Genomic DNA, 115,000 nt, shown 5'->3' on the forward strand with positions numbered 1-115,000 from the left:
GTGACACCTGCCCGGTGCCGGAAGGTTAATTGATGGGGTTAGTTTTCGGACGAAGCTCTTGATCGAAGCCCCGGTAAACGGCGGCCGTAACTATAACGGTCCTAAGGTAGCGAAATTCCTTGTCGGGTAAGTTCCGACCTGCACGAATGGTGTAACCATGGCCACGCTGTCTCCACCCGAGACTCAGTGAAATTGAAATCGCAGTGAAGATGCTGTGTACCCGCGGCTAGACGGAAAGACCCCGTGAACCTTTACTACAGCTTGGCACTGAACATTGAACCTACATGTGTAGGATAGGTGGGAGGCTTTGAAGCAGAGACGCTAGTCTTTGTGGAGCCGTCCTTGAAATACCACCCTTGTAGTTTTGATGTTCTAACGTTGGCCCCTAATCGGGGTTACGGACAGTGCCTGGTGGGTAGTTTGACTGGGGCGGTCTCCTCCCAAAGAGTAACGGAGGAGCACGAAGGTTGGCTAAGTACGGTCGGACATCGTACGGTTAGTGTAATGGTAGAAGCCAGCTTAACTGCGAGACAGACACGTCGAGCAGGTACGAAAGTAGGTCATAGTGATCCGGTGGTTCTGAATGGAAGGGCCATCGCTCAACGGATAAAAGGTACTCCGGGGATAACAGGCTGATACCGCCCAAGAGTTCATATCGACGGCGGTGTTTGGCACCTCGATGTCGGCTCATCACATCCTGGGGCTGAAGTCGGTCCCAAGGGTATGGCTGTTCGCCATTTAAAGTGGTACGCGAGCTGGGTTTAGAACGTCGTGAGACAGTTCGGTCCCTATCTGCCGTGGGCGTTTGAGAATTGAGAGGGGTTGCTCCTAGTACGAGAGGACCGGAGTGAACGAACCGCTGGTGTTCGGGTTGTCATGCCAATGGCACTGCCCGGTAGCTACGTTCGGAACTGATAAGCGCTGAAAGCATCTAAGCGCGAAGCAGGCCTCGAGATGAGTTCTCACTAGACTTTTAAAGTCTCTGAAGGGCCGTTGAAGACTACAACGTTGATAGGCAGGATGTGGAAGTGGTGCGAGCCATTAAGCTAACCTGTACTAATTACCCGTGAGGCTTAACCATACAACGCCAAACGCGTTTTATGACAGCGTAACAGACAGAAGTTAAGAAACTAAAGTAGACATTTACTTGATATCAGAATTCCAGATTTTAGTTGATTGCTAAGGCGATTAACGACCCAAATTTGCTTGGTGACAATAGCGTTTTGGACCCACCTGACCCCATGCCGAACTCAGTAGTGAAACGAAACAGCGCCGATGATAGTGTGGCATTTGCCATGTGAAAGTAGGACATTGCCAGGCTCCAAATTAAAGAAAGCCCGATTCGAAAGAGTCGGGCTTTTTTGCGTCTGGAGCTGTCAGCTTTCAGCCGTCAGACGTCAGCTGAGCGGTGGGGGTGTTTAGTGAAGAGTCTCCCTCAGCAACAAACCCCTGTAGGAGGCACGTCAGTGCCGAGTTCTGCCCATAACCAACACATTCATGGCTAAAGCCATTGCTACAAGTACACTTTGCCTAGAGCCTTTATGACTTTACACTCGCAACTTGCTAACTAAAAAAGCCCATACTCTTCGGTTTCTTCTGCCTCGTGGCGCATTAGGTGTTCTGGACGGAAGATGGCGCTTGGGTCTAATAATAAGCTGTGTTTATGCTTCATTTTAATTAGTCCTCGCATCATGTTTTTAGTTTGCGGGTCAACATCAAAACCAACAGAGGTTAATTGTTCTAGCGGTTTAATATCTTCTTTCTTAACGTTGATGCTGTCTTCTACTTTGTCGACTAATAAGCCTATATGTGGCGTAACGCCATCTTTAGTAGTGAAGATGATTATTGGCTTGTAATCAAGAATGATCTGCTCACGTGCCGATTCAAATAGCCTAATAAGCTGATTGAATGTTTGGCGCTTTTTCTCTGCAAATAAGCTAATGACTTTGTCGTGAGGTTGGCTTTTTTGCAATTCTAATAACTCACCAGCCATGGCATGTAATTCGCGGTGTGGCTTATCGAACTTAGCTAATATACTTTTTAAGTCTTCATTATCTGTTTCGAAGTTATTATACCAACGACCAAAAGCACATTTATCTGGATCAGTGGCTTTTGTAAAAGGCGCGCCGGTAACTAAGCTATTTTCTAAGGCATCTAGCCAATCTAAGTGGTCTTTTTCTCTTTCAACTAAAAGGTCAGATAACTCGGCATTGGTGTCTTTGGTGGAGTGATTGTTTAATACAATTCCTAAATCAAAAATAGGCGTAGGAGTTTCCATGTAATCTTTAACCCCAATGAAGCTTTTATTTTCATTTGGCAAAGACGTGAGATTTCCTTCGTAACGCTCAGTTAGAAGAATATCGAGAATTTTTAGTGAAATGGTCTTTTGCCCAACTCGAAAATTAATCAGATCCATATTTCCCTCAAAGCCTTGTTAAGTCTCTATAGCATAGAACATTATTGTATTTTAGTCGTAGTTTAACCTAATTACTTTTAAAATATGAGCGGTAGATTTTTTTGTTATTTCCTGCGGAGTGGGTGTTAAATAAATCAGCGAAATCAGACGTGTCAGTAAACAAACGATTTAATTCGGTAAGTAAGCATTGATTGTTTAATGGTGTTGGACATTTCTTGGCAGCGCTAACCAATGCAACGGCATTCAAATAACCTTCAAAAATAATTCTATTTGCACTAGTGTGATATGGCTCGATATCTTCAATAAACTGCTTACACCAAGAGTTTTTACAGTTATTTGGGTCGGGAACCACTTCGGTGACCATAATGTTGGCGGGTTGTTTGACACGCTTGTATAAATCATGACTGGAAACGAAAGACACAGAAGTATAGTCAGGGTTGAAGCCTTGTTTGTTTGCTGCATTAATAAATTCAGCGAGAGGCTCGTAGGTGCCAACTAAACAAATTGCGGTTGCATTACTTTCCTTTAACAGAGTTAATGCCTTAGAGATATCCTGACTATTACGCTTAAATCGAGCAACTTCTACTGGCTTAATTCCATGTATTTTTAGTGCGTTAACCAGGTTGCTCTCAACCATATAACCAAATTCATCAGCCTGGATCATTAGCCCAATTTTTTCATGCTTTTGCTCTTTGATTAAATAGTTAATTTGCTCAATCGCTTCATCTTGGTAGCTGGCACGGAGGTTAAATACATTTGGCATTGAACTGTTATGTAAAAAGTCAGCGCCCGTAAATGGCATTAGAAATGGAATGCGGTGCCTATCTAGCAGGGGTTTAATTGCATGGGCTGTCGGTGTTCCCATTGAGCCAAAAATTGCATGGATCTTTTGGTCAAATAAAAACTCGCGGGTATTCACTACGGCATTTTTTGGCTCATAGCCATCATCAGCTAATATTAGATCGATACTTTGCCCATTAATACCGTTTTCTTTGTTGATTTTATTGAAGTAAATATTACTGCCAAGCGCTAGTTGTTCGCCTATTTGCTTAGCAGGTCCAGTCAGTGCTGTAGACATGCCAAGTTTAATAGTTGGTTGTTTAAGCTCAGCGAAAGCGAACTGAGATAGCAGTAAGGTATATATACAGAAACACTTAATGGCTGTTATTTTGAAGAGATTTATAGTGAGCATACCAACCTTGCACTGCGGTTTTGAACTTTAAGTCTAAGTCTTTTTTACCTGTAAAACCGGCTTCTTCGATCAAGCTATTTACAGAGGTTTGCTGTAATACTAGTCGAATTAGGATGAATTTTGTATTTTCATCTAATAAATTTAGACTAATTGGTGTGCACCAAATCATTTGCCATAGCAATGGCTGTACTTGAAAGTGGTTAATATCGCTTGTTAAGAGCCGTTCTGCTCTTTCATTTAAGCCTTCAGGACAGTCACTTCTAGGGAGGCCTTTAAATAGTTCCATAATAAGCTGCCAAGGAAGTGAGCTAAAATGGCTGAGTAGTTGCAAAGAGAGGTCTTGTTTAAATTCTTCAATGAATTGTGCAGCTCTATCTTTGCTTTGCTCATCTAAAGCTTTCATCACTAAGGCAGCATGTTCCGCGGTCGCTTTATCGTGACTAAATCCAAGTTTAACAACATTAAAGCCATTACTTTGCCAAAACTTAACTAAAGCAGCGTTTGCCCCAAAGCTGGCTCCGAAATAACTACAATCTTTTAATTGGTTCTCACAAAAGTTTAATAGGGCTGAACCTATACCTTGTTGATGGGACTCTGGTGCGACCGCTATTCTTACCACTCTCGCTGAGCGTTTACACAAATCTTCTGTATTTCGGCTCAATTGAGTCAGAGTTTGCGCCATTAAATGACCATGTGGTCGACGCTTTCCTTTTATTACTTGCTCTGCGATTTCTGCTGTTAAGCCACCCTCAATAGCAATTAAGCAAACGGCTTTTAACGCATTTTCTTGTTTACAGATAGATAGCTGTAACTCAGGGGCATCAAGCAATTGGCGTAAGTCGTTAACCGTGGTTTGGTAATGAGCCAACGCCAATAGCGCCATAATTTGGCTAAGTAGCTGCTCATCATCAATAAGTTGTTCTTTGCTTATATTTTCAAATTTGTATGCTTCACTACTTTGTGTGTCTAGGTACTTTGCATCGAGTAGTAATAGTTCACGTATGATATTTTCTAGCGGATCATGGTTAGCAAAACGAATTGGTTCGCCCAAAGTAATTGTCTTTAGTGATTTAAATTGGCTACGTAAATAATGTAAAAAGCGTAACGTGTAACCACGCCCATTCCCTTCATAACCAATCATAGTGCTAGCAAATACGATTCGTGGGTAATTTTTCAGGATCTGCAATAACATTGGTACAGGAATAGCGGCAGCTTCATCGACAAATAGCAGATCACAGTCTGGTTTTTCGTTTAACAGTGTATCTGGCGCAACATAGCTGAGGTTAGCTAGTTGTTTACAGTTTTGTTCTTTGCTGATACCAAGCTTAGCGGCTAAATGTTTAAAGCTTGTTTGTACGGCTTTAGCTTGTGTTGCACAAATAAGGATTTTCTTATCTTGAAGATTTGCTGCTGCAAGCCCTAAAGCGGCTGACTTACCACGACCTCGATCTGCACTAATAACTAAAGGTCGATTAGCGCGCCCTGTCGCGGTTTTAATTATTTGCTCTACACATAGCTGTTGTTGCTGATAGTTTATCTCAGCAGTTGCTGGCGATACCGGCTGGTAAGCTGGGAGAGAATGCTGAGTTAAATAATGTGGCTGCAACTTTAGCTTGGCGAAAAAACGCTGATTAAAAAAACTGTGTGTAATCTCTTCGCCATAGGAGGTAATACTCCTTAGTGCAGGGTCTTGCCAATGACTGTCATTGGGCAGTAACAATATCAGTACACCACCTGCTTTTACGGTACCTGCAAGCGCTGCTAGTTTATCGACATATAAGCCGCTAAAACCATCAAAAATTGCGTGCTGAAACTCTTGGCCAAGAATTTGGTGAGCATGTTTTGGAAACTCACTACTCACTAATTGTGAGCTACTGCTGAAAACATAGCTATTTTTAAGCGCTAGTTGGCTAGCAAACTGATAGCACCAAGTTTCGCTTCCTTGCACTATGACAAGCTGGCGATGCTTTGCAATCGTCAGCTCGTTGCACAGTGCTGTTATATACTCATTATAAGGCTTGAAGTCTTGCATACTGTGTTACAAGCCATTTGCTGCCTAAGTCATCAAAGTTCACTTGAATACGTGACTGTGCGCCGCTACCCTCGTAATTGAGTACGGTCCCTGCACCAAACTTGGCGTGCAATACACGTTGTCCTAAGTTAAAGCCGCTATCTTCAAATGCTGCATGCGTCACTGATGGACTAAAGCGACCTGCCGCAGGTGGCCTTGAGACCTGGGTTTTAATACGAATTTCTTCGATACAGTCTTCAGGCATTTCACGTAAAAAGCGTGATGGACTATGGTATTTTTCTTGTCCGTATAAACGGCGACTTTCCGCGTGGCTAATGTATAGTTTTTCCATTGCGCGAGTCATACCTACATAGCACAAGCGGCGTTCTTCTTCTAAACGGCCAGATTCTTCATTACTTTGCTGTGACGGGAACATGCCTTCTTCAACACCGACCATAAATACCAGCGGGAACTCTAAGCCTTTTGCTGAGTGCAGGGTCATCATTTGAACCGCGTCTTCGTGCTCATCGGCTTGGCCCTCGCCTGATTCTAGTGAGGTATAAGCCAAAAAGCCCTGTAGTGGCGAGCTGAATTCTTCATCTTCCGGTAGTTCATATTGGCCACATGCACTAATAAGCTCTTCTAAGTTTTCTACGCGAGCACGGCCTTTTTCACCTTTTTCAGCTTGATACATAGCCATTAACCCAGAAGTTTGAATGGCGTATTTAGCTTGCTCTTCTAAGGTCAGATCGCTGATTTTATCTTCGATATGTTCAACAAGTTCTAAGAACTTAGTGACTGCACTTGCTGCACGGCCAGATAAGTGCTGCTGCTCTACAATTGCTTTTGCGGCATACCAAAGCGGCAGTGACTCATTCCGCGCGCAATCACGAATGTGGCTTAACGTTTTATCACCAATGCCGCGTGCTGGGGTGTTAATAACACGCTCGAAAGCGGCATCATCTTGGCGGTTACCGACTAAACGTAAATACGAAAGTGCATCTTTGATCTCTTGGCGTTCGAAGAAGCGCATACCACCGTATATGCGGTATTTTAAGCCTTCTTGCAACATTGCTTCCTCGAGTACACGAGATTGCGCGTTGTTACGGTATAAAATGGCGGCGTCTTGTAATGCATTACCTGCATTTAGCCAGCTACGTAGCTTGCTGCTAACAAAGCGTGCTTCGTCTAATTCATTAAAAGCGGCATAAACAGAAATAGGCTCACCATCATTGCCGTCTGTCCAAAGGCTTTTGCCCATGCGTTCAGCATTGTTTTTGATCAGCGCATTTGACGCTTTCAAAATGGTTGCTGTTGAGCGGTAATTTTGTTCAAGGCGAATGGTTTCGGCTTCGAAGTCAGTTAAAAAGCGTTTGATATTCTCAATTTTTGCGCCACGCCAGCCATAAATACTTTGGTCATCATCACCTACGATCATAATACTATTCGTATTACCCGCGAGTAATTTTAACCAAGCATATTGAATAGTATTGGTATCCTGAAACTCGTCTACCAGCATGTGGGCAAAACGCTGTTGATAGTGACGTAAAAGTGTCGGATGATTCTTAAGTACTTCGTAGCAGCGTAGCAGTATTTCTGCAAAGTCGACTAAACCAGCGCGGTCACAAGCCTCTTGATACGCAGCATAGACTTTCAACATCATTTGCTCGTTAATATCGTAGGCTTGAATGTCTTTAGGACGTAGGCCTTCATCTTTTTTCGCACTGATATACCAGCCAAACTGTTTTGCAGGCCACTTTTTGTCATCGATGTTCATCGCTTTAAGCAAGCGTTTGATCATACGTTGTTGATCATCAGAATCTAAGATTTGAAAGCTTTCAGGCAAGTTCGCTTCACGGTGATGGGCGCGCAAAATACGATGAGATAAGCCATGGAAAGTACCAATCCACATACCACCAACCGGTGCTTTTAACGTTTCTTCTACACGGGTGCGCATTTCTTTCGCGGCTTTGTTAGTGAACGTTACCGCAAAGATACTATATGCAGAAGCTTGCTCAACTTGCATAAGCCATGCGATGCGATGGACAAGTACTCGAGTTTTACCAGAACCCGCACCTGCAAGTACTAGCATGTTTTGCAATGGGGCTGCGACTGCATCCCGTTGTTTGTCATTTAAGCCATCGAGTAATTCAGAAACGTCCATCGTTACGCCTTTTCAATCTATAATGAGTGGAGTATAACAGGTGTTTATGCAAGGCTAAATAAAATACTGTTTTTATAAACAGCTATTTTGGCAAGTCATTAAAATTGTAAATAAAAATTGTGAATTTGACCGATTTTTAGCAAAAAGAACTAAAATCAAAAAAACGCTATTTTTTAACGCTTTGATTTGTAAGCCATAATAAGTTGGCATAAAGTATGTTTACTAAAAGTATAATCATTAAAAACTATAGAGGTTAGTATGGCAGAGCAAGGTTCTGGCGGTAATGTAATCGCAGCAATATGTAATATCTTTTTTCCTGGCTTAGGGCAATTGGTACAAGGTCGTTTAATGGCGGCTATTGCATTCTTTTTAGCATGGGTTATTAGTGGTGCACTAATTTATGTGGCAGTTGGTTTTATTTTACTGCCAATCGTATACCTATGGGCGATTATTGATGCTGCACGCTTCAAATCGCGACTCTAGCTATTTAAATAGCACAAACACGAGCGCCACTTAGGCGCTCGTGTTGTTTTAAGGTTGCAAAACTCGCCACGTTTAGCTGCAAACGGTATAATTAGCAGATAATGTATTATGAGTACTCTCCATGGAATATCAATTTATCCGCGACCCTATTAGCGGTTTACGCATTAAAATTTCTTCTGAACATGCCATCATAGGCCGTTGGCTAAACGAAGAAGTTGGTAAAGAAAAAATAGCGATGGTGCAAGCTTTGATCGCTGCGGTTAACACCTGCCATGAGCCTTTAACCTTACAAGGTCAAGAAATTGATTTGATCTTAAGTAAAGACGAAGCATTATTCGAAGCACATGCATTACATCAAGATAATGAAGACTTAGTTGCCTACCAAGATGATGATTTAATGCTTGAAGAAGAAGGCCTGTGCAGTGGCTGCGGCTTTGAAGACTTTGTTGATTTAATTGAATCTTGGCAAGAATTTACACAAGGCCGATAAGCAGAAGCATGTTCTGCTTATCCCTTGCTAATTTATTGTTCGCTCACTGATTTAACAGCTGCTAGTAATAAATCCTCTGTTAAACGTACTTTGTAATTTGGGTTAGCATATTGAAAATGAACTAACCCATTTGTGTCGATTACAAACACTGCAGGTACTGGTAACGCTACTTTCGCTTCACCATCTAGCGACACAAAGTTAACCCCAAGCTTATTGCGGTAAATCTTTGCTGTTTTGTCATCTAAGTAAAATGCTAAACCTAACGTTTGCGCCAAAGTGAGGCTGTCGTCAGAAAGCAATTGATAGCTAGGAGCTGTAATTTTTGTTTCAGCAAGTTTTTCAGGGCTGTCTGGCGAAACGGCAATTAATTGCGCATCTAAATTAGCTAATTCTTTCTCTATTTTTTGTACGCTGGCCAATTGTTTTGAACAATATGGACACCAGCCACCACGATAAACAATCAGCACTGTGGTTTTTTCTTTAAAGCGCTCACTTAATGAGACGGTTTTGCCGTATTGGTCTTTTAATTCAACATTTGGCACCGCTAATCCTGGTAATAATGGACTGACTTGCTCTGCAGATTCGGCAATATTAGAGGCAGTTGCAGCAACAACTTGGCTTGATAGCACAAACAGTGCGCTAATAAGTAGAGATTTAAACATGGGCTTCCTCGGTTATTTTTATCAACTGCAAAGATGACCTGATTGTTGCGGTATTTATTTCATCTTTACTGTAATATATAGGCAAATAAAAAATGCAAGTTGGGATAAAAAATGTCTGCTAATTTACAAAAACTCGTTGTCATGCTCGAGATGCAAAATGCGATGAATACCAAAGTACATGAGCAATGGTTTAGCCAAGGTTTTGAATGGTATCGTGCAATTTGGGTTGAGTGTGCTGAAATGCTTGATCACTATGGTTGGAAGTGGTGGAAGAAACAAACTCCAGATACTGAACAAGTTATTTTAGAGTTAGTTGATATTTTCCATTTCGGTTTATCTTTACGTATCGATGGTGAAACCAGCTATGAGCAGTTAGCAGCACAACTTGAAGCAGAGTTAAGTGCGCCAGTTCAAGCTGATGACTTTAAACAAACACTCGAATTATTAGCTGCTTCAGCTGTCGCTGAAAAGAGCTTTAATGCTGCTGCATTTGCTGGTTGTATGGCACAAATCGGTATGGATATCGACGATTTATACCGTGGTTACGTAGGTAAAAACACTTTGAATTTTTTCCGCCAAGATCATGGCTACAAAGACGGTAGTTATATCAAAGTGTGGAACGGTCAAGAAGATAATGAGCACCTAGTTGAAGTGGTAAAAAGCCTAGATACAGAGCATGCGGATTTCGCAAAGCTTGTATACCAAGGCTTAGAGCAGCGTTACCCTAAATAAACGTGTTTATGCTCATTTTATAACGGGCATAAACTCTCGAAAATCGATGGTCGATAAAAAGCCATCGAACTGCTTGTGCGGTTGCTGACTATCTGGGTTGGCAACCGCAAGAATATGACCAATACCAAACTCTTTTGCCGCATCGAGTACTGCCGGGCTGTCATCCACAAATAAAGTCCGTTCCTTATCAAACTGCCATTCTTGGTGTACTTGTTGCCATAATGGTTGATGCTCTTTACTCACGCCATATTGGTGAGTTGAGATCACGCCATCTAAGTAGTTATCGATCGCAGTTAGTTCAAACTTTAACATGGCACAATCTGGGTGTGCGTTAGTGAGCATGATCAATTGCTTGCCTGCTTTTCTTAGTTCCGTTAGAAATGGCGGAACATCTTCACGAATTCTGATTAAATGTTGAATGTCACGTTTTAACGCCATAATTGGTAAGTCAAGTTGCTGTTGCCAATAATCTAAGCAGTACCAATTAATTTGTCCGTGAACTTGTTGATAACGGTGCAAAATGTCAGCTTTTGCTTCGTCTAAACTGATTTTATGTTTATGCGCATATTGCTCGGGAATAACAGTAAGCCAAAAGTAATTATCAAAATGCAAATCGAGTAAGGTGCCATCCATATCTAACAACACAGTATCGATTTTTGACCAATTTAACATAGGCAATTCACTTTAAAAGATTTATGATGAGCATAACTGCCATGATAGCAAATTAATGCCAATGACACAGAAAAAGCATCCTACACCACCGCAAATTTTGTCTAATGAAGTTGTCGCTAAAAGCCGACTATTTACTGTTGAATCTCTCGAATTGAAGTTCTCAAATGACGAGCAAAGGCAATACGAAAGAATTCGTGGCGGTGGCAGAGGTGCCGTTATGATTGTGCCTGTAACGGCCGATAACGAACTGTTATTAGTGCGAGAGTATTGTGCGGGTACCAATGATTATCAGATGGGTTTTCCAAAAGGTTTAATTGACCCAGGTGAAACACCTGAGCAAGCTGCCGACCGCGAGCTCAAAGAAGAGGTTGGCTTTGGTGCTAAGCATTTCGCTGAACTTAAAAAAGTCAGTATGGCACCTAGTTACTTTAATGCCACTATGCATATTTTGTATGCCGAAGATCTTTACCCTGAAACCTTGCCTGGTGATGAGCCAGAACCGCTTGTTGTGGTGAAATGGCCAATGAGTGATTGGCAATCATTATTGCAACAAGAAGACTTTACTGAAGCACGAAGTGTCGCAGCTTTGCTATTATTAACAAAGTACTTAGAGTCGGGAGCGGGCAATGAATGATTTTTTAGAACCGTGCATTCGGTTAGCTGAGCAAGCGGGCGATGCCATTATGGCAATTTATCAGCAGGATGATATTGGTGCTGAGCAAAAGTCAGATCATACTCCGGTCACCAAGGCCGATTTAGCATCTAACGATGTATTAATGGCAGGCTTAAAGGCTATAGCACCTGATATTCCAATTATGTCAGAAGAAACACCCATTCCAGCACTTGCAGACAGAAAAGATTGGCATCGTTATTGGTTACTTGATCCAATGGATGGTACGGGTGAGTTTATTCTCGAAAGTGGTGATTTTGCAGTAAATATCGCTTTAGTTGAAAATAATCGTCCAGTTCTTGGCGTTATTCATTGGCCAGCGAAACAAATAACTTATTTTGCAAGTTACCAAAATGGTGCATTTAAACGTGAAAATGGCCAAGATCAGCAAATTTCAGTAGCAACACCCGATAATTTAACCTTAGCTGTAAGCCGCAGACAAAAAATTGAAGCTGTAAGCCAGTATCTAAATACTCAGTTTGCGACTGTGGCATTAGGCTCATGTTCACTAAAAGCTTGTATCATAGCAGAAGGTAAAGCCGATTGTTTTTTACGAATAGGGCCAACAGGTGAGTGGGATACCGGCGCTTCGCAAGTGATTGTTGAAGAAGCCGGAGGATGTATTACGGATGCTGAATTTAACCCACTCACTTATAATCAACGTGAAAGTACCGAGAATCCAGACTTTATCGTCATGGGGCACCCTGATTGGGAATGGCAAAAAATGATTAGTCCTCATCAGCGCGGATTTTAGTGTAGTTTTGTGTGCTTTTTGTTCGGTTGAGGCTCTATTTCAATTATAACGCTTGATTTCTAATTTAATTGCTATATTATAGCGCTCTCTTCGGAACAAGGCATGGTTAACATGTTAACGTTACTTAGAGATTACAGGCGCGGGATGGAGCAGCCTGGTAGCTCGTCGGGCTCATAACCCGAAGGTCGTCGGTTCAAATCCGGCTCCCGCAACCAATTTTCTGAATTGGCTGACTTCTTAAATTAAGTGAGAAGTAAAATAAACTTAATAATTACAGGCGCGGGATGGAGCAGCCTGGTAGCTCGTCGGGCTCATAACCCGAAGGTCGTCGGTTCAAATCCGGCTCCCGCAACCAATTTTCTGAATTGGAAGCCAAGTTGTCATGTAAAGCAACTTTAAATAAATCTACAATTTCAGGCGCGGGATGGAGCAGCCTGGTAGCTCGTCGGGCTCATAACCCGAAGGTCGTCGGTTCAAATCCGGCTCCCGCAACCAACTGAAATTAAAATTTATAGTAATCAGGCACGCGAAAGCGTGTTTTTTTATGCCTGAAATTTAGGAGCCATGAGCCGAAGGTCGCCGGTTCGCTCTCATTAGCCACAGCTCCCGCAAGCAACTGAAATTAAAATTTATAGAAATCAGGCACGCGAAAGCGTGTTTTTTTATGCCTAAAATTTAGGCGCCATGAGCCGAAGGTCGTCGGTTCGCTCTCATTAGCCACAGCTCCCGCAAGCAACTGAAATTAAAATTTATAGTAATCAGGCACGCGAAAGCGTGTTTTTTTATGTCTGAAATTTAGGCGCCATGAGCCGCAGGTTGTCGGTTCGCTCTCATTAGCCACAGCTCCCGCAAGCAACTGAAATTAAAATTTATAGTAATCAGGCACGCGAAAGCGTGTTTTTTTATGCCTGAAAAAGTTTTAAGCCCTAAGCTTTAAGCAGATCGAATGGGTGGGTTTTAGATAGAGAACACTTGACTCAAGTTTGTTATTAGTTAGTTTTTTACCGCTTACCGCTTACCGCTTACCGCTTACCGCTTAATTTCCGATGAACTTATTCGTTCATTTGTCACTCTTATAAACAAAAACGGAGCGCTTGGGTGTTAAAAAGGAATTATAAAGCATGGATCATTTCAATTACGCTGCATGTTTTGTTATTGCTGCTATTTATTCAACATGGCAAATTTGTGAAACGGCCTTCAGTTGCCGAGCCACCAAAAGTAATCAACGCTTATGTGAGTGTTGATTTAACTGCGTTACCGAGTGTTAAGAAAACCCAAGAAAAACCTTCACCAGAACAGCCACAAATAATGCCAGATGAGGCTAAGGCTGTGCCGCAAAAAGAAGGTATACCGAAGAATGGCTCTGAACAGGTAAAAGATGCTAAAGCACTTGAAAGCTTGGTTAGTGAGCAGAGACAAGTGAGCACTGAAAACTCAAAAACAGCTGCGATACCCTTTAAAAAGCTCAACCCTTATGCGCCAATTCCACAGCTTAATTTTGAAAATAGCGCTACTAGTGCCTCTGCATTTGGACAGGTTGAAGCCGCACATAATAATTCGTCTGTAGGCAGGGTTACAGTGCCTGCGCAATTAACCGTCTCTGATAAAGCAACCGTCGTTTGGCAAAGTGGCGATGGCAGCAAGCGTACCGAGATGCTTAATGGTCAGTGCTATGACATTGACCTTAATTCGGTGTTTGGTAAATCTGGAGTGCCAAGCGGATCCCCAAAACCCTGTGAAGATAAAGAAGCAAAACTATTTAAACAAATTATGAATAAATGGGGTAAAAAATAATAACAAAACACTTTACCTCAACTTAACTTGAGCTTTTAAAGTGATTTTTTTTGTTATGGATATCCCTATGAGCTCACTAGAAAACTATTTATTAAGCCTACAGATCAATTGCTATCACACGTCAGTGATACAGGTTTATCAAGTGCAAAAGCACATTTGGCAGTCATTACAAAATAATTCTAGTTATGCGCAGAATGTAATCGAAGAGTTTCAATTAAATGGGCAACCTATGGGTTACCAGCAGAAAGCGCTATTTACACTGGTTTTACAGCACCTCGGTTACAAAATACAGCCAACACCAGAAAACACTTTGTCGGTAAGGCATAACCATTTGTTACATGACATTCGTCTCGTCGAGCAGTTAAACGTATTCGAGGGTTAGCTCATGTTTTGTCGTTTAAAAAGGCACTTAGCCGAAACTAAGCGCCTTGGCATAACGAAGTTACCAAATCATTTCTACAAATTCTGGGTGATCCACAAATGGGTTGCGGTTACCTTGATGTTCATAAGCAGCTTGGTTACGGTCAAGCTCTAATTGGCTAACAGGATCCTCATTATGCCATTTTAATAACATAGCAACGACCCAGCTCTCAAATACCTGATTTGATGAACCATTCAGTACAGCGTTACTGTAGGTTGTGTTGTTTTGCCATGAGCCAATCACGTTTTCATAGCGTGTTGCCATATAGAAATACGCTCTTGCAAAGTCACCTTTAAATTCATCAATAGGTTCAAAAACCGTTCCTGAGTAATTTAATGAGCTAGCAGCGCTGCCTAATTTGCTGCCGTTACTAGAGGTATAGCTTGCACTAGCTACTTCACCAAATGGGTAGTTACTACGTTTTGAGTTGACATAACCATCAGTGGCAAAAATGTGATGTACGTCTGAATTCATTGGTTCAACTGTTCCACCAAACCAACTTTTCGGGAAAGAATGCTCACGGTTATAGCAATCTGCTTCGCTGTTGTATGTACCACATTGATCGCTCACAGCAACATAGTTGTAGCTGTCTTGGCCTGCCGGGTTTTCTGAATAACGGTCTAAAATTGAGTTGTCATTTTCAAAATACTTATCGCGTGAAGCAACATCGTAAAAACTCCAAATTGCTGAATAGCCCTGCGAGTTGTGACCTTTAATGATGTTGTATAACTCTGTTTTCAGTGCATAACCACTAAGGCCTTGCGTTGTAACATAGTATCCAGTTGGCTCAGTTGGTGTCGTACCACCACCGTCACCGCCGCCTGAGCTATCACCTAAACTAAACGGCGTAGCTTCTGAGCTTTGGAAGCTTGCACCACTAGCAAGTACTGTTTGACCTGACGAAAGGCTATAGCTACCGTTACCGTAAGAGCAACATATGCCATCACCATAACTATCAAAAATAGTAAAGGTATAGTCACCATCAGTTAAACATGCTTGCTCACTGTACTGAGTATTTGCTGCATAGCTGCCGCCTGCTGCCACTGCACTACCTTGGCTATTAGTGATTTGCCAGCTGGTTTCTTCCCCATAGTTATCGGTAGTGAGGGTCAAAGATACTTGGTTATCTGCGCAGCTGCCCATAGGAGGTGGGGTTGAGCCTGTGCTTGGTGCCAAGTTATCTACATAAACTACTTCGCTGCCATCAAAACCTGCGACGTCATAAAAGCGTAAGCCAACATTAATAGACGTTGTTGCAGAGGCTGTATACTGGTAACTGACTTGTTGCCACTGATTAGTTAATGCTGAATTAGAATAGCCTTGATAGCCATCAACCACTAAGCGTGCTTTTACGCCGCCTTCTGTATGGTAAACCCAAGCAGAAAACTCATAACTTTCGCCCGCCACAACATCAACTAATTGTTGTAAATCGGTATTACTTTGCGTGCCAGTATTTACCACGACTTGCGCTGAGTAATTACCTGAGTAAACCACATTACTATTAGCGCTAAGACTAATACCGCTATCTATGATGCTCCAGCTTGCAGGGCTATTTGCTGACCAAGTTTCGAAGTCGGCATTATTAACATTTGCAAATGCTGAACTCGCTAGACACAGTAAGCCACTGGCTAGCATATATTTATTACATGTCCCGTGTGACATTGTAGTTTCCTTTTTATATTTTAATAGTTTTTGCTGTTCTCAAAATGAACACAGCGAGTATAGGCTAATTGGCTTATGTTGCAATAATGTTAATTAATAAAAGTTTCTTATTTAGGAGTTTTTGCTTTTAACATGTTTTTTTTGGATAAATGCTAAATTAATAACTAAATGGAATATAAAAGCAGATTCTATTCTTTTTTAATCGTATCAGACCTCGTTATTCTTCACGCTCAGATAAACCTTTAAAGCATTTCTATTTGGTCTTTAAAGTCGAAAAAATTGTTCGCGAAATGACAGTAGCAAGTTCATTTCGCAGTTAACTTTTCAGGGTTACGAGGAATAAATTCATGTTGTTAAGTCAACTAAATGCAGCGGCGAGCCCGCTATCGCAAGAGCAAGTACAAAAGCTGCAAGGCTTAGTGGCTGAACTTAATCCAATTCAGCAAGCGTGGGTAAGTGGTTACTTAGCTGCTAATGCCAACGCAGGTGCAATAACGGGTGGTGTTGCTGCCGCTCCAGCTGCTAGTGATGCTGCACCGTTAACTATTTTATACGGCTCTCAAACGGGTAACGCAAAAGGCGTTGCGACTAAGTTAAAAGAGCAAGCAGAGTCGCGCGGTCTAACTGTTAAGCTAGTAAACATGGCTGATTACAAACCAACTGCCCTGAAAAAAGAAAAGTTCATTACTGTTGTTGTTTCAACCTATGGTGAGGGCGAGCCACCAGAAGATGCTGAAAGCCTACATGAATTCTTAACTACTAAAAAAGCACCAAAACTAGATGGTGTTAAAGTGGCTGTGATTGGCTTAGGTGATTCAAGCTACGAGTTCTTCTGCCAAACAGCAAAAGATTTCGAAGAGCGTTTTAACAAGCTTGGCGCAGAAACTATTTTCCAGCGTGCTGACTTAGACGTTGATTACGATGATGAAGCTGCGAAGTGGATTGATGGTGCTCTCGATGCGTTCGAGCCAGATCTTAAAGCGCAGCAAACGAGTAGTGGTCAAGTTGTAGCTATGCCATTTGGGGCAGCTGCACCAGCAGCAAGTCAGTACACTAAGCAAAATCCATTTGCTGCAGAACTAAGTGTTGTGCAAAAAATTACGGGTCGTGACTCAAGCAAAGATGTTCGTCATGTTGAAATTTCTTTAGAAGGTTCAGACATCACCTATACACCGGGTGATTCGCTAGGTGTTTACTTCTTAAATGACGAAGCACTTGTAGATGAAGTACTTTCGCTTACACAAATCGATGCATCTAGCACGATTAAATTAGGCGACGAAGAGCTGAGTATTCGTGATGCATTAATCGAAAAATTAGAATTAACCCAGTCATACCCAGGTTTTGTTGAAAAATACGCAACAGCAACTGGCAACCCTGAATTATTAAAGTTAGTTGAAGATAAAGCAGCAATGCGTGAGTACATCGAACCTCGCCAAATCTTCGATATTATTCGTCAAAACCCAGCTCAGCTTGAAGCGCAAACTTTAGTAGATTGCTTACGTAAACTACAAGCACGTTTATATTCGATTGCATCTAGCCAAGCCGAAGTTGAAGAAGAAGTTCACTTAACTGTGGGGCTGGTTGAGTTTGATGCATTCGGTAGCGAACACTTAGGTGGTTGTTCTGGCTATTTAGCACGTCGTGCAGAAGAAGGCTGTAAAGTAAAAGTATTTAGCGAGCATAACGATAATTTCCGTCTACCGGCTAATGATGAAACGCCAATTATCATGGTAGGCCCAGGAACCGGTATTGCACCATTCCGTGCGTTTTTACAAGAGCGTGATGCTCGCGAAGCAAGCGGAAAAAACTGGTTATTCTTTGGTAACCCACATTTTACTCAAGACTTCTTATACCAGGTTGAAATTCAAGGTTACTTGAAATCAGGCTTGCTCACTAAAGTGGATGTGGCGTTTAGTCGCGATCAAGCCGAGAAGGTATATGTTCAAGATAAACTTCGCAAAAACAGCCAAGAAATATTTGCTTGGCTAGAAGCGGGTGCTCATTTCTATATCTGTGGTGATGCAAACCGTATGGCGAAAGATGTTCATCAGGCGCTTGTTGATATCATTAAAGAAAATAGCGGTAAAGATGACGAACAAGCAGAGCAATATTTAAAAGATTTACGTAGCGCAAATCGCTATCAGAAAGACGTGTACTAATCACGTTTAAAAGCTAACAGCCGTCACTGTAACAAATTTAGGAAATACCATGAGCGAACAAGACAAAAACGTAAAGCTTTCTGATAACGAGCGTTTGAAAAGAGAAAGTAACTTTTTACGTGGCACAATTGAACAAGATTTAAAAGACGAGATCACCGGTGGTTTCACTGCTGATAACTTCCAACTGATCCGTTTCCACGGCATGTACCAGCAAGATGACCGTGATATTCGTCCTGAGCGCGCTAAACAAAAATTAGAGCCGTTACATAACGTTATGTTACGTGCTCGTATGCCAGGCGGCATCATCAAACCAGAGCAATGGTTAGCGATTGATAAGTTTGCTGAAGAGAAAACCAGCTATGGCAGTATTCGTTTAACGACGCGTCAAACGTTCCAGTTCCACGGTGTGCTTAAGCCAAACATTAAAGGCATGCACCAAATGCTTAATAGCGTGGGCATTGACTCAATTGCAACTGCTGGCGATGTAAACCGAAACGTATTATGTACGACGAACCCTGTTGAGTCTGAGCTTCACCAAGAAGCTTACGAATGGGCTGCTAAGATCTCTGAACACCTATTACCAAAAACCAAAGCGTACGCTGAAATTTGGTTAGATGGTGAAAAGAGTGAAACCACTGAAGAGCCAATTTTAGGTTCAACTTACTTACCGCGTAAGTTTAAAACCACAGTAACAATTCCACCGAACAATGAAGTGGATGTTCATGCTAACGACTTAAATTTCGTGGCGATTGCAGAAAACGGCAAGTTAGTTGGTTTTAACGTGTTAGTCGGTGGTGGTCTTGCGATGACTCACGGTGATACAGCAACGTATCCTCGTAAAGCGGATGACTTTGGCTTTATTCCACTTGAGCACACCCTAAAAATTGCTGAGCATGTTGTGTCTGTACAGCGTGATTGGGGTAACCGCTCAAATCGTAAAAATGCGAAAACTAAGTACACACTAGACCGTGTAGGTTCTGATGTATTTAAAGCAGAAGTTGAAAAACGTGCCGGTGTTCAGTTCGAGCAGAGCCGCCCGTATGAGTTTACTCACCGTGGTGACCGTATCGGTTGGGTTGAAGGTATTGATGGTAAGCACCACTTAACGCTGTTTATCCAAAGTGGACGTATTTTAGATTACCCAAATCAACCTCTTAAAACAGGCTGCCGTAAAATTGCAGAAATTCACCAAGGTGATTTCCGTATGACGGCAAACCAAAACTTGATCATCGCAGGTGTTCCTGCGGATCAAAAAGCCGTGATCGAAGAGATTGCGCGCAACCATGGCTTAATTGATGACAGTCATACAGAGCAGCGTAAAAATTCAATGGCGTGTGTGGCATTACCAACTTGTCCATTAGCGATGGCAGAAGCTGAGCGTTATTTACCAAGCTTAATTGAGAAGACTGAAGCGCTATTAGCTAAGCACGGAATTAGTGATGACAATATCATTATGCGTGTTGTTGGCTGCCCGAATGGCTGTGGCCGAGCAATGTTGGCTGAAGCGGGTCTTGTTGGTAAAGGTCCGGGTAAATACAACGTGTACTTAGGTGGTAACCGTGAAGGTACGCGTATTCCTAAATTGTATTTAGAAAATGTTGGCGAAGAGGTATACCTAGACGCATTCGATAAGCTAATCGGCCAATGGGCAAGTGAGCGTAATGACGGTGAGTGTTTTGGTGATTTTGTAATTCGCAAAGGCATTGTTGCTGAAGTCAAAGTTTCAGTAACCGATTTTCACGCATAATTTTATAAGCGACACCGCTTTAAGGTTTGGAATTAACCATGAGTGAATTTAAAGACATCTTAACGATGAGCAAAGAAGACCAAACAGCCATGCTGGCTGATATTAATGGTCTTCTGGCTGATAAAAGCGCTGAGGAGCGTGTTGCGTGGGCACTTGAAAACTTACCAAGCACGCACTTTTTGTCGTCTAGTTTTGGTATTCAAGCGGCTGTGATGTTGCACTTAGTGACATCACAGCAGCCAGATATTCCAGTGGTACTGACTGACACTGGTTATTTGTTTCCTGAAACCTACCAGTTCATCGAGCAAATGACAGAGCGACTTGCGCTTAATCTTAAAGTTTATAAAGCTGAGCTTAGTCCTGCGTGGCAAGAAGCGAAGTTTGGTAAACTTTGGGAGCAAGGTGAAGCTGGCATCAAACAGTACAATCAACTTAATAAAGTTGAGCCAATGAGCCGCGCATTAAACGAACTGGAAGCCGGTACGTGGTTTAGCGGTTTACGCCGTGACCAATCATCAAGTCGTGCTGATAAGCAGATTGTTGAAATTAGCCGAGGTACAGTGAAAGTGTATCCACTTATTGAGTGGAACAACCGAGATATTTATCAGTACCTAACTAAGCACGATTTGCCGTATCACCCACTTTGGGAGCAAGGCTATGTGTCGATGGGGGATGTACACACGACCCGTAAACTTGAGCCTGGAATGACAGAAGAAGAGACTCGTTTCTTCGGTTTAAACCGTGAATGTGGCTTACATATTGATGGTGATGGTATCTAATCCTAAATTCCTATCAGAATTTTCGTAAAGCGCGACCTAGGTTGCGCTTTTTTTGTATTATTTATATACAATTCTCAGGCGTAATTTTGTGAGAGAAATCTATGACTCGTGTTGTTGCTTTATTACTGTTAATTATTGCGCCATTGACTCGGGCTGAAATGCTCAAAGTTGCGCTGTATGACACAGATTATCCCCCTTATCACTTCGCCGATAGTGGCCAGAAGGGACTTGTTGATGAGCTATTAATTCGTTTTGCTGAAAAATACAATCATAATATTCAATATATCCTTGTACCAGAGGTGCGCTCGCAGCACTTACTTGATGAAGGCAAAGTCGACGCTCGTTTAGAGTCTGAACAATGGTATCGAGGAAACAACCAATATTATTGGAGTGATAGTATTTCCGTTGTTGAGGATATTCTTGTAATGCCAACTGGTTGCCATATTCCTAAACTTGATAAGCTCAATGGCTATGTTTTAATGGCTCGGTTTGGTTATACCTACCCGCAGTTTGAATCTATGTTTGCTTCAGGAGAGCTACATCGCGAGGACTTTTATTCTGAGATTGAAATGCTTAACGCTTTGGTTGATATGGAACAAAACCAACGCGTTGCCGTCATCGCAAAAAATACACTACAGTGGTATAAATCGAAGAATAAAATTTTTAACAAATTCACTGTGAGTGATTACAGTGTTGGCAAAGCGCCGATGCAACTACAGTTTGCTTATAATGAAAAAGGAAAACGAATGAGTGAGCAATTCAGTAAGTTTATTAAAAATCTTAAATCAACTGGTGAATTTGCTAAGATTGAGAGTAACTACCAATAATAGGTAAATGGAATGATTAAGCGTTTTTGTTATCTTGCCGTTATGATGTTACTGACCAGTGTGGCGCTGCTATTTTACATTAAAAAGCCAGACGGTAGGCCTTACCTAGAGCTTAGTATGTTTGAGCGTTACTCAGAAAAAGTCAGCGATGATGTGAGTGATTTTGCTTCGCAGGGTGCCGATACCTTAAGCATTCAAGCTAAAAAACTAACTGAGAAATTGAACTTTAACAAAGATGTAAATGCACCTGTTTTAGTTTATAAATGGCAAGATGAACAGGGTCAGTGGCACTATGCTGATACACCTCACCCAAATTACGCTAGTACCGCGGTAAGTTTAGATCCGAACGACATAACGGTGTTACCGGCAGAGACATTTCAAGCTGATGAAAAGCAACCAGCAGTAGTTAAAGCTGACGAAAAATCTTCAGCACTTGGAGTATACGACCCTAAAAATGTACAAAAGATGATGCAAGAAGCCGAGCAGGTAAAACAGCTCATGGAGCAGCGTACTAAGCAGCTTGAAAAGCAGCTAAAAGAGCAAGGTGGCAATTAACTTTGCTTGTTCTGTGCGGTGAGGTCACTTTCCATTTTCATCAGTAAAATAGTGAGATAAATTTTTGTTGGCAGTGAGAATAGCACACCAACAGCAATACACGCTGCGCTGATCATTATGCCATGCACACCCATGCTATCACCTAAGTAATTGCCGGCTAATAAAGAATGCCCCAAAACGATTAAGCATAAACCTAAAATGATGAAGGTTTTTAAGATTCGAATGATGGTTCGTTCAGTCATACAAGCACCTCACTTTAGCCTTAATTAAAGTGTAGGTGCTGTGGTTATTTAATAGATTGTTCTAAATCAAGCAATTGTTGATTATCTATCCAGTTTTACAGGACCGTTGATGTTATCGATACTTAAATCACCTGAACCTGCTTCGATAATTGTCAGGCCTAGTGTGTCATCAACATAAATACTGCCAGAGCCATCGGTAATAATAACAAGTCCTTTGATTTGTCTTACATCTATATCACCAGAGCCGTCTTCGATAGTAAGTGCACCCGCCAGTGTTTTAACGCTGATACTACCTGATTCATCAATAATACGTGCTGGACCTTGGCTGTTCTCGATGCGGATATCTCCTGAGTCATCTTCAATATCAATACGTCCTTGGCCTTGGTCTATCATAATTGAACCAGAGTCATCTTCAATGTTGATATTTCCACTTACATTGCTAATGCGAATATCGCCCGAGTCATCATCAATATTAATATTGTGACCACCTTCGATCAAAATTGATCCTGAGTCATCATCAATGCTGATATCGTTTTGCATTGCACGTATAACGATGTCACCTGAGTCATCATCGATATCCAGTTTAAGGTTGCTAGGTACAGAGACAATTAAATCAATATGAGGTGATGAACCACTGTAAAACGACAAGCTACCATTATTGAGCTTGCTGATAAGCTCTGCGGTGTCGCCGTGCTTTTCGAGGGTTAGTGTATAGGTTTCATCGCCTTTAGCCGCATAGATATTGGCATTCACAGTGATAGCTGTGGCGTTATGGTCGCCTTTGATGATCAGAGAACCTGCTTCGGCATCAATTTTTAATTCGCTTATATCTGCAGCCGAAACGTTTAAGTCTTGTTGTTTTTGTTCTGCGATTTGACCCGGAGAGACATGAATAACACAGCCAGTTAATAATAAACTTGATGAGATGGCAGTCGCGCAAATTGCGCGTTTGAATGAGGCAATAGTCATATGGATTCCAAAATTATTGTGATTTTTATCTGGTTAGTATTTGCAAACTATGGTCCAATTTTAACATGCTGATTTTTATGTGCTTTTCATTTTTTGTAAATAATTGTGTTGGTCTAAACTGCAATTAATTGGTGTTTTAAACAAAAAAAGGGGCTGAAAATTCAGCCCCTTAGTTAACTTAAATCAATTACTGCTCAGCCAGCATATTACGCAGTACATACTGTAAAATACCGCCGTGCTTGTAGTAATCCCATTCTTTAGGGGTGTCTATACGCACATCAACACTAAAGCTAATTTGTTTGCCTTCACTGTTAGTGGCAATTACGCTTACTTCATTGGTTTTGTCGTATAAACCTTCAAAATCGAATGACTCTTGACCTGTTAGGCCCAGTGATTCATAGCTTTCACCTTCTTTAAATTGCAGTGGTAATACACCCATACCAATGAGGTTAGAACGGTGAATACGCTCATAACTTTGTGCAATAACGGCTTTAACACCAAGTAATAGTGAACCTTTAGCTGCCCAATCTCGTGATGAACCTGTGCCATATTCCGCGCCTGCTAAAATAATGAGTGGCGTGCCATCTTGTTGATATTGCATGGCTGCATCATAAATACTAGCGAGCTCATCGTTTGGTTGTATACGGGTAACACCGCCTTCAGTACCCGGTGCTAATAGATTACGTAAACGCACATTGGCAAAGGTGCCGCGCATCATTACTTCGTGATTACCACGGCGCGAACCATATGAGTTAAATTGTGCTTTTTGTACGCCATGCTCTTGCAAGTAAAGACCTGCTGGGGCATCTGCTTTAATCGCACCCGCTGGTGAAATATGGTCAGTGGTTACTGAGTCACCTAGTTTAGCTAAACAGCGTGCACCACTTATGCTTGGGATCCCTGGAGGCTCAATCTCCATGCCATCAAAGAATGGCGCTCTTTTAATATAGGTTGACGCATCATCCCAATCATAAAGTTTGCCATCAGGAATTTGAATTTTTTGCCAATGATCATCGCCTTGATACACATTGCTATAGCTTGATGCGAACATTTCTTTGGTCACTGTTTCACGGACTAGCTCGCTAACTTCACTGACACTTGGCCAGATATTTTTTAGGTAAATGTCATTACCATTAGGATCTTGTGCAAGGGGCTCGTTATAAACGTCTATATCTGTACGACCAGCTATAGCGTATGCAACCACAAGTGGTGGTGACGCTAAGAAGTTCATTTTCACATCTTGGTGAATACGGCCTTCAAAGTTACGATTACCCGATAAAATAGAGCTGACTACTAGTTTATGTTTTTGAATTGCATCAGTGATTTCATCAGCTAAAGGTCCAGAGTTGCCGATACAGGTTGTACAACCATAACCAACAAGATTAAAGCCTAAAGCATCTAAATCATCCATTAAGTCGGCTTTTTTCAAGTAATCAGTCACGACTTGTGAGCCTGGAGCAAGTGAGGTTTTTACCCATGGCTTAACCTTTAAGCCTAATTGCTTGGCTTTTTTAGCAACTAAACCTGCAGCTAAAATAACACTTGGGTTTGAGGTGTTTGTACAGCTCGTAATTGCTGCAATCACACAAGCACCATCTTTAAGCTCAAACTCTTCGCCTTTAAAGTTAACTTTAGCTGCACCCATATATTGCGCTTCGTTCACTGGCTCATCAGGATTGGTTGCTGGGCCTTCATCTTCAATGCGAGCCTCTTGAACATCGCTTTTATCACGGTGTTGCATGCGCTCATCTTGGAAGCCTTTTAAGTGCTCACCAATGATATCACCAGCTTTGTCTAGGGCGATTCTATCTTGCGGGCGTTTTGGGCCGGCAAGGCTCGGCACTACATCATCAAGCGATAGCTCAAGTGTGTCGGTATAATGAGCTTCATCGCCAGGATTACGCCACAAGCCTTGATGCTTCGCATAGTCTTCGATGAGTTTAAGTTGTTTGTCATCGCGGTTTGTTAAACGCAGGTAGTTAATGGTTTCATCATCGATTGGGAAAATACCGCAGGTTGCTCCATACTCCGGCGCCATGTTTGCGATAGTTGCACGGTCTGCAAGTGGTAAATCAGCAAGACCATCACCATAAAACTCAACAAATTTACCCACGACGCCATGCTTGCGCAGCATTTCTGTCACGGTTAGCACAAGATCTGTTGCGGTCGTACCTTCAGGCAGGCGACCATTGAGCTTAAAGCCGACGACCTGTGGAATGAGTAAGCTGATTGGTTGACCAAGCATTGCGGCTTCAGCCTCAATACCACCCACTCCCCAACCAAGTACCCCAAGACCATTGATCATGGTGGTGTGCGAATCGGTTCCGACTAGGGTATCTGGGTAGGCGAGTGATTTACCATTTTTACTATCGTTAAACACCACACGGGCTAAATATTCTAAATTAACTTGGTGTACGATGCCGGTAGCTGGTGGCACGACTTTCAAATTATCGAAGGCGGTTTGTCCCCAGCGTAAAAATTCGTAACGCTCTTTGTTACGCTCATATTCAAGTTTCGCATTTAAGTCGAATGAGCCATCTTCACCATAGCCATCAACTTGCACTGAGTGGTCTATTACCAGCTCGGCAGGCGATAGCGGGTTAATTTTCGCAGGGTCGCCACCAAGTTTTTCCATGGCATCACGCATCGCAGCTAAATCAACAATGGCTGGAACACCTGTAAAGTCTTGCATTACAACACGAGCAGGCGTAAACGCCACTTCTGCTGACGGTTTGGCTTGTGGGTCCCAGTTTAATAAGGCATCGATGTCTTGCTTTTTAATATTTACGCCGTCTTCATTGCGCAATAGGTTTTCAAGTAAGATTTTTAATGAGAATGGCAGACGTTTTGCTTTGTCGCCTAACCCTTGTAAAGAGTGAATATGATATTGCTCACCATTAATCGTAAGCTGCTTTTGGGTATCAAAACTGTTATTCATTATTTGCCCCTGTGGTTTGAGCAAGCAGTTTGGCTTGCCTTGTTGTTTCCTTTTCGAAATTGACACAGCGTTATTGCAAACTTAATACCAGCTGAGAAATTCATCTAGCTGATGAAAAAATATGCTATCTAATATAGTTGATGCCGATGTGATTTATTTCAAGGGATAGGGACAGATAAATGGGTAGTTATTTTAAACTACCCTCAGAAATAAGTGCTTTTAGTTGAGCCAGTTTTGTTGTTTACCTTTATGGCTAATAAACAGTAATAGTAAACCAATAACGATCACGCAGAATGGCATTGCTAATGCGCTAGTACCAAACATGGCAAGGCTATCTATCACCACAAAATTATAATATTGCTGGACTAATACAGCGATAAACGAGATTAAAAATAACTCTCTGGCAAGGGCTTTTTTGGCGAGTAATAAAATGCTCGCAAAGCTTGCTGCAAACACGGCTATTGCAAAGGCAGCCGTTGACCAGAGCGGGATGTCGCGGTATGCGGCTTGTTGTGCTTCAGGGAGTTGGCTAATCATTTCGGGTGTTATCAACAGCTGCATTACAAATGCAATGACGCCTAAAAGATTCCAAACAAATGCTGCCCAAGCAAGTGGCTTGAGCCAAGACGGAGGAGCCATAAATCACCTTTTATTGTTGTTATTATCGCATCCAATTAAAGGTGATTTATGCTAACTAAGCAAGATTTAGTTAACCAAAAGAGATAGGGCGGCGGCCGGTTTTTTCGTCCACTTTTGGCTTTTTAGTACGTTTACGCTTTGATTTTTTTGGCGCTTCTTCACTGTTTTGTGGTTGTGCTTTTTGAACAGATTCCGGTGGGCGAGGGTTCGGTGTAGCATCTTCACTTAATGTAAGTTGGAACAACTCACCATCAAAAGCCAGCACGTCACCACTGTATAATTTTTTCCGCTTTATTGTACAAATTTCATAGTTAACCCCAACATAACCTTCACCAATTAAGGCTTTTGCTTGGCCACCTGTTTCGACTAGGTCGAGCACTTTTAGCAAGTTGCATAGTTCTATTGGCTCTTCTTCTAGTTCAATTTCGATGAAATCTTCGTTCATGTTGGTCTCTCTTAATTCAATCGCAGCCATTATAAAGCCTAGCACTCAATTGAACCAAGATTAAATTTTTAAGCTCTTCAAGCGGTTAAAATTTACAGTAATAAATAATCTTAAACTTTTACAAACAGTAAAAAAACTGCAGTATTTACTGGGTACACTGCGCGCGTTTGGAATTGGTGTACAAATTGCTAAATGCATGTCCATTTCATTTTTTATTCGTTCAGGAGAAGTTGTAATGGGCGTAAGATCAGCGCTAAGAAAAGAGTTAATGGGTTTGCAAGATTCGTCATTGCTTGCAGCAGATGATGTGCGAGCTTTGTTAACACAAACAATTAAGTCTCAGCCTGAAAAATCAGAACAAGGTTTTGCGTTAATTTCGCGATTTAATGATAATCATAGCCAGCTGAGTTCAGGGGAAACAAATAAAGAAAAACTGCTCCAGCATCAAACCCACCGTTTATTTAAAGATATTCTATATACCCGTCAAAGTGTTAATAGTTGGCTGAAAAAACATCTTAATTAATTGATTTATTGTTTTTCTCACTTTAGACTACAGTTGTAATCCAAAGTGAGAAAGAAAATGAAAAGGATAATTTCAGCAGCCCTATTTTTAATTTTGGCAGGTTGTCAGCAACCAACAGTGTACGTATACACTGAAAAACTTGATGAACAACAGCTGCACACATTAGAGCAAGCTTTAAATAAGCAAAGCTTACCTTATGAATACACAAAGCTACCTATTCCAAGAGACTTTGCTGATGCGACCTTAATGTTATCGAGCGATAAAATTCTGACTCATGAAACCGAGCAACTTGCAGAAATTATGCAGGGGCTGGGTTATCAAGCTGAAATTAAGTACACCACAGATGCCAATCACTTTTACAATCATGGAAATATTGGCTTTTACTTAAGAGCTAAAAATACTGCAACTAGTTTTACTATGCCGACTCGTGTACTCACCACTGGATGTGTTGAAGACAAGTACAATGATCTTGCTGTTACATTTAATGACAAGCAGGCACACTTTACCCTTGCAAGCGGTAGAAAAGTCTCACTAGATTGGGATTATTTATATGGCTACTTAGTCATTTATTATAAAAATTACTCGCAAACATACAGTCATTTAACGCCAAAAGTGAGTACCCCTTTTGGTCTAAAACCATCTGATACTTATCGTTATACGGCTCGCGTTAATAAGCCCAGTTGGTTGAATTGCTCATTGCAAGTGGTGTATATGGACTAACTACCTGATTCGAGGTAATTACTGAGTTTAGTAATACGCTCACTCATGCCTTCGATTATGCGATCTTTAATTTTCTCGCGGATCACATTGGGTAAGCGGATGAGTGCTTCAGGGGTGATAGCTAACAAAATGGTATCGACTCTAGCGCGTGCACTGGTGCTGTGCTCTCGGTTATTAATAAATGCGCCTTCACCGATAAACTCACCGGGCTCGATTGTGCCAAGTTCAAGTAAGTGACTTTGTTTGAACACCATGAGTGAGCCACTTAGCACAATATAAAGTCGTTTATCAGTATCATATTGTTTGAAAACTGCGCGGCCCTGTTTGACCAAATATAAATGACTGAAGGACTCTAATAACACTTGTCGCTCACTGAGAGTAAACTCCCTAAAAAACGGCAATCTGTTAATAATTTCCATTTGTTTAATGAGTGGAATGTGCTCGATTAAATTCATTGACTCACATCGGTATAGCTTAAAATTAGCTAATATTGCGCTCTTTTAGCTTGCGGGTCAATGTATTGCGACCCCAGCCAATCTTTACTGCGGCTTCTTGCTTGTGGCCAGCACAGTTGGCAAGAGCTGTTTTAATCAAGCGAGTTTCAAGTTGAGCTTGAATAGCTGGCCAAATATTTGTTTTGCCTTGCTTAAGTTCAAGGTTAAGCCATTGTTGAAATGCATCCAGCCAATCACCTTCTTGCTCAGTAGGCTCGACAGCAACAATCTCCGGTGGTAAATCTTGTTCACTGATAAGCTCACCCGGTGCCATTACGGTTAACCAGCGGCAAGTATTCTCTAGTTGTCGCACGTTACCAGGCCAATTAAACAAGCGTAGCTGCTCTGTGGCTTTTGGGCTTAATATTTTGCTTTCAACTTGTAGCTCTTTGGCACTTTTATGTAAAAAGTGTTGTGCTAGTCGTTCAATATCTTCAGTACGTTCGCGTAGGGCAGGTAAGCGTAAGCGCACAACATTCAAACGATGAAATAAATCGTCACGAAATTTGCCTTGTTTTACTAAATCTTCTAGATTCTGGTGCGTAGCAGCAATAATACGTACATCAACTTTAATGCTTTGATGACCACCAACACGATAAAACTCGCCATCAGCTAAAACGCGCAATAAACGTGTTTGTACGTCGAGTGGCATGTCACCAATTTCATCTAAAAATAAGGTGCCGCCATTTGCTTGCTCGAAGCGGCCTTTACGGATGCTGTCTGCCCCTGTAAATGCGCCTTTTTCGTGACCAAATAACTCTGACTCTACTAACTCTTTAGGAATTGCAGCCATATTCAGGGCGATGAATTGGTTTTCTTTGCGTGGACTGTGATTATGAAGGGCACTGGCGACAAGCTCTTTACCTGTACCTGACTCACCGTTAATCAACACACTCATACTTGATGCTGATAATTTACCAATCGCGCGAAACACCTCCTGCATAGCGGGTGCTTCACCTATTATATGTGCATTAGTTTGTGGTGCTTGTTTTCGCTTAGTTTTTTTCGTGGAATTAGCTCGGCATGCACTTTCTACCAGCGCTACAGCTTCATCTAAGTCAAACGGTTTGGCAAGGTACTCAAATGCGCCTTTTTGGAATGCATTAACCGCCGAATCTAAGTCAGAGTGAGCAGTCATGATGATCACCGGTAAGCCCGGGTTTTGTTCAGCAATGGTTTCAAGTAACGCCATACCATCCATACCTGGCATACGCACATCAGATACCAATACCGTGGGCTGGCTAAACTTTAATGCATTAAGCACATCTTGTGCGTTTGCATAGCTTTCAGTTTCAAATCCTGCACGTGCCAACGCTTTTTCTAGTACAAAGCGAATTGAGGCATCATCATCAACTAACCAGACTGTTTTCATGACTACTCCAAAAAACCATTAATCCGTAAAAGGCAAATAGATATTAAACTCTGTATGGCCTGGCCAACTGTCACAATCAATGTGGCCGTCATGTTGGTCAACCAAGGTTTGCGCTATCGATAAACCAAGCCCTGATCCATTTTCTTTGTTGGTGATCATTGGGTAGAACAAGGTTTCACGTAAACTCTTGTCTATACCTGGGCCGTTATCTGAAATTTGTATCAGCAAGGTCTTTTTCGGTGCTTTACCAGGGCGTCTGTGTTGATGATTGATGCGGGTTTTTATTCTTATCTCACCACCATCAACGAGTGCCTGTTGTGCATTACGAATAATGTTCAGTACCACTTGTTGAATTTTACTTTGATCGATGTATACGCTTGGTATACTTGGATCATAGTCTTTCACTAAAGTGATATTGGCATTGTTGTCTAACATGCTCAGTTTAATCACTGACTCTAAAGCTTGGTGAATATTGCCATAAGATTTATGTGGCAATTGATTCGGACCAAGTAAACGGTCTACAAGCTCGCGTAAACGGTCGGCTTGTTCAATGATTAATTCAGCACATTGATCTCGTTCTTGCTGATCAACCTCATACTGCAATAATTGCGCCGCTCCGCGAATTCCACCTAAAGGATTTTTAATTTCGTGTGCTAAACCACGAATTAAGTTTCGTGCAGCTTGATATTGATGCATTTGATTAGAGGCTTGATCGTGACGGATTTCATCATCCATTTGACGGCATTCGAACAATATATAGTGACTATCGTTGTGACTTATACGTCGTGTACTAATGGTCAATTTTGCATGACGAGAATCAACGAACACTACGTCAGCTCTATGCTGATGGCAATCGACACCATCGAATAATGAATACTGAGCTATGCGCTTTAAGTCTATTGAGTGGTAGTTAAATAAATTGTCGAAAGGTTGATTGATGATTCGCTTCGGGCCTAAACCTAAAAGCTCACTGGCGCTATCATTGGCATAAACCAGTTTAAAATCATGGTCGAGTAGAATAACGGCAGTACTTAAATTTTTCCAAATACTGTCGAGCAATTCAGAATTAAAGTGTGTATCACTGAGCATGGTTGCACCATTTTAGTGCGTTTCGATTTATTGCAGCTTAGCATATTCTTTTTGCGTTGCGAGACGTTAAGTTGAAATATTAGTTTCCACTAATTACAGAAGCTCTATGCATGAAAAAGGTGCTGATTGGGCTAACCGAAACGAGTTTATTATTAGCATCATAAAGTTTTGCTTGTAATGTGTGTTCACCGCGGTTGACCTCTCTTAGTGCAAAGGTCGTACTATTACTAGGTTCACTATGGGGCGTACCGTCAAGTAAAAGCTGTACTTTAAACCCTGTTTCAAAGCGTGGGCTAATTCGCGCAGTAACGTATACAGAGCCGGTATTTTCGCGAACAGTGGCTTCGTTTTTAGGAGATGAAATACTGACTTTAAATTTAATAGGTGTGGTGTTTGGCGCGCCCCTATCAAGTATACTGGTATCGGTAGCTGGCATAGTCAAATTTTGGGTATTTATTTTTACTTCGATAGCACCAGGTCGCGGTGTATCAGAAAATACTAAAACGCCGTTCTTATCTTTCCAAGAATATACTTTTTGCGCTGCGCTATAGCCAAAAAAGCTTATAAAAATCAGCAATAATACTAATAAAGTTGTGCTTTTCACCCTGCAACCCTGCATTTTTTATTTAAATAAAACTGTAGAGTAGAACCCGCTCAATTACCATTAAAAAAGCCCGCAAAGCGGGCTTGAGAACACACATTTATTATCTTTCAGATAATTCTGATACAGCGTTAAATTAAACGCTGTAGTACATTTCGAACTCAACTGGGTGAGTTGTCATGTTAAGCTTTTCAACTTCTTGGCTCTTAAGAGCAATGTAAGCATCGATTAGGTCATCAGTGAACACACCACCTTGAGTTAAGAACTCACGGTCAGCGTCTAGTGATGCAAGTGCTTCAGATAAAGAAGATGCAACTTGTGGGATCTCAGCAGCTTCTTCAGCAGGTAGATCGTACAAGTCTTTGTCCATTGCATCGCCAGGGTGGATCTTGTTTTTGATACCGTCAAGGCCCGCCATAAGCATTGCTGAGAATGCTAAGTATGGGTTTGCTGTTGGATCAGGGAAACGAATTTCGATACGACGTGCTTTTGCAGACGGTACCACTGGAATACGGATTGAAGCAGAACGGTTACGTGCAGAGTATGCAAGCATTACTGGTGCTTCGAAGCCTGGAACTAGGCGCTTGTATGAGTTAGTAGACGCGTTAGCAAATGCGTTGATTGCTTTAGCGTGCTTGATGATACCACCGATGTAGTAAAGAGCTTCTTCAGAAAGGCCAGCGTATTTGTCACCAGCGAAGATGTTTACACCATCTTTACCTAAAGATTGGTGACAGTGCATACCTGAACCGTTATCACCTACAATTGGCTTAGGCATGAAAGTCGCTGTTTTACCATATAAGTGAGCCATGTTATGGATAACATATTTCATCTCTTGGATTTCGTCAGCTTTTAATACCATTGTATTGAAGCGCGTTGCGATTTCATTTTGACCTGCAGTTGCTACTTCATGGTGGTGAGCTTCTACAACTTGACCAAGTTCTTCAAGAACTAAACAAGTTGCTGAACGCCAGTCTTGTGATGAATCAACAGGTGAACACGGGAAGTAACCGCCTTTAACACCTGGACGGTGACCCATGTTGCCACCTTCGTAATCTTTATCTGAGTTCCAAGCTGCTTCTACAGAATCGATTTTATACATAGAACCAGACATGTCTGATTTGTACTTAACATCGTCAAATAGGAAGAATTCTGGTTCAGGGCCGAATAACACAGTGTCAGCAATACCTGTAGAACGCATGTATTCTTCAGCGCGTTTTGCAACAGAGCGCGGGTCACGCTCGTAACCTTGAAGTGTTGAAGGCTCAACTACGTCACAACGTATGATTAGTGTAGCTTCTTCAGAAAACGGGTCCATTTTCGCAGACTCAGGCACAGGCATAAGTACCATGTCTGATTCATTGATACCTTTCCAACCAGCAATTGAAGAACCGTCAAACATTTTGCCGTCTTCGAAGAAATCTTCATCAATTTGGTGATGAGGAATAGAAACATGCTGTTCTTTACCTTTGGTATCAGTAAAGCGTAAATCAATGAACTTAACGTCATTTTCTTTGATAAAATCTAAAACCGATTGTGACATGTGTCCTCCAATTGTTGGGTTTTATTTTTGCTGCATTATTGCTTTTCGCTATTGTAAGCTGGTTTCGTGCCATGTTTTTAACACATTGTTTAGGCTTATAAAAATAAACACGGCTCAGTTTTGTTAACTCTTCAAGCACCAAGTTGGTGCATAAAAAGTTCATTGTGGTGCATAAAAAGTGCAACCTTATTTTTGCACAATTATTGCGCGTGCCAATTTTTCTGCTATGAACACGATTTAGTGCCAAAATATGGTTCAAAAACTAAATTTTCGCCAGTTTTGCGTTCAGATTCACTTTAATTTTCATAAATTTGTCATTTATAAAACAGATACTTATAAAAAGCCTGAAGAAAGTTTATAAATTTATATTGGATAAACTTTCATCCATGCCATTATTAAGGGATAATATGCGCCCTTTTAAATCCTATGCTGGGACATCTGGTGAAAACGCAGGTGACTGCGTAGATCTTGCAGGATCAATGAGATTCAATTTCTCTGAGAAAAAATATGAGCATCGAAAAGTTAAGAAATATAGCGATTATCGCCCACGTTGACCACGGTAAAACAACTTTGGTTGATAAACTGCTTGAGCAATCAGGCACATTAGAAACGCGCGGCGGTAACGAAGAGCGCGTAATGGACTCAAACGACATTGAGAAAGAGCGTGGTATTACCATTTTAGCTAAGAACACAGCTATTTCTTGGAACGACTACCATATCAATATCGTAGACACCCCAGGACACGCCGACTTCGGTGGTGAAGTAGAGCGCGTACTTTCGATGGCTGACTCAGTATTACTACTTGTTGATGCTCAAGAAGGTCCAATGCCGCAAACGCGTTTCGTAACGCAAAAAGCATTCGCACAAGGTTTAACGCCAATTGTTGTTATCAACAAAATCGACAAACCAGGTGCACGTCCTGACTGGGTTATGGACCAAGTTTTCGATTTATTCGATAACCTAGGTGCAACTGACGAACAGTTAGACTTTAAAGTAATCTATGCATCAGCGATCAACGGCTGGGCAACAATGGATTTAGACGAGCCATCAGATAACATGGAACCAATGTTCAAGATGATCGTTGACGAAGTATCTCCACCGGATGCAGATCCTGAAGGTGCTTTCCAAATGCAAATTTCTCAGCTTGACTACAACTCATACATCGGTGTTATCGGTGTAGGTCGTATCAAGCGTGGTACTGTTCGTCCTAACCAACAAGTAACAATTGTTAGTGCAGACGGTACTAAGCGTAACGGTAAAGTTGGCCAAGTAATGAGCTACTTAGGCCTTGAGCGTCATGAAGCAGAATCTGCAGGCGCGGGTGACATCATTGCTATCACAGGTCTGGGTGAGCTGAAAATCTCAGACACTATCTGTGATGTAAATACCGTTGAAGCATTACCACCGCTAAGCGTTGATGAGCCTACAGTAACAATGACGTTCTCTGTAAACACATCACCATTTGCTGGTAAAGAAGGTAAATTCGTAACTTCACGTAACATCCTTGAGCGTTTACAAGCTGAGCTTGTACACAACGTAGCACTACGTGTTGAAGAAACTGACAATCCAGATAGCTTCCGTGTTTCTGGTCGTGGTGAGTTACACTTAGGTATCTTAATCGAGAACATGCGTCGTGAAGGTTACGAGCTTGCGGTTTCTCGTCCACAAGTAATCCTTCGTGAAGTTGATGGTCAAAAAGAAGAGCCATACGAAACACTTACAATCGACTGTCAAGAAGAGCACCAAGGTTCTATCATGGAACAAATTGGTCTTCGTAAGGGTGAACTAACAGACATGTCTCCAGATGGTAAAGGCCGTGTACGTATGGACTTTATGATCCCAAGCCGTGGCTTAATTGGTTTCCAAACTGAATTCATGACATTAACGTCTGGTTCTGGTCTTCTTTACCACACATTCGATCACTACGGTCCACATAAAGGCGGTACTATCGGTGCGCGTAAGAATGGTGTAATGATTGCAAACGCAACTGGTAAAGCACTTACTAACGCATTATTCAACTTACAAGACCGCGGTAAGTTATTCATCGGTCACGGTGTTGAAGTTTACGAAGGTATGGTTATCGGTATCCACAGCCGTGATAACGACCTAACAGTAAACGCACTTAAAGGTAAGCAACTTACTAACGTTCGTGCATCTGGTACAGATGAAGCACAAACGCTAACACCACCACTTAACTATACGCTTGAACAAGCGATTGAATTCATCGATGATGATGAGTTAGTGGAAGTTACACCTCAGAGCATCCGTATTCGTAAACGTCACTTAACTGAAAGTGAGCGTAAACGTGCGAGTCGTGCAGCTAAAGACTAATAAGGTCTTTTAGTTTTTCAAAATTAAAACCGCCGTATTGAAAAATACGGCGGTTTTTTGTTGTATGATTAGCCGTAAGCCGTAAGCCGTAAGCCGTAAGCCGTAAGCCGTAAGCCGTAAGCCGTAAGCCGTCAGCCGTCAGCCGTCAGCCGTCAGATCGCAAGTGACTTACACTATGTGCCGCAACTAATGTCCCAACCTGAGTGGGATGGTAATCCTGACCTTGATATTACTTTTCTTGTTGGCGTAATATTTCGTACCACAGTGATTAATGTTTTATTGCTACCTACAGGAATTTTAGGAAAATACTTCCATAACAAAGTTAATGCCACTGGAATTTAGCCTAAGCTCATTCACTAGGAGTGAATTGTTCCAACATTGCTATTAGAGCTATAGCTTTGCTTATTTTTTGTATTTCTAACCTAGTTAATTAGTTTATTGAGCAACTCGCAACTTTTTACTAACCCCCCCACTTGTACTATGTTTTCTAAATCTACCTTGCAGGAGAGTAAGATGTATTTAGTTAGACTGATTTACACAAGTGAAATTAGCGATGGATTTGGACCTAATGACATCGAAAATATTCTAGAGAAAGCTAAACAGAATAATGCTAAATGTAATGTAACAGGGCTACTTTGTTTTAATAGTTCTCATTTTATGCAATGCCTCGAAGGGTCACGAAAAGCAGTGAATGAGACTTATCATCGTATTCTTAATGACAAGCGTCATCGTAATATTATCATGCTGAATTATTGTGAAATTTATGAAAGGGAATTTGAAAATTGGTCTATGGGTTATATTCCTTACACTAAACAAGTAAGCCCTATTAATCTTAAATATTCAGGGACCAGCGAATTTAACCCATTAGCCATGTCTGCAGGAAGCGCGCATAAACTTATGCTAGCTTTACGTGACTCATTGCTCAAACATACGATGTAATGCTTGCAGGTGTCGCTACAGTGACACTTGCTCGCCTTCATTTAATATGTAAAGAGGAACTTGGCTGTTCATTTGCTTTTGCATATGTAGTAATCTCAATAACGCAGAGTGACTCGAGTGATCACCCATTTGCCAGCTTGAGTTGCCATAACCCCATGGGATCATCACTTTACAGCTTAGTTCCTCTGCCGCGTTTAATGCATCTTCTGGCGTTGTGTGAACATAACGATACCATTTGCCATTTTCTTCATGGTAATAGGAAGCTATCGGCAGCAAACACACATCAATCTCGCCATATTTTTGGTTAATATCTTGAAAATGTTTTGAGTAACCGGTATCGCCAGCAAAAAATAAGGTTTTACCATTTTGTTCTAGTAACCAGCCATTCCAGAGATCTTTGTTGTGGTCGTCGTAAATGAAAGGCACCATAATACGGCTACTAAAATGGTGCGCTGGCACCGCATTAACAGTTAAGTCATTAATTTGTGTACTTGCGTACCATGCCATTTCTGAAATATTAAAGCCACCCGTCGGGAAGTTATCTGCAAACCCTAATGGCACTAAATAGCGCGGAGCATTGCCAATTTCTTCTATATCCGCTTTGTTAAAATGGTCATAGTGAATATGTGAGTACATTACCGCATCTAAGCCATTAAGTTGTACTTTTGATGGCCAAAAACCGGGTTTGCGATAGATGCCCCCTGCTAGCTTAAAGGCTAAGTCTACGGGTGAATCAAACTGATCCTTAACAGGGTCAAACAACAGCTGTTCACCATTGGGTGACTGAATATAAAAGCTAGCATGGCCTAACCAACGAACCTTAAAGCCTGAGTTGATTGCAGGTACATTTTGCTGTGCTTGATATTGGCATTGTGAGTTGCTGTCGTCGCACACGAGTAGTTCTGACGCTTCATAGCAATTGTCAGTGCAGGTTGTTGGGTATTGTTTATCACCAGGATAAAGGTTGTGGTAGCGACCTTCGTACTCACCCTCGGTTTTTAATGGAGTGATGGTGCCTTCACCGGCAATAACATTAACAGTGTTTGAATTACTGCATGCACTCAAGAGTGCTGCTGCAATAAGTGTTGAGAGAGTTTTTAAATGCATACCATGCTTACTTTTTATTCTTTGCCGTGAGTTTAGCAAAATAAAATTTAAGATAAATCATTAAAAAGTAACAAGAGGTTACACAAAAAAGCCTACGTTTAAGTAGGCTTTTTTTACTAATAGCTTGAGTTGGTTAGCCCGCTTTATTCATTTGCTCAATGAACTTATTAGAGTCTTCAATTGATTTGTTCATGTCATCCATTAACACTTTTATATCGCGTTTTAGGCTTGTGAACTCACCTTTGATTGCAGTAACGGCCTGCGCATTGAGGTTATGTTTTAAATACAGAACATTATCATGTAGTGATGATAATACCGGCTCCATTTTGCTTTCTGCACTGCGCATTGAGCGAAGTAGTTGATCAAATTGGCGCTTAGTTGCATTGAGCTTTTTGCTGCTTTCACGTTTTAGTGAGGCGCTTTTGTATTGCTCTAGCTCATCGGCCCATTCATCAAATAGGGCTTCAGCTACATCTTCTACTTTATTGATGTTACTTGTTACATCATTCGCTGCCGCTAAGCTCGACTCGTAGTCATCATTAAGTTGATTGTAGGCATCTTGTAGTTCACCACCTTCAAAGTTGATTAGTGTGGTTAATCTATCTAATGCTGATTGAAACTCTTCTTGCGATTCTTGCTGCGCCTCTTTTGTTTCTTCTACGCGATCAACTAAAATGTCGCGCTTATGCACACCGACAGACTCCATGGCTGAGTAATAAGCTGACTGACAGCCTGTTAATGCCATTGTTACTGCAAATAGTGGTGCACTTAAAAGTGTCAGTTTTTTCATTGAGAATCCTTTTTAGGTACCTGTCATTTCAAATTATGTGGTGGATTGCTATGATTATCAAAACATTTTAGCAGAAATTAGATTCTATGGATGAGAAGCTCAGTCGTTATAAGCTGCAAATAAGCATTTTCTTGAAGCAACAACCTACTTGGTGGATGCAGTATCTTAATCGTTGTATTGACGATCAAATCACTGTAAATGCTGGTTATTTGGCTTATGTAACCCTGTTATCAATCGTACCTTTAGTGGCTGTCGGTGTGGCAATCTTTTCTGCTTTTCCTGGGTTCGAAAGCACATTGGTGACCATAGAAAACTTTTTGTTTACTAATCTTGTGCCGACCTCTACAGATGTAATTAAAGAGCATATCAGTGCTTTTGCAGGTAATGCTAATAAAATGACTGCTGTCGGTGTGGGCTTTTTAGCAGCGGTTTCCTTACTACTTATCCGGAATGTTGATGCTACATTAAACCGAATTTGGCGTATTAAGAAAAAACGCCCAATGATGATTTCGTTTGCCGTATACTGGATGGTGCTCAGTTTAGGCCCTGTACTACTAGGTGCAAGTATTGGTGTGACCTCATACATTGTCTCTTTAGTGTCATTTGCTGATCAGGGGATTCCCGGGTTTAGCGGCTTTTTATTGAAATTATTACCTTACATAATTTCAATGATTGGCTTCATTATGCTCTATACTTTAGTTCCTAACACACGAGTTCCATTTAGAGCGGCAATTCCGGGCGCTTTGTTTGCAGCTATGTTGTTTGAGCTGACAAAAAAAGGCTTTGCTTTGTACATCAGTCACTTCCCATCGTACGAGGTTATTTATGGGGCGTTGGCAACAATACCTATTCTGTTTGTATGGGTGTATTTGTCGTGGATTGTCGTATTACTCGGTGCAGAATTTACTGTATGTATCAGCCCTGAGAATATTGAGGACACGCCTGATATAGAGGTTTAAATATACTGCACCTAAGGAGAGCGAGGTGCAGTTACATCCACATTATGTTGCTAACCGTGACTATCATTTGAGTGTTGGTGATGGTCATCAAATCCATGTTCAAGAATATGGTGCGTCTACGGGAATTGCAGTGGTGTTATGTCATGGCGGTCCTGGCGCGGGGCTGTGCCCAGAAAATTGCCGCTTTTTCGACTTAGAACGTTTTCGGGTGATCATGTTCAGCCAGCGTGGCTGTGGTCATTCTACACCCCATGATATATCTAAAAATACCACTTCCGAATTAGTCGCAGACCTTGAGCTCTTACGCAACCAGTTAGGTATTGATAAGTGGCTTGTTTGTGGCGAATCTTGGGGCGCCACGTTGGCACTTGTATACGCAATAAATCATCGGGAACATATTGCAGGACTTATTTTACGGGCCAGCTTTCTAGCTTGTAATAGCGACTTTGAATGGCTCTATACAAAAAATGGAGCCGGCGCGCATTTTTATCCAGAGTGCTTCAATGAGTTTGCGCACAATTACTCCGATTGGCATGCCTTACTCGATTTTTATCAGCAACAGTTAAACAGTGACGATCAAATAAAAGCAAGTAAATTTGCCAAACTATGGTGTCATTGGGAACAGGTGCTGTGCCATGGTGAGCCATTAACAAACTGGGGTTTACAAGAGCCCCTTGTAGGGTTAAATCAAGCAAGGTTAATGGTGCATTATTTTCGTAATCACTGCTTTATCGAAGAGGCCTTTATCGCAGAAAATGCACATTTACTTACTCATTTACCTATTTGGTTTATTCATGGCCGCGCCGATTTGATCTGTCGATATAGTGCGGTACAGCAGCTTGCTGAACAGTTAAATGCACAATTATTGATTTTAGATGGCATTGGGCACAGCAGCGATAATCAGGTATATTTGGCGGCAATGCGACGTGCCGCAGATTTAATGTATATCAAGTTATCGAGGGATCAATGCAAGGCTTAATTCAAAGAGTAAAACAGGCAAAAGTAGAAGTGGCAGGTGAAGTAGTCGGTGAGATTTCACAAGGTATTTTGCTGCTATTGGGTGTTGAAAAACAAGACACCGAGCAAAGCGCTCAGAAGCTTTTACATAAAGTCAGTAATTACCGCATTTTTACCGACGAACAAGGAAAGATGAATTTAAGTTTGAAGGATATTAAGGGTGAGCTATTAGTGGTTTCGCAGTTTACGTTAGCAGCTGATACTAAAAAGGGCATGCGTCCGAGCTTCTCAAGTGCTGGCACACCTGAACAAGCAAATACGCTCTATGAGTATTTTATCGCTGAAGCTAAAAAATCGGGCCTAACAGTCGCTGCTGGGCGTTTTGGTGCTGATATGCAAGTAAGCTTATGCAACGATGGTCCAGTTACTTTTAATTTAGCTGTGTAATACCAACTCGCAATAATACTTAATCATTTTGAGGGATTAAACCTCTCGCTAACTGCGTTAAAAATTTCTCATTTAGAACAACTAAATAACGAAATTTTTGCCTTGTTATCAACGAGGTTTATTGCCTCAAAATAGACTACTTAATTAAGCGGGTTGGTATAAGTATTTTTACTTTTTGATCATCACTATGTGGTTCACATAGTCTGGGATTTTCACAATACTTGGGCGCTTACCAAACTCGGTGATCAGTAGGTGCTCAAGTTGCTTTAGTTGCGATGGGTGATTAGATAAAAAATTAATAAATAATAAACCACCTTTTGCCATTGCAGCTCTTAATTTAGTGTAAAACTGGTGCTTATATAAAAATAGCGGTGCGTCTACTTCACTGAATAAATCTAAGATAATCCAATTGTATTTGTTATTTTGCTCTAAAACTTGTTGCGCATCAAAACAGTGTAGATTATTGGCATGATCGCCACCAAAGTAGCGTTTATAGCAGTGGATTATGTCGGGATTTTTATCAACTGATGTCAGCTGGCTGTCGGGGTAGGTGTGCTGTAAGTAGTTACGAATAGCACCGCCACCTAACCCTAATTCTAAAATTTTTTTAGGCTCTTCTAAGTCTTGCCAAAGCTTTGCAAGGTATTGTAAATGAGAAAAAAGCAACCTCGCAGGGCGACGTTTCTCAATGACGGATTGTAGAGTTTCGTTGATCAGTAACCAGCGTAATTGGTTAAGTTGTCTAACTTGAATACTGTAATTGCCTTGCTTATGCCAATAGATGAGTTGCCCTAATCGGTGGCAGTCCTCAATAAAACTATGTTTTACTGCGCCACTGGGTTCAATAAAATGTTCCATATTTCGGGCCTTTAGCTATTTATTTATAAAAATAAGACAATTATTTCAGCATAGACCAGTAGGCATAAAGTGCAATTGTGCATTAGTTTTTACAGCTTGGAATAATAATTTAGACTGGGTCACCAAAGTATTATTCCAACTTGTTAGAAGATCGCGTATCGTAATTCGCATTCCAAAGGCCACGTGAGAAAAACAACAGACAGTGGCTGAATTATCACAGGAGTTTTTATGTTTAAAGTGACCACCCCACAAAGCAGCGAAGATTGGCAAGCGTATTATTCACTACGTTGGCAGGTTTTAAGAGCGCCTTGGGGCGAGCCGCGTGGTTCTGAGCAAGATGACTTGGAGCAAGACGCAGAGCACCGCTTTATCAAAAATAATGACGGCGAAGTTTTAGGTGTAGCTCGCCTACATTTTAATAATCATCAGCAAGCGCAAGTTCGCTATATGGCGGTGGCTGAAGGTAACCGTAACCAGCATATCGGTAGTCGTTTATTACATGAATTAGAAAAAATAGCATGGACTCAAGATGCCGATGAATTGGTATTGTTTGCTCGTGAACGCGCGCTTGATTTCTACAAGCGCCATGGCTACGAAGTAAAAGAAAAAGCGCATCTCGCGTATGACGATGTGCAGCACTGGAAAATGGTAAAACAAAAACCGTCTGAACCGGGTTGGTTTCGTCATCCAAACTGGACACAAGTACTACAAAATACTTGGCGTGAGTCGATTCCAATCAGTGATGCGATGGGGATTAAAGTTGAAAGCTATACTGATTGGCAGTTTACTACTCGTGCTGATTTAGATGCGAACTTAAACCTTCATAATACAATGTTTGCTGGTTCTATTTATAGTTTAGCAACGCTAACAGGGTGGGGGGCAACTTACCTTGCGCTGAAAGAAGCAGGCCTTGAAGGAAATATCGTGTTAGCTGATGCTAATATTAAATACCTTAAGCCACTGAATAACGACCCTCGCGGGAGCGTTGAATTGGCTGGTTGTAAAGGTAAGTTAGCGGATTTAGAGTCTAATGGTAAAGCAAGCTACCATGTGCCAGTGAATGTATATGATGGTGATGTGTTAGTTGCTGAATTTGAAGGCCACTTCATCGTTAAAAAATAACGACTATTTAGAGCGAGCTAACTAAAGCTCGCTCTTTATTACAGTTAAAGCAAGTCAGTTAACAGAATACCGACACCAAAGCGTTCAATATCAGCATTGTAGTCAATCAAGCTCTCGCCATAGCCATTAAAGTATTGTGCGTAACCACGTAACCTGCCCCAAAGAGGAAAAGACCAATCTAACTGGATTGCACCACGGTTATCTGAGTTTAAGTTATTACGCGTCATAAAGCTGAATTCATGCTCGTTGTAACGGTATGCACCTGAGAATTCAAAATAACCCATGTATTTGTAGATATCTGGATTATCATCGCCACGTGCTTTTAGCTCATCATCTTTTTTATCTTCAGGAATGCGATACCACGGCTTAAAGCTAAATACAAAGCCATCTTTTTCCCATAAGAAATCAGCATAGATACGGTTCCACGAGCGTGAATTAGGTTGGCTTCGACCATTAGATTGATGCGAGGCACCAATTGCGATTGCCATTTCATCACCCCACAGTACATGCTCAGGATCAAGATAGTTCATCCAGAATATCTCCGGTTCGTAATTGGTTTCACGAAATGGTGATGAAATATCTTTGTTATAAAACTGCCAAAACGACTGCAATGTAAAAGCAAAAAAGATACCTTGGTCTTTATCTGAGAAGCCTTCGAAGATAGGTACTTTAATTGATAGTTGGTATTTCACTTCAAGGTTATCGAGTGGTTCGCCATCGACCTCTTCAGCAAGGTCTTTTAAACCATCAAAAGGGCGCTCATTAGGGTTAGACACGTAAGAGAGCGGTAAAATGTAGTTACGCTTATGTGGAGTGATTACATTACGGTTTTTCTTGCTCACTTCTTCACGAGCTTTGCGTTTGTCTAAAGCCGTGAGCTTTTTGCTCTCGTCTAAGTCAGAGCACTTTTTACGAAGTTCTTCGAGTGTTTGTTTACCGTCACCGCCAATAGCTTCGTTCAAAATACACTGCTTTACGAGTTCTAGCGCGTCATCTTGTTCGTTAGTTTGTGGTTGTTCAGTTTGAGCGAATACAGGTACAGAAAATAAGCCAGCGGCTGCCAGCCAAATGCGCCATCCCATTGCAGTTCCCTTTCAGTAGACTTGTAAGTAGGTATAATTATAACGATTTTTACATAAGTAACCGTGAACTTGTACTGAATTGTTGAAATTTTGGGTAAATAGAGAGCCCCAAGCTAAGCTTGGAGCTCTACTGTAACGGCCTAAGGGCATAAGCCGTCGACTCTCACGCAATGAGAAGGTGTGAGCTTATAGCTCAAATACGTTTGTAAAAAACTTATAAAGTTCAGTGCCTTGATTCACGCTTGCTGAAGCAAAATGCAAAATAGCGATGGCGTCTTTATCAAAACTTAATGTTTGAAGGGGTTGCTCAGAAAGGTAGCGCTCCATTCGTAAAATGTGGGCTATAGGCTCGCCTGCTTTTACATGGCCTCCAAGCGGGGCAAGATATTCCACCATGCCACCCATAGGCGCATAGTAAGCAACATAATCTTCAAGCATACAGGCATAGCGTGTTATCGCTTTTGGTTTATAAGCAGCATCCACAAATACCTCTTTGTAAGTGAGGTAACTTAAAATACTATTTGCATCTTCAAGGGCTGCACTTAAATCGATTTTTTCTTGGCTACCTAATTCAACGGTAAATGCTTCAACTTGAACTGCAAATTCACGGCCTTGTTTGGCAAGTTCTTCAGAAAGCGACCACCAAGGACAGAAGCTCGCTTCATCCATCGCTCCATCAAAGTCACTTGGGATCAATAAGATATGTTCAATGTTGAAATAGCTTGCGCTGTCTTTGGCATATTCTGGGCAATAGAGGTGCTGACTTGAGATAGGTCCTGTGTGTAGGTCTAAAACAATATCCGCCTGATGCGCAAGCTTTTGCAGGTTCAGAGCAATGCGCTTACCTGTTGTTAGGCTGTAGTCAGGACCGGTTAGTTGGCTGTCGATGTCAGTAACGAGTGCCTCTTTGAATGCAGCTTTAAGAGTCGCATCATCACTGCCTTTGTGCAGTTCAGCTATCTGTGAGGGTAATGCTTTGTTAAAGCGGTACATGCGGTTCCAGTTGGTACCAGTAATAGGATCGAAGCGACCCAGAGTAAACTCACCTGATTTTTGGTTACAACCAATTGGGTTGGCATAAGGCACAAGAGTAATGTCGCCACGTAGCTTTAGAGATTTTAGCTGTTCAAGTAACTGATAAATTACTGCATTACCTTGTACTTCTGCGCCATGCATATTAGCTTGTATATACACGCTTGGTCCTGTGCCATCGCCTTTTAAGCGATACACAGGGATTGTCAGTGGAAGGCCGTTGGCAATCTCGCCAACCACAATATTCTCTTGGCTGATTAGTTCTTTACTCATGGCGATTACCTTAAATAATAGCTAGCATCTTCAGCGCTACGGATGCACTCAATACTGCCTTGTTCAAGGATGTATTCAGCTGCTAATTCGTGGCATAAAAAGTACGGCATACTTTCGGTAAAGCCGTATGCGCCACACTGGCTGAATACCAACCAGTCTTGCTCATTTAAATCGCTAGCTAAGAGGTGCTCACCTAAGCAATCAAGCGCGGTGCAAAGTGGGCCGTATAACGTCATTACTGCAGGCTCAGCCATCGATTCGCGTAGTAACGCTGCAGGAAAATCTTGGCTTGTCACAGCTGGGCGAAGTAAATGGTTAATACCGCCTGATAAAATCACCTGCTGTTGATTGTAATTTTCTTTACGCTCAACAATCGGCGTTACGTAATGACCACATTCGCCCACTGCATAGCGACCAAGTTCCATCCAAAGCTCATTGACACCGGCATCCGCTTTAATGCTCGCCAGAGTCTCGATAAGTGCAGACCAATCAAGTCGGTTAGCATCTTGAGTATAAGGAATGCCTAGGCCACCACCCAAATCGAGAACATTAAGGTTAATATTTAATGAGTTAGCGAGTCGTTGTAATGGCTCAATCATGGCACGCCATAGCTCAGCGAGTTTATCGGTGCTGAGCATGTTGCCCCATTGGAAAATATGCAGACCATCAAAGTTAAGTGCTGGGTAATTACTTACTGTTAGTGCTTGCCATTCATCACAGCCCAAACCAAAGGGGGTGAGACTATCGCCGCCAAGTGGGTTCTTTTCACTGTCTGGCCAACGTAGTTGTACACGCAATAATACTTGCAGCTGGCAATTTGCTTTTGTTGCTTGTTCGTTTAACCAGCGAACTTGGTTAATGCTCTCTGCCACAAAAGTACGTACACCGCGAGCAATAAAATGTGAAATTTGTTTAGGGCTCTTTGCAGGCCCAGTATTGAGCACGCGCTCGCTATCGATGCCTTGAGCAAGTACTTGCTCAAGTTCACCTTTACTTGCAACATCAAAATTAAACCCTGCGCTGTCTAAACATTGAATAATGCGAGACAGCGGGTTGGCCTTGACTGCGTACCAAAGTTTCACATCGGTTTGCGCCGTCAGTTGATTTAAATGTGCAGTTAATTTATCTAAATCATAGATAAAAAATGGCGTATCAAGGTGCGTTGCTACTTGTTCAACTGCTTGCTTGATGGGCGTGCTCATAAAGCTCATTAACGTAAAACCTCTTCTAACAGTAATGATGCATCGCTTTGTTCATCTCGGTATTTCACGATCAATGCACAAGACATGCTTAGGCCTTGCTCACGAGCCCATGCGTTTGAAGCAGGACGAGAACCTGGGATCACAATCGCGTTTTCTGGGATTGCTTCACCTTTGTTTAGCTGGCGCTCATTAATACAGTCGTAGACTGGAATGGTTGCAGATAAACGCACACCCGGCGCAAGTACCGCGCCTCTTTTCACAACTACACCTTCAACAATTACGCAGCCTGCGCCGATGAATGCATCATCCTCAATAACCACTGGGCTTGCACCAATAGGCTCAAGCACGCCACCTAATTGTACTGCTGCACTTAGGTGAACATTTTTACCCACTTGTGCACATGAACCCACTAATGCGTGGCTGTCGACCATAGTACCTTCGTCGATGAACGCGCCAATATTCACATACGCTGGTGGCATAATAATAGTGCCTTTAGCAACGTGTGCACCACGACGAACACTGCTACCACCTGGTACCATACGTACGCCTGCATCTGCTGCAAAGCCTTGTGGTGCTAAGTTGTGCTTATCAACAAAACCACCTGGGAACTCGGTGTTAGTGCCATTTTTAAATGCTTCTAAAATGCCTTGTTTAACTTCAATATTAGCATGCCAGTTGCCGTTCTCGTCTTGTGTTGCTGCGCGAACTGCGCCTGATTCTAAGTTGTTTAATAATTCTAACCAGCTCATGATAAAACCTGTTTTTAGTTCCAAGATAAAATAGTGTTATTTGCGTGGGTGATGCCGTCTGTTTGCTCAAGCTCTAAATGCGTAAGTGGCGGACGTAAATGCGGGGTATTTATTTTACCTTGCAGGTGCATCAGTACTTTTACGGGGATTGGGTTTGCTACAGCAAATAGACTTTGAATTGCTTGCGACCAATCAGTGAATAGATTTGGGTATTGACCACTTAAACAGCGTTTAACAAACTCATGGGTTTGGCTTGGCCAAGCATTAGCGGCAACCGAAACTAAACCTTTTGCACCGGCTTGAGCAAAATACGGCATAAGTGCATCATCGCCACTGAAAATGGCAAGTTTTGGCGATGCCGTTCTAAAGCCTTCAAACTTGCTAATATCGCCGCTGGCTTCTTTTAAAGCCCAAAGGTTTTTGTGGTCGGCAAGGTTTTTAATTACCTGTGGTGAAATTTCAACTGCGCTGCGCCCTGGTACGTTATACAACATACAAGGGTGATGACTTGCGTTAAGTAGGCTTTCAAACCAATGTGTTTGACCCACAACACCAGGTTTTGCATACAGAGGTGAGCCTAACAGGTAGCCATGAATTGGCAGCTGATTGCAGTATTCAACCCATGCAATTTGCTGCTTTAGGTTCATGCCACCCACAGCGATCATCAGTGGCACACTCGGTGCCAATTGGCAAACATGCTCGACAATGGCTTGTTGTTCTTTAAGTGAAAGCGCTAGTCCTTCACCGGTACTGCCAAGCAATAAAATGCCGTTATTTGCGGCTTGCTGTTCAGTGACCAGTTGCTCTAGGGCCGTGTAATCGACCTCGCCAGATTCAGAAAATGGCGTGACAAGCGCTGTCCATAATGGATAGTCATTTAAATCAAAATTGTTGATCATCTCTCACGAACTTATAAGGTATTCGAAGAGTATATGCGGGAACATTTGAATGGGGCCGCATGTCGTCATTCGAACAAGGTATAATTCGAAGAGCGAATGGGCTTAAAATAATAAAGACGCGACGGCCTTATTATACTAAGACCAGAAGCTCTCCACCAAACTAATCAATAGCGCTTTGCTATTGTTGGTGACAGTCGCTGGGATTCAGCCCAGTCGCCCGAAATAAGCACCTCACAAACGGTGTTACTTCTCGGCGTTAATTCCCCTCACGTATGATCAACAGAGTCTGTGCTCTTCCCATACGTTACCTGAATAACGCACCTCTTCCAGCCCTTTATGCTCGCTTTTAAGGTAAAAGCCAACATAGTTAAATAGGGTATTGGCGGCGATTAAAGCATTTTAGCCATCTAGGTGTCAAGCTGATGAGTTTGTTTTTTAGTGACCAATTTTGCAACATGGTTACGTATAACCGTGTTTTTACGTACACTTAGCGTTAACCAAATAAATTGGAAAAATGATGGAAAAATTTAACGATATTTATCAGCGAGCCGTATCTCGAAAGGGTAGCGAAGACATGCTGCGTGCACTGCTATCAAACCCGCTCGATGATACTGATATTGCCAAAATGCATGATGATTTATGGTTAGAAGAGTTTACTCGTAAAATCTTTCAAAGTGGTTTTTATTGGTCAGTTATTAACAATAAATGGGCTGGTTTTTGCGAAGTGTTTTGGGATTTTAGCATTGAAAAATTGTTAATGATGCCGCCGGATATGCTCGAGCAAAAAGCCAGTGATGAACGAATTGTTCGTAATTTTAAAAAAGTACAAACAATCCCTGAAAATGCGTATATGATCCATGAAGTCGCGGAGAAACATGGCAGCTTTAGTCAGTTTATTGCTGACTGGCCAAGTGATAATATTATTGGGTTATGGGCTTATCTCAAAAAGCATGGTGCACGTTTAGGCGGGAATACTGGCCCATACGCTTTACGGGCGCTAGGTAAAGATACCTTCTTGCTTTCTCGTGATGTAGAAGCCTACTTGCGTGCCCACGAGTTGATAGACGGTGGCTTACAAACTAAAAAGTCACTACAGTCAGCGCAAAACTTCTTCAATGAATTACAACAGCAAAGTGGCTATAGTCTGCAGGCACTTAGTCAGCTTGTTGCCTATGGTGTAGGTGATAACCGCGTAGGTGTAGCAACGCGTTAAGGAAAATTATGAAACTGCAACCTCGATACACAGACATTAGTGAACTGCTCACGATTGAAGATATGCCTAGTGCTGTAGCTGAGCCTAAATTGCTACTGTTTAATGATCAGTTAGCTGATAATTTTTCGATTAATCATGACAGCGAGTTTTTAGCTAAATTCTTAACTGGTTCAACAATAAGTAACGACGTTGCACCAGTTGCACTTGGTTACTCAGGTCATCAATTTGGTCATTTTTCACCGCGTCTGGGTGATGGCAGAGCACATTTACTTGGTGCTATTGCAGATCAAGATGGCACATTGTGGGACTTACAGCTAAAAGGCGCTGGCGCAACTGTATTTTCTCGTGGTGGTGATGGTCGCTGTGCAATTGGTCCTGCGGTGCGAGAATATATTATGAGTGAAGCTCTTAATGCTCTAGGTATTGCTACTACACGTTGTTTAGCAGTCGTTGCTACCGGTGAAACCGTATATCGCCAACCGCCTCGTACAGGCGCCGTAGTTACTCGTTTAGCTAAAAGTCATATTCGTGTCGGCTCATTTCAATACTTAGCAACGCAAGGGGATATTGAAGGGCTAGAAAAGCTGGTCGATTACGCAATTAATTGTCATTTCTCTGAAATTAGCAGTGCTGGTGAGCAACGCTACATTGAGTTTTTAACTGCTGTATTAGATAAACAAGTTGAGCTGGTCGTAAGTTGGATGCGAGTTGGCTTTATACATGGTGTAATGAATACCGACAACACTTTGATTAGTGGTGAAACTATCGATTATGGCCCATGTGCGATGATGAACCAGTTTGACCTAGACACGGTGTTCAGTTCGATTGATCACCAAGGGCGCTATTCATTTGGTAATCAGCCCAATATTGCCAATTGGAATGTTGCGCGTTTAGCTGAAAGCTTGATTCCTTTATTTGATGAGCAAGATGGTGCCGTAGAAAAACTTTCGTCGGTTGTGAATGGTTTTGCTGATAAATTTAATGATGCATTTAATGCTATGTGGCAGCAGAAATTAGGGTTAGCAGGTCAGCAAGAAGGTGATCATGTTTTGGTTTCAGAATTACTTGCTTTAATGAAGCAGCATCAACTTGATTATACCAATACATTTAATGCACTCACTGAATCTTTAGTAAGTGATTTTACTGTGGATTATAGGTTGAAAGGGTGGGTTTTAAAGTGGAAGCTAAGAACAACTGCTGAAAGTTACAGCGTCATGAGAGCCGTTAATCCTGCAGTCATCCCGCGTAATCATAATATAGAAAGCATAATAGCTGAATTTGAAAAAGCAGGTAGTAGCTTATTATTAAATGATTTTCTTGAAGTGATTTCAGAGCCATACACATACTTTAAAGAACATCAAAGTTGGTACGAGTTGCCAAGTGATGGTGACAAAAACTATCAAACTTTCTGTGGCACATAAATGATAGTTACACCTCTGAAAGAAAAAAGTTATTTATCGCTTTAAAATGTTCGTAGATTGAGCAGGACATTGACTGGTGATATCATTGATTTAAAGTAAATTATTGCTTTAAGTGGTGTTACACTACTATGCTGGTAGTTTGAAAGTTTTAATTAGTATAAATTGCCACTGAATAGATTACTTTTATTAATAGTAAAGTATTAGTAAATATAAAGTATAGCTGTTTATAAAATTTCATTAAATTAGTTTTTAAGCTGCTATATAGTTTTAAGTACTCGAAATACATTAGCTTCAATAGCTTTATTGTGAAAATGGGAAGGAAATAATGAAACTAAAATCACTTACTATTGCGTTAGCACTTGCTGCAACTAGTACAACAGGCTTCGCTGCCGAAAAAGAAGGTTTTTATATTGGCGCATTCGGCGATTACTATGATAACTCTTGGGAAAATGTTCGCGATTATCCGCCAGGTGGATTAAATGTAGATGATTCAACTGGATGGGGTCTGGAATTAGGTTATCGTTTTAGCGATTATTGGAGCGCTCGTTTAGAGTACGCTGATATGGACTTCGATTGGAATGCAGAGCTTAATGATGGCACATCTGTAAGTGGTTCAGAAAGCGGCAAGCGCTACGGTATCGATGCGCTATACCATTTAGGTGGCGGCCCTTTCTACGGTATTTTCGGTCTTAAAAATCTGGATGCAGTTGACGAAGATCTAATGTTCGCAAACGTAGGTGCTGGTTACCAGCACTACTTCACAGATAACTTTGCTTTTAATGCTGAAACATCTTTATACCAAGGTCTTGATCGTGGTTATACAGATGTTGGTGCTAAACTGGGTATTAGCTATATCTTTGGCGATCAAAGTGCGCCTGCTCCGGTAGAGCCTGCACCTGTAGTCGCTGCACCAACTGACAGTGATAATGACGGTGTAATGGATGCAGATGATCAGTGTGCAAACACACCGATGACTGATGCTGTCGACAGCACTGGTTGTACTCTATATGAAGAAAAAGAGGCAACTATAACTTTACTAGTTACGTTCCCGCATGACGTTGCAGAAGTACCTAATCAATACTTTAGCGACATTGCAGATGTTGCAGCCTTTATGAAAGAAAATGAAGGTACTTCAGTAGTACTTGAAGGGCATGCATCAGCAGTTGGTGACGCTGATTACAACATGATGCTTTCTGAAAAGCGTGCTAAAGATGTTGCTGAAGAGCTAGTTAAAGACGGCATTTCTTCAGATAGAATCTCTACGGTTGGCTATGGTGAAGAGCGTTTGAAAAATAAAGCGTATACACTTGAGGCACATGCAGAGAATCGTCGCGTAGAAGCTCAAATCACGAGCGTTGAAAAAGTTAAAGTACTTCGTAAGTAAGTTATTATATTTAAGGTAGAAATTCCTTATTTAATTAATAATATATAACTAGGGCCGGACTAATTTTATTAGTCCGGCCTTTTTTTGAATGAAATTCAATATTTACTTTCCTAAGAAACAAGTTAATCTTAATTTGTACCAATTTTAGATGTAATAACCATCATATATTGATATGAATCACCTAATCAAAGTTCAAATTATTGTAGTATGGTGTTTAATCACCTTGTTGAATTATTATTAGGTTATATAATTATTTTTAATGACGTGTAATTTGCACCAGTCCGACATGGATTATTAAGGTGCTTTATGTCGCTGTATTTAGTTGATGCTATGGAATTATAAAAATTTACTAGTTGTTTGAGTTTATTAAGTTTGGATTAATTACTCATCACCTATCTTGACTGAGTGTAGGCTACACTGCCTTTAGTTACTAAAATGGAAGGGAATGAAACATGAAACTAAAATCACTAACTATAGCTTTAGCGCTTGCTGCAACAAGTGCTTCAGGTATCGCTGCAGAAAAACAAGGTTTTTATATAGGCGCATTTGGCGATTATTATGATAACTCTTGGGAAAATATCCGTGACTATCCACCTGGCGGTTTAGATGTAGATGACTCAACTGGGTGGGGTTTGGAATTAGGTTACCGCTTCAGCGATTATTGGAGTGCTCGTTTAGAATATGCTGATATGGATTTTGACTGGAGCGCTGAAACCACAGCCGGTACCACTGTAAGTGGCTCTGAAAGTGGTAAGCGTTACGGTATTGATGGCTTATATCATTTTGGCGGTGGTCCTTTCTACGGTATTTTTGGTTTAAAAAATCTTGATGCTGTTGATGAAGATCTAATGTTTGCTAACGTAGGTGCCGGTTACCAACATTACTTCACCGATAACTTTGCATTCAACGCTGAAACATCTTTATATCAAGGTCTTGACCGTGGTTACACAGATGTTGGTGCAAAGCTAGGTCTTAGCTATATATTTGGTGATCAAAGCGCTCCTGCTGAGCCAGTAGAGCCAGCTCCAACTGTTGTTCCTGTAGCTGTTGAGCCAGTAGATAGCGATGGAGATAATATCCCAGATGCTGATGACCAGTGTGCAAATACACCAATGACAGATGCTGTTGATGGTACTGGTTGTACATTGTATGAAGACCGTGAAGTGTCTAAGACTTTACTAATCACATTCCCTAACAATACATCTAAAGTATCTCAACAATACTTAGACGATATTGATGCTGCTGCTGCGTTTTTGAAAGAGCACCCAGGAACAGACGTAGTACTTGAAGGTCACTCTTCGTCAGTAGGTAAAGCTGACTACAACAAGTGGTTATCTAAAAAACGTGCTGATGCTGTTGCTAAGAAACTAATTGAAGATGGCATTGACCCAATGCGTCTTACTACTGTTGGTTTAGGTGAAGAGCGTCTTAAAAACCCAGCAAATACGCCAGAAGCTCACGCTGAAAACCGTCGTGTTGAAGCGAAAGTGACTGTTATTGAGCGTGTTAAAGTAGAGCGTTAATCTAACCCTTTACGCAAATTTTAAAACCCAGCCTAGTGCTGGGTTTTTTCATTTTAAAGCCCTAGAAATTGATAGATAGGAATGATTCTTAATAAATATTCATTTGAATAGCGTTTTTTTCTAGTACTATTCATGCTATTTATAGTGAGTATTAAAGCCTCTAACTACAGCATGGATTTTCATCTATACTTAAAAGCTTTATAATTAACCGTCAGAATACTATAAGTACTGGGTCTTAATTGGTATTTAGCTTACTACTACCGAGTACTTTCACGTCACCAAGAGGGCAATATTGTGCTACAAGAATATCGTAAACACGTAGAAGAACGTGCCGCGTTAGGTATCGTACCAGCGCCATTAGATGCTCAGCAAACGGCTGATCTTATTGAACTAATCAAAAATCCACCGGCAGGCGAAGAAGAATTTATTGTTGATCTTCTAGTTAATCGCGTACCACCAGGTGTTGATGATGCTGCTTACATCAAAGCAGGTTTCTTAGCTGCAGTTGCAAAAGGTGAAGCGAGCTCTCCACTTGTATCAAAAGAAAAAGCAGCTGAGCTACTTGGTACTATGTTAGGTGGTTACAACATCGCACCTATGATTGATCTTTTAGATGACGAAGCGCTAGCACCAATCGTTGTTAAAGGTTTATCAAACACATTATTAATGTTCGATGCTTTCTACGATGTAGAAGAAAAAGCGAAAGCAGGTAACGAGTTTGCTAAGCAAGTAATCGAATCTTGGGCAAATGCTGAGTGGTTTGTAAACAAGCCTGCAGTTGCTGAAAAAATCTCAGTTACAGTATTCAAAGTAACTGGCGAAACAAATACTGATGACCTTTCTCCTGCACCTGATGCATGGTCACGTCCTGATATTCCACTACATGCTTTAGCAATGCTGAAGAATGAACGTGATGGCATCAATCCTGACAAACCAGGTGAAGTTGGTCCAATCGCACAGCTAGAAGAGCTTAAAACGAAAGGTTTACCTCTTGCATACGTTGGTGATGTAGTTGGTACGGGTTCTTCTCGTAAATCTGCAACTAACTCTGTACTTTGGTTCATGGGTGATGATATTCCTCACGTACCAAACAAACGCGTTGGTGGTGTATGTTTAGGCGGTAAAATCGCTCCTATCTTCTTCAACACAATGGAAGACTCTGGTGCGTTACCAATTGAGCTACCTGTTGATGAGCTAAACATGGGTGACCAAATCGATATCTTCCCATACGAAGGTGTTGTTAAGCGTCACGGTACAGATGAAGTTATCTCTACTTTCTCTCTTAAATCAGACGTAATTCTTGATGAAGTTCGTGCTGGCGGTCGTATTCCACTTATCATCGGTCGTGGTTTAACTGATAAAGCGCGTGCATCACTAGGTATGGAAGCTGAAGATATCTTCCGTAAGCCAGCTCTTGTAACTGATTCTGGTAAAGGCTTCACATTAGCTCAGAAGATGGTTGGTAAAGCATGTAACATGCCTGGCGTACGTCCTGGTCAATACTGTGAGCCGAAAATGACAACTGTTGGTTTCGCAAGATACAACAGGTCCTATGACGCGTGACGAACTTAAAGATCTAGCGTGTTTAGGTTTCTCTGCAGATTTAACAATGCAGTCTTTCTGTCATACGTCAGCTTATCCTAAACCAATCGACGTAAATACTCACCACACACTTCCTGATTTTATCATGAACCGTGGCGGTGTATCACTACGTCCAGGTGACGGTGTAATCCACTCATGGTTAAACCGTATGTTATTACCAGATACAGTAGGTACTGGTGGTGACTCGCATACTCGTTTCCCTCTAGGTATTTCATTCCCTGCGGGTTCTGGTGCGGTAGCATTCGCAGCAGCAACTGGTGTAATGCCTCTTGATATGCCAGAGTCAATCTTAGTACGTTTCAAAGGTGAAATGCAGCCAGGTATCACATTACGTGACCTAGTTCATGCTATCCCTTACTACGGTATCAAAGAAGGACTTCTAACTGTTGAGAAGAAAGGTAAAATCAACGAATTTTCTGGTCGTGTGCTAGAAATCGAAGGTGTTGAGCACCTAACTGTTGAGCAAGCTTTCGAACTTTCTGATGCGTCAGCTGAACGTTCAGCTGCAGGTTGTACAGTTAAGCTTTCTAAAGAGTCTATCGCTGAATACCTAGAGTCAAACATCGTAATGCTTAAGTGGATGATCTCTGAAGGTTACGGTGATGTGCGTACTATTGAGCGTCGTATCAATGCAATGCAAGAGTGGTTAGCTAACCCTGAACTTATGGAAGCTGATGCTGACGCAGAGTACAAACATGTACTTGAAATTGATCTTGCTGACATCAAAGAGCCAATCCTTTGTGCTCCAAATGATCCTGATGATGCACGTCTTCTTTCAGACGTAACAGGCGAGAAAATCGACGAAGTATTCATCGGTTCTTGTATGACTAACATCGGTCACTTCCGTGCTGCAGGTAAATTACTAGATGGCTTCAGTGGTCGTATCCCAACTCAACTTTGGGTTGCACCACCAACGAAGATGGATAAAGACCAGCTTACTGACGAAGGTTATTACGGTATCTTTGGTCGCGTAGGTGCACGTATCGAAACTCCAGGGTGTTCACTATGTATGGGTAACCAAGCACGTGTTGCTGATAAAGCAACTGTTGTTTCTACCTCTACGCGTAACTTCCCTAACCGTCTAGGTACTGGCGCGAACGTATTCTTAGCATCAGCAGAGCTTGCTGCAGTAGCAGCAATCCTAGGTAAATTACCTACACCTGCTGAGTACCAAGAGTATGCAGATAAGATCAATGCAACGGCAGCTGATACATATCGTTACCTGAACTTCCACCGTATGCCTCAATACACTAAAAAGGCAGACCAAGTAATCGTTCAACAAGCTGTTTAATTAGAGATAAATTAAATTGCAAGAAAAGCCCGCATTAAGCGGGCTTTTTATTTTAGATAAAATTTCTAAATTACTTGTTTATTCGATCTTAAAACTACATAAACAATCATTGCTGTTTACATAATAACGCAAAAATTTCCTATCAATTGCATTAAAATCCTCGCCAATATTCTCAACGTATTAAGGCGAGATCTAAATGACTACATTAAACAACCAGAACCTTCTACAACTTCGTTTTGTAAGCCAAACGCATATTGACGCAGTAAAACCTTCTTTTGCTAACCTACCTGCGAATCCATACGCAGATGGTGAGTTTCGTAAGCGTCGTTATTCAGTAATTAAAGTTGTTGATGGAGAATTAAAATTACAACCAACAAAAGCATTCGTGCAAGATGACTCAATTAATACCTTTCAAGGTAATGTTGAGCGTACTTATGAAAATCTAGAAGATAGCTTATTAGCGACTGTTGGCATGAAGCAAATCGTTAATCAGTTTCGTGATATGACAGGTATTAGCGATGACCGCAATATTGAAATTCACCAATTTAGAATGCTTGCTATCGACAGCGACACACCTGCTGCGCCTGAAGGTGTTCACCAAGATGGTTTTGATCACGTTTGTGTATGTGGTGTATCACATGAAAACCTAGAAGGTGGTGAGCTACTTGTTTATGAGCACCAACAAGCTGAGCCATGTTTCAAAATGGAAATTAAGGACGGCATGTTTGCGCTTATTAATGACCGTGAAGTATGGCATAACGCAACCCCAATGAATAAATTAGACGCAAGCAAAGAAGGTTACCTTGATTGCTTCGTACTAACTGCGTAAGGGTATATCATGAACTTAACGCAATTACGTCGCCAATTCCCTGCGCTTATGCAACAAGTTGCCGGTCAGTCACCGATTTTCCTTGATGGCCCGGGTGGCTCTCAAGTGCCACAGTCAGTTTTAAGTGCCATGACTGCTTATTTGGGTTACTACAACTCAAACTTAGGCGGTGCATTTTTCTCAAGTGACAAAACAGTAGAGTTAATGGCAAACGCTCGCCAAGCTGCAGCCGACTTATTAAATGCGCCATCTAAAGAGCAAATCGTGTTTGGTGCAAACATGACAAGCTTAACGTTTAGCTTTAGCCGTGCAATCTCGCGCGATTGGACTGCAGGTGATGAAATTATCGTCACCAATGCTGATCACTTCTCAAATGTATCATCTTGGCAGCAAGCTGCTGAAGATAAAGGTGCTACTGTAAAAACTGCCCTTATCAACGAAGCTGATTGCAGCTTAGATATGGCACACTTGGAAAGCCTTTTATCTAACAAAACAAAGCTTGTTGCAGTGACATATGCATCGAACACTACTGGCTCAATTAATGATATTAAACGCATTGTTGAGCTTGCTCATGCGGTTGGTGCGTTAGTTTATGTTGATGCCGTTCATTACGCACCTCATGAGCTTGTGGATGTACAAGCACTTGATTGCGACTTCTTAGCCTGCTCTGCATACAAGTTCTTTGGCCCTCACCTTGGTATTGTATATGGCAAACGTGAGCACCTAGAAGGTTTCAGGCCATATAAAGTTGAGCCTGCAAAAGATGTTGCGCCAGGTCGCTGGGAAACTGGAACACAAAGCTTTGAAGCATTGGCTGGCTTAATTGCTGCTGTGGACTACATTGCTGCAATTAGTGAGCTTGATGATAGTCACTCACGCCGAGATAAATTAGCTGCTGCATTTGCTATCACTAAACAACACGAAATGGCATTAAGTAAGCATTTCTTAACGCGTTTGGCTGATTATCCGCGTATCAAGTTGTTCGGTATTGATGCTTTAGATCGTTTATCTGAGCGTACACCGACTTTTGCACTAACTTTTGCAGACATTGAGCCACGTATTGTTTCTGAGTTTTTAGGTAAGCAGCACATTTGTGTGTGGGATGGTAACTTCTATGCCCAAGGCTTATGTAAGCAGCTAGGGGTATTAGAAACCGGCGGCGTAGTTCGCATTGGTTGTATGCACTACAACACTATTGAAGAGCTCGATAAAGTTTTTGATTTATTTGATCAATTACTAGCAGATTAAAGCCGAGCTTTTAGCTTCAAACCTTAAGTTATAAGCAGCCCTAGTAGGCTGCTTTTTTATGGGGGGAGATCTACAGAGCAGTCAGTTACTTATAGTTTAAGTTGTTACAGTTATGAGTTATCAAGAAAACTAGTTTTAAAGTGCTTTCTGGCTTTGAAAGGTGCTGAAGCAATGATGAAATTTAAAGAAAGTAACAAGATAACTATTAAGATGGTTAGCCAGTTTAAAGCCATCTGAATGAGAGTAGGAGGTTCATAAAATCCAAAATGCATGAAATCGGCAATTAAAATTTTATTTTTATAAATTAGGCTGTTACAAAAATTGCCAAGTGCAAAAAAAGATATACTAACCAGAAATAGCATAGTAGTTATAGTTGCCACTTTGAGCTTTAAAATATTTACCTTTATATATTTCGTTAAAAAATATAGCAATACTAAAAACGCAATACTGCTTACAAAGAGCGTGGCACCTAGCCCCAGAGTTAGTAGATTTGAAACCACCCATACTGGCTTTACAGTTATTGGCAAATCATTCGGATTTATGTCGTCAGTCACTAAAAAGATATAAATAGACATATAAGTCAAAATACTGATTACAGTGATCGGAATATGCCAAAGTAATTCACGTTTTTCTTTTTTACGAGCTGTTTTATGTGCGGTATTTCTCTGTGCAAGTCTTTCTAAAGGATCCATTCTTTACTTACTTGAGTAATCATTCAAAAAATTTACCTTTGAGAAAGGTAAATTGCAAGTGAGCATAGCCATTACTAGTGCTCCTATTTCTCAAAGCAAATAAAAAAGCGCGACATCAAATGCCGCGCTTTTCATAATTTTTAGCAACTTACATCGCTTTAAATCGAATCGCTGTGCCGCCACTGGTAGCAAGCTTTAACGTCAAGTTATCATCAGCAGTAACAATGCGTTTTTCTACTTTTAAGTCGTAAGGGTTATTAACCCACTGTGCTTTATCACCGTCACGGTAGATTTGCGCTTCAAACTTTTTGCCTTTATCTAAGAAGTCTAATTTCACTTCTAAAGTGCGGGCTTTTTCGTCTGTGACAGCGCCTAGATACCAGTCGTTACCTGAGTATTGCTCACGCTTGCGCTCTTTACGTGCAAATACAACGTAATCGCCAACTTCGCCTTGTAGTGCAATACTTTGTTGCCAATCAGTTGGTACGTCCTGAATAAACTGAAATGCATCTGGCTTGGCCAAGTAATTACGTGGTAAATCAGCGGCCATTTGAATTGGGCTGTACATTACAACATATAGCGCTAATTGCTTCGCTAGAGTTGTTTGTGGGCGATTGGTATCGGCACCTAGACCGTTAAAGCCCATATCAAAAATACCTGGTGTGAAGTCCATTGGGCCGGCAAGCATACGGGTGAAAGCAAGCATTGGAATGTGCTCAGGTGGGTTCGGCGGTGTACCCCATGCGTTAAACTCTTGGCCACGAGCACCTTCACGAGCAATCCAGTTCGGGTATGTACGACGTAGGCCAGTATCTTTTACTGGCTCATGCGTATTGATACTAATCTTATGCTTAGCAGCAAGTTTCACGTTGTATAGGTACTCGTTTACCATGAACTGACCATCGTGCCATTCTTTACGCACAATGCCGTTTTCATCGATACGCTTGATGTTACCACCGTCAGCTACATAACCTGTTTTAACTTGGCTTACATTTGATTTTTCATATAACGCAAATGCAGCTTCCATTTGGTTACGGTAGTTAGTCACGTTACCTGAAGTTTCGTGGTGACCAATTAATTGCACGCCTTTTTCTTTGCCGTAACGTGTTAGCTCTTCAATATCAAAGTCGTCATAAGGTTGAGTAAAGCTAAATACATCACCGTTATAAAACCAGTCGCCATCCCAGCCAATATTCCAGCCTTCGACTAGCACGCCATCAAAGCCATATTTAGCAGCGAAATCCATATAATATTTAGTGTTTGCAGTGGTTGCACCATGAATTTTACCGCTACCCCAAGTATTTTCATTGATGTGCATACCCCACCAAATACCTACGTATTTACCCGGTTTAACCCAAGATACATCACCGAGTTTATTCGGCTCGTTTAGGTTTAAGATGATATCAGAATTGATTAAATCAACGGCTTCATCACCAATTTGAATTGTACGCCAAGGTGTATTGAATGCGCCGTGCTTTTTAACTGCTACACCGTCTGACCAAGGTGTTAAATCTGCTTGGAAAGTACCATCACGACGTTGATTTAAAACCATACCTGCATAATCAACAAGGGCAGCTTCGTGAATACTGATATGCACACCCTCTTTATTTTTTAAAGTAAATGGTGTGTGCACAAGTGCGGCTTTATGAAGTGGGGTAGTGTTATAAACATACTCATAACGGTTCCAACCTCGGGCGGGGATCCACCAAGCTGTTGCATCTGATGAATCTGTAATAGCAAACTCTGTAAGCTCTTTAGTGATTTCTACATCATCATAGCCAGCTTGTTTTGGTAATTCGTATCGAAAACCTACACCATCATTAAAAGCGCGAAAACGTACTGTAAACGTGCCACCTTGTGGTTGTGGCTTTTTAAAGGTAACAGCGACTTCGTTATGGTTATCAACTACCGTTTGGCGCTCACCCCAAGGTTGCTCCCAGCTGCTTTTTACCGAATCAGTGGTTTGGCTGCTAATTTTGTAACCTTCGCTCATTGCTGGTTGTTGTTTAAAAACAAGACCTAACGAAGAGTTAGCAATGACTTGTTTACCTGCAAAGCTGATTTCGTAGCTAGGTGTGTGTTGCTCATCTGAGATAGTTACTTTGATCTGCCCATCAGGTGAACTGACGGTTGTGGTTTGTGCTAGGCAAGTACCTGAAAAGGCTGCTAACATTAAGGCAGTTAATCGCATTGTTGTTCCTTGGCGGCTTATGGTTATGGATTGTTGTCACGTATTCACATACATCCTTAAAGCATAAAGTGACTTGCCGGTTAATACGAGAGATCTGCATACGTATTCAACAAAGTGAACGCTGCGATACCAAGTCCAGCACCTAAAAAGGTTTAGCAAAAATGACAAGAATAACCCTGTTGCTACTACTATTGTTTAGTCAATGTTTATTGGCACAGCAAATACAGATAGTTGATAAGCAGAATCAACCTCTCAAAAATGCCGTGGTTTGGCTTAAAGGTTCAAAACAAGTTACAGCTCTTGATAGTCATTACACTATGAGTCAAAAAAAACGTGCCTTTGTGCCTCATGTGCTGGCAGTGCCACAAGGGGCTAATGTTGAGTTTCCTAACCTTGATTCAATCATGCACCACGTTTATTCATTTTCTAAAACAAAGCAATTTGAGTTAAAGCTTTACCACGATAAACCAGAAAAACCGATTAACTTTGCACAAACAGGCGTTGTCGAGCTTGGCTGTAACATTCATGACTGGATGCTGGGTTATATTGTAGTCGTTGATGGCGGTATTTATGGGCAAACCGATGAGCAAGGTATGGTTGAACTAAGCTTACCTGAAGGTAAGTTTACTTTGGCTGTTTGGCATGACCGATTTAATGATATCAGCACACCAGAAACCATCGAGATCAAAAACACGGCTAAGCAATTAAGTTATCAGTTAAAACAAACTTTATTACCAAAATTAGAACTAAGCAGCGACGAATTTGATGATTATTAATAAATGGCACGCCTTGGCATTATTTAGTGTTGTGGGGTTACCTATACAGGCCTTTGCCGAGCATGATGGGCAGCTAACCGTAACGGCTGTGCGTGGCGACCAACTGTCGAGCTATCAGCGTAAGGGAATCGGCTTATACCGTTATGACCAAGAGCATGATGGTGTCGTAATATCACAAGCTATGCTAAGTAGTCGTTTTGAATTAAATAGCGATTGGTCTGCGCATACTGTGCTTAACGCTCATCCAGATCCTGAACTGACAGTAGGCTTTACTCAGGCTTATTTACAATATCAGCCTCTTACTGCAAGTCGCTACAAATGGGCTGTTAAAGCTGGTGGCTTTTATCCAAAAATGTCACTAGAGAATCCACAAAGTGGCTGGATGTCACCTTATAACTATACTAATTCTGCGATTAATACATGGATTGGTGAAGAGGTACGTGCTTTTGGTTTAGAGGCAAGCATTAAGCGCCCAGGTCGACAGTTTAGAAGTAACCACAGCTTTGAAGGGGTTGCCTCGGTGTTTAAAGGCAATGATCCCGCCGGTACTTTATTGTCATGGCGGGGCTTTGCTATGCATGATAGGCAAACTACCTTTAATGAACGTATTGATTTTGCAACCCCTAATTCATTTAATTGGTATCAGTTAAGTAAGCAAGCTGAGCATGTTGAGCCTTTCGAAGAAGTTGATGGCCGCTTTGGTTATTACGTTGGCGCGCATTGGGATTATCAGAAGCGATCGCAATTACGTGTTTATTATTATGATAACAATGGCGATCCAGGTGCTTTGAATACCGATACTGGTCAATACGCATGGGATACTCGCTTTTTAAGCGTTGCTTGGCTATATAAAGTTAATAAGCAAACACGCATTATTGCGCAATTGTTAGATGGTAAAACTTCAATGGGCCCTCACCGTGGGGTAGATAATGATTTTTATAGTCATTTTGTTTTATTAAGCCACAAGTTAGACCAGCATCGTCTCACAATTAGGTATGATTATTTCAAGGTTAGCGATCATGATGATTGGCAATTTGATCCTAACCAAAGTCGTGGAGAAGCTTTAACCGCAAGTTGGCGTTATCAACTGTCAACTCAGTGGCAAGTAGGTGCTGAATATTCAGTGCTGAGCAGTGACGCTCAAAACAGACCCGGTATGGGATTTAATGAGCATAACTCGCAGCAGCAATTGCAATTTTCAGCGAGTTGGTTTTTTTAATTTCATACACTTTTTTAGTTTTTCTACTAACATTCTAATGAACGTGCTGATTAGAATTTGAATTGGGATAATGTATGAAGTTACAAAGCATTCGCGTCAAAAGCTCTTTACCAATTGTGCTACTTGGCATTGCTGTCGTCATTTTAATTGCCGGCTATACCTATCTAATTAACCTTCAAAAAGAAGCGATTGATGCACAGTCAGAACGTTTCTTAAATGCGGTTTCTGTGGTTGTTAATGCTGACCGAGACCTGTACCAAGCTAAAGTGGCAGAGTTGCATCTTGTTACTCAAATGAAAGGTGATAAAGAGCAACTAACAGATCACCAAGAAAATGCCGAGCAAGTTAAAGAACGATTTAAGCAATATCTATCTTATATGTCGCCATACTCTGAGATTACGAGTCAATTCCGTAACTTTGATAGCGCATTTGATGCATGGTACACAGCATCAACAAGTTACATAAATAACCCTGCTGATGCTTCGCAAAGACAAGCTGCAGAGCAATCCTTTTCGGCACTACGTGATATTTTAGATAAAGCCGGTGAAGCGGCAGATAAAACCTCTCAAGCAGAAACAGAAAAGCTGATGGATAAAGTAATGGGCTTTAAAGTGATGCTTATGCTGATGATTGCAGTTGTTCTGGCAGTTGCTGGTTGGTTTAGTTATTTTGTGCCACGCCAGCTTACAAAACAAATTAACTTTGTCACAGAACGAATTAATGAAATTGCCTCTGGAGATGGAGATTTAACAGGTCGTATTAATGTTAAAACGCAAGATGAATTTGCTGAGTTGGCTACTGCATTCAACCGCTTTTTAGATAACTTACAACAGTTAATCAAAGATATTTTAGAACAAGCGAAAGAGCTACATAATCTTGGTAATGATTTAGACAACTTTGCTAATCAAAACCACCAAGTAAATCAAAAGCTCAGCCAAGCGTCTGAGTCGATAGTCAGTGCTGTACACGAAATGAGTGTAGCAAGTCGCGAAGTGGCCAATGTGGCGCAAAACTCATCTCATGAAGCCGATAATTCACAACAGCTAGCTAAACAAGGCTTAGCTGCGGTTGATAATTCAAGCCGTAAAATTATTGCGCTGTCAGACAACATGGAGCATGCCAGCCAGCGTTCAACAGAATTGCAGCAAAGCTCAGACAACATCGCCAAAGTGCTTGAAGTAATTCGAGCAATAGCTGAACAAACAAATTTGCTTGCTCTGAATGCTGCAATTGAAGCCGCGCGCGCCGGTGAGCAAGGTCGCGGTTTTGCGGTCGTTGCTGATGAGGTTCGTACCCTAGCAACTCGCACACAAGAAAGTACTAATGACATTCAAACTATGGTTGAACAGTTTGCTACAAGCGTTGAGCAGTCACTGCAAGCTATTAATAGTGGTAAGCGCTATGCCGATGAAGCGGTTGAGTCATTTACACAAACCAATGATGTGCTTAACTCAATGCAAGAGTCATCAGTTAAGGTAAATGATATGGCAATGCAGACAGCGCAAGCGACGGAAGAGCAAACTGCTGTGGCAGATGAAATTAGCCAAAATTTATCAGACTTAAACGATCAAACCCAACAAGGGGGCGGCTTAGCAAGTTCAACACAAGAAGTAGCTAATCGTATGAACCAACTCACTGATGAGCTCAATCATTTAGTAAATCGATTTAAAGTCTAATCATAAGCCAACAAAAAAGGGCTCAATGAGCCCTTTTTTACATCTAGCTAAAACGCTTACTTTTTCTCAAAAGCACGCTTCATATAATTTGGTGTCGCTAATGCGCCGTGGTGAATACCTGCATTATAGTACTCTGTGCTTTGCGCCAGTGTATTTGCATCATCTTCACGAAACCCTGCAAACGATTCAGATTTACGAGCAAGGGTTACTGACCATAAGCCACTTGGGTAAATTGGCTGTGGGAAAGGCAGAGTTTGTAGATCAACAAAGCCCACTTCTGTCATCGCATCGCGCATTTCTACTAATAGTGGCATATGCATAAGTGGTGATTCACTTTGCTGAATTAAGATACCGCCAGGGCGAAGTGCAGTTAAACAGCTCGTATAGAAAGCATGGTTGAATAAACCTTCGCCTGGACCAACAGGATCTGTACCATCGACAATCACTACATCGATTGATTCAGGGGCTGCTTCACGCATGTACTTGATGCCGTCGTCAAACATCACTGTAGCGCGAGGATCTTGATTTGATTCACATAGCTCAGGGAAGTATTTTAGTGACATTTGTGTCACGACTTCATCGATATCAATTTGTGTTACGCTTTCAACACCTGGGTGCTTTAATACTTCGCGCAATGTACCGCAGTCACCACCACCAATGATCACAACATTTTTTGGATTTGGGTGTGCAAGCAATGCCGGATGGCTGATCATCTCGTGATAAAAAAAGTTTTCACGGCTACTTACCATAGTACAACCGTCAATAATCATCAGATTACCGAAATCAGTTGTCTCGTACATTTCTACTTTTTGAAATGGCGACTGTTGTTCATCAAGCTTTTTAGTAATGCGTAGTGAAAAGGCACTACCATCACGGTCACTAATTTCAGTGAACCAGTTGTTTTGATCTAAATTAGCCATCTTGCTCATACACTTTTGGTTAATGGTAAAAAAGGGGGCAATTTTGCCAGTGCTTGACCAATTGCTCAATCAAATTTTAATCAGTATAGCGAATATTTTTTATCACTTTGGCATATAGCGCAATTTTTGTTAGCGTGGTCAGCCCTAGCGTATTAAAATGTGCGTTTATATTTAATGAAATTACAGAAGATATTGCCATGACTTGGGGTTTAGACAAAGCACGCGATACATACAATGTTGCTCACTGGAGTGACGGTTACTTTGACATTAACGCGCAAGGTGAGCTGGTGGCTTACCCTGATGGTGATCAAACTAAAGCTGCGGTGTCTTTATCTGAACTGACCGAGCAATTCAAAAAGCAAGGTCTTACTTTACCTGTACTAGTACGCTTTACTGACATTCTACAAAATCGTGTTGATACTCTGACGAGTGCTTTTACCAAAGCGTGTAACACCCGTGAATATCAAGGTAGTTATACTTGTGTTTATCCAATTAAGGTTAATCAACAGCGCTCTGTTGTGAGTAAACTACTCGCTCATCCAAGTGGTTTAGTGGGCCTTGAGGCCGGCTCAAAGCCTGAGCTTATGGCGATTTTAGGTGTAGCGAAAGAGCCAATTACCATTGTATGTAATGGCTACAAAGACAGTGAATTTTTGCGCTTGGCCTGTATTGGTCAAGGCATGGGGCACAAGGTTCACATTGTTGTTGAAAAACTCTCTGAACTGACTACCTTGTTAGCTGAAATTGATGACTTAGGAATTGAGCCATCAATCGGTATCCGTATTCGCTTAAACTCGGTAGGTAAAGGTAAATGGCAAAATACCGGTGGTGAAAAAGGCAAGTTTGGTTTAACTGCAGGCCAAGTACTTTCTGCGGTTGAGCTACTTAAGTCGCGTAATAAACTTCATTTAATGCAACTAGTGCATTTCCATATTGGCTCTCAGATTGCCAATATCCGTGATATTCATCGGGCACTGCGTGAATGTGCTCGCCATTTTGCTGAGTTAACGCAGTTAGGCGTGCCACTTAATACAGTTGATGTAGGTGGCGGTTTAGGTGTTGATTATGAAGGGTCTGGTTCACGTAGTTCGTGTTCAATGAACTACAGTGTTGATGAATATGCACGTAATGTAGTGAATGCGTTTGCTGAAGTGTGCCAACAACATGACCTTAAACACCCAGCCATTATTACCGAATCAGGTCGTGCGTTAACAGCGCATCATGCGGTATTAATTACTGATGTTATCGATGTCGAGCGTGCGCCAAATCATGAAAACCCAACAGCGCCTGAGGCCGGTAGCGTATTGGTACTAGATGAAATGTGGCAGTGTTTACAGCGTTTAACACCGCGTATGGCGCTGGAAATTTATCATGATGCAATGCATCTATTTAGTGAAGCTCATGATCAGTATGTGCATGGCTTACTCACTATGCTTGAATGGGCGAAGCTTGAGCAGCTGTATTTCACCATTTTACACCGCGTTCGAGCATCCCTCAGCGAAAATGCCCGTGCCCACCGTGAAGTGTTAGATGATTTAAACGAAAAACTGGCCGACAAGCTATTCGTTAATTTCTCATTATTCCAATCACTGCCTGATGTTTGGGGTATTCAGCAATTATTCCCTGTGATGCCTGTTGAAAACCTACACCAGCCGTTAACGCAACGCGCTATTATTCAAGACATTACCTGTGACTCTGATGGACAAATTCGTAACTATGTTGAAGGTACCGGCATTGAGAGCAGCTTACCTATACCTGAGTACAAGCAAGGCCAGCAATATCACATTGCGATGTTCTTAGTGGGCGCGTATCAAGAAATTTTAGGTGATTTACATAACCTATTCGGCGACACAGATTCAGTGCATGTTGAACTTACTGAAGCTGGTTATCAGCTGACTAACGCGATTAAAGGTGACAGCGTTAAGGACGTATTAAAGTTTGTTGATTATGATAGTGACATTCTTGCTGAAAACTTTGCAAAACGGGTTAACTCACTGGCAATTGATGAGCAATCTAAGGCACAATATTTGTCAGAACTAAATGCTGGCCTTTCTGGCTACACGTATTTTGAAGATTAAGCATTAAAGGAATAAGTAGTAATGTCCATGATCCGTTGTGTGTTCAGTTTTTTATTCTACACCCTCAATACACTTTTTTGGTTCGTGCCCATCTTTATTTGTGGCGTGATTAAACTGATCCCAATTAAACCTCTGCAAAAATTAATGAGTTGGGTTGCTAAGCAATGCGCCACTATGTGGGTGAGTTGTAACAGTATTAACCAAAACTTATTTGCTTCTTATAAGCTAAACGTAACCGGACTTGAGCAGCTCAAAGCAAAAGATTGGTACTTGGTGATCGCTAATCATCAAAGCTGGGTAGATATTGTCGTAATGCAACGCGTGTTTAATCGCCGCATTCCTTTTTTAAACTTTTTCTTAAAAAAAGAACTAATTTACGTGCCTTTCTTAGGTCTTGCGTGGTGGGCATTAGATTTTCCCTTTATGACTCGCACTAGCAAATCACAATTAAAGAAAAACCCTAAATTACGTGGCAAGGACTTAGAAACAACGCGCAAAGCTTGCGAAAAGTTCAAAGAAATGCCGGTAAGTATCGTTAACTTTGTTGAAGGCACACGTTTTACTGCCGAAAAACATTCACGCCAAAACAGCCCTTTTGAACACTTGTTAAAGCCAAAAGCGGGCGGGGTTGCGTTTGTTATGCAAGCTATGGGTGAACAAATTTCAAAAGTGGTCAATGTAACCATTCATTATCCTGATGGTATTCCGAGCTTTGTTGATTTTGCCAGTGGTCGTGTTACGCAAGTTGATTTGCGAGTAGAAGTGATGGAAGTGAGCCCTAATTTAATCGGTGATTACACCGGTGATGCTGACTTTAGAGTTAACTTTCAAGCTGAGTTAAATCGCATTTGGAATGAAAAAAATCAGCAGCTAGCCGAGTTAGAAGCAAAAACGCAGTAGTATTGCTAACGCAGTCGAGAGCACATATATGTTAAAGAAATTTTTACCAAATTGGTTAACAGGCATCCTAGTCAGCATTGTTTTGTTTGCTAATGTGATTATTTGGGGCACGCTAGTGCTGCTGTTCGGTGTGCTTAAATTATTACTACCGTTTAAAGTGGTTAGCGATATTCTCCATGTAGCTTATCGTGGTTGGTGCAAAGGTAACCGTTTCGCTTTGTGGTTAGGTTGCCCAACGATTGATATCGATATTAAAGGCAATATCAGTAAAGATGGTTGGTACTTACTTATTTCTAATCATATGAGTTGGCTCGACATTGTTGTGTTAAGTGCGATTGATGTGTTACCTGCGCCAAAATTCTTCTTAAAAGACGAGCTGAAGTATGTGCCGTTCATTGGCACCGGCGCTTGGGCTATGGGTATGCCTTTTATGAAGCGCGTTAGCAAAGCGCAGCTGGCAAAAAATCCCAAGCTGAAAGGACTTGATGTAGAGCGTACCAAACGCAGTTGCCGCGATTTTCGTAATCACCCAACGACTATAATTAACTTTGTTGAAGGCACTCGCTTTACTTGTCAAAAACACAGTAAACAGAATAGCCCGTTTACTTACCTCTTAAAGCCAAAAGCGGGTGGTACTGCATTTGCCCTTGAGGTATTAGGTGAGCAGTTTGATGCATTATTAAATACCTCGATTATTTACCAGGGGGAAGGCGAGCATATTTGCCGAAATCTGATGCGTGGTCGTCTTAATGTCATAAAAGTTGAGATGCATGTGCAAGCAATTAGCGCAGATATGATTGGTGATTATCAGCATGACAGAGCTTTTAGAACAGCTTTTCAACAACATATTAATGAGTTATGGTTGCAAAAAGACGCTCAGCTACTAACTTATCATCAAGCCCAGCAAGCTGAGTACCTTGCCAACATCAATAAAGAGGTTGAAGCGCCATGAAGCAAACTCACCTGCAAGAATTGGTGATGCCTTGGTTTGAATCAATGCCAGACGCGACGCTGTTAAGCGCATTAACGGCGACAGCTATCGGCGTTGGCTCATTACTAATAATCTATACGTTTACCCGCCGCCTGCTACTGCCGGGCATCCAAAAGGTTGTTACTCGTCTTTCACCAGAGCGCATTGGCGCGCTGACACCTATGCTCAATAAGCTCAATCGTCGCTTTGCTGGAGCATTGTGTTGCGTTCTTTATTTGGCAACTTTTGATTACGTATATCCTGTCCATGATGTTGCCTCGTTGGTCCTTAAAACCGTGGGGCAAGTTGCCCTGATCATTTATGGTGGTTTCATTTTAAGTAGTGTGGTGAGTATTGCAGGTGGTATTTATAACCAACTTGACTTTGCCCGTGATATTCCGATTCAGGGTTTGATACAGGTAGTAAAACTTATCACTTTTATGGTTTGTGCCATCCTTATTGTGAGCATTTTACTAGAGAAGTCACCGACATATATTCTCTCAGGTTTTGGTGCGATAGCTGCGGTCACCTTACTGGTGTTCAAAGATACTATTTTGGGTTTTGTAGCCAGTATACAAATTGCAGCTAATCGTTTAGTGACCTATGGTGATTGGATCCAAGTGGATAGCTATGGCGCAGACGGTGAGGTTATCGACCTTGGCTTAAATACCGTAAAAGTACGAAACTGGGATAACACCATTACAACTATCCCAACTTATATGCTGGTTGCTGGATCATTTAAAAACTGGCGAGGTATGCAAGAGTCAGGTGGTCGTCGTATCAAGCGTGCTTTAAATATTGATATGAATAGTATACGTTTAGTCGATGATGCGTTTCGTGAACAAATTGATGCTGCTATCCCACTTAATGATTATATTCGTGTTTCAAGCTTGCCTGATCCGGTGACAAACCTTGGTTTATTCCGTCGTTATGCTGAAGGTTACTTAAAACAGCACGAAAAAATTAATCGTGATTTAACCCTAATGGTGCGTGAGTTACAACCGATGAATCATGGTTTACCCATTGAGTTTTACTGCTTTAGTGAAGATAAGCGCTGGATTTCGTATGAGCACTTGCAAGCAGAGATTATGGATCATCTACTTGCTGTGTTGCCTATATTTGGACTTAGACCTTATCAAAGTGTTACTGGGCAGTTAAGTACAAGCGAATCCCAAACAGGGCTAAAACCAAGTATCAAGGTTGCTAACACTGTGCGTGAAAAAGCTTAAAACTGACTAATCAGTACGCTAATAGCAATAAATCCTAACAATAGCCACCAAATTGGTGGCTTTGCTATTCTTAGCCAAGTAAATGCCGCAATAACTAAAGCTACTTGCCACAGATTTTGCACGGCCGATTGCCAAATAGGTGAATAAAGGGCGGCAGCTAAAAAGCCTACCACGGCGGCATTTAATGCTGAAATACTGCCTGCAAAGCGAGGCTTATCAGCAAGTTGTAGCCAGCTTTTCATAAAAGCTAACATCAATAAAAATCCCGGCAAGAAAATCATGATGGTCGCGACAATTGCACCTATAAGTGGCGTATTTGGAGACACTTGTGCGCCTAGGTATGTTGCTATGGTAAACATTGGTCCTGGAATGGCCTGAGCACTGGCATAAGCAGATAAAAACTGCTCGGTTTCAAGACTCGGCACACCAGCATGTAAAATGGGTAATACAACATGGCCGCCGCCAAAGACCATAGCGCCTGTTTGGTAAAATGGGGCAAACAAAGAGAACCACTCGCCTAAAGGTAAAAAGCTCATCAGTAACAAGGCGGTAAATAAACCAAGCGGTAACCAAGCAATTTTCACAGGTTTATGTTCTTGGTTCTCTGGAAGTTTAAGCTGAGGATAAAACCAACCTATGGCTGCAGCCGCAATAAGTACTAAAATTTGACTTGATAACTGTGAAAATACAATCAGCGCAACAGTACTCAGTACTGCTATGAGTTTATGTAAGTGGCTTTTGCAAAAGCTCATTGCCATGCTGTAGGTTGCATCGGCAACGATCACTACAGCAAATAGTTTAAGTCCAGCAATGACTGCAAAGTAAATATCACCAAATTGGTGAGCACTGAGAGCCAGAAAAAACATGATTAAAAATGAGGGCAGGGTAAAGCCTACAAAAGCACAAAGACCTCCCAGTAGCCCACCTTTTTCAACCCCCATTGCAAAGCTAACTTGGCTCGACCCCGGGCCTGGTAACGCTTGGCTCAGGCTAATTAGTTGAGCATAACGTTCTGCTGAAAGCCATTTTAAATTATCAACAAAGTGGCGCTTAAAATAACCAAGGTGAGCTGCAGGACCACCAAAGCTCATACAGCCTAATAAAAAGAATTGTTTAAAGATGATGAATAACATTACTTTTGCCGTTCCAGGGTGAATGTTTCTATTATGACAAAATTGTATGACATTTTTGTGGTTTTTATGACACAAGGCCGTCTACAATATAGAGAACGAGTGAACGTAGTTATGAGTATCACTATGAAACGCTATATTACCTGTTTATTGTTATCGCTATGCAGCAGCTTTGCACTTGCAACTTCTTTTGAGAAGGTTGTGGTGGCTGTTGATCATGCGCCTCCTTATGGCATGGTCACTGAAGATGGTAAAGTGAGCGGCGCGATTGTTGATATTATGCGTGAGGTGCGGCGTACTTTACCAATCAAACTTGAGTATGTTGCTTGCCCGTTTTCTCGTTGTCTGAAAATGCTCGAACAAAATGAACTAGATGTGATGGGCGGACTCATTCGCACCAAAGCGCGTGAACAAAAAATGCAGTTTCTCACCCCTCCATACATGATGTTGTCGTCTTCTTTTGTGTTTTATGCAAGAACTGATAGCGAGCTTGAAATAAATAGCTATCAAGATTTAGCCGGTAAACGTATTGCTGTAATGCGAGGTGCAGCACACTTTCCTCGTTTCGATAACGATAAAACACTTATAAAAGTTGAGGCTTTAAGTGAAAATAATGCATTTGAAATGCTATTAAAAAATCGTGTTGAGCTAGTGATTGCTGTTGAGAGCACAGCTGATCATGCCTCTGTATTTCTGCAGCGACCTTCACAAGAAATCGTAAAAATGCCGTATCGCCATAAAGATGTCATATATGGTCACATTGCGTTAAGTAAACAATTCGCACGCTCAGATTTGGCCGAAAAAATTCAAGAGCGCCTCAATACGTTAGTCCTCAATGGCCGCTTAACAGAATTGGTCAAAAGATATAACTTACCTCCGATTACTACTGTAACACTTGATAAGTAACCCACTCTTCATCGTTTGTTCATAGAAACTCATTCATAATTGTTAACAATTCAATTTGAATAATTGCCATGGAGAGACACATGACTTTTACAAAATCAGTTTTAACAGTGGGCGTTTTAGCCGTTCTTTTAACAGGTTGTGAGACAACTAATACAGGTAAAGGCGCTGCGATTGGCGCCGCAACAGGTGCAGTACTAGGTAAAGCAACAGGTGATCACGACGATAAACGTATCTTCATTGGTGCAGCTATTGGTGCATTAGCTGGTGCAGCCGTTGGCGATTATATGGATAAGCAAGAAGAAGCATTTCGCGATGAGCTAGCGGGCTCTGGTGTTGAAGTGGTTCGTGAAGGCGATAATATCCGTCTGGTCATGCCATCAAACATTACTTTTGCGACAGATCAGTCATATATTTCATCAGGTTTCCACAGCACGCTAGACGCGATTGCTAACGTGATGAATAAGTACGAAAAAACGTATTTAAGTGTTGAAGGTCATACAGATAGCACAGGTAAAGATAGCTACAATATGACGTTGTCTCAGCAGCGTGCACAAAGCGTAAAAGATTACCTAGTTAATCATCAGATCATGTCTGCGCGCATTAGCACAAAAGGTTATGGTGAAACGCGTCCTGTAGCGAGCAATGACTCAGCAAATGGTCGTGCTTTAAACCGTCGCGTAGAAATTCAGATCGTACCAAATACACAAGGTTAGATTTTATACCAATCCGCAATAATACTTAATCATTTTGAGGGATTAAACCTGTCGCTAACTGCGTTAAAAATTTCTGATTTAGAACAACTAAATAACGAAATTTTTGCCTTGTTATCAACGAGGTTTTATTGCCTCAAAATAGACTACTTAATTAAGCTAATTGGTATTACATCTAAAGTTGTGGTCAGGTTTGATATGCCCTTTCAAACCTGACATTCCTCTTTTTTAATCTCGATTAAACTGTAATTCGCACAATTGTTTATACAATGGGTTAGTCTCAAACAATTGCTGATGTGTACCAGTTGCAATTATTTCCCCTTTATCCATTACAACAATTACATCGGCATGTTTAACCGTTGCTAAACGATGGGCAATAATGAGTGTTGTTCTGTCTTTCATTAGATGCTTTAACGCAGCTTGAACATGAAACTCACTTTGTGCATCGAGTGCACTGGTTGCTTCATCAAGCAATAAGATAGCTGGGTCTTTTAATATTGCTCGCGCGAGGACTATGCGTTGTTTTTGCCCACCAGAAAGCCTGACACCTTGCTCCCCTAAAAAGCTGTGATAGCCATCAGGTAGTTGATTAATAAACTCATCGGCATGGGCATATTTAGCCGCAGCATATACTTGTTCGTCGGTGGCGCTTGGGTTGCCATAGCGTATGTTATGCATTACGTCCGAGCTAAATAAAATAGGGTTTTGTGCCACCATACCCATTTGCTGGCGTAAGCAATCAAGGGAAAGCGCTTTTATGTCAATGCCTGCCAGCGAAATACTTCCTGAACTTGGGTCGTAAAAACGTTGCAGTAACTCAAACAGTGTGGTTTTACCAGCGCCTGACGGGCCAACTATAGCGACAGTTTGCCCCCGCTTTACCTGTAAATTCAGTGTATTTAAAGCGGCTTTATCAGGCCTTGAAGGGTAATGGAAAGACACATCATTAAATTGGATAGCAGGGTGGGTGAGCTTGTTTGCTTCAAATTGTGCATCGTTATTCGTATCCGGATTTTGGATCATGCTTTCAACGGCTAGTAGCTCTAACAATCGTGCTGCTGCCCCTGCGGCTCTTTGTAGTTCCCCATATACTTCTGCAACTGTTGCTACAGACATGGCCACCATAATTGCGTAAAACACGAAAGCGCCTAGTTCACCACCTGTCATGGTGCCAGCTAATACGTCACTGCCGCCAACCCAAAGCATCACACTAATGGCACTAAAGGTTAGGAATATAACCGCAGCAATTAAAAACGAGCGCTGTTTGATGCGGCTCTTAGCTACTTGAAACGCTTTGTTTGTCTCTTCGCTAAATGCCGCTTTTTCACGCTCTTCATGGCTATAACTTTGCACGACTTTGATATTTTGAATGATCTCACCTGCATAGGTGCTGATATCGGCAATAGCATCTTGGCTGGAACTTGCGAGCTTTCGTACTTTGCGACCAAAAATCATCATCGGTAGTAATACCACAGGCACGCAGGCAACAACCACAAGGGTTAGCTTTAAGTTGGTGATAAGTAGCATAGCTAGACCACCAATGAGCATTAAGCTACTGCGTAGTGCCATTGAAAAAGATGAGCCGATGATAGATTGCAACAAGGTGGTATCGGTGGTGAGACGCGACATTAGCTCGCCGCTGCGGTTTTCTTCAAAGTAGCTGGGGTGCAACGTAACAATACGATCAAACACAGCTTTACGCATATCGTTACTGACTCGCTCGCCAATCCACGACATTAAATAAAAGCGACAGAAAGTACCTACCGCTAATAAGCTAATCAAACCAATCAGTGCCATTACTGCTTGTTGAAGCTGAGCTTGTGAGCCAGCAATAAAGCCATGATCAATAACAAATTTAACGCCTTGCCCAAGTGATAAGTTCACACCAGCGGTGAGCAACAAGGCGCCAAGCGCTGCAAACACCACCCATTTATAGGGTTTTATAAAAGCTAAAATTGGTAACAGGCTGCTAAATGCCGCCTTTTCTTTATTGTTAGGCATGCTAGATTCTTATTGGTGAATAGGGTATAGATATGGTTATCAACGCTCTAAAAATCAACAGTTATTAAGGGATTAGTATGGAATCTACAACGATCAGTGGTCAATTCAGCGTAAAATTAAACCCAATTGGCGGATATGCCACAGGCCAAGATGGCGTTAATTTAGGACGCATGTCGATTGATAAACAGTTCTCAGGCCCATTAGAGGCAACAAGCCAAGGCGAAATGCTCAGTGCCATGACTGCAACTCAAGGCAGTGCAGGCTATGTAGCAATTGAGCAAGTTGTTGGTAGCTTAGAAGGTAAGCAAGGTAGTTTTGTACTGCAACATTTTGGCACTATGGATAAAGGGACTGACCGATTAACTTTAGAAGTGGTGCCTGACTCCGGTGCTGGAGAGCTTGAAGGTATTTCAGGTAAAATGGCAATTCGAATTGAATCGGGTATTCATTATTATGACTTTGAATACCAACTGATGGACTAACATTACATCAGTTTTATTGTTAATAGAGAATAAAGAATAATGACACTAACTGAGTGGTTGAGTTTAGTTTTAATTTGCGTGATGGGTGCTATGTCTCCGGGGCCAAGTTTAGCTGTGGTTTTAAAGCACAGTCTACATGGAGGTGTGAAGAACGGCATGTTAGCGGCGTTAAGCCATGGTATTGGGGTTGGTTTTTATGCGTGTGCCTCGTTACTTGGCTTAGGCGCGCTGATGACTCAGTTACCAACGCTTTATCAAGTGCTGGTCTATGGCGGTGCAGCATATCTCGCCTATTTGGGGATTCGTATTCTGTTAGCTAAACCTAGCCCGCAAACACTGAATGTTGAGCAGACTAAGCCAAGTCCTCGCATCGCTTTGCAAGATGGTTTTGCCATTGCTTTTTTAAATCCAAAGCTTGCGGTATTCTTTCTAGCCCTATTTTCGCAGTTTATTGACCCAGAGAATCTGACTTTGCAAGTCGGGTTGATCATGTGTTTAACCGTGTTTGTACTCGATACAGGCTGGTATCTACTTGTTGCACTGTTAACCGAAATATCAAAAAAGCGTTTTGGTTTTACTAAGGCGAATCCATGGTTTGAAAAATTGCTAGGGGTAATTTTTATTACCTTAGCAGTTCGCGTCGTTATTACCCTATAAATCTCTCTTTGTTGCGATTACACCACTAATAAAAAGGGAGGTGATCGCAGCTCTCCCCAGTAAGCTCCTATTGCATACGTATTCATCACACAATATTCACCTTTTGGTTACACTTTATTGGTTGTTTTTTGACAACAACAATAACCACAAATACAACACCTCCAACGACAACAGGGTGGGAATCCAATGGGGAAATTCAAGCTAAGTGCGCTTATGCTGGCCTTGGTGGCAGCAAATAGTGCAATGGCGGCGACGGAAGAAGAACGCACATCGGCAAAGGAAGTAGATCCTGAGCTTGAAGTAATTGAAGTGCGCGGCTTCAGTCGCAGCTTAATTCAATCATTAAATCAAAAACGTTTTAGCGACACAGTCTCTGAGCAACTATCAGCTGATGACTTAGGAGCATTACCTGATGTATCGATGGCTGATGCATTAACACGGCTACCGGGGATCTCAGCGGTACGTACCGGTGGCCAAGCTGCCGAAATAAACATCCGCGGTTTATCCGGTGGATTTGTTTTTTCGACATTAAATGGTCGTGAGCAAGTATCTACCAGTGGTAGCCGTAGTATTGAGTTTGACCAATATCCGTCTGAGTTAATCAGTTCGGCGGCGGTGTATAAGTCACCCAAAGCATCACTTATAGAAGGGGGCGTAGCGGGTACAGTAGAGTTACAAACAGCCAGCCCATTGGATAATGACCAGCAACACAAATTTACCGCTAATGTGCGGGGTATGTATAACGACCGTGCTTCAGAGGTATTCGATGCTACCGAATACGGCGATCGTATTAGCTTCTCTTACCAAGGTAAGTTTCTTGACGATACATTAGGTGTCGCATTGGGTTACGCACGCTTATTCCAGCCAAGTGTGGCGACTCAATTTATCGGCTTTGCATATAACGGCAATAAAGATGTTGATGGGTTAGCAAATGATACCGATGGCCCTGCAGATAACCCTGCTAATGAATACATCAGCGAGGGTTTTGAGCTTCAGCATTTAGGCGGTGAAGAAACCCGTAATGGCTATTTAACCTCGATTGAATGGGCGCCAACCGATAGCTTTAAATTAAAAGGTGATGCGTTTTTATCTCGTTTTGATAGCGAGTCATTTGCCCGTGGTTTCCGGGTTAAGTTCGGTGGCCCATCTGCTGTATATGCTAACCCAGTACTTGATGGTAATGCGGTTATTGGTGGTGCGATTAACCGCACATCAAATAGCTTTACTCGCGTTGAAATCGTTAATGATGATAACCAAGACTTCGATGAAGTAGATAGCTACGGTATTAATGCAGATTGGCAAATTACCGAGCGTTTAAACATGAACGCTGACGTGTCGCTATCACGTGCTAAGAGTAACTTCCGAAATGGTTTACTTTGGGCATTGGTTGCAGAAGATGCTACCGTTGAAAACCCTGTGTTTGATACCAATGTATCACTTAACTATCAATTGAACGGCTTAAACTTACCTGATATTGGCTTTAATCAAGCCGACGCATTTAGCGATATCGACCGAGTTATGGTTAGTAAATACGGTATTTATCCGTATGAAAATGAAGATGAAGTAAAAGCATTTCGACTCGATTTTAAATATGAGTTAGAGAACAATTGGTTTAGCTCAATTGAATTTGGCGCTCGTTATTCAGACCGTGAGTACAGTAATAATCGCTCTGTATTTGAATACGGTAACGATGGCGCATTCTCTTCGACACAGCCGCCACTTCGTCTAACTGACGATATGACTACAGTGGTTGATTGGCAAGGTGAGTTTAGTTATTTCCCATCATACTTAGCGATAGATTTAGATAAAGCGCTCAACGCGTGGTTCCCTGATGGTATCCCACAGCCAGTACAAACTTGGGGTAATGCTGATGGTGTTGTTGATTTAGATGGTGATGGTGAGCCAAATGCACAAGGCTATACTACTAACTATTCATGGACCATGCTACAAAGCGGATCAGTTTACGAAGAAGTGGTATCAGCGTATCTTATGCTTAATATTGATACCGAAATTGGTACTCTACCAGTCACAGGTAACCTTGGTATTCGCAGAGTTGATACCGATCAGTCAGCGACAGTACTTGAAAATGTCGGTGGCGATCCGCAGCTTGGTGCGCAATATATTGTCGATGACAATGGCATTGTTAATGACCTTTATGCGCCTAGCGTGTTAGGTATTAAATACACTGATTACTTACCGTCGTTAAACCTGAATTTTAAAGTAAGTGACGCGACACAAATTCGTTTTGCTGCGGCAAAAGTGATGGCGCGTGCTCCAATTAACCGTTTAGCAGGTGATGCTAGTGCATCGGTTAACAATGACGGCGAAATTAACGGTTCAAGTACCAATAATCCATTCTTAAAACCTTTCTATGCGGACCAGTACGATATTTCATACGAGCAATACTTTGAAGACACAGATGGTGCTCTGGTTGTTGCTGCGTTTTATAAGAATATTGACTCATTCATAGATACGGTAGCCATAGAGAACTTTGACTTCAAAGGTAATGGTTTTAACGTACCAGAATACATTGTGGACCCTGTCAGCGGTGAGCAAATCGAAACTACTAATGGTGTGTACACTACTGCGGTTAATAATGCCAAAGGTGGTTATATTCGTGGGATTGAGCTTGCCTATACGCAAGTTTTCTCTTTCTTACCATCACCGTTTGAAGGTCTAGGCATTAACGCTAGTTACTCATATACCGAGAGCGAAGTGCAATCTATTACTGATTTAGGTGGCGATTCTGTGTCGCAAGATTTGCCTGGCCTTTCAAACAATGTCTTTAACGGCACACTTTTTTACAGCTATGAAAACTTTGAAACACGTTTGAATGTGCGTTATCGCGATGACTTTGTTTCAGAGCAAGTTGCTGTCAATGAGCAAGTGGTGAATTTTGATGCGGAAACGGTTGTCGATTTCCAAACATCGTATCAGTTCACAGATTCATTCGGCATGTTATTACAAGTGAATAACCTGACTGATGAACCAACACAAAGCTACTTTGGAACAACCAGTAAAACAGGGACCACGCAATTCTTTGGTCGCCAGTTTTATCTAGGTTTTACCTATAACCATTGAGCAGTAAGCTGGAGATAAAAACATGAAAATAATAGCTAATTTTAGCCGCTTACTGATTTCATGCAGCATGGTATTGCTAGCTGCATGTGGTGGTGGCGCAAGTAACGATATAGATTCAGGGCAAGTTTTATTGACCTGTAGTGTCCCGCAAGTCCCCAATGAAGCGGGTACTGAGTGTGTTGACCCACCGCCGATTAGTTGTCCGGCACCAACGGTACCTGATGAGAATAATGAAAGCTGTGTAGTTGGTGCTGATCCAACTCTTCCTGACCCTGTGGTTTTCCCCGCAGATGATGAAGCCATTTTATTCTATAACCGCACCAGTGATGATGCCTATGAAGGTTACCGTCTTCACTCATGGAATAATGATGACTGTGATGCGTACGCAGCGCCGTTTGATGCCACTGATTGGGCCAATGGGCATGAATACGATGGTATTGATCCTAACTATGGTGCGTACTGGATTGTAAAACTAAAAGAAGGTTATAACGAGTGTGCTAACTTCATCGTGCATATTGGTACCGAAGGATCTGGCAAAGCGTTTGGTGATGTTGATTTAAAAATGCCATTGATGCAGGACGATGAAAAGTTCCAACGAATGAACTTTACTATTCATGGTGAACCATCAGTATTTGAATACCCAATTGTTAGCTTAGGTGAGCGCCCGGTGAGTATTTCTGGTGCATCAGCGCATTGGATTGATTTATCTACTGTGATTTACCAGCCAAGTAATGAGCTGACAAGCATCATTAAATTACACTCATCAAACAGTGCAGATTTAGCTGTCGATGAAGATACTGGTGAGTTAAATGGTCAAGTGGTTGAGCTTACATCGACATCTTTGAGCGATGAACAAATCGCTAAAGTGCCACACCTTGCTGGATGGAATGCATACCAAGGTAGCTGGGATGCAACTGCAGCAAAAGAGCTTATTAAACAACAGTTGGTTGTGGCAGGCTATGATGCTGATGGCAAGCTAATTGAAGCGACCTATGTGCAAACAGCTAAAGCCCTCGATGATTTATATACCAGTGGCGAAAGTGATGCTAATGAAGCACAACTAGGTGTGCATTACACCAATAATGGCATTGATGTGTCGGTATGGGCGCCGACTGCAAGCAATATGAAATTAGCGCTTTATGATGCTGATAAAACAGAGCTTGAACAACTTGCTATGACCTTTGATAGCGCAACGGGTATTTGGTCAAGCAATCTCGATATCAGTCACGATCGTCATTACTACCGCTTTATGTTTGATGTTTATCATCCTACGACTAAGAAAATTGAAAGCTTATGGAGCACAGATCCCTATTCATTGAACGTTTCAACCAATGGTTTATACAGCCAACTGGTTAACCTTGATGATGAGGATACTAAACCGACCGGTTGGGATGAGCGTATGGTGCCAACGGTTGATTACCCTGAGCAAGCGGTCATTTACGAAGGCCATGTGCGTGATTTTAGTGTTCGTGATGAAACGGTCAGTGAAGCAAACCGTGGTAAGTATCTTGCGTTTACTGAGCTTGATAGTGCACCAATGCAACATCTTAAAAAGCTAGCTGATAATGGCTTAACACATTTTCATTTACTGCCACTGACAGATATTGGCACCATTGATGAAGATGCCAGTCAGCGTGTTGATATTACCGCAACCTTAGGTGATTTATGTAGCCGCATTGACGACAATGCAGATGCATGTAAAACCGAAGACAAAAACGCATTAATTGTTGACCTTATGGCGTCATACCTACCAGGCTCTGATGATGCACAAGCGCTTGCCAATGCAATGCGTGGTGTTGATAGCTTTAACTGGGGTTATGATCCGCACCACTTTATTGCTCCAGAAGGTTCTTACGCTTCATCGCCAGAAGGTATAGCGCGAGTTAAAGAGACGCGTGCGATGATCCAGTCTTTACAAGAAATTGGTTTGCGTGTTGTGCTTGATGTTGTTTACAACCACACTACATCATCTGGTGTTTGGGACAAATCAGTCTTCGATAAACTGGTACCAGGTTATTACCATAGATATAACGAAACATCGGGTGATATTGAGCGCTCAACGTGTTGTGAAAATACTGCAACAGAACATGTCATGATGGATAAGTTTGTTGCTGACTCTATGGTGATTCTAGCTCGTGATTTTGGTTACGATAGCTTCCGCTTTGACGTGATGGGGCATATGCCAAAAGCATCAATTATGACTGCACTTAGTGCAGTGCAAGCAGTTGACCCTGATACCTATTTCTACGGTGAAGGGTGGAACTTTGGTGAAGTGGCAGATAACCGTTTGTTTGTGCAAGCGAAACAAATGGATATGGCTGGCACTGAGGTAGGTACCTTTAATGACCGTATCCGTGAAGCAATTCGCGGTGGTGCGTTCTTTAGCAATAATGCCACAGATGGCAACTTATCTGAGCAAGATACGTTGCGTTTATCACTGGCAGGTAACTTACAAAACTACATTCTTAAAGACTTTAAAGGTAATTCAGCAAAAGGCAGCAGCTTTAGCTGGAGTGGTCAGCCAGCGGCTTACGCCCTTGACCCGGCTGACAGCATTAACTATGTCTCTAAGCATGATAACGAAACACTATGGGATCAGCTGCAATACAAGCACGGCACTAACTTAAGTATTGAAGAGCGTGTACGTGTTCACAATATGGCTCTAGCTATGCCACTGATGAGCCAAGGTATTCCATTTATGCAAATGGGTGCGGATATGTTGCGCTCTAAATCAATGGATCGTAACAGCTATGATTCTGGTGATTGGTTCAACTTTGTTGATTTTAGTATGGATACCAATAACTGGAATGTAGGCCTACCGCCTGCGCAAGATAACCAAGCGAAGTGGGGCGAAATTGCGCCTATTTCAGCAAATCCTAACGCACAAGCGATGGCAAGTGACATTGAGTACGCAAGTAATGTATCTACTGAATTCTTGGCAATTCGTAGTGCCAGCCCACTCTTTAGTTTAACCACAGAGCAAGACATTTTAGACCGTGTTGGCTTTCACAATATTGGTAAGCGTCAACAGCAAGGTTTAGTAGTGATGAGTATCGATGATGGCGTTGGGTTGACTGACCTAGATAGCCAATACGATGCCATTGTAGTGGTTATGAACGGTACTGAGCAAAGCTTATCGCATACGGTATCAACGGCTGCGGGTTTTGAGCTTCACCCTGTTTTAAAAGCCAGTGTTGACTCAAGTATGTCAGCGGCAAGCTTTATAGCTGGTGAGGGTGAAGGTACCTTTAATGTTCCGCCATATACTGTTGCAGTGTTTGTGAAACCACAAGGTGATGCACAAGGCGAAGGCCTAAGTGCGGATGCTACTGTAGGTGCGCCAGATATCGTGCCATTTGGTAGCACAACGGTTTATGTTCGTGGCTCATTAAACGACTGGGGCACGGCAAATAGCTTTGAATATGTGGGTAATGGCGAGTACAAAATTGCGATTCCTCTAACAGCGGGTAGCTATGAGTTTAAAGTCGCTTCTGAAGATTGGTCTACCGTTGATTTTGGTGCGCTTTCTGCAGATGATGTTGAAGTGATCGAAGGCGAAGATGAGCCATTGACACGCAGTGGTGCCAATATGACCTTTACGGCGGCAATGGATGCTATTTATGTATTCTCATTCGATGCCACAGACACCGATAACCCAATACTTAAGGTATATAACGAAGAGCCATTTGTTAGCACACCGATTTATGTACGCGGTAGCTTAAACGATTGGGGTACCAGTGACGAGTTGATGTATCAAGGTAAAGGTATTTACACCTTCACTAAACAATTATCTGCAGGTAGCTATGAATTCAAAGTGGCCTCTGAGGATTGGAGCACGGTGGATTATGGCTCAGGTGAGAGTAGTGCGGCTGTGACTTTAGGCACAGAAAAACAGCTTGCAGTAAAAGGTGCAAACATGACAATTGATATTACAACCGATGGTCAATATCAGTTTGTATTTGACGCCAGTAATCTCGAAGAGCCTCTTATGGCCGTGTTCAACGCAGAAATGTTTGGGGAAACTCAAGTATACTTACGCGGCAGCGTCAATGGCTGGGGAACGGATAACCCTCTAATTTATGCAGGTGATGCGATGTACAGTACAACCATGACATTAGAAGCTGGTGACTATGAGTTCAAAGTTGCTTCTGAAGATTGGAGTACAGTAGATTATGGCGGCAGTGGTGATGCACCTGTCGCTGTGATTGGTGAAGCGGCCTTACTAGAAGCCGTTGGTGCTAATATCGCCTTGAATATCCCGACAGCGGGAGATTACCGTTTTACCGTGCAAGGACCCGATCTGAGTAAACTAACAGTGACGGTTGAAGCAGTGGAATAGCTTTCCCTGCAGTACCTTTAAGCCGGGCTTAGCTCGGCTTTTTTTGTATTTAATGAAAAGTTTGTATATTGTCATAACTCTTATCAAGGAGTCTATGATGACAGAAACCAGTTTATTGAGTGCCAGTTTTGATCCCAAAGTAAAACGGTATTGGTTATTACTGGGTATTTTTACCTGTATGATTAGTATGGTAGGTATCCCTTTCATTCCCATTGTTGCGTTAATAATCTGGCTGGTGGCAGGGCGTATTTTAGCGGCGATGTCAGCTAATTTGTTAACTCGTAAATTAGTGGTGAAGCGTGGTGTCTTTTTTAAAGAAGAAAAGTCGATCCCACTTGAAAAAATAACCGATGTAGCACTAAGTCAAGGTCCCTTAATGCGTCAATTTGGTCTCTATCGACTGAGCTTTGAAACGGCAGGTCAGTCGGGGCAAGGTGCATTGGTATCATTACTCGGAGTGATTGATGCTGAGAAGTTTCGCGAAGCAATCTTGAAACAAAAAGATGAGATGACTCAAACTAGCAGCGCTAAACCAGAGCATCAACCTGAAGACAGTCAGTTAGAAACTGCTACGTTCACTTACTTATAGCGTAAAAAACATTGAGCAAATGTTAGTTACGCTATTAGATGAAAAGCGTTAGGCCATTTGTAAAGTAGGGCTACCAGCTTGTACGCTGAGCGCTTTTTGACGCTCGTTAAGCATAGTGTAATCGGCTGTTTTGACACTACTTACATAATGCCACTGGGCAACTGCTTGTTGCTGAGTAAAAGTGACAGTTAAGTAGCCGCGTTCAACTAAGTTGTTATAAGCTAAGTCGTTAACCAGCAATGCAATGACTTGCTCAATTTGTGCGACAGCTTCGCTCGATTGTGTATTTAACGCTAAGTAGTTCTCAAGTCCTGGTGAAGATACCGAAGATGTCGCAAATTCAACACCGGCAGCGGCTTGAGCAGAAACAGGATTGCTGGCATCAGTGACTAATTGTCCTGCCCAGCTGTTATGTGTATCACCCGCTAAAACGACAAGGTTCTTTTGCGCTGCAATTGCAGTCCCAAGTATTACCTCACGTTCATAAGCATAGCCATCCCATGCGTCAAGATTATAAGGCGCTGTCGTTTCTACGCGTGCTCGCTCTTGTGCTGTAACACTTTGATCTCCAGCTAAAATGCGTCCTTTAATTTGCGCAAGCTCACTAAATAACGTGTTTGCTTGAGCGAGTAATGCAGAAGGATCAGCACCGCTAGCTTGAATTACTTGAATATTCATTAGTAATTGCAGAATCTCAAATGGCAAATGCATTTTAGTCATCAGCACTTGTTGTCCAAGTACTTGCCATTGTGTTGTTGCTGTCATTAAACCATCGGTAAGCCAAGTGAGTTGCTCGTTACCTAATAAAGCACGAGTAGGTGAGCTGATTGCTGCAACAAAGTCAGTTTGCCCTTGGCTAGTGGCCAAATCGAAATCAGCATAGTTAATTTGTTCATCGCGAGCTAAAACACGGGTATCGAGCATGTGTAATGACACTAAATTGCCAAACTCAAAGCGTCGATAAATACGTTCTTTATCGGCGACATTGCGTATTGGCATCCATTCGAAATAAGCTTGTAGCGCATGCATTTTTCGCTCGCTAAATTCACCTTCGCCGTCGTTGTGATTTTCTGCGCCACTGTGCCATGTATCATTTGCTATTTCGTGGTCGTCCCAAACAGTAATAAATGCACAATGACTATGGGCAGCTTGTAGGTTCTCGTCTTTACGATAATGGCCGTAACGTTTGCGGTAATCAGCTAAAGAAATGATTTCATCGCTATTGTCATCAGGTAATAAACGGCCTAGCTCGGTGGCATCTTCAGTGGCATAACCTGTATTACCATATTCATAGATGTAGTCACCTAAGTGCAGTACTGCATCTAAATCGGTTTGTTTTGCAATTTCACCATACACATGGAAGTAGCCTGCAGGGTAGTTAGCGCAAGAGATAACGGCAAATTTTACTTGTTCTATATTGTCAACTGGCAGCGTTTTACCTGCTCCTGTGGGTGAGGTTTTACCATTACTTATGAAGCGGTAGTAATAAGTGGTGTTTGCATCGAGACCTTGCAGATCAACTTTCAAGGTATAGTCGGTTGCATCACTTACTTGAGTTTCGCCATCATGGCTTATAGTTGTGAAGTTAGCATCCGTTGAGGCTTGCCAAACTACGTTAACACTTTTGACGTTTTCAAGTGGGGTTATGCGAGTCCAAATGATGAGGCTATCAGCTAGCGGGTCGCCACTAGCAACACCGTGATCAAAGCTGACAGGGGTCTGCTTTGTGGTTTCCTCATCATCGTCATTAAGACTACAGCCAGTTAAACCGAAAGATAAAACGGCGGCTCCAAAACCAGCCGCCGATGCTTTTAAAAAGCGTCTGCGTGTAAAAGTCATTGCTCTGTACCTACAAATAGAAAAGTACGAGCTTATCCGACCAGTGTTACTATTCTATGAAGCTAAAACACTTGGCAAATTTGTTCTGCATTACAGGTGATTACAGTGACATTTTCGTAGCCAACACGAGTAAGTGCTTCGGCACTAAGTGTGGCACGGGCACTACTTGCACAGTGTAAGTAAATTGGCCTTGCAGGATCTTTTTCAATTTCCATTAATTTCATTTCAAGTACACCGCGCGGGATATTAATAGCACCTGTCGCTGCTTTTGTGGCGTGTTCAGCCGGCTCACGTACGTCTATTAATAAACCGTGATTTTCGCTTAATTCTTGCTTTGCTTGGTCAGCGTTAATGCGGCGCTGGTTTGGAGCAATAATTTTCATTAAGTCAGGAATTGGTGTCAGCATACTAATCCTCCATGCCAAGTTTGCGTAAAATAGTGATCATTGGGCACCACTTAGTGAATGCCGATTGAATTAAGTTTAGAGCAATAAATACCGTAAACCAAATCCACAACGGACTGTGAAACTGTTGTAGCAACAATGAAATACAGATCATTACACCAGCAATTAGGCGAAGCGCGTCATTTAGTTTCATAATAAGACCTCAATAACAGAGTGATGCATTTAATATATTAGAAAAACCTACATTAGTAAATTCTAATATTAGACTTTTCTAATATATCAATCTATACTTTAGCGGTATTTAAGAATATAGAGTAGTGTGATTATGAACATCGATTTTGCGGCTATGGCCGACAATGTGGAACAAGCAGAGCAAATGCTAAAGATATTGGCGAATAAAAATCGCTTGATGATCTTATGTTCGCTGCAAGATGGTGAAATGAGCGTGAGCGAATTAAACGAAGCTGTGCCGTTGGCACAGTCAGCATTATCGCAACACTTAGCGGCGCTGAGAAAAGCGCAGATAGTCTCGACTCGACGTGAAAGCCAAACTATCTATTATCGCGTGGTTGATAAAAACGTGGTATCGATCTTAGCGACCCTACATGGCTTATTTTGCAAAGGTAATTAAGCAATGAATGCTATCGATAATGCAGTAAAAAACAGCTTGAGCGGTCGCCTCCCCGTCATTATTTTTATTATGTCGGTGCTGCTTGGCTTAATGGCATTAAAGCAAACCCCTCGTGAAGAAGAGCCGCAAATTGTGGTTCCTATGCTTGATATATATGTGGCAGCGCCAAACGTTGAAGCGCCAGAAGTAGCCAGGCTGGTAACTGAACCATTGGAGAAGTTATTGGCGCAGTTAACGGGCGTTGAGCATATTTACTCGACTACACAAAGTAATGCTGCTGTTGTTACTCTTCGCTTTGAAGTTGGTCACGACCGTGAGCAAGCCATTCTCGACACTTACGCTAAACTCTATAGCTATCAACACACGATGGCGTCAGTGATCAGTTCATGGCAAATACGCCCGGTTGAAGTGAACGATGTACCCATTGTGATGCTGGGCTTATTTAGTAAAGATCCAAAACTTTACGATGATTACCAACTAACCCGCTTTGCCAACGAAATCGCTAACAGTTTACAGCGCATCGAAAACACCAGCGAAGTGAAAGTGATTGCTGGTAGAACTCGTCAATTAACGATTAACCTTGATGCAAGCGCGCTTGCTGCACATCAAACAACCCTAACCGATGTGTATTATGCGCTTAGCGTATCTAACCAATTAGTTAATGTGGGCAGTGTTGTTGAAGGTAAGCAGCAAATTGCCTTACAAGTGGGTGATGTTTTACGTTCTCAATCTGCGATAGAACGCCTTGTTGTCAACGTGGTTAACGGTAAGAGTGTTTACCTAAGTGATGTGGCCGAGGTGAGTGATGGTCCAAGCGAAGCACAAAGCTATCAATGGTTGGCTCAATCAGATAACCAGCAACAACTTCCTTTAGTTACCATTAGTGTCGCTAAGCAAGCTGGCACTAATGCGGTAGCTGTAGCCAATGAAGTACACAGCATGATGGACAGCTTATCGGCTAATTTGCTGCCAGATGAAGTGGGCTACACCGTACTGCGAGACTATGGCCAAACAGCGAACGAAAAAGTAAATAATCTTACCTCGAGTTTAGTATTTGCGGTGTTTACCGTGGTTATTTTTGTTGGCGTATTTTTAGGCTGGCGACCAGCAATTGTGGTTGGTTTAGCTGTGCCTATTTGTTACGGCATAACCCTGACACTTGATTTTGCCTTTGGTTATACGATTAACCGAGTCACGCTGTTTGCATTAATACTTTCTCTAGGTTTATTGGTTGATGATCCCATCACAGGCATAGATAACATAAGTCGTTTTTTAACGCAAAAAGGTGATAAAAAACAACGCATAGTTGATGCTATGAGCGAAATACGCGTGGCGTTGTTTATGTCAACATTGACTATTATGGTGGCATTTATCCCGCTTGCGTTTATTACTGGCATGATGGGCCCTTATATGGCACCTATGGCATTTAATGTGCCAGTCAGTGTGATGGTTTCTACCATTGTGGCATTTTTTGTAACGCCTTGGTTGGCCATGAAACTGCTGAAAGCGCCCGTTGATGACAGTATGCAACTAGAAGCCAATCCGCATAGTTTGTATGAGCGCATCTTATCGCCATTACTTGAGTCTAAAGGCCGTGCAAAACTCGTTCTATGGACCACATTAGGCCTGTTTGTCGCCAGTGCCATGCTACCCGTCATGCGTGTTGTGCCTTTAAAGTTGCTACCGTTCGATAATAAAAACGAGTTGCAAGTTTTAATCGATATGCCAGAGGGCACGAGCCTTGAGCAAACCGCAGCTTTCACGCGAAAAGTACAAACTGTCACTTGGAAATTAAATGAGGTAAGCGAGGTGGCAGCCTACGTTGGCCAGCCATCGAGTATGGACTTTAATGGTATGGTACGTGGTTATTATCGACGCGAAGCCGCCAATCTTGCTGAGCTAAGAGTATTACTGCTTGATAAAACTGAGCGTGATCATCAATCTCATGCTGTGGTCATGCGCTTGCGTGCAGCATTAGCACCACTGGCAACCGATGGCATTGTTATTAAAGTGGTTGAAGTACCACCAGGCCCGCCTGTTTTAAGTACCTTAGTGGCTGAAGTTTACAGTGAGCCATTTGTTGATACAGACACTCACTATCAAGCAGCTCTTGCAGTTGCGGCAAGGTTAAAGCAAGAACCACATGTGGTAGAGGTTGATACCAGCATTGCTGCCAATGCACCATTACAGCGTTTTGTTACTGATAAAAGTAAAGCATCATTGTCGGCGGTCTCTACGCAAGATATTGCCCAGACTTTAGCCATTGCCTCGCATGGGCAAAATATTGGGGTGTTATATGTTAGCGGTGAAACAGACCCTGTTGATATTAAACTGCAACTGCCGTATCAAGACCGAAATCAATTTGCTCAATTGCTCGCATTGCAGGTTCGCGGTGACAGAGAACTCGCAAAAACCAGTGACGAATTTGGGCTGCAAAGTGCACCGCGTCCGCTGGTGGCATTATCTGAATTAGGCGAGTTTCAGTATCAAGATGTTGCTAAACCAATTATGCGTAAAGATCAGCGTAATGTTGTGTATGTAATGGCTGAGCTAAACGGTCGTACACCCGCTGAGATTATTGCTGACGTAAATGCCGACTTAGGTATCAGCGCTGACGAATTTAGCCAAACTGATTGGCAAAGTAGGCACTTTTTCAATAATGGTGGTAGCCAAGCTTGGCAATTACCTGCTGGCACTGACGTAACCTTTAGTGGAGAAGGTGAATGGCGAATTACCATTGATGTATTTAGAGATATGGGCATTGCCTTTGCGTTTGCGCTAACTGCAATTTTCATCATCTTACGAATTCAAACAAATTCTGCCAGTTTGTCACTGATCATCATGTCGGCTATTCCATTAACCGTGATAGGTATCATGCCGGGCTTTTGGTTATTAAATCAATTTGGAGAGCGCACCATTGCTGGTGCTCCAGAGCCGGTGTTATTCACTGCAACAGCCATGATAGGCATGATCGCACTTGCCGGTATTGTGGTCCGTAACTCACTTATTTTGGTTGAATTTATAAATCAAGCTCGTAGCCAAGGTATGGCAATTAAACAAGCTTTAATTGCCGCAGGTACAGTGCGTATGCGTCCAGTGTTACTGACTGCAGGAACTACCTTATTAGGTAACTTGGTGATCACCCTAGACCCGGTATTTAGCGGTCTAGCGATTGCAATTATTTTTGGTATTGTGGCATCAACATTGTTCTCATTATTTGTTGTGCCCCTGGTTTATTATTTAGTGTTTGCAAAGGATGCAGCCAAAGAGGAAAAAGCTCATGCAGGGTAAATCAAAACTTATTGGTTCAATTATCGCGTTATTTGTGATCATTGTGGCGGTACTTTACATGGCGGGCAGTTTTTCTGATAAGCAAGCTGCAGGCATGAAAAACCCATCGGCAAACGATTACAATGGTCAGTTAGTGACAGTTACACTGGCAGATATCGCTCGTGATGAAGTTGTGCCAGGAACCGTGATTGCAAAACAAAATACGCAAATCTCATCGCGAGTTATGGCACAAGTTGAGCGTTTGAATGTCCGCGCTGGCGATACTGTAAAACAAGGTGATGTATTGATCACCTTGCAGCAAGATGACTTTAAAGCTGGGCTTGCACAAAGCGAAGCACAAATAAACGCAATTAATGCATCGCTGACTCAAGCAGAGAAACAGCTTAAACGTATCAACGATTTGTACAAACAAGGCTTGGTATCCGTTAGTGAATACGACGATGCTAAAGCAAGGTTCGATAATTTAACTGCGAACCTAGCGATTGCTAAACAACAGCAAACACAAGCACAAGTCGCGTTGAGTTTTACGCAAATTAAAGCGCCGATTTCAGGTGTTGTGGTTGAGCGTTTTGCAGAACCTGGCGATACCGCAACCCCTGGTACGCCATTACTCGCACTGTATAACCCACAGCAATTGCAATTAGCGTTTAATGTCAGAGAACAACAAGCAATTAAATTGAATGTTGGCCAAGCTCTAACAGTCAAATTACCCGCTTTATCAACGTCAATGCCTGCCACTGTGACAGAAATAGTGCCCGTTGCTGATAGTGCTGCGCGCAGTATGGAAATCCGTTTAGAAACAGATATGCAAACTGGGCTAATGCCTGGGCTTTATGCGCAGTTACAATTACCGCTCGCCACTGAAAAAGGGGTGTTGATTGACTCAAGTTGGGTGCATCAATATGGCCAATTGAGTATGGTCTATTTACTTGAAAATAATCTGATAGTGCGTCGATATGTACGCCTTGGCGAAATGGTTGATGGGCAGCAGCACATCGTTTCAGGTTTAAACCCAGGTGATGTGCTAGCTGTTGATTTTAAAACTAAATAAAGGTCGCTATTTCGTCCAGCGACTTTTTCACTAAGGCATGCTCAGGGATAGTTGCATCTGTGCCTGGGTAGCCTGCAATGAGCAGCATGTAAGGGCGCTCATTATCTTTATCGCGGCCACAAATTTCGGTTAAAAAGCTCATTGGCTTTGGTGTATGCGTGAGGGTAGCAAGGCCTGCTCTGTGTAGTGCTTGAATTAAAAAGCCGGTTGCTAGGCCAACAGATTCATGAACATAGTAATTGGTATTTTTGTCATCGGCAGAAATACCGCCTTTCTTTTGACTAAACACGGCAATTAGCCAAGGTGCATGCTCAAGGTAGGGCTTACTGGCATCTGTGCCAAGTGGTTTTAAAGCATCTAACCATTCTTCACCAGCTCGGCCTTCATAAAATGAGCGCTCTAGCTTTTCGGCTGCTTCACGAATTTGTTTCTTAACATCGCTACTGTGTATTGCCACAAAGTGCCAAGGTTGATGATTGGCACCACTTGGTGCAGTGCCTGCCGCTTTAATACAAGTTTCGATTATTTCTTTTGGCACAGGGCGGTCGCTAAAGCTGCGAATACTATGGCGACGCTGACTAACGGCTAAAAACTCTTCGGCGCGTTTAAGCATTTCGTCATGAGGGTATTCAATAAAGTCGTTGAGTGGTTGATTATTGTGTTCTTGCATGGCTTTTCGCTTCTTGTGTGTTGATGATTTAATTATGAATATGTTGGTTTCGACGGTACTCTTCTAATTCATTGCTCAACCAACCTTTTGCATTGAGTAACGATCCATTGCTGAGTCTTACTTTATAGGGCTTACCGCTCCAAGAGCTTTTGCTCGCTAGGTTTTCGATAAACTTGTCGGCGGTATTTGCATAGCGGGTCGCTTTTCGATATTTCATAGCGAGGTGCTCGGCAGCATCTTGGCTTGAGTGTTCTGTGTCATTGCGTATAAATACGGCATCGCTTTTAGCGACAAAATCAATTAAGTGATTAATTTCTTGCTCTGGAGTGGCTGCAATACAGAATTGACTAATGCTCAAGAACATTAATGCGATAAACCAATATCTTTTCATTGTTATTTTCACTGTTCTTTTTGCTCTATGGTTAAGGTTGCAATTATTGGATTATGATCTGAGCTTGCAAGCTCAGGCACTATAGTTGTTTCTATTTTGACACCTCGCACCCATATTTGGTCAAGTGCTAATCCAAATGTTTTGGTGCGTTTATCATCTAAATAGATAGCCTCGTGTAGGCCTAGTTGGGTCAACGTTTGCTGCAATAAGGCTTGGCGCTCATCACTCCAGGTATTGAGATCACCGGCAAATACGATAGGTCCTTTATGCGTTCGCATAATGGCGGCGGCATCGTCTAGCTGTTGTTTAAAGTCACTTACACCAACCGTAAAGTTAATGGCATGCAGGTTAATACTCAGTAATAACTGTTGTTCAGGCAGCGCATACTCCACAATATTGGTGGCTTTTGGGCTACGTAGCCAAGGCTCTTTGTGAGTGAGTGTGCAATGCACAGTGGCGGGCCAACGGCTGAGTGTCATAACTCCAGATTGCACACTGCCACTCTTATAGCCTTTAGCAAAACGCCAATATGGTTTGAGCTTTGTAAGAGCTGGTTCTTCGATAGCTTCTTGAAGTAACACAATATCAGCATCGTCATTTAGGTTTTGTAAATCTGTGAGTAAGCCATCTATTTGTGCTTTGTAGATATTCCAACTCAATAACTTGAACTGATAGGGCAAAATGTAATGCGCTGCGTAAGTTTGCATGCGACTTTGTGCTAACTGCTGTTGGCAATTAACAAGGTTCACGGCAGTTTTGGTTATACCTTGCTGCTCATCAGAGCTAGGATCGCTTGAAAAGCTATACCAAGACAGCGCGCTCAAACACACAAGTAATAAAAATATACGCAGATATGCCGTCATAATGACCTTTAGTTACTTTCCTTGAGAGTTAGTCGTTGTTAGCCCAGTTTAGTTCAAAGGCTAAATGTTAGAAACTGTAGTATTTCCTACAATTTCTATACGCTTTCTTACCCAAAATGAGTACTCATATTCTTATACTTACTGAGCTTAACAACTCAGACAAAGGAACTACTCATGAAACAAATGGCCTGTATGCTGCTTGCCTTATCGGTGACAGCGTGTTCATCAGTCACCATAGTGCCAGAAAAAACAACCAATAAATTAGCCACTAAAGCCGATTACCAAGATAGCCGTCCATTCTTTTTGTGGGGCCTCGTTGGTGAAGAGCGCGTTGATGTAAAGGCTATTTGCCAAGATAAAAAAGTTGCCCAAATGCAATCGCAACAAACATTCGCTGATGGCGCATTAGGACTAGTTACACTCGGAATTTATGCTCCTCACACAGTAAAAGTATGGTGTGAGCAACAAGCACAGGAGCAACAACTATGAAAAGCTTACTAATAACAGCGGTGTTAGTTGCAACCTTAAGTGGTTGCACAAATATCTACTTCGATAATGGCAGTGCAGCGCAAGGCAATAAAGCGCCTGCAACAGAGCAGTGGCATCATAACTTTGCCGCGGCGCTTTACGAAGGTTCAAAGCCTGTCGACTTATCTGAACAATGCCCTGACTCTGAGTGGCAAACCGTTCACACTTATAAGTCGTTCACCAATGGTCTTGCTGAAATTGCAGTAAACCAAGTTGGGCCTATTTGGTACCCGAAAACAGTTGAAATAAGCTGTGCTCAAGTACCTTATAAGCCAGACTAGTTATTCATAACGCAGTGCATCAATTGGGTTTAAGCGTGCCGCTTTAATAGCGGGCGCTAAGCCAAACACAATACCAATCAATGACGTAAAGCCAAATGACAGCATAATCGCCCAACCCGGTATGTAGGCATCTGGCATGCTCGGCACTGATAACGAAATCAGTGCCGCGGCACCATACCCTATCGCTAAACCAATTAAGCCACCAAAAAGCGATAGCACCACCGCTTCAACTAAAAATTGCAGCATAATAAAGCCAGGTGTTGCCCCTAATGCTTTTAAAGTGCCGATCACACGAGTGCGTTCTGTTACCGAAACCAGCATGATATTCATCACACCGATACCCCCAACCACCAGACTGATACCGACTATCCCCGCGGTAATTGCGGTTGCACTTCCGGTAAATTTATCGATATTAGCACGGGCTTTTTCGGCGGTTTCAAACTCAAAGTCGTCATCTTCGCCGTCTTTTAGTTTATGTAATTGACGCAAGATGCGGCGAATTTTACCCAGTACTTGCGTTTCGTTAGCATCGTCTTTTAAACGAAACATCATTTGCACATTAGTATCAACACTGCCGCCTTCTAGCGCACTCATGGTACTTATTGGAATATTAATGTAATCGTCTTGGTCAAAACCTAATAAGCTACCTTGTTTTTCAGCAACACCAATAATGCGAAACCACTCACCACCGAGTTTGATATATTCGCCTACAGGGTTTTCAGGCAGATTAAGCTTTTCGATAATTGAAGGGCCGATAAACGCCACTCGACGGCGTTTTTCATCATCTTCTGCGCGAATAAACCGGCCGAGTTCTGGGTAGGTGCGGTAAGCTTTTTGGTAGTCTTGCTCGGTACCCATCACGCGTGAAGCATGACTTTTATTGCCGTACTCTGCTGCACCAGAAAAGCGCCAAGTAAACATCAGCGCAGTAAAGGTTTCGGCTTCTTTAACGCGTGCTTTTAGGGTTAAAAAGTCGCTGTAGGTTAGCTTTGCTTGTTGGCCTACCATTTCTTTTTCTACGCTAGTGTAAGGTTTTATATTGGTCACATCAGGAGACATGTCGGCAAGTTGATCATTAATTTGCTTAGTGAAACCTTGCATTACTGCCACTACGGTCACAACCGCTGCAACACCAATGATAATACCTAAGCAGGTAAGGGCACTACGCATCGCGTTTGCTTTAATTGCCATGAGTGCGGCTTTAGTGCCTTCCATAACAGCGATAGCAGATTTAAACATGTTGCCTTGCTCCTTCGCCTTTACGGGTATCACTGACAACCTTGCCATCAACTAAACGAATAACACGTTGGCAGTGATCAGCAATATCTTGTTCGTGAGTAACCAAAATAATGGTGTGCCCTTCGTTATGAAGCTCATCAAACAGTGCCATGATCTCAGTGGTGGTTTTACTATCTAAGTTACCTGTAGGCTCATCACCAAGTAAAATATGTGGTTTAGTAACAAGTGCACGAGCAATCGCGACACGTTGACGTTGCCCACCAGAAAGCTGGCTCGAAAGGTGATTTACCTTATCGCCAAGACCAACCCGCTGCAATGATTCGAGCGCTTGCTGCTTTCGCTCTTTGGCAGAGATAAATCGATACACAAGTGGCTGCATAACATTTTCAAGAGCTGATGCTCGCGGTAACAAATTGAAACTTTGAAAAATAAAGCCAACACTTTCATTACGCTGATGAGCAAGCTCAGTTTCGGTCATTCGCTTTACCAGCTTATCTTTTAAATAGTAGTCACCACTTGTAGGGGTATCTAAACAGCCAAGCAAGTTCATTAGTGTTGATTTACCTGAACCCGAAGGGCCAATAATGGCAACATACTCATTTTGAGCAATTTCAATATTGATATCATCAAGGGCTTTGAAAACTTGTTCGCCCATTTTATATTGCTTATTGATATTACTAAGTTTTATCACCGCCGACATTAGCTAGCACCTTTTTCAGGGCTGTTTTTAACGGCTACCGTATCACCCTCTTTTAGTGAGCTGAGAGGTCTAGCTGGGCCGATAACAATACGATCTCCCTTTGCAACACCGCTGGTTAGTGCTTGTTCGATATCTGAAGAAATGCCTACCGTTACAGTTGTTTTAGTTACTGTATTATCTGCGTTAAGCTTCCAAACAAAGTAGCTATCATCCTCTTTTTGAATTGCTTCAATGGGGAGTTTTAAGCCATTTTCGGCAATACTTGTCGCAATTTCAGCACGGCAACTCATACCGGCATATAGTTGGCGGTCAGTGGCATCAAGTAGTACTTTGACTTTAAATGATAACCCTTGTGAACCGGCTTGGTTTTTTGCTGAAGTACCAATGTTTATTACTTTGCCAGTAAAAGGTTGGTTTGGGTAAGCGGCGGCATAGATATCTGCATGTTGGTTTAGTTTTATACCAGCAATATCGGTTTCGTCCACGCGAAGTTCGGCTAAAATAGCGCTTGGATCTGCTACTAGCATCAGATCTGAGCCAATAATGTTGGTTGTTCCGGCAATTACGGTTTCACCTTCTTTAATATTTACCGATGCAAGTAGCCCACTCATTGGTGCGCGAAACACGCTTTTATTTAAACGGTCTTCAGCAATGAGTAATGACGCTTGGGCTTGGTTGTAAGCTTCACGTTTTGCTTCAATATCTATTTTCGCTAAATCGCGGGCATTTTGTAGGTTTTCATACACTTCTTGGCCTGCGAGGCCAACTTCATAAAGCTCTTTTTGGCGGCTTAGCTGGCGTTCGATATTTTTCAGTCGGGTTTCGCTGTGCTTAATATCAATTTCAGTAGCGCGAAGCACGGCTTTGTTGCGTGCAACTTCAGATTCAAACGCTGTAGTATCTAGACGCATAAGAATATCGCCCTCAGTGACACTTTCTCCTTCTTCGACAAACACTTTCGCTACGCGGCCAGTCACTTCAGAGCGCAGCTGCACTTGGGTGTTAAAGACTAGGTTGCCAGAGGCTAAAATTGAATCGGCAATATTGCCTTGTGCAACTTCTGCAATATGCATTTCTGGTGCATCTTTATTGCCTGTGACTTGCTTTGATACTAGTAAAGCGACAAATGCTGTAACAGCGAGGCCAATAATAATGGCTTTTTTCATGTTACTTCCTTGGTAGTTAAGAGCGGCATATCGCCGCTCAAAGCAGAATTAAACGAGAGCGATTACAGTCCAAATACCGTAAATAACAATACTTGGTAGAGCTGCAAACAGTAGCGCTTTATTGAAAGTAAAATTAGTCCAGCACTTCAAACCGATAGCTGCGATGAAAATGCTCCAAATAGAAAAGATATTTAGGCTCTCCAATAAGGTGTAGAATGGATGGCCAATTTCTAAGCCAATTAAAAGTTGGTTAATCGAAGCATAGTTAAATAATGTCTGTGAAATTTGGTCGGTACTTGCAGTTAATACTAAAATGAGCAAACCGAGGCTTGATATAATCATTGGCATCATGGTCCACACACCAAAGCCATACCAAGCACCATAACCATAGTTAGCTTCTGGGTCTTGCTTAGATACAAATAAGTAGTAGCCTGCCATCAGAGCATTAATAACAGCCAAACCAATGATGCCACCAAAGATGGCAAACCAAACCTGCATATCTATGGTTTGCTCCATGCTTTGGCGAATCATTTTTTGCTCAGCAATAGTGGCATCAACACTGGCGGCTGCCACTTGTTGATCGATTAAAAATTGCGGGTCAGCTTTATTATAAAAAGCAAACATGCTGGCGGCGAGAATGCCGGCAAGTAAAATAAAGGCAACAAAAGACCAACCTTTTGCTTCTTTTAAACCATTAAAGGCTTTACTCGGGCTGATAAAAATATCAACCAATGCGGTCATTACATTTGATGATTTCATTTTTTATTCCTTGTTTTATAACATTTGTTTTTAGGTACTAAAATATCCTGTTTAGTAACAAATTAGCAATTTGTTTTGTAACTGTATGTTAACAGCTGTGATTAGTAAATCTGTGATATGGTTAAAGGATTAATTTGAATCGAACTTATTAGGAAAAGTAGGTCGTTATGGTGAATAGCAATGGTCGTTGTATTGATGAGTTGGTATTAGGATTCTGGCGCTTGTTAGATTGGCAGGTAACGCCCCAGCAATGCTTAAGTTTTTTAGAAAATGCAATCGATATGGGAGTTTCACATACCGATCATGCTGACATCTACGGTGAATACGGTTGTGAAGCTGAATTTGGTAAAGCACTTAAACTAAAACCAAGTATTCGTGATGAAATCAAAATCATCACTAAATGTGGTATTAAGCCTGCGTTTGCAAGCCTAGGATTACAAGGCAAAGCAAACCACTATGATTCAAGTGCCGCGCATATTATTGCCTCAGCACAGCAGTCACTAAAAAACTTCAACACTGATCGTTTAGATGTATTACTTATTCATCGCCCTGATTACTTGATGAATGCGGATGAAATGGCACAAGCATTTAATACCCTAAAAGCAAATGGTGATGTGATTGACTTTGGTGTATCTAACTTTACGCCATCACAACTTAGCTTGTTACAGTCGCGTTTAGACTTTGAGCTTGTAACTAATCAAATTGAGTTTTCACCTTACGAAATGAAAGCCCTTGATGATGGCAGCTTAGACCAATGCCAGTTGCTCGATATCAAACCTATGCTTTGGTCACCATTGGCAGGGGGGCGTTTATTCTCAAGTGATGATGAAAAAGCAGTGCGTTTACGTGCAGTGCTAGAGCAGGTTGGTGCTGAAATTGGTGCCACAGGCATTGATCAAGTTGTTTATGCTTGGTTGTTAATGCACCCGAGTGCACCGTCTGTGGTACTTGGTACGGGTAACATTGAACGTGTTAAATCAGCGGTTGAAGCTAAGCAGTTCTCTATGAGCCGTGAACAATGGTATCGCATTTGGCAAGGCTCAACTGGTCATAGTGTGCCTTAACGAATAGCCCTAAACGAGAAAAGGGCCTTACGGCCCTTCGTGTTGCAGCAAGTAACACATTCTTTATAAAGTGAAGTCAACCGCGTAAGCGACGTACACTTTTACATCTGAACCATCGATGTCATTGTCTGAAAGACCGAAAGTAAAGCCGTCTTTCGACACTGAAACGCCGTAGTCGATGATGTCATCATCACCAATGAAATCCCCTGAGTAATGACCTAAATGAAGGGCCATTTCTGCACCGGTACTGCCAACTGGGAAGCTGTAGTCAGCATTTAAATAAAGTGAATCACCAAAGTCTGTACCGTCACCGCTAGCTGCTGATGTTGCTAGTACTGCTGCACCAAAGGTGAAGCTACCCATGCTAATGCTACCGTAGATTTCTGAGAAATCTGCATCTGTGTAAGATGCTGCATCTGGGTATGCATAATAAATGTAGCCAACATCGTAGCTAAAGGTTTCATTGATTTCACCGCCAAAACCAGCATAAAGGTCTAGCTCGTAAGTCATGTCGTCAGCCCAGCTAGCATTCGATACCCAAGTACCCGCATAAAAGCCAGATTCACTTGCGTAGTCGATACCACCTTGGATTGCAGCATCACCGCCAGTTTGCTCTTGACCACGCCATAAGTAATTTGACGTTGCCGCAGCGTTTGCTGTGACTTCCGCATAACTATATGTCGAGCTCAAAGTTAATAGCGCAAGAGCGCTTGCTGCGACCGTTTTTTTTAGTTTTAGCATGTTTCTGTATCCTGTTGTTATGTTGATTTTGTCCCATTTCAGATTGCAGTCTGGTTATTATTCGAGGACATTTATTATGTGTTGTCTGGATACGATGTTGCACTGGTTGTGCCAAGTTCATTTTGAATGGGATATTTTATGCTTAAATGCTTTAAAAACAGACTTCTAAGATGGCTTAATTGAAAAAATAGTGGATATTTGAATTGTTCATGCGCACTTGTGTGGTGCAAAAAATAACCCGGTTGCACAATTGCGAAGCACCCGGGTTTCTCTTATTTGAGAGTGACTTAGCCGAAAATCGCTCGCATCAGACTAATAGTCTCTTCAACACTTCGGCCTTTTTCAACTTCACTGATGATTGAATCGCGCTTTGCTTTGATATGTTCAGGGATATCATCACTTGCTAATGCACGGTCTACCAGTATCTCAGCTGATTCTTTGCCACGGCGTACGGTCTTTTTACCTGCTGAGCTCGTAGTACTCTTAGGTTTGTTTAACAACTTAATATAGTTTGAGTTATCGGCGGTACTTTTATCTGCATAATAAAAGAAGCTAGGTAATAGGGCTTTAATTTCAACTAAAGATTGCTCAAGTTCATTTGCGGCGCTAGCCATTTTGAACCAAGGCATATTATGGATTGCTTCTACAATATCTTGCCAGTAGCGCTCAAAATCACGGTTATTTAATTTGGTAATACCTAGTGCCCCACAAAGGGCATCAAGTTTACTATTTACGATTGGTGTAAACACATCAGGTCGGCGCATCGCAAGTAAGCGAGTTGCAGGAGCAAGCGTTGGCTTTTCATCGCTACCATTAAATGCCATCAAGTATGCAACCATAAAGTGTTGATAATGCTCTTGGGTTATTTCGCCTTCAAGTGGAATGTGCGCTAAGGCTTCATCGAATGCACCAGGCAAATCACTCAACATTTGGTGAAAGCCTTTTGCGTTCTTCGTAGAAGCAAACCATTCAACATCGAAGTTATAGCTGCTTGGATCAAGCGACGCACTGTGTTTACCTGAAAACGCTAAACGGTCTTCAGGGATCATCTCTTTTAATGATTGTGATTTAATCGCTGCAATGTAATTAGCTAAACGTAGTTGCTCATCAAGTGCCACAAGCTCTTTATGCTGTTCGATGAAGCCTGCGATAACTGGCCATGGTGCAACTCTTAAGGTTTTTAATTGCAAAAAGCTGATGGCAGATATTAATAAGTCATGAAGTTTCTTAAGTGTCGGTAATTGCTTATCTTCTAATAGATCGTAGTTAATGCGATCGCGGCTTGCACTTAATAGCTCATAGCACCAGCCTAAAAAGTCTTCAGGGTGGTTTTCTACTTTAACTGCCATTAGGTTTAAGCTGATATCAGAGGCCTGCTTGAGGATGTTTTGATAAATTTGACTTTCTTGCTCGCCAAGCGCCATTTTTGACGGTGAAATAAGCAGTTTCTTCATGCTTAATCGATACTCCAGTTTTGACCAAATTAGGTTGTTTGATTTTAGTACACAGGGTGCAAAAACAACAGGGTCGTGCATCATACCGAAGTAATGAAATGATGCAATCTTACTGATAGAGCAAGATTGCGATTGACTTGATTAATTAATCATTATCATCAAGTGTAAATAATTGCTCAACGGTAAGTTCAAAGTGGGTTGCAATTTTTAACGCGATAATAACCGAAGGTATAAAGCGGCCTGTTTCGACTGTGCTAATGGTTTTACGTGATACTGCAATGGCATCAGCGAGTTCTTGCTGCGATAAACCCTTCTCTTTACGGAATTTAGCGATATTATTTTCCACTATTATACCTAGTCTCTACTCTGCCAAAGAATTGATACGCCGTATACTAAACACATTTGAGCGAGGTAAAATGTGGCCATCATGCTATGAGATACATTTAAAGCAAGGTCATCAGACAATAAAAAAATAACCCCCATGCTAAAAAGTAATCCAAGAACCACATGTTTATAAGCGATGGTATCAATTGTCTTTAAAAATTCATCGGTATACATAAGGCGATACCCAAGTTTCCATGTAAACCCACCTCTAATCACAAACATAAAAAATGAACCTAAAAAAGCGGCAGCGCCGATAAACAGTAAAGGTGCTGATGTTTGCTTAAGCATTGGGTAAACACTAATGAATAATAACGTAATTCCCATGAATATTGAAAACCATGCGTTATGGCTCATAAACTTTTCTTCCGTTTGTATATCTTGCTTAGACATAATCTTTTCCTTTTTGATTTAAATGTAACCTCTAGGTATCAATGTAACCCTAGGGTATCATTCGGTCAAGATTTATTTGTAACCTAAAGGTATCAAAATATTTCAGCGCTGATTCATGTTCTTATACCTAAGCTTGTTTACAAACCTTTTTGTGGGTTGGGCAATGCATTTGCGCCTAACTCCCGCTATGATATGAACATTGTTTGCCCATTTTTAAGGATGATTATGAAAACCTTACTGAAAGTTGTTGGTGTCATTTTCTTATTACTAATTGCATTAGTAGTCGCAGCACCATTCCTCATTCCTACAGACGCGATATTTAATAAAGTATCGGAGCAAGTAGAACAAACCACAGGTCGTAGTCTGACTATTAATGGCGATAAAAAGCTGTCGGTATTTCCATCATTAAAGCTAGAACTGAATGATGTAAACTTTGCCAATATGCAAACTGGTTCGCAAAAAAATATGGCAAGTATGCAGCAACTTGCTATCCGTATTCCTTGGATGTCGTTATTTGGCGGTGAGTTTAAGCTAGATAAATTTGTTATTAACGAACCAACGATTTTGTTAGAAACCGATAAAAATGGTAAAGCAAACTGGCAGCTATTTGATGCGGTTGCAGAGCAACCACAGACTGAGCAGCAAAAGAGTTCTGGTGCCGTTAACTTACCAGATAACTTTGATATTGAGCTTGGCGAAGTGGCAATTTATGGTGGTACCTTTACTTATCTAGACGGTAAAACTGGGGCAAAACAACAGATAAGTGATTTAGAGTTAGCCATTTTATTACCTTCTCTTCGTAAAACCCTTGAGTTAAAAGGCGGTATTACCTATATGGGTGAGCGTTTTGATTTGGATGTAACGCTAGATACACCCGTAAAAGCGATTGAGGGCGAAACCTTTAATGTCAGCACTGAGGTTGATTCACGCTTGATCGATTTGAATTTCAAAGGGGCAATTGCAGAAATGGGTAATGATGTGCAAGGGCTTCTATCTGTCAGTGGTGACTCAGTTAAAAACATTGCGAATTGGCAGGGTGTTGAGCTTAATGCTAAAGAGAATGCTTTCAATGCGTTTAATGTAAAAGGTTCAATGCATTTAAAAGGTGAGCAGTTTAAACTGGCTGAGCTACTTGCCACCCTAGATGAGCTACAAATTAAAGGTAAAAGCGATATTAAGCTTGGCGACCGTTTAGTTGTAAATGCCGATATTGATTTAGGCATGCTTGATTTAAACCCTTACTTACCTGAGGGGGTAGCTAAAGAAGAGCAAGCAGAACCAGCCTCAGATGCGCCAGCGCAGCCAATTGTTTGGGATGATACAACAATTGATATGAGCGGCCTAAATGCACTTGATGCAAATGTTGTTGTGCGTTCAAGTGGTTTAAAAGCAAATGATATTACACTTGGCGAAAACCAGTTAACAGTGAACCTTAAAAATGCAGTAGCTAACATCAGCTTAGATAAGTTTGTTGCATACGAAGGTAATGGCAAAGGTGTAATCACCGTTAACGCTAAGCAAACACCTTATAAAATTAGCACTAACTTTTCTTTAGATAAAATCGATGCACAGCCATTACTTACTGATGCGGCCGGTTTCGATAAGTTAATGGGTAAAGGCTCTTTAAACTGGGATCTAACGACCACAGGTCAAAGTCAAAAAAGCTTTATTAATGCCCTTAACGGCAAGGTGGGCTTTGAGTTTGCAGATGGTGCAGTGAAAGGAGCCAACATTGCAGAGATGGTTCGTAAAGCTAAAGAGCTTATAAAAGGTAACTTAAGTGCGGTATCAGAAGGCCTGGATACTGGCTTTGATAACTCACAACAGACAGACTTCTCAGCACTTAAAGGTAGTTTTGTATTCACAAATGGTATTGGTGAAAATACAGACTTATCTCTATTAAGTCCGCTTATTCGTATTACCGGCTCAGGTAAGATTGATTTACCAATGACCACTGTAGACTACCGTTTAGTGACGGGGATTGTTGATTCAATCGAAGGGCAGGGTACGACAGATGACAGCACTGGGTTTAAAATTCCTCTGCGTATAAAAGGCCCATTCCATGATGTAGGTTATAGCTTAGATGTGAGTGAGGCTGCTAAAGAAGAAGTGAAAGAAAAAGCAAAAGATAAAATAAAAGACAAATTAAAAGGTCTATTTGGAAATTAATAAAATTTAATTAAAGTCAAAAACAGGGCGCATTAGCGCCCTGTTTGTTTTATAATCAATAACAAACCAGCAAGTCGCTGTAATTCCTTAATGCAAGCAGCACGATTAATTCCAAATTAATTAAAAAATAACCTACCACTTCCTTGTCATTGCTGCTACAATTGCCCGCCCTTAAGAGACAACTTGCTTGTTTTTTGAGTGGAATTTAACCGAAATGTCTTGATTTTAAACAGAATTAAGGCGTGTTGTAATTTCTACACCGGAGGTCATTAACATGATCCAAATGCAAACTCAGCTGGACGTTGCTGATAACAGCGGCGCTCGCAAAGTGCAGTGTATTAAAGTCCTTGGCGGTTCGCACCGTCGCTATGCAGCGGTTGGCGATATCATCAAAGTTTCTGTAAAAGAAGCTATTCCTCGCGGTAAAGTGAAGAAAGGTGATGTTAAAAACGCGGTAGTTGTGCGTACTAAAAAAGGCGTTCGTCGTCCGGACGGTTCTTTGATCCGTTTCGATAGCAATGCGGCTGTTATCTTAAATGATAACTTACAGCCAATTGGTACTCGTATCTTCGGCCCTGTGACTCGTGAACTTCGTACTGAAAAGTTCATGAAAATCGTTTCACTAGCACCAGAAGTACTATAAGGAGTCTATCATGGCAGCAAAAATCCGTCGTGATGACGAAGTAATCGTACTAGCCGGTAAAGACAAAGGTAAGCGCGGTAAAGTGCTTTCAGTTGTTACTGAGTCTGGTCGAGTATTTGTCGAAGGCATCAACTTAATCAAGAAGCACCAAAAGCCGGTTCCACAGTTGAACCAAGCTGGCGGTATTGTTGAGAAAGAAGCGTCTATCGACGTATCAAACGTTGCGATCTACAACTCGGAAACGGGTAAAGCAGATCGTGTAGGTTTCAAGATTGAAGATGGTAAGAAATTACGTATCTTTAAATCTACTGGTAAAACTATCTAATAGTTGGAGTAGAATGATGGCGAAACTGCATGAAGTATATAAAGACAAAGTAGTCGCTGAACTTCAAGAGAAGTTTGGTTTCAGCTCTGTCATGCAAGTCCCTCAGATCGAAAAGATCACATTAAACATGGGTGTGGGCGAAGCTCTAGCTGACAAGAAGATCTTAGATAACGCTGTTGCGGATCTAGAAGCAATCTCTGGTCAGAAACCTCTAATCACTAAAGCACGCAAATCAGTTGCAGGCTTCAAAGTGCGTGAAGGTTACCCAATTGGTTGTAAAGTAACCCTACGTGGCGAGCGTATGTGGGACTTTTTTGAGCGTTTGGTTTCAATCGCTATCCCGCGTATCCGTGACTTCCGTGGTGTAAGTGCTAAGTCTTTTGATGGACGTGGTAACTACAGCATGGGCGTACGTGAGCAAATCATCTTCCCAGAAATTGATTATGATAAAGTAGACCGTGTTCGCGGTATGGATATCACAATCACTACTTCTGCGAAAACAGATGATGAAGGCCGTGCGTTGTTAGAAGCGTTTAACTTCCCATTCAAGAAATAAGGGTAGGGTTATGGCAAAGAATTCTATGAAAGCGCGCGAAGCAAAGCGCACTAAATTAGTTGCTCAGTATGCTGAAAAGCGTGCGGCACTAAAAGCTATCATCAGTGATGTAAATACATCTGACGATGATCGTTGGGACGCGGTATTAAAGCTACAAGCTTTACCACGTGATTCTAGCTCTTCACGTCAACGTAATCGTTGTAACGTTACGGGCCGCCCACATGGTTACCTTCGCAAATTCGGCATGAGCCGTATCAAAGTTCGCGAAGCAGCTATGCGCGGTGAAATTCCTGGCCTTAAAAAGGCTAGCTGGTAATAGTATCACGGGAGTAAGACTATGAGCTTGCAAGATCCTATTGCGGATTTGTTTACACGTATCCGTAACGGTCAGTCAGCGAAGAAAGTATCAGTAACGATGCCAACTTCAAAACTGAAAGTAGCAGTAGCTAAAGTATTAAAAGATGAAGGTTATATCGCAGATTACGCTGTAAGCGGTGAAGCGAAGCCTGAGCTTTCTATCGATTTAAAATATTTCGAAGGCAAAGCTGTTATTGAAAATATCCAGCGTGTTAGCCGCCCTGGTCTACGTATCTATAAGAAACGTGACGAATTACCAAAGGTAATGGGTGGTCTTGGTATCGCTATCGTATCAACTTCTAAAGGCCTAATGACAGACCGCGCAGCACGTAGTGCCGGCGTTGGTGGTGAGATCATTGGCTTTGTAGCTTAATCGGAGGGGAACTATGTCTCGCATAGCAAAGGCACCAATCAATGTTCCTGCCGGTGTAGAAGTTACATTAAAAGGCCAGGACATCACAGTTAAAGGCAAAAACGGTGAATTAACTCGTACTATCAACGACGCTGTTGAAGTACAAGTTAACGACAACGTTATTACAACTTTACCTCGTGAAGGCGTAGCTAATGCATGGGCACAAGCAGGTACTGCTCGCGCTCTAATCAACAACATGGTTGTTGGTACGCATGAAGGTTACGAGAAGAAACTTCAGTTAGTAGGTGTTGGTTACCGTGCAGCAGCTAAGGGCAAAGTATTAGACTTAACTCTTGGTTTCTCACACCCAGTGAATTTCGAAGTACCAGAAGGTATTACGATTGAAACACCAAGCCAAACAGAAGTTCTAGTTAAGGGCGTAGACAAGCAGTTAGTTGGTCAAACAGCTGCTAACATCCGTGCATACCGTAAACCTGAGCCTTATAAAGGTAAAGGTGTTCGTTACGCGGACGAGAATGTACGCCGTAAAGAGGCTAAGAAGAAGTAAGGTAAGACGATGGATAAAAAAACAGCTCGTCTACGTCGTGCTAAACGCACTCGTAGAAATTATATTGAACAAGGCACAACGCGTCTTGTTATCCACCGCACGCCACGTCACATTTACGCTCAAGTAGTTACTGCTGAGGGTAATGTACTGGCTGCTGCTTCTACTGTTGAAAAAGCAATTAGCGAAACAGTTAAAGGCACAGGTAACGTTGCAGCTGCTCAAGCAGTTGGTAAAGCGGTTGCTGAACGTGCAGCTGACAAAGGCATCGAAAAGATTGCTTTTGATCGCAGTGGCTTTAAATATCACGGCCGTGTGAAGGCGCTTGCTGATGCAGCGCGTGAAGCCGGTCTGCAATTCTAGGAGTAGACAATGGCTAACGTAGAAGCAAAGCAACAACAGCCTGATTTGGCTGAAAAGCTAATCGCGGTAAACCGTGTGTCTAAAGTAGTTAAAGGTGGTCGTATCTTTAGCTTTACTGCACTAACAGTAGTTGGTGACGGCGCAGGTAAAGTAGGTTTTGGTTATGGTAAAGCACGTGAAGTTCCAGCTGCTATTCAAAAAGCAATGGAAAAAGCACGTCGCAACATGATCAGTGTAGACCTTAACGGTAACACGCTACAGCACCCAATCAAGGGTCGCCACGCGGGTTCTAAAGTATACATGCAGCCTGCTTCTGAAGGTACAGGTATCATCGCCGGTGGTGCGATGCGTGCAGTACTAGAAGTAACTGGTGTACAGAACGTATTGTCAAAAGCATACGGTTCAACTAACCCGATCAACATCGTTCGTGCAACGATTGCTGCTCTAGAGAACATGAATTCTCCAGAGTCAATCGCTGCTAAACGTGGTCTTAGCGTTGACGAAATCACGGGGTAAACCATGGCTAATAAAACTGTAAAAGTAACACAAGTAAAGAGCTCTATCGGTCGTTTACCGAAGCATAAAGCTACATTACGTGGTCTTGGTCTACGTCGTATCAATCACACTGTTGAGTTAGAAGACACAGCATGTGTGCGTGGTATGATTAACCAAGTTTCTTACATGGTAAAGGTTGAGGGTTAATTCGATGCATTTGAATACACTTTCACCTGCTGCTGGTGCAAAAACTGAAAAGAAACGTCTAGGTCGTGGTATTGGTTCTGGTCTTGGTAAGACTGGTGGCCGTGGTCATAAAGGCCAAAAATCACGTTCTGGCGGTAAAGTTCGCGTTGGTTTCGAAGGCGGTCAAATGCCTATGCAACGTCGTCTACCTAAATTTGGTTTCACTTCACGTAAATCATTAGTATCTACTGAAGTTAACCTTTTTGAAATCGCTAAAGTTGAAGGCGATGTAGTAGACGTAAACGCGTTACAAGCAGCTGGTCTAGTTAAAAAGAACATCCAGTTCGTTAAAGTAGTTAAATCTGGCGAAGTTTCACGCGCAGTTACCGTTAAAGGTCTTAAAGTGACTAAAGGTGCTCGCGAAGCTATCGAAGCTGCCGGAGGCAAGGTAGAAGACTAAGGAAGTACTAATGGCTAAACCAGGTCAAGATATGAAAAGTGCACAAAGTGGGCTTTCGGAATTGAAGCGTCGATTACTATTTGTACTAGGTGCTATCATTATTTACCGTCTAGGTTCATTCGTGCCGATCCCTGGGATTGACGCCGCTGTACTTGCCGATTTCTTCGAGCAACAAAAGGGCACCATTGTTGAAATGTTTAACATGTTCAGCGGTGGTGCGCTTGAGCGCGCTTCAGTGTTAGCACTGGGTATTATGCCGTACATCTCGGCTTCGATTATTACGCAACTATTAACGCATATGTATCCGCCGTTTATAGAGCTTAAGAAAGAAGGTGAGCAAGGGCGTAAGAAAATTAGCCAGTACACACGCTACGGCACGCTTGTGCTTGCTACTATCCAATCAATCGGTATTGCTACAAGCTTACCGGGCATGATGGACGGGTTAGTTGTTAACCCTGGTATCGGTTTCTACTTCACTGCTGTAGTGAGTTTAGTAACTGGTACTATGTTCCTAATGTGGTTGGGCGAGCAAATTACAGAACGTGGTATCGGTAACGGTATTTCTGTTCTGATTTTTGTTGGTATCGTAGCTAACCTGCCGTCTGCTATTGGTTCGACAGCCGAAATGGCGCGCCAAGGTGATCTGAATGTACTTGTACTGTTATTGATTGCTGTAATCGTATTCGCTGTTACTTACCTAGTTGTATTCTTTGAGCGTGGTCAACGTCGTATCGTCGTTAACTATGCGAAGCGTCAACAAGGTCGTCAGGTATTTGCTGCTCAAAGCACGCACTTACCACTGAAAGTAAACATGGCGGGTGTTATTCCACCAATCTTTGCTAGCAGTATAATTCTGTTCCCTGGTACAATTGCAAGCTGGTTCGGCCAGGGTGAAGGTCCGGTCGCTGATGTGCTACAAGCAATCGCTACAACGTTGACTCCAGGTCAACCTTTATATGCGATGGTTTTAGCTGCGGCTATTATCTTCTTCTGCTTTTTCTACACCGCGTTGGTATTTAACCCGCGTGAAACAGCAGATAACCTGAAAAAATCTGGCGCATTTATCCCAGGTATTCGTCCAGGTGAGCAGACATCTAAATACATTGATAAAGTGATGACACGCCTGACATTGGCAGGTGCTTTGTATATAACCTTTATCTGTCTGGTGCCCGAATTCATGACTATGGCATGGCAAACGCCATTCTATTTCGGCGGTACATCAATTTTGATTATCGTTGTTGTAATCATGGACTTTATGGCACAAGTACAGACGCATCTGATGTCACATCAGTATGATTCTGTGCTGAAAAAAGCAAACCTTAAAGGCTACGGTCGATAAGGTCATTTTACGGAGTTGAGCAATGAAAGTACGTGCTTCCGTTAAGAAAATATGCCGTAACTGTAAAGTTATTAAACGTGCTGGTGTAGTACGCGTAATTTGCAGTGAGCCTAAGCACAAGCAAAGGCAAGGCTAATTAAACAGTCGTGCAGGCTGAGTTATTTACTCGGCCTGTGTTTTTAGTTGTGATTTGGTCTTCGTTTGAGTATCCTTACGGGCTTTTCAAACAGATGATTACCAAATTCAAATATAGGAGATGTGTTAGTGGCCCGTATCGCTGGCATTAACGTCCCTGATCATAAACATGCAGTTATCGGTTTAACTGCTATTTATGGCATAGGTAAGACTCGCTCTAAGGCTATCTTAGCAGCGACTGGTATCGCCGAGACCACAAAAATCGGTGAACTTTCAGACGAAACACTTGACGTATTGCGTGAAGCAGTTGGCAAGTACACTGTAGAAGGTGACCTTCGTCGTGAAGTTACATTAAATATCAAGCGCCTTATGGACCTTGGTTGTTTCCGTGGCCTACGTCACCGTCGTTCGTTACCACTACGTGGTCAACGTACTAAGACTAACGCGCGTACTCGTAAGGGTCCTCGCAAGCCTATCAAGAAATAAGGTGGGGTAGATTATGGCTAAAGCACCAATTCGTCGTAAGAAGGTTAAAAAGCAAGTTGCTGATGGTATGGCTCACGTTCATGCTTCTTTCAACAACACTATTGTAACAATTACCGACCGTCAAGGTAATGCACTATCTTGGGCAACAGCAGGTGGTTCAGGTTTCCGTGGTTCACGTAAATCTACTCCATTCGCGGCTCAGGTTGCTGCAGAGCGTGCAGGTACTGCTGCTCAAGAATACGGTTTAAAAAATCTAGAAGTTTTCATCAAAGGTCCAGGTCCAGGTCGTGAATCTGCTGTACGTGCTTTGAATGCTGCTGGTTACCGTATCACCAACATCACTGACGTGACGCCAATCCCTCATAATGGTTGTCGTCCACCGAAGAAACGTCGCGTTTAACAATAGGTTAGGAGAAATAACATGGCAAGATATTTGGGCCCTAAGCTCAAGCTGAGTCGTCGTGAAGGTACTGACCTGTTCCTTAAGAGCGGCGTAAGAGCTATCGACTCTAAGTGTAAACTTGAGACTGCACCTGGTCAGCACGGCGCTCGTAAAGGTCGCTTATCTGATTACGGTTTACAGCTACGTGAAAAGCAAAAAGTTCGTCGTATCTACGGTGTACTAGAAAAGCAATTCCGTAACTACTACAAAGAAGCTGCTCGCCTTAAAGGTAATACAGGTGAAAACTTGTTACAGCTTTTAGAGCAACGTTTAGACAATGTTGTATATCGCATGGGTTTTGCTAGCACACGCGCTGAAGCACGTCAGTTAGTAAGCCACAAAGCGATTTTAGTTAATGGTCGTGTAGTGAATATCCCTTCATACGTAATTACTCCAGAAGATACTGTTGTAATTCGTGAGAAGTCGAAAACACAAGCACGTATCATCGCTGCTCTAGAGTTGGCTGAGCAACGTGAAAAGCCGACTTGGGTTGAAGTTGACGGTAAGAAAATGGAAGGCAGCTTCAAGCGCCTACCTGAGCGTTCAGATCTGTCTGCGGACATTAACGAACAACTAATCGTCGAACTTTACTCTAAGTAAAGTTAAGAGTTAAGAGAGGATAAAATGCAGGGTTCTGTTACCGAATTCCTAAAACCAAGGTTAGTCGATATCGACGCTATCAACCCAACGCGTTCTAAAGTAGTTTTAGAGCCATTAGAGCGTGGCTTCGGTCACACTTTGGGTAATGCCTTACGCCGTATACTGTTATCATCTATGCCTGGATGTGCAGTAACTGAAGTAGAAATCGACGGTGTATTGCATGAGTACAGCGCGAAAGAGGGCGTACAAGAAGACATCATTGAAATTCTGTTAAACCTTAAAGGTCTAGCAGTAACTTTAGAAGGCAAAGATGAAGTTTTTCTGACCCTGACTAAATCTGGTGTAGGCCCTGTGACTGCGGCTGATATTCAGCACGATGGTGATGTAACTATCGCCAACCCAGATCACGTTATCTGTCACCTTACGACAGCTAACAGCGAGATCAGCATGCGTATTCGTGTTGAGCGCGGTCGCGGTTATGTGCCGGCATCTAGTCGTTTATCCTCTGATGACGATGAGCGTCCAATTGGTCGTCTGCTGCTTGATGCATCATTCAGCCCAGTTGAACGTATTGCGTACTCGGTTGAATCAGCCCGTGTTGAGCAACGTACAGACTTAGACAAGTTAATCATTGATATGGAAACAAACGGCACTTTAGATCCTGAAGAAGCGATCCGCCGTGCGTCTACTATCTTAGCTGAGCAATTAGATGCATTCGTAGATTTACGTGATGTAACTGAGCCAGAAGAGAAAGAAGAGAAGCCAGAATTCGATCCTATTCTACTTCGTCCAGTTGATGATCTTGAGCTAACAGTACGTTCAGCAAACTGTTTGAAAGCCGAGCAAATTCAATATATCGGTGATTTAGTTCAGCGCACTGAAGTTGAGCTTCTTAAAACGCCTAACTTAGGTAAGAAGTCTCTAACTGAAATTAAAGACGTGCTAGCTTCACGTGGTCTTTCTCTAGGTATGCGCCTAGAAAATTGGCCGCCTGCAAGCCTAGCTGAATAATCTAAATCACTATATTAGTTTAGTTAGAAGGATAGGGTCATGCGCCATCGTAAGAGTGGTCGTCAATTAAACCGTAACAGCAGCCATCGCAAAGCGATGTTCAGCAACATGGCTGGTTCTTTGGTGAAACATGAAATCATCAAAACAACTTTGCCTAAAGCTAAAGAGTTGCGCCGTGTAATTGAACCTTTAATCACACTGGCTAAGACTGACAGTGTAGCAAACCGCCGTTTAGCGTTTGCTCGCACGCGTGATAATGAAGTAGTTGGTAAATTATTCAGCGAAATCGGTCCACGTAATACAGACCGTCCTGGTGGTTACACTCGTATTCTTAAGTGTGGCTTCCGTGCTGGTGATAATGCACCAATGGCTTATATTGAACTAGTTGGTCGCCCAGCGACAAACGAAGAAGTTCAAGAAGACGCGCAGTCTGCAGAGTAAGTCGTAAAGACACCAAAAAGCCGAGCTTATGCTCGGCTTTTTACTTTCTGAAATTCATTTCTAATAAAATAACTCTATCAATCCACAATCATCACCATACCATCTTGAAGCAACTAGCAACTAGCAACTAGCAACTAGCAACTAGCAACTAGCAACTAGCAACTAGCAACTAGCAACTAGCAACTAGCAACTAGCAACAAAGATCACATGTAAAGATCATTACGTTTCTCTTTATTAAGTGAGCCCATCTTTATACAAACTCAAATAAGTTTTTTACTTCTTATATTGTTTAAATAACCCAAATACTGCTAATTTAGTGTGGTTTTTGCACGTTTCGTTCGTATTTTGCGCGAACAGTCATTTTTTTAATAAAAACTGCAAAAAACAGTTGATCTGAATTCGGATCTCCCTATAATGCGCATCCACCGACACGGCGGACTGCTTACAAAAAAGCAAAACGACGAGTTGGTTGAGTCAAGTAAAACTGAGTTTTGAAAAAATAAACTTTTCTCAAAATTAAGTGTTGACAAAAATAACGGCTTGCGTAGAATGCACAGCCCTTGAGACGCGAAAGTATCTCAAACGTTCTTTAACAATATAAAGCAATCATCTGTGTGGGCACTCGTACAGATTGAGTTCTAACAGCCGATTCTAGTTCGC

At 41.9% G+C, this 115,000-nt stretch carries 107 protein-coding genes, 3 tRNA genes, 2 rRNA genes and 2 pseudogenes (1 of these 114 only partly in view); 70 read left to right on the forward strand and 44 right to left on the reverse strand.

Going from position 1 to position 115,000, the window contains the following annotated elements; translation table 11 throughout:
• Together HYD28_03050 and rrf are read left to right on the forward strand one after the other, a co-directional pair.
• Positions 1 to 1,099, forward strand: a 23S ribosomal RNA gene (locus HYD28_03050); it begins 1,809 nt to the left of the window's first position.
• Between the two features lie 106 nt (positions 1,100 to 1,205).
• Positions 1,206 to 1,320, forward strand: a 5S ribosomal RNA gene (gene rrf, locus HYD28_03055).
• 247 nt (positions 1,321 to 1,567) lie between these two features.
• Here the strand turns inward: rrf and HYD28_03060 are convergent.
• From HYD28_03060 to uvrD, 4 genes are all read right to left on the reverse strand, one after another.
• A complete protein-coding gene (locus HYD28_03060) occupies positions 1,568 to 2,416 on the reverse strand; it encodes a CZB domain-containing protein (GenBank protein ID QLE08027.1) in 849 nt (282 codons plus the stop codon).
• Between the two features lie 67 nt (positions 2,417 to 2,483).
• Positions 2,484 to 3,608: an ABC transporter substrate-binding protein gene (locus tag HYD28_03065; protein QLE08028.1), complete on the reverse strand. Its 1,125-nt coding sequence runs from the start codon at positions 3,606 to 3,608 to the stop codon at positions 2,484 to 2,486.
• Complete coding sequence (locus HYD28_03070) at positions 3,571 to 5,640, reverse strand: tRNA(Met) cytidine acetyltransferase (protein QLE08029.1); 2,070 nt, start codon at positions 5,638 to 5,640, stop codon at positions 3,571 to 3,573. The genes HYD28_03065 and HYD28_03070 overlap by 38 nt, the downstream gene beginning before the upstream one ends.
• Positions 5,618 to 7,783, reverse strand: coding sequence for a DNA helicase II (gene uvrD / locus HYD28_03075; protein QLE08030.1), 2,166 nt, complete (start codon positions 7,781 to 7,783; stop codon positions 5,618 to 5,620). Before uvrD ends, HYD28_03070 begins: the two co-directional genes overlap by 23 nt.
• A 258-nt stretch (positions 7,784 to 8,041) precedes the next feature.
• Here uvrD and HYD28_03080 point away from each other — a divergent pair, with 258 nt between their 5' ends.
• Together HYD28_03080 and HYD28_03085 are read left to right on the forward strand one after the other, a co-directional pair.
• Positions 8,042 to 8,266: a hypothetical protein gene (locus tag HYD28_03080; GenBank protein QLE08031.1), complete on the forward strand. Its 225-nt coding sequence runs from the start codon at positions 8,042 to 8,044 to the stop codon at positions 8,264 to 8,266.
• A gap of 121 nt (positions 8,267 to 8,387) precedes the next feature.
• The gene (locus HYD28_03085; GenBank protein ID QLE08032.1) at positions 8,388 to 8,756 is read left to right on the forward strand and encodes a YacL family protein; all 369 of its coding nucleotides are present in this window, start codon (positions 8,388 to 8,390) and stop codon (positions 8,754 to 8,756) included.
• A gap of 32 nt (positions 8,757 to 8,788) precedes the next feature.
• Here the strand turns inward: HYD28_03085 and HYD28_03090 are convergent, their stop codons facing one another.
• Positions 8,789 to 9,418: an AhpC/TSA family protein gene (locus tag HYD28_03090; GenBank protein QLE08033.1), complete on the reverse strand. Its 630-nt coding sequence runs from the start codon at positions 9,416 to 9,418 to the stop codon at positions 8,789 to 8,791.
• 111 nt (positions 9,419 to 9,529) lie between these two features.
• Between HYD28_03090 and HYD28_03095 the strand changes: the two genes are divergently transcribed.
• Positions 9,530 to 10,150: a dUTP diphosphatase gene (locus tag HYD28_03095; protein QLE08034.1), complete on the forward strand. Its 621-nt coding sequence runs from the start codon at positions 9,530 to 9,532 to the stop codon at positions 10,148 to 10,150.
• A 12-nt stretch (positions 10,151 to 10,162) separates the two neighbouring features.
• Here HYD28_03095 and yrfG read toward each other — a convergent pair whose 3' ends face one another.
• Positions 10,163 to 10,822, reverse strand: a complete 660-nt coding sequence (yrfG, locus tag HYD28_03100; GenBank protein ID QLE08035.1) for a GMP/IMP nucleotidase — start codon at positions 10,820 to 10,822, stop codon at positions 10,163 to 10,165.
• Between the two features lie 61 nt (positions 10,823 to 10,883).
• Between yrfG and nudE the strand changes: the two genes are divergently transcribed.
• The 7 genes from nudE to HYD28_03135 all read left to right on the forward strand — a co-directional run bounded on the left by nudE (position 10,884) and on the right by HYD28_03135 (position 14,422).
• The gene (gene nudE / locus HYD28_03105) at positions 10,884 to 11,456 is read left to right on the forward strand and encodes an ADP compounds hydrolase NudE (protein QLE08036.1); all 573 of its coding nucleotides are present in this window, start codon (positions 10,884 to 10,886) and stop codon (positions 11,454 to 11,456) included.
• On the forward strand, positions 11,449 to 12,246 hold the full coding sequence (gene cysQ / locus HYD28_03110; GenBank protein QLE08037.1) for a 3'(2'),5'-bisphosphate nucleotidase CysQ: 798 nt from the start codon (positions 11,449 to 11,451) through the stop codon (positions 12,244 to 12,246). Before nudE ends, cysQ begins: the two co-directional genes overlap by 8 nt.
• Before the next feature lie 138 nt (positions 12,247 to 12,384).
• A tRNA-Met gene (locus HYD28_03115) sits at positions 12,385 to 12,461 on the forward strand.
• A 63-nt stretch (positions 12,462 to 12,524) separates the two neighbouring features.
• Positions 12,525 to 12,601: transfer RNA gene (locus tag HYD28_03120), tRNA-Met, on the forward strand.
• A 63-nt stretch (positions 12,602 to 12,664) separates the two neighbouring features.
• Positions 12,665 to 12,741: transfer RNA gene (locus tag HYD28_03125), tRNA-Met, on the forward strand.
• A gap of 690 nt (positions 12,742 to 13,431) precedes the next feature.
• Positions 13,432 to 14,040, forward strand: a complete 609-nt coding sequence (locus HYD28_03130; protein QLE08038.1) for a hypothetical protein — start codon at positions 13,432 to 13,434, stop codon at positions 14,038 to 14,040.
• A gap of 67 nt (positions 14,041 to 14,107) precedes the next feature.
• Positions 14,108 to 14,422, forward strand: a complete 315-nt coding sequence (locus tag HYD28_03135) for a hypothetical protein (protein ID QLE08039.1) — start codon at positions 14,108 to 14,110, stop codon at positions 14,420 to 14,422.
• 60 nt (positions 14,423 to 14,482) lie between these two features.
• Here the strand turns inward: HYD28_03135 and HYD28_03140 are convergent, their stop codons facing one another.
• Positions 14,483 to 16,123, reverse strand: a complete 1,641-nt coding sequence (locus HYD28_03140) for an endonuclease (protein QLE08040.1) — start codon at positions 16,121 to 16,123, stop codon at positions 14,483 to 14,485.
• Positions 16,124 to 16,470: 347 nt separating this feature from the next.
• Here HYD28_03140 and HYD28_03145 point away from each other — a divergent pair, with 347 nt between their 5' ends.
• The 5 genes from HYD28_03145 to HYD28_03165 all read left to right on the forward strand — a co-directional run bounded on the left by HYD28_03145 (position 16,471) and on the right by HYD28_03165 (position 22,190).
• Positions 16,471 to 18,282, forward strand: a complete 1,812-nt coding sequence (locus HYD28_03145; GenBank protein QLE08041.1) for an assimilatory sulfite reductase (NADPH) flavoprotein subunit — start codon at positions 16,471 to 16,473, stop codon at positions 18,280 to 18,282.
• A gap of 49 nt (positions 18,283 to 18,331) precedes the next feature.
• Positions 18,332 to 20,029 (forward strand): assimilatory sulfite reductase (NADPH) hemoprotein subunit, encoded by a 1,698-nt coding sequence (gene cysI / locus HYD28_03150; GenBank protein ID QLE08042.1) that lies wholly within the window; start codon positions 18,332 to 18,334, stop codon positions 20,027 to 20,029.
• 38 nt (positions 20,030 to 20,067) lie between these two features.
• Positions 20,068 to 20,808 (forward strand): phosphoadenylyl-sulfate reductase, encoded by a 741-nt coding sequence (locus HYD28_03155; GenBank protein ID QLE08043.1) that lies wholly within the window; start codon positions 20,068 to 20,070, stop codon positions 20,806 to 20,808.
• Between the two features lie 101 nt (positions 20,809 to 20,909).
• A complete protein-coding gene (locus HYD28_03160; protein QLE08044.1) occupies positions 20,910 to 21,635 on the forward strand; it encodes a transporter substrate-binding domain-containing protein in 726 nt (241 codons plus the stop codon).
• Positions 21,636 to 21,647: 12 nt separating this feature from the next.
• Positions 21,648 to 22,190 carry a DUF4124 domain-containing protein gene (locus tag HYD28_03165; protein QLE08045.1) on the forward strand — a complete coding sequence of 181 codons (543 nt, stop codon included), beginning with the start codon at positions 21,648 to 21,650 and terminating at the stop codon, positions 22,188 to 22,190.
• Here the strand turns inward: HYD28_03165 and HYD28_03170 are convergent.
• The 5 genes from HYD28_03170 to HYD28_03190 all read right to left on the reverse strand — a co-directional run bounded on the left by HYD28_03170 (position 22,187) and on the right by HYD28_03190 (position 27,423).
• Positions 22,187 to 22,432: a hypothetical protein gene (locus tag HYD28_03170; GenBank protein QLE08046.1), complete on the reverse strand. Its 246-nt coding sequence runs from the start codon at positions 22,430 to 22,432 to the stop codon at positions 22,187 to 22,189. The two genes, HYD28_03165 and HYD28_03170, sit on opposite strands and share 4 nt — an antisense overlap.
• A gap of 81 nt (positions 22,433 to 22,513) precedes the next feature.
• A complete protein-coding gene (locus HYD28_03175) occupies positions 22,514 to 23,401 on the reverse strand; it encodes a DUF4097 family beta strand repeat protein (protein QLE08047.1) in 888 nt (295 codons plus the stop codon).
• A 187-nt stretch (positions 23,402 to 23,588) separates the two neighbouring features.
• A complete protein-coding gene (gene acnA / locus HYD28_03180; GenBank protein ID QLE08048.1) occupies positions 23,589 to 26,339 on the reverse strand; it encodes an aconitate hydratase AcnA in 2,751 nt (916 codons plus the stop codon).
• A 219-nt stretch (positions 26,340 to 26,558) separates the two neighbouring features.
• Positions 26,559 to 26,978: a hypothetical protein gene (locus HYD28_03185; GenBank protein QLE08049.1), complete on the reverse strand. Its 420-nt coding sequence runs from the start codon at positions 26,976 to 26,978 to the stop codon at positions 26,559 to 26,561.
• A gap of 70 nt (positions 26,979 to 27,048) precedes the next feature.
• Entirely contained in the window at positions 27,049 to 27,423 is a 375-nt protein-coding gene (locus tag HYD28_03190; GenBank protein ID QLE10472.1) for an RNA-binding S4 domain-containing protein, read from the reverse strand.
• Positions 27,424 to 27,658: 235 nt separating this feature from the next.
• Here HYD28_03190 and HYD28_03195 point away from each other — a divergent pair, with 235 nt between their 5' ends.
• Both HYD28_03195 and HYD28_03200 read left to right on the forward strand, forming a co-directional pair.
• Positions 27,659 to 27,946 carry a hypothetical protein gene (locus HYD28_03195; protein QLE08050.1) on the forward strand — a complete coding sequence of 96 codons (288 nt, stop codon included), beginning with the start codon at positions 27,659 to 27,661 and terminating at the stop codon, positions 27,944 to 27,946.
• Positions 27,947 to 28,003: 57 nt separating this feature from the next.
• The gene (locus HYD28_03200; protein ID QLE08051.1) at positions 28,004 to 28,666 is read left to right on the forward strand and encodes a hypothetical protein; all 663 of its coding nucleotides are present in this window, start codon (positions 28,004 to 28,006) and stop codon (positions 28,664 to 28,666) included.
• On the opposite strand, the gene HYD28_03205 is transcribed toward HYD28_03200, so the two are convergent.
• The 5 genes from HYD28_03205 to glnA form a co-directional block, all read right to left on the reverse strand.
• Entirely contained in the window at positions 28,663 to 29,121 is a 459-nt protein-coding gene (locus tag HYD28_03205; GenBank protein QLE08052.1) for a cyclic nucleotide-binding domain-containing protein, read from the reverse strand. The genes HYD28_03200 and HYD28_03205 overlap by 4 nt on opposite strands.
• A gap of 25 nt (positions 29,122 to 29,146) precedes the next feature.
• The gene (gene ntrC / locus HYD28_03210) at positions 29,147 to 30,532 is read right to left on the reverse strand and encodes a nitrogen regulation protein NR(I) (GenBank protein QLE08053.1); all 1,386 of its coding nucleotides are present in this window, start codon (positions 30,530 to 30,532) and stop codon (positions 29,147 to 29,149) included.
• 18 nt (positions 30,533 to 30,550) lie between these two features.
• Positions 30,551 to 31,621 carry a nitrogen regulation protein NR(II) gene (gene glnL, locus HYD28_03215; GenBank protein QLE08054.1) on the reverse strand — a complete coding sequence of 357 codons (1,071 nt, stop codon included), beginning with the start codon at positions 31,619 to 31,621 and terminating at the stop codon, positions 30,551 to 30,553.
• A 79-nt stretch (positions 31,622 to 31,700) separates the two neighbouring features.
• Positions 31,701 to 32,240 carry a DUF4124 domain-containing protein gene (locus tag HYD28_03220; GenBank protein ID QLE08055.1) on the reverse strand — a complete coding sequence of 180 codons (540 nt, stop codon included), beginning with the start codon at positions 32,238 to 32,240 and terminating at the stop codon, positions 31,701 to 31,703.
• Between the two features lie 118 nt (positions 32,241 to 32,358).
• The gene (gene glnA / locus HYD28_03225; protein ID QLE08056.1) at positions 32,359 to 33,765 is read right to left on the reverse strand and encodes a glutamate--ammonia ligase; all 1,407 of its coding nucleotides are present in this window, start codon (positions 33,763 to 33,765) and stop codon (positions 32,359 to 32,361) included.
• Between the two features lie 507 nt (positions 33,766 to 34,272).
• On the opposite strand from glnA, the gene typA reads away from it, so the two are divergent.
• Positions 34,273 to 36,096, forward strand: a complete 1,824-nt coding sequence (gene typA / locus HYD28_03230) for a translational GTPase TypA (protein QLE08057.1) — start codon at positions 34,273 to 34,275, stop codon at positions 36,094 to 36,096.
• Between the two features lie 513 nt (positions 36,097 to 36,609).
• Positions 36,610 to 37,035, forward strand: coding sequence for a BLUF domain-containing protein (locus HYD28_03235; protein ID QLE08058.1), 426 nt, complete (start codon positions 36,610 to 36,612; stop codon positions 37,033 to 37,035).
• 15 nt (positions 37,036 to 37,050) lie between these two features.
• Here HYD28_03235 and HYD28_03240 read toward each other — a convergent pair whose 3' ends face one another.
• The gene (locus tag HYD28_03240) at positions 37,051 to 38,142 is read right to left on the reverse strand and encodes an MBL fold metallo-hydrolase (protein QLE08059.1); all 1,092 of its coding nucleotides are present in this window, start codon (positions 38,140 to 38,142) and stop codon (positions 37,051 to 37,053) included.
• A 133-nt stretch (positions 38,143 to 38,275) separates the two neighbouring features.
• Positions 38,276 to 38,932 (reverse strand): DUF2959 domain-containing protein, encoded by a 657-nt coding sequence (locus tag HYD28_03245; protein ID QLE08060.1) that lies wholly within the window; start codon positions 38,930 to 38,932, stop codon positions 38,276 to 38,278.
• Between the two features lie 86 nt (positions 38,933 to 39,018).
• Between HYD28_03245 and HYD28_03250 the strand changes: the two genes are divergently transcribed.
• From HYD28_03250 to HYD28_03260, 3 genes are read left to right on the forward strand one after another with little or no spacing between them, the layout of a single operon-like run.
• A complete protein-coding gene (locus HYD28_03250) occupies positions 39,019 to 39,891 on the forward strand; it encodes a virulence factor BrkB family protein (GenBank protein ID QLE08061.1) in 873 nt (290 codons plus the stop codon).
• Between the two features lie 25 nt (positions 39,892 to 39,916).
• Complete coding sequence (locus tag HYD28_03255) at positions 39,917 to 40,870, forward strand: alpha/beta fold hydrolase (GenBank protein QLE08062.1); 954 nt, start codon at positions 39,917 to 39,919, stop codon at positions 40,868 to 40,870.
• Entirely contained in the window at positions 40,858 to 41,295 is a 438-nt protein-coding gene (locus HYD28_03260) for a D-tyrosyl-tRNA(Tyr) deacylase (protein QLE08063.1), read from the forward strand. The genes HYD28_03255 and HYD28_03260 overlap by 13 nt, the downstream gene beginning before the upstream one ends.
• Positions 41,296 to 41,463: 168 nt before the next feature.
• Here the strand turns inward: HYD28_03260 and HYD28_03265 are convergent, their stop codons facing one another.
• Positions 41,464 to 42,153: an SAM-dependent methyltransferase gene (locus tag HYD28_03265; protein QLE08064.1), complete on the reverse strand. Its 690-nt coding sequence runs from the start codon at positions 42,151 to 42,153 to the stop codon at positions 41,464 to 41,466.
• A 228-nt stretch (positions 42,154 to 42,381) separates the two neighbouring features.
• On the opposite strand from HYD28_03265, the gene HYD28_03270 reads away from it, so the two are divergent.
• Positions 42,382 to 43,275, forward strand: a complete 894-nt coding sequence (locus HYD28_03270) for a YiiD C-terminal domain-containing protein (protein ID QLE08065.1) — start codon at positions 42,382 to 42,384, stop codon at positions 43,273 to 43,275.
• Between the two features lie 44 nt (positions 43,276 to 43,319).
• Here HYD28_03270 and HYD28_03275 read toward each other — a convergent pair whose 3' ends face one another.
• The 5 genes from HYD28_03275 to HYD28_03295 form a co-directional block, all read right to left on the reverse strand.
• Positions 43,320 to 44,357, reverse strand: a complete 1,038-nt coding sequence (locus tag HYD28_03275; protein QLE08066.1) for a phospholipase A — start codon at positions 44,355 to 44,357, stop codon at positions 43,320 to 43,322.
• A 186-nt stretch (positions 44,358 to 44,543) separates the two neighbouring features.
• A complete protein-coding gene (locus HYD28_03280) occupies positions 44,544 to 45,662 on the reverse strand; it encodes a succinylglutamate desuccinylase/aspartoacylase family protein (GenBank protein ID QLE08067.1) in 1,119 nt (372 codons plus the stop codon).
• A gap of 5 nt (positions 45,663 to 45,667) precedes the next feature.
• Positions 45,668 to 46,873 carry a PLP-dependent decarboxylase gene (locus tag HYD28_03285; GenBank protein QLE08068.1) on the reverse strand — a complete coding sequence of 402 codons (1,206 nt, stop codon included), beginning with the start codon at positions 46,871 to 46,873 and terminating at the stop codon, positions 45,668 to 45,670.
• Positions 46,873 to 47,613, reverse strand: a complete 741-nt coding sequence (locus tag HYD28_03290; GenBank protein QLE08069.1) for a 2,3,4,5-tetrahydropyridine-2,6-dicarboxylate N-succinyltransferase — start codon at positions 47,611 to 47,613, stop codon at positions 46,873 to 46,875. The genes HYD28_03285 and HYD28_03290 overlap by 1 nt, the downstream gene beginning before the upstream one ends.
• Positions 47,614 to 47,627: 14 nt before the next feature.
• Positions 47,628 to 48,512 carry a 4-hydroxy-tetrahydrodipicolinate synthase gene (locus HYD28_03295; protein QLE08070.1) on the reverse strand — a complete coding sequence of 295 codons (885 nt, stop codon included), beginning with the start codon at positions 48,510 to 48,512 and terminating at the stop codon, positions 47,628 to 47,630.
• A gap of 517 nt (positions 48,513 to 49,029) precedes the next feature.
• Between HYD28_03295 and HYD28_03300 the strand changes: the two genes are divergently transcribed.
• The 7 genes and pseudogenes from HYD28_03300 (at position 49,030) to HYD28_03330 (ending at position 59,023) form a co-directional block, all read left to right on the forward strand.
• Positions 49,030 to 49,725, forward strand: coding sequence for a DNA-3-methyladenine glycosylase I (locus HYD28_03300; GenBank protein QLE08071.1), 696 nt, complete (start codon positions 49,030 to 49,032; stop codon positions 49,723 to 49,725).
• A gap of 8 nt (positions 49,726 to 49,733) precedes the next feature.
• Positions 49,734 to 51,146, forward strand: coding sequence for a YdiU family protein (locus HYD28_03305; protein ID QLE08072.1), 1,413 nt, complete (start codon positions 49,734 to 49,736; stop codon positions 51,144 to 51,146).
• 325 nt (positions 51,147 to 51,471) lie between these two features.
• The gene (locus tag HYD28_03310; GenBank protein QLE08073.1) at positions 51,472 to 52,530 is read left to right on the forward strand and encodes an OmpA family protein; all 1,059 of its coding nucleotides are present in this window, start codon (positions 51,472 to 51,474) and stop codon (positions 52,528 to 52,530) included.
• 452 nt (positions 52,531 to 52,982) lie between these two features.
• The gene (locus HYD28_03315; protein ID QLE08074.1) at positions 52,983 to 54,053 is read left to right on the forward strand and encodes an OmpA family protein; all 1,071 of its coding nucleotides are present in this window, start codon (positions 52,983 to 52,985) and stop codon (positions 54,051 to 54,053) included.
• Positions 54,054 to 54,347: 294 nt separating this feature from the next.
• Positions 54,348 to 56,946 (forward strand): annotated as a pseudogene (gene acnB / locus HYD28_03320) (bifunctional aconitate hydratase 2/2-methylisocitrate dehydratase).
• Between the two features lie 196 nt (positions 56,947 to 57,142).
• On the forward strand, positions 57,143 to 57,775 hold the full coding sequence (locus HYD28_03325; protein ID QLE08075.1) for a 2OG-Fe dioxygenase family protein: 633 nt from the start codon (positions 57,143 to 57,145) through the stop codon (positions 57,773 to 57,775).
• Positions 57,776 to 57,784: 9 nt separating this feature from the next.
• On the forward strand, positions 57,785 to 59,023 hold the full coding sequence (locus HYD28_03330) for a cysteine desulfurase-like protein (protein QLE08076.1): 1,239 nt from the start codon (positions 57,785 to 57,787) through the stop codon (positions 59,021 to 59,023).
• A gap of 110 nt (positions 59,024 to 59,133) precedes the next feature.
• Here the strand turns inward: HYD28_03330 and HYD28_03335 are convergent, their stop codons facing one another.
• Positions 59,134 to 59,715, reverse strand: coding sequence for a hypothetical protein (locus tag HYD28_03335; GenBank protein QLE08077.1), 582 nt, complete (start codon positions 59,713 to 59,715; stop codon positions 59,134 to 59,136).
• Positions 59,716 to 59,863: 148 nt separating this feature from the next.
• Complete coding sequence (locus HYD28_03340) at positions 59,864 to 61,906, reverse strand: glycoside hydrolase family 97 protein (GenBank protein QLE08078.1); 2,043 nt, start codon at positions 61,904 to 61,906, stop codon at positions 59,864 to 59,866.
• A 161-nt stretch (positions 61,907 to 62,067) separates the two neighbouring features.
• On the opposite strand from HYD28_03340, the gene HYD28_03345 reads away from it, so the two are divergent.
• From HYD28_03345 to HYD28_03355, 3 genes are all read left to right on the forward strand, one after another.
• Positions 62,068 to 62,682: a methylamine utilization protein gene (locus tag HYD28_03345; protein ID QLE08079.1), complete on the forward strand. Its 615-nt coding sequence runs from the start codon at positions 62,068 to 62,070 to the stop codon at positions 62,680 to 62,682.
• On the forward strand, positions 62,672 to 63,901 hold the full coding sequence (locus HYD28_03350) for a hypothetical protein (protein ID QLE08080.1): 1,230 nt from the start codon (positions 62,672 to 62,674) through the stop codon (positions 63,899 to 63,901). Before HYD28_03345 ends, HYD28_03350 begins: the two co-directional genes overlap by 11 nt.
• Before the next feature lie 74 nt (positions 63,902 to 63,975).
• Positions 63,976 to 65,577, forward strand: a complete 1,602-nt coding sequence (locus tag HYD28_03355; protein QLE08081.1) for a methyl-accepting chemotaxis protein — start codon at positions 63,976 to 63,978, stop codon at positions 65,575 to 65,577.
• 56 nt (positions 65,578 to 65,633) lie between these two features.
• Here HYD28_03355 and speE read toward each other — a convergent pair whose 3' ends face one another.
• The gene (speE, locus tag HYD28_03360; protein ID QLE08082.1) at positions 65,634 to 66,497 is read right to left on the reverse strand and encodes a polyamine aminopropyltransferase; all 864 of its coding nucleotides are present in this window, start codon (positions 66,495 to 66,497) and stop codon (positions 65,634 to 65,636) included.
• A 197-nt stretch (positions 66,498 to 66,694) separates the two neighbouring features.
• Between speE and speA the strand changes: the two genes are divergently transcribed.
• The 4 genes from speA to HYD28_03380 are packed head-to-tail and all read left to right on the forward strand — an operon-like array spanning position 66,695 to position 71,674.
• Positions 66,695 to 68,575, forward strand: a complete 1,881-nt coding sequence (gene speA / locus HYD28_03365; GenBank protein QLE08083.1) for a biosynthetic arginine decarboxylase — start codon at positions 66,695 to 66,697, stop codon at positions 68,573 to 68,575.
• A 21-nt stretch (positions 68,576 to 68,596) separates the two neighbouring features.
• Complete coding sequence (locus HYD28_03370) at positions 68,597 to 69,475, forward strand: acyltransferase (GenBank protein ID QLE08084.1); 879 nt, start codon at positions 68,597 to 68,599, stop codon at positions 69,473 to 69,475.
• Positions 69,476 to 69,503: 28 nt separating this feature from the next.
• Entirely contained in the window at positions 69,504 to 70,427 is a 924-nt protein-coding gene (locus tag HYD28_03375) for a 1-acyl-sn-glycerol-3-phosphate acyltransferase (protein QLE08085.1), read from the forward strand.
• Positions 70,424 to 71,674 carry a mechanosensitive ion channel family protein gene (locus HYD28_03380; protein QLE08086.1) on the forward strand — a complete coding sequence of 417 codons (1,251 nt, stop codon included), beginning with the start codon at positions 70,424 to 70,426 and terminating at the stop codon, positions 71,672 to 71,674. Before HYD28_03375 ends, HYD28_03380 begins: the two co-directional genes overlap by 4 nt.
• On the opposite strand, the gene chrA is transcribed toward HYD28_03380, so the two are convergent.
• Positions 71,671 to 72,807: a chromate efflux transporter gene (gene chrA, locus HYD28_03385; protein ID QLE08087.1), complete on the reverse strand. Its 1,137-nt coding sequence runs from the start codon at positions 72,805 to 72,807 to the stop codon at positions 71,671 to 71,673. The two genes, HYD28_03380 and chrA, sit on opposite strands and share 4 nt — an antisense overlap.
• A gap of 33 nt (positions 72,808 to 72,840) precedes the next feature.
• On the opposite strand from chrA, the gene HYD28_03390 reads away from it, so the two are divergent.
• Both HYD28_03390 and HYD28_03395 read left to right on the forward strand, forming a co-directional pair.
• Positions 72,841 to 73,710 carry an amino acid ABC transporter substrate-binding protein gene (locus HYD28_03390; protein ID QLE08088.1) on the forward strand — a complete coding sequence of 290 codons (870 nt, stop codon included), beginning with the start codon at positions 72,841 to 72,843 and terminating at the stop codon, positions 73,708 to 73,710.
• Between the two features lie 80 nt (positions 73,711 to 73,790).
• Positions 73,791 to 74,423, forward strand: coding sequence for an OmpA family protein (locus HYD28_03395; protein ID QLE08089.1), 633 nt, complete (start codon positions 73,791 to 73,793; stop codon positions 74,421 to 74,423).
• A 225-nt stretch (positions 74,424 to 74,648) separates the two neighbouring features.
• On the opposite strand, the gene HYD28_03400 is transcribed toward HYD28_03395, so the two are convergent.
• Positions 74,649 to 76,421, reverse strand: coding sequence for an ATP-binding cassette domain-containing protein (locus tag HYD28_03400; protein ID QLE08090.1), 1,773 nt, complete (start codon positions 76,419 to 76,421; stop codon positions 74,649 to 74,651).
• 77 nt (positions 76,422 to 76,498) lie between these two features.
• Between HYD28_03400 and HYD28_03405 the strand changes: the two genes are divergently transcribed.
• From HYD28_03405 to HYD28_03425, 5 genes and pseudogenes are all read left to right on the forward strand, one after another.
• Positions 76,499 to 76,903, forward strand: a complete 405-nt coding sequence (locus tag HYD28_03405) for a DUF3224 domain-containing protein (GenBank protein QLE08091.1) — start codon at positions 76,499 to 76,501, stop codon at positions 76,901 to 76,903.
• A gap of 39 nt (positions 76,904 to 76,942) precedes the next feature.
• A complete protein-coding gene (locus HYD28_03410) occupies positions 76,943 to 77,560 on the forward strand; it encodes a LysE family translocator (protein QLE08092.1) in 618 nt (205 codons plus the stop codon).
• Positions 77,561 to 77,746: 186 nt separating this feature from the next.
• Complete coding sequence (locus tag HYD28_03415; GenBank protein QLE08093.1) at positions 77,747 to 80,641, forward strand: TonB-dependent receptor; 2,895 nt, start codon at positions 77,747 to 77,749, stop codon at positions 80,639 to 80,641.
• 22 nt (positions 80,642 to 80,663) lie between these two features.
• A complete protein-coding gene (locus tag HYD28_03420; protein ID QLE08094.1) occupies positions 80,664 to 84,980 on the forward strand; it encodes a DUF3372 domain-containing protein in 4,317 nt (1,438 codons plus the stop codon).
• A gap of 97 nt (positions 84,981 to 85,077) precedes the next feature.
• Positions 85,078 to 85,621, forward strand: a pseudogene (locus tag HYD28_03425) (PH domain-containing protein).
• Here HYD28_03425 and HYD28_03430 read toward each other — a convergent pair.
• The 3 genes from HYD28_03430 to HYD28_03440 form a co-directional block, all read right to left on the reverse strand.
• Positions 85,618 to 87,408: an alkaline phosphatase D family protein gene (locus HYD28_03430; protein ID QLE08095.1), complete on the reverse strand. Its 1,791-nt coding sequence runs from the start codon at positions 87,406 to 87,408 to the stop codon at positions 85,618 to 85,620. The pseudogene HYD28_03425 and the gene HYD28_03430 sit on opposite strands and share 4 nt — an antisense overlap.
• Positions 87,409 to 87,470: 62 nt before the next feature.
• Positions 87,471 to 87,815: a rhodanese-like domain-containing protein gene (locus HYD28_03435; protein QLE08096.1), complete on the reverse strand. Its 345-nt coding sequence runs from the start codon at positions 87,813 to 87,815 to the stop codon at positions 87,471 to 87,473.
• Position 87,816: 1 nt separating this feature from the next.
• Positions 87,817 to 88,005 carry a DUF2892 domain-containing protein gene (locus tag HYD28_03440; GenBank protein QLE08097.1) on the reverse strand — a complete coding sequence of 63 codons (189 nt, stop codon included), beginning with the start codon at positions 88,003 to 88,005 and terminating at the stop codon, positions 87,817 to 87,819.
• A 132-nt stretch (positions 88,006 to 88,137) separates the two neighbouring features.
• Here HYD28_03440 and HYD28_03445 point away from each other — a divergent pair, with 132 nt between their 5' ends.
• From HYD28_03445 to HYD28_03455, 3 genes are read left to right on the forward strand one after another with little or no spacing between them, the layout of a single operon-like run.
• Complete coding sequence (locus HYD28_03445; GenBank protein QLE08098.1) at positions 88,138 to 88,443, forward strand: winged helix-turn-helix transcriptional regulator; 306 nt, start codon at positions 88,138 to 88,140, stop codon at positions 88,441 to 88,443.
• A 3-nt stretch (positions 88,444 to 88,446) separates the two neighbouring features.
• The gene (locus tag HYD28_03450; GenBank protein ID QLE08099.1) at positions 88,447 to 91,734 is read left to right on the forward strand and encodes an efflux RND transporter permease subunit; all 3,288 of its coding nucleotides are present in this window, start codon (positions 88,447 to 88,449) and stop codon (positions 91,732 to 91,734) included.
• Entirely contained in the window at positions 91,724 to 92,785 is a 1,062-nt protein-coding gene (locus HYD28_03455; protein ID QLE08100.1) for an efflux RND transporter periplasmic adaptor subunit, read from the forward strand. The genes HYD28_03450 and HYD28_03455 overlap by 11 nt, the downstream gene beginning before the upstream one ends.
• Here HYD28_03455 and HYD28_03460 read toward each other — a convergent pair.
• Genes HYD28_03460 through HYD28_03470 form a run of 3 tightly spaced genes read right to left on the reverse strand, consistent with a single transcriptional unit; the run spans position 92,778 to position 94,709 of the window.
• Entirely contained in the window at positions 92,778 to 93,455 is a 678-nt protein-coding gene (locus HYD28_03460) for a nitroreductase family protein (protein ID QLE08101.1), read from the reverse strand. The genes HYD28_03455 and HYD28_03460 overlap by 8 nt on opposite strands.
• A 28-nt stretch (positions 93,456 to 93,483) precedes the next feature.
• The gene (locus tag HYD28_03465) at positions 93,484 to 93,846 is read right to left on the reverse strand and encodes a DUF5329 domain-containing protein (GenBank protein ID QLE08102.1); all 363 of its coding nucleotides are present in this window, start codon (positions 93,844 to 93,846) and stop codon (positions 93,484 to 93,486) included.
• A gap of 8 nt (positions 93,847 to 93,854) precedes the next feature.
• Positions 93,855 to 94,709 carry an endonuclease/exonuclease/phosphatase family protein gene (locus HYD28_03470; protein ID QLE08103.1) on the reverse strand — a complete coding sequence of 285 codons (855 nt, stop codon included), beginning with the start codon at positions 94,707 to 94,709 and terminating at the stop codon, positions 93,855 to 93,857.
• A gap of 174 nt (positions 94,710 to 94,883) precedes the next feature.
• On the opposite strand from HYD28_03470, the gene HYD28_03475 reads away from it, so the two are divergent.
• Positions 94,884 to 95,198, forward strand: coding sequence for a Bor family protein (locus tag HYD28_03475; protein ID QLE08104.1), 315 nt, complete (start codon positions 94,884 to 94,886; stop codon positions 95,196 to 95,198).
• Complete coding sequence (locus tag HYD28_03480) at positions 95,195 to 95,518, forward strand: hypothetical protein (GenBank protein ID QLE08105.1); 324 nt, start codon at positions 95,195 to 95,197, stop codon at positions 95,516 to 95,518. The genes HYD28_03475 and HYD28_03480 overlap by 4 nt, the downstream gene beginning before the upstream one ends.
• Here the strand turns inward: HYD28_03480 and HYD28_03485 are convergent, their stop codons facing one another.
• The 4 genes from HYD28_03485 to HYD28_03500 are packed head-to-tail and all read right to left on the reverse strand — an operon-like array spanning position 95,519 to position 99,382.
• Complete coding sequence (locus HYD28_03485) at positions 95,519 to 96,757, reverse strand: ABC transporter permease (GenBank protein ID QLE08106.1); 1,239 nt, start codon at positions 96,755 to 96,757, stop codon at positions 95,519 to 95,521.
• Complete coding sequence (locus HYD28_03490) at positions 96,750 to 97,457, reverse strand: ABC transporter ATP-binding protein (GenBank protein QLE08107.1); 708 nt, start codon at positions 97,455 to 97,457, stop codon at positions 96,750 to 96,752. The genes HYD28_03485 and HYD28_03490 overlap by 8 nt, the downstream gene beginning before the upstream one ends.
• Complete coding sequence (locus HYD28_03495) at positions 97,457 to 98,623, reverse strand: efflux RND transporter periplasmic adaptor subunit (GenBank protein QLE08108.1); 1,167 nt, start codon at positions 98,621 to 98,623, stop codon at positions 97,457 to 97,459. Before HYD28_03495 ends, HYD28_03490 begins: the two co-directional genes overlap by 1 nt.
• A 48-nt stretch (positions 98,624 to 98,671) precedes the next feature.
• Positions 98,672 to 99,382: a YIP1 family protein gene (locus HYD28_03500; protein QLE08109.1), complete on the reverse strand. Its 711-nt coding sequence runs from the start codon at positions 99,380 to 99,382 to the stop codon at positions 98,672 to 98,674.
• Positions 99,383 to 99,552: 170 nt separating this feature from the next.
• Here HYD28_03500 and HYD28_03505 point away from each other — a divergent pair, with 170 nt between their 5' ends.
• Entirely contained in the window at positions 99,553 to 100,446 is an 894-nt protein-coding gene (locus HYD28_03505; protein QLE10473.1) for an aldo/keto reductase, read from the forward strand.
• A gap of 63 nt (positions 100,447 to 100,509) precedes the next feature.
• Here the strand turns inward: HYD28_03505 and HYD28_03510 are convergent, their stop codons facing one another.
• The 4 genes from HYD28_03510 to HYD28_03525 all read right to left on the reverse strand — a co-directional run bounded on the left by HYD28_03510 (position 100,510) and on the right by HYD28_03525 (position 103,415).
• Positions 100,510 to 101,187, reverse strand: a complete 678-nt coding sequence (locus HYD28_03510) for a hypothetical protein (GenBank protein ID QLE08110.1) — start codon at positions 101,185 to 101,187, stop codon at positions 100,510 to 100,512.
• 287 nt (positions 101,188 to 101,474) lie between these two features.
• On the reverse strand, positions 101,475 to 102,641 hold the full coding sequence (locus HYD28_03515) for a hypothetical protein (GenBank protein ID QLE08111.1): 1,167 nt from the start codon (positions 102,639 to 102,641) through the stop codon (positions 101,475 to 101,477).
• A gap of 145 nt (positions 102,642 to 102,786) precedes the next feature.
• The gene (locus HYD28_03520; protein QLE08112.1) at positions 102,787 to 102,987 is read right to left on the reverse strand and encodes a helix-turn-helix transcriptional regulator; all 201 of its coding nucleotides are present in this window, start codon (positions 102,985 to 102,987) and stop codon (positions 102,787 to 102,789) included.
• 8 nt (positions 102,988 to 102,995) lie between these two features.
• The gene (locus HYD28_03525) at positions 102,996 to 103,415 is read right to left on the reverse strand and encodes a hypothetical protein (GenBank protein ID QLE08113.1); all 420 of its coding nucleotides are present in this window, start codon (positions 103,413 to 103,415) and stop codon (positions 102,996 to 102,998) included.
• Between the two features lie 225 nt (positions 103,416 to 103,640).
• On the opposite strand from HYD28_03525, the gene HYD28_03530 reads away from it, so the two are divergent.
• From HYD28_03530 to rplQ, 18 genes are all read left to right on the forward strand, one after another.
• Complete coding sequence (locus tag HYD28_03530; protein ID QLE08114.1) at positions 103,641 to 105,584, forward strand: AsmA family protein; 1,944 nt, start codon at positions 103,641 to 103,643, stop codon at positions 105,582 to 105,584.
• Positions 105,585 to 105,858: 274 nt separating this feature from the next.
• Positions 105,859 to 106,227 (forward strand): 50S ribosomal protein L14, encoded by a 369-nt coding sequence (gene rplN, locus HYD28_03535; protein ID QLE08115.1) that lies wholly within the window; start codon positions 105,859 to 105,861, stop codon positions 106,225 to 106,227.
• A 10-nt stretch (positions 106,228 to 106,237) separates the two neighbouring features.
• Positions 106,238 to 106,552, forward strand: coding sequence for a 50S ribosomal protein L24 (gene rplX / locus HYD28_03540; protein ID QLE08116.1), 315 nt, complete (start codon positions 106,238 to 106,240; stop codon positions 106,550 to 106,552).
• A 16-nt stretch (positions 106,553 to 106,568) separates the two neighbouring features.
• Complete coding sequence (rplE, locus tag HYD28_03545; GenBank protein ID QLE10474.1) at positions 106,569 to 107,108, forward strand: 50S ribosomal protein L5; 540 nt, start codon at positions 106,569 to 106,571, stop codon at positions 107,106 to 107,108.
• 10 nt (positions 107,109 to 107,118) lie between these two features.
• A complete protein-coding gene (rpsN, locus tag HYD28_03550; protein ID QLE08117.1) occupies positions 107,119 to 107,424 on the forward strand; it encodes a 30S ribosomal protein S14 in 306 nt (101 codons plus the stop codon).
• A gap of 21 nt (positions 107,425 to 107,445) precedes the next feature.
• On the forward strand, positions 107,446 to 107,838 hold the full coding sequence (gene rpsH / locus HYD28_03555; GenBank protein ID QLE08118.1) for a 30S ribosomal protein S8: 393 nt from the start codon (positions 107,446 to 107,448) through the stop codon (positions 107,836 to 107,838).
• A gap of 13 nt (positions 107,839 to 107,851) precedes the next feature.
• Positions 107,852 to 108,385: a 50S ribosomal protein L6 gene (gene rplF, locus HYD28_03560; GenBank protein ID QLE08119.1), complete on the forward strand. Its 534-nt coding sequence runs from the start codon at positions 107,852 to 107,854 to the stop codon at positions 108,383 to 108,385.
• Positions 108,386 to 108,394: 9 nt separating this feature from the next.
• Positions 108,395 to 108,745 (forward strand): 50S ribosomal protein L18, encoded by a 351-nt coding sequence (rplR, locus tag HYD28_03565; GenBank protein QLE08120.1) that lies wholly within the window; start codon positions 108,395 to 108,397, stop codon positions 108,743 to 108,745.
• Between the two features lie 9 nt (positions 108,746 to 108,754).
• The gene (gene rpsE / locus HYD28_03570; protein ID QLE08121.1) at positions 108,755 to 109,261 is read left to right on the forward strand and encodes a 30S ribosomal protein S5; all 507 of its coding nucleotides are present in this window, start codon (positions 108,755 to 108,757) and stop codon (positions 109,259 to 109,261) included.
• Between the two features lie 3 nt (positions 109,262 to 109,264).
• Positions 109,265 to 109,447: a 50S ribosomal protein L30 gene (rpmD, locus tag HYD28_03575; GenBank protein ID QLE08122.1), complete on the forward strand. Its 183-nt coding sequence runs from the start codon at positions 109,265 to 109,267 to the stop codon at positions 109,445 to 109,447.
• Between the two features lie 4 nt (positions 109,448 to 109,451).
• Positions 109,452 to 109,886: a 50S ribosomal protein L15 gene (gene rplO, locus HYD28_03580; protein ID QLE08123.1), complete on the forward strand. Its 435-nt coding sequence runs from the start codon at positions 109,452 to 109,454 to the stop codon at positions 109,884 to 109,886.
• A gap of 10 nt (positions 109,887 to 109,896) precedes the next feature.
• Entirely contained in the window at positions 109,897 to 111,225 is a 1,329-nt protein-coding gene (gene secY, locus HYD28_03585; protein QLE08124.1) for a preprotein translocase subunit SecY, read from the forward strand.
• 22 nt (positions 111,226 to 111,247) lie between these two features.
• Positions 111,248 to 111,361 (forward strand): 50S ribosomal protein L36, encoded by a 114-nt coding sequence (rpmJ, locus tag HYD28_03590; GenBank protein QLE08125.1) that lies wholly within the window; start codon positions 111,248 to 111,250, stop codon positions 111,359 to 111,361.
• A 128-nt stretch (positions 111,362 to 111,489) separates the two neighbouring features.
• Positions 111,490 to 111,846, forward strand: coding sequence for a 30S ribosomal protein S13 (rpsM, locus tag HYD28_03595; protein QLE08126.1), 357 nt, complete (start codon positions 111,490 to 111,492; stop codon positions 111,844 to 111,846).
• A gap of 13 nt (positions 111,847 to 111,859) precedes the next feature.
• Positions 111,860 to 112,246 carry a 30S ribosomal protein S11 gene (gene rpsK, locus HYD28_03600; GenBank protein QLE08127.1) on the forward strand — a complete coding sequence of 129 codons (387 nt, stop codon included), beginning with the start codon at positions 111,860 to 111,862 and terminating at the stop codon, positions 112,244 to 112,246.
• A 21-nt stretch (positions 112,247 to 112,267) separates the two neighbouring features.
• Entirely contained in the window at positions 112,268 to 112,888 is a 621-nt protein-coding gene (rpsD, locus tag HYD28_03605; GenBank protein ID QLE08128.1) for a 30S ribosomal protein S4, read from the forward strand.
• Positions 112,889 to 112,912: 24 nt separating this feature from the next.
• On the forward strand, positions 112,913 to 113,899 hold the full coding sequence (gene rpoA / locus HYD28_03610) for a DNA-directed RNA polymerase subunit alpha (GenBank protein QLE08129.1): 987 nt from the start codon (positions 112,913 to 112,915) through the stop codon (positions 113,897 to 113,899).
• Between the two features lie 39 nt (positions 113,900 to 113,938).
• Positions 113,939 to 114,340 carry a 50S ribosomal protein L17 gene (gene rplQ / locus HYD28_03615; protein ID QLE08130.1) on the forward strand — a complete coding sequence of 134 codons (402 nt, stop codon included), beginning with the start codon at positions 113,939 to 113,941 and terminating at the stop codon, positions 114,338 to 114,340.
• The last annotated feature ends 660 nt before the right edge of the window (positions 114,341 to 115,000 follow it).

The sequence above is a fragment of the Pseudoalteromonas shioyasakiensis genome (assembly GCA_013391845.1).
GTDB classification, from domain to species: Bacteria; Pseudomonadota; Gammaproteobacteria; order Enterobacterales; family Alteromonadaceae; genus Pseudoalteromonas; species Pseudoalteromonas apostichopi.

What these genes read in the sequence shown, in the direction of transcription:
- HYD28_03060 (QLE08027.1), bottom strand. Translation starts at nt 2,416, where the DNA reads ATGGATCTGATTAATTTTCGAGTTGGGCAAAAGACCATTTCACTAAAA.
- HYD28_03065 (QLE08028.1), bottom strand. Translation starts at nt 3,608, where the DNA reads ATGCTCACTATAAATCTCTTCAAAATAACAGCCATTAAGTGTTTCTGT.
- HYD28_03070 (QLE08029.1), bottom strand. Translation starts at nt 5,640, where the DNA reads ATGCAAGACTTCAAGCCTTATAATGAGTATATAACAGCACTGTGCAAC.
- uvrD (QLE08030.1), bottom strand. Translation starts at nt 7,783, where the DNA reads ATGGACGTTTCTGAATTACTCGATGGCTTAAATGACAAACAACGGGAT.
- HYD28_03080 (QLE08031.1), top strand. Translation starts at nt 8,042, where the DNA reads ATGGCAGAGCAAGGTTCTGGCGGTAATGTAATCGCAGCAATATGTAAT.
- HYD28_03085 (QLE08032.1), top strand. Translation starts at nt 8,388, where the DNA reads ATGGAATATCAATTTATCCGCGACCCTATTAGCGGTTTACGCATTAAA.
- HYD28_03090 (QLE08033.1), bottom strand. Translation starts at nt 9,418, where the DNA reads ATGTTTAAATCTCTACTTATTAGCGCACTGTTTGTGCTATCAAGCCAA.
- HYD28_03095 (QLE08034.1), top strand. Translation starts at nt 9,530, where the DNA reads ATGTCTGCTAATTTACAAAAACTCGTTGTCATGCTCGAGATGCAAAAT.
- yrfG (QLE08035.1), bottom strand. Translation starts at nt 10,822, where the DNA reads ATGTTAAATTGGTCAAAAATCGATACTGTGTTGTTAGATATGGATGGC.
- nudE (QLE08036.1), top strand. Translation starts at nt 10,884, where the DNA reads ATGACACAGAAAAAGCATCCTACACCACCGCAAATTTTGTCTAATGAA.
- cysQ (QLE08037.1), top strand. Translation starts at nt 11,449, where the DNA reads ATGAATGATTTTTTAGAACCGTGCATTCGGTTAGCTGAGCAAGCGGGC.
- HYD28_03135 (QLE08039.1), top strand. Translation starts at nt 14,108, where the DNA reads ATGAGCTCACTAGAAAACTATTTATTAAGCCTACAGATCAATTGCTAT.
- HYD28_03140 (QLE08040.1), bottom strand. Translation starts at nt 16,123, where the DNA reads ATGTCACACGGGACATGTAATAAATATATGCTAGCCAGTGGCTTACTG.
- HYD28_03145 (QLE08041.1), top strand. Translation starts at nt 16,471, where the DNA reads ATGTTGTTAAGTCAACTAAATGCAGCGGCGAGCCCGCTATCGCAAGAG.
- cysI (QLE08042.1), top strand. Translation starts at nt 18,332, where the DNA reads ATGAGCGAACAAGACAAAAACGTAAAGCTTTCTGATAACGAGCGTTTG.
- HYD28_03155 (QLE08043.1), top strand. Translation starts at nt 20,068, where the DNA reads ATGAGTGAATTTAAAGACATCTTAACGATGAGCAAAGAAGACCAAACA.
- HYD28_03160 (QLE08044.1), top strand. Translation starts at nt 20,910, where the DNA reads ATGACTCGTGTTGTTGCTTTATTACTGTTAATTATTGCGCCATTGACT.
- HYD28_03165 (QLE08045.1), top strand. Translation starts at nt 21,648, where the DNA reads ATGATTAAGCGTTTTTGTTATCTTGCCGTTATGATGTTACTGACCAGT.
- HYD28_03170 (QLE08046.1), bottom strand. Translation starts at nt 22,432, where the DNA reads ATGACTGAACGAACCATCATTCGAATCTTAAAAACCTTCATCATTTTA.
- HYD28_03175 (QLE08047.1), bottom strand. Translation starts at nt 23,401, where the DNA reads ATGACTATTGCCTCATTCAAACGCGCAATTTGCGCGACTGCCATCTCA.
- acnA (QLE08048.1), bottom strand. Translation starts at nt 26,339, where the DNA reads ATGAATAACAGTTTTGATACCCAAAAGCAGCTTACGATTAATGGTGAG.
- HYD28_03185 (QLE08049.1), bottom strand. Translation starts at nt 26,978, where the DNA reads ATGGCTCCTCCGTCTTGGCTCAAGCCACTTGCTTGGGCAGCATTTGTT.
- HYD28_03190 (QLE10472.1), bottom strand. Translation starts at nt 27,423, where the DNA reads ATGAACGAAGATTTCATCGAAATTGAACTAGAAGAAGAGCCAATAGAA.
- HYD28_03195 (QLE08050.1), top strand. Translation starts at nt 27,659, where the DNA reads ATGGGCGTAAGATCAGCGCTAAGAAAAGAGTTAATGGGTTTGCAAGAT.
- HYD28_03200 (QLE08051.1), top strand. Translation starts at nt 28,004, where the DNA reads ATGAAAAGGATAATTTCAGCAGCCCTATTTTTAATTTTGGCAGGTTGT.
- HYD28_03205 (QLE08052.1), bottom strand. Translation starts at nt 29,121, where the DNA reads ATGAATTTAATCGAGCACATTCCACTCATTAAACAAATGGAAATTATT.
- ntrC (QLE08053.1), bottom strand. Translation starts at nt 30,532, where the DNA reads ATGAAAACAGTCTGGTTAGTTGATGATGATGCCTCAATTCGCTTTGTA.
- glnL (QLE08054.1), bottom strand. Translation starts at nt 31,621, where the DNA reads ATGCTCAGTGATACACACTTTAATTCTGAATTGCTCGACAGTATTTGG.
- HYD28_03220 (QLE08055.1), bottom strand. Translation starts at nt 32,240, where the DNA reads ATGCAGGGTTGCAGGGTGAAAAGCACAACTTTATTAGTATTATTGCTG.
- glnA (QLE08056.1), bottom strand. Translation starts at nt 33,765, where the DNA reads ATGTCACAATCGGTTTTAGATTTTATCAAAGAAAATGACGTTAAGTTC.
- typA (QLE08057.1), top strand. Translation starts at nt 34,273, where the DNA reads ATGAGCATCGAAAAGTTAAGAAATATAGCGATTATCGCCCACGTTGAC.
- HYD28_03235 (QLE08058.1), top strand. Translation starts at nt 36,610, where the DNA reads ATGTATTTAGTTAGACTGATTTACACAAGTGAAATTAGCGATGGATTT.
- HYD28_03240 (QLE08059.1), bottom strand. Translation starts at nt 38,142, where the DNA reads ATGCATTTAAAAACTCTCTCAACACTTATTGCAGCAGCACTCTTGAGT.
- HYD28_03245 (QLE08060.1), bottom strand. Translation starts at nt 38,932, where the DNA reads ATGAAAAAACTGACACTTTTAAGTGCACCACTATTTGCAGTAACAATG.
- HYD28_03250 (QLE08061.1), top strand. Translation starts at nt 39,019, where the DNA reads ATGGATGAGAAGCTCAGTCGTTATAAGCTGCAAATAAGCATTTTCTTG.
- HYD28_03260 (QLE08063.1), top strand. Translation starts at nt 40,858, where the DNA reads ATGCAAGGCTTAATTCAAAGAGTAAAACAGGCAAAAGTAGAAGTGGCA.
- HYD28_03265 (QLE08064.1), bottom strand. Translation starts at nt 42,153, where the DNA reads ATGGAACATTTTATTGAACCCAGTGGCGCAGTAAAACATAGTTTTATT.
- HYD28_03270 (QLE08065.1), top strand. Translation starts at nt 42,382, where the DNA reads ATGTTTAAAGTGACCACCCCACAAAGCAGCGAAGATTGGCAAGCGTAT.
- HYD28_03275 (QLE08066.1), bottom strand. Translation starts at nt 44,357, where the DNA reads ATGGGATGGCGCATTTGGCTGGCAGCCGCTGGCTTATTTTCTGTACCT.
- HYD28_03280 (QLE08067.1), bottom strand. Translation starts at nt 45,662, where the DNA reads ATGAGTAAAGAACTAATCAGCCAAGAGAATATTGTGGTTGGCGAGATT.
- HYD28_03285 (QLE08068.1), bottom strand. Translation starts at nt 46,873, where the DNA reads ATGAGCTTTATGAGCACGCCCATCAAGCAAGCAGTTGAACAAGTAGCA.
- HYD28_03290 (QLE08069.1), bottom strand. Translation starts at nt 47,613, where the DNA reads ATGAGCTGGTTAGAATTATTAAACAACTTAGAATCAGGCGCAGTTCGC.
- HYD28_03295 (QLE08070.1), bottom strand. Translation starts at nt 48,512, where the DNA reads ATGATCAACAATTTTGATTTAAATGACTATCCATTATGGACAGCGCTT.
- HYD28_03300 (QLE08071.1), top strand. Translation starts at nt 49,030, where the DNA reads ATGGAAAAATTTAACGATATTTATCAGCGAGCCGTATCTCGAAAGGGT.
- HYD28_03305 (QLE08072.1), top strand. Translation starts at nt 49,734, where the DNA reads ATGAAACTGCAACCTCGATACACAGACATTAGTGAACTGCTCACGATT.
- HYD28_03310 (QLE08073.1), top strand. Translation starts at nt 51,472, where the DNA reads ATGAAACTAAAATCACTTACTATTGCGTTAGCACTTGCTGCAACTAGT.
- HYD28_03315 (QLE08074.1), top strand. Translation starts at nt 52,983, where the DNA reads ATGAAACTAAAATCACTAACTATAGCTTTAGCGCTTGCTGCAACAAGT.
- HYD28_03325 (QLE08075.1), top strand. Translation starts at nt 57,143, where the DNA reads ATGACTACATTAAACAACCAGAACCTTCTACAACTTCGTTTTGTAAGC.
- HYD28_03330 (QLE08076.1), top strand. Translation starts at nt 57,785, where the DNA reads ATGAACTTAACGCAATTACGTCGCCAATTCCCTGCGCTTATGCAACAA.
- HYD28_03335 (QLE08077.1), bottom strand. Translation starts at nt 59,715, where the DNA reads ATGGATCCTTTAGAAAGACTTGCACAGAGAAATACCGCACATAAAACA.
- HYD28_03340 (QLE08078.1), bottom strand. Translation starts at nt 61,906, where the DNA reads ATGCGATTAACTGCCTTAATGTTAGCAGCCTTTTCAGGTACTTGCCTA.
- HYD28_03345 (QLE08079.1), top strand. Translation starts at nt 62,068, where the DNA reads ATGACAAGAATAACCCTGTTGCTACTACTATTGTTTAGTCAATGTTTA.
- HYD28_03350 (QLE08080.1), top strand. Translation starts at nt 62,672, where the DNA reads ATGATTATTAATAAATGGCACGCCTTGGCATTATTTAGTGTTGTGGGG.
- HYD28_03355 (QLE08081.1), top strand. Translation starts at nt 63,976, where the DNA reads ATGAAGTTACAAAGCATTCGCGTCAAAAGCTCTTTACCAATTGTGCTA.
- speE (QLE08082.1), bottom strand. Translation starts at nt 66,497, where the DNA reads ATGGCTAATTTAGATCAAAACAACTGGTTCACTGAAATTAGTGACCGT.
- speA (QLE08083.1), top strand. Translation starts at nt 66,695, where the DNA reads ATGACTTGGGGTTTAGACAAAGCACGCGATACATACAATGTTGCTCAC.
- HYD28_03370 (QLE08084.1), top strand. Translation starts at nt 68,597, where the DNA reads ATGTCCATGATCCGTTGTGTGTTCAGTTTTTTATTCTACACCCTCAAT.
- HYD28_03375 (QLE08085.1), top strand. Translation starts at nt 69,504, where the DNA reads ATGTTAAAGAAATTTTTACCAAATTGGTTAACAGGCATCCTAGTCAGC.
- HYD28_03380 (QLE08086.1), top strand. Translation starts at nt 70,424, where the DNA reads ATGAAGCAAACTCACCTGCAAGAATTGGTGATGCCTTGGTTTGAATCA.
- chrA (QLE08087.1), bottom strand. Translation starts at nt 72,807, where the DNA reads ATGTTATTCATCATCTTTAAACAATTCTTTTTATTAGGCTGTATGAGC.
- HYD28_03390 (QLE08088.1), top strand. Translation starts at nt 72,841, where the DNA reads ATGACAAAATTGTATGACATTTTTGTGGTTTTTATGACACAAGGCCGT.
- HYD28_03395 (QLE08089.1), top strand. Translation starts at nt 73,791, where the DNA reads ATGACTTTTACAAAATCAGTTTTAACAGTGGGCGTTTTAGCCGTTCTT.
- HYD28_03400 (QLE08090.1), bottom strand. Translation starts at nt 76,421, where the DNA reads ATGCCTAACAATAAAGAAAAGGCGGCATTTAGCAGCCTGTTACCAATT.
- HYD28_03405 (QLE08091.1), top strand. Translation starts at nt 76,499, where the DNA reads ATGGAATCTACAACGATCAGTGGTCAATTCAGCGTAAAATTAAACCCA.
- HYD28_03410 (QLE08092.1), top strand. Translation starts at nt 76,943, where the DNA reads ATGACACTAACTGAGTGGTTGAGTTTAGTTTTAATTTGCGTGATGGGT.
- HYD28_03415 (QLE08093.1), top strand. Translation starts at nt 77,747, where the DNA reads ATGGGGAAATTCAAGCTAAGTGCGCTTATGCTGGCCTTGGTGGCAGCA.
- HYD28_03420 (QLE08094.1), top strand. Translation starts at nt 80,664, where the DNA reads ATGAAAATAATAGCTAATTTTAGCCGCTTACTGATTTCATGCAGCATG.
- HYD28_03430 (QLE08095.1), bottom strand. Translation starts at nt 87,408, where the DNA reads ATGACTTTTACACGCAGACGCTTTTTAAAAGCATCGGCGGCTGGTTTT.
- HYD28_03435 (QLE08096.1), bottom strand. Translation starts at nt 87,815, where the DNA reads ATGCTGACACCAATTCCTGACTTAATGAAAATTATTGCTCCAAACCAG.
- HYD28_03440 (QLE08097.1), bottom strand. Translation starts at nt 88,005, where the DNA reads ATGAAACTAAATGACGCGCTTCGCCTAATTGCTGGTGTAATGATCTGT.
- HYD28_03445 (QLE08098.1), top strand. Translation starts at nt 88,138, where the DNA reads ATGAACATCGATTTTGCGGCTATGGCCGACAATGTGGAACAAGCAGAG.
- HYD28_03450 (QLE08099.1), top strand. Translation starts at nt 88,447, where the DNA reads ATGAATGCTATCGATAATGCAGTAAAAAACAGCTTGAGCGGTCGCCTC.
- HYD28_03455 (QLE08100.1), top strand. Translation starts at nt 91,724, where the DNA reads ATGCAGGGTAAATCAAAACTTATTGGTTCAATTATCGCGTTATTTGTG.
- HYD28_03460 (QLE08101.1), bottom strand. Translation starts at nt 93,455, where the DNA reads ATGCAAGAACACAATAATCAACCACTCAACGACTTTATTGAATACCCT.
- HYD28_03465 (QLE08102.1), bottom strand. Translation starts at nt 93,846, where the DNA reads ATGAAAAGATATTGGTTTATCGCATTAATGTTCTTGAGCATTAGTCAA.
- HYD28_03470 (QLE08103.1), bottom strand. Translation starts at nt 94,709, where the DNA reads ATGACGGCATATCTGCGTATATTTTTATTACTTGTGTGTTTGAGCGCG.
- HYD28_03475 (QLE08104.1), top strand. Translation starts at nt 94,884, where the DNA reads ATGAAACAAATGGCCTGTATGCTGCTTGCCTTATCGGTGACAGCGTGT.
- HYD28_03480 (QLE08105.1), top strand. Translation starts at nt 95,195, where the DNA reads ATGAAAAGCTTACTAATAACAGCGGTGTTAGTTGCAACCTTAAGTGGT.
- HYD28_03485 (QLE08106.1), bottom strand. Translation starts at nt 96,757, where the DNA reads ATGTTTAAATCTGCTATCGCTGTTATGGAAGGCACTAAAGCCGCACTC.
- HYD28_03490 (QLE08107.1), bottom strand. Translation starts at nt 97,457, where the DNA reads ATGTCGGCGGTGATAAAACTTAGTAATATCAATAAGCAATATAAAATG.
- HYD28_03495 (QLE08108.1), bottom strand. Translation starts at nt 98,623, where the DNA reads ATGAAAAAAGCCATTATTATTGGCCTCGCTGTTACAGCATTTGTCGCT.
- HYD28_03500 (QLE08109.1), bottom strand. Translation starts at nt 99,382, where the DNA reads ATGAAATCATCAAATGTAATGACCGCATTGGTTGATATTTTTATCAGC.
- HYD28_03510 (QLE08110.1), bottom strand. Translation starts at nt 101,187, where the DNA reads ATGCTAAAACTAAAAAAAACGGTCGCAGCAAGCGCTCTTGCGCTATTA.
- HYD28_03515 (QLE08111.1), bottom strand. Translation starts at nt 102,641, where the DNA reads ATGAAGAAACTGCTTATTTCACCGTCAAAAATGGCGCTTGGCGAGCAA.
- HYD28_03525 (QLE08113.1), bottom strand. Translation starts at nt 103,415, where the DNA reads ATGTCTAAGCAAGATATACAAACGGAAGAAAAGTTTATGAGCCATAAC.
- HYD28_03530 (QLE08114.1), top strand. Translation starts at nt 103,641, where the DNA reads ATGAAAACCTTACTGAAAGTTGTTGGTGTCATTTTCTTATTACTAATT.
- rplN (QLE08115.1), top strand. Translation starts at nt 105,859, where the DNA reads ATGATCCAAATGCAAACTCAGCTGGACGTTGCTGATAACAGCGGCGCT.
- rplX (QLE08116.1), top strand. Translation starts at nt 106,238, where the DNA reads ATGGCAGCAAAAATCCGTCGTGATGACGAAGTAATCGTACTAGCCGGT.
- rplE (QLE10474.1), top strand. Translation starts at nt 106,569, where the DNA reads ATGGCGAAACTGCATGAAGTATATAAAGACAAAGTAGTCGCTGAACTT.
- rpsN (QLE08117.1), top strand. Translation starts at nt 107,119, where the DNA reads ATGGCAAAGAATTCTATGAAAGCGCGCGAAGCAAAGCGCACTAAATTA.
- rpsH (QLE08118.1), top strand. Translation starts at nt 107,446, where the DNA reads ATGAGCTTGCAAGATCCTATTGCGGATTTGTTTACACGTATCCGTAAC.
- rplF (QLE08119.1), top strand. Translation starts at nt 107,852, where the DNA reads ATGTCTCGCATAGCAAAGGCACCAATCAATGTTCCTGCCGGTGTAGAA.
- rplR (QLE08120.1), top strand. Translation starts at nt 108,395, where the DNA reads ATGGATAAAAAAACAGCTCGTCTACGTCGTGCTAAACGCACTCGTAGA.
- rpsE (QLE08121.1), top strand. Translation starts at nt 108,755, where the DNA reads ATGGCTAACGTAGAAGCAAAGCAACAACAGCCTGATTTGGCTGAAAAG.
- rpmD (QLE08122.1), top strand. Translation starts at nt 109,265, where the DNA reads ATGGCTAATAAAACTGTAAAAGTAACACAAGTAAAGAGCTCTATCGGT.
- rplO (QLE08123.1), top strand. Translation starts at nt 109,452, where the DNA reads ATGCATTTGAATACACTTTCACCTGCTGCTGGTGCAAAAACTGAAAAG.
- secY (QLE08124.1), top strand. Translation starts at nt 109,897, where the DNA reads ATGGCTAAACCAGGTCAAGATATGAAAAGTGCACAAAGTGGGCTTTCG.
- rpmJ (QLE08125.1), top strand. Translation starts at nt 111,248, where the DNA reads ATGAAAGTACGTGCTTCCGTTAAGAAAATATGCCGTAACTGTAAAGTT.
- rpsK (QLE08127.1), top strand. Translation starts at nt 111,860, where the DNA reads ATGGCTAAAGCACCAATTCGTCGTAAGAAGGTTAAAAAGCAAGTTGCT.
- rpsD (QLE08128.1), top strand. Translation starts at nt 112,268, where the DNA reads ATGGCAAGATATTTGGGCCCTAAGCTCAAGCTGAGTCGTCGTGAAGGT.
- rpoA (QLE08129.1), top strand. Translation starts at nt 112,913, where the DNA reads ATGCAGGGTTCTGTTACCGAATTCCTAAAACCAAGGTTAGTCGATATC.
- rplQ (QLE08130.1), top strand. Translation starts at nt 113,939, where the DNA reads ATGCGCCATCGTAAGAGTGGTCGTCAATTAAACCGTAACAGCAGCCAT.